The following is a 112,808-nucleotide window of genomic DNA, read 5'->3' as shown; positions in this document are numbered from 1 at the left end:
GGTAAGGGCTGAAAGGAGGCCAGAGATGTATGACATGAACCGAGACCGAGTGGAGAACGCCGTGGACCAGGACGAAATCAAGATCTCGGCAAGGAATGTGCAGGTCTATTACGGCGACAAACATGCCATCAAGGATGTGAATGTCGAAATTCTGGACAAGACGGTCACCGCCTTTATCGGTCCGTCCGGCTGCGGAAAATCGACCTTTTTGCGCTGCATCAACCGGATGAATGACACCATTCCGATTGCCCGCATCGAGGGAGAGATCAGGCTGGACGGCCAGGATATCTATGACCGCCGCATCGACCCGGTGCAGCTGCGCGCCCGCGTCGGCATGGTGTTCCAGAAGCCGAATCCCTTCCCGAAATCCATCTTTGACAATGTCGCCTATGGGCCGCGTATCCACGGTCTGGCGCGCAATCGTGACGAGTTGGATGATATCGTCGAACAGTCGCTGCGTGGCGCAGCCCTATGGAACGAAGTCAAGGATCGCCTGCAGGAACCGGGCACCGGCCTGTCGGGTGGTCAGCAACAGCGTCTGTGCATTGCGCGGGCTGTGGCGACCGCGCCCGAGGTGCTGTTGATGGATGAGCCCTGCTCGGCTCTGGACCCGATCGCGACCGGTCAGGTCGAGGAGCTGATCGAGCAGCTGCGCACGCAGTTTTCGGTGGTGATCGTCACGCATTCCATGCAGCAGGCAGCGCGGGTCAGTCAGAAAACCGCCTTCTTCCACCTTGGCAATCTGGTGGAATATGGCGACACCGACGACATCTTTACCAAACCGAAGGATTCGCGGACCGAGGCCTATATCTCGGGCCGGATCGGTTGACGATCAGGAGGCTGGCACAATGAACCGCGACAAACATATCTCTTCGGCATTCGACCGCGATCTGGAAACCATCCAGGCGCTGGTCGTCAAGATGGGTGGCATGGTCGAGGCCGCCATCAATGACGCAGCCACGGCATTGGAAAACCGTGACGAGGAACTGGCCGAACAGGTCCGGCGCCGCGACAAGGCCATCGACCTGATGGAAGCGCAGATCAACGAGGATGCCGCCCGTCTGATCGCGCTGCGGGCACCGACAGCCACCGATCTGCGCATGGTTCTGGCGGTGATCAAGATCGGCGCTTCGCTGGAGCGCTGCGGCGATTATGCCAAGAATATCGCCAAACGCACCGATGTCCTGTCGCATATGCCCGCAATCGAGGGCTCGGGGCTGGCGCTGCGCCGGATGAGTGCGGCGGTCAACAAGATGCTTCAGGACGCCTTGGACAGCTATATCCGCCGCGACGCGGAACTGGCCGAAGATGTCCGCATGCGCGATCTGGAGGTCGACCAGATGTATAACGCGCTGTTCCGCGAGTTCCTGACCCATATGATGGAAGACCCGCGCAACATTACCGCCTGCATGCATCTGCATTTCATCGCCAAGAACACCGAACGGATGGGCGATCACGCGACATCGATTGCCGAACAGGTCATATATCTTGTCACGGGAGAACTTCCGGATGATCCACGCCCAAAATCAAACAACGTTCCGACCGGTGACGGAGCGGCCCTGGCGGGAGACTAAGTCTATGGCGCGACAAAGCCCCTGTGTTCTGGTCGTCGAGGATGAGGGCGCACAGCGCGAGGTTCTGCAATACAACCTCGAAGCCGAAGGTTTCGAGGTTGTGGTTGCCGACAACGGCGAGGATGCGCTGTTGCTGGTTCAGGAGGAGCAGCCCGATCTGCTGGTTCTGGACTGGATGCTTCCCAAGGTCAGCGGCATCGAAGTCTGCCGTCAGGTCAAGGCAGATCCCGCGACCCGCGGCATTCCCATCATCATGCTGTCGGCACGTGGCGAGGAAACCGACCGCGTGCGCGGGCTGGAAACCGGGGCCGACGACTATGTCGTCAAACCCTATTCCGTGGTCGAGCTGATGGCACGGCTGCGCACGCAGCTGCGCCGCACCCGTCCCGCCAGCATGGGGGAACGGCTCAGCTTCGGCGATATCATTCTGGATGCCGCCGAACATCGCGTCTTTCGCGGTGGTCAGCCGCTGCATCTGGGGCCGACCGAATTCCGGCTGCTGTCCACATTGATGGAAAAGCCGGGGCGGGTCTGGTCGCGTGAACAACTGCTGGACCGGGTCTGGGGGCGTGACATCTATGTCGATACCCGCACCATCGATGTTCATGTCGGGCGTCTGCGCAAGGCGCTGATGCAGAATGGCGGTGACAATCCGGTTCGCACCGTGCGCGGCACCGGATATGCCTTGGGCTGAGACCGGCGTCAGCCGGGGAAGCTCTGCAGAAACTCCTGCACCTCGTCATATGTCGGGATGGCATCGCCCGCGCCCGCGCGCGTGACCTTCAGCGCAGCGGCAGCTGCGGCCAGTTCCAGCGCCGCTGCAATGGTTGCGCCCCCATCCCGTGCGGCGGCGAAATAGCCGGCAAAGGTATCTCCGGCCCCGGTCGTGTCCACGGGGCGTACGGCAAAGGCAGGCTGATGGGTGGTCTCGCCTGTGGTCAGGTCGCGATATTCCGCGCCCTCGGCGCCGCGCGTGATCAGCAACCCCTCCACGGGAATCTCGCCGGGCATGGCTGCGAATAATTGCTCGGCCTCTCCTGCATTCATGGCCAGGACCGAGACATAGGGCAGAACCTCGCGCAAGGCCTGCAGGTCGAAAGGCGCGGCAGAGTAGATGACCTTCGCTCCCTTGGCGCGCGCAGCCTGTGCGGCCTGGACCTGAAGGCTGGTTTCATTCTGCAGCAGCAGCGTGTCGGCAGCGGTGATTTCGTCCATGGCTGCCATCAGGGCGGCGGAATCGATCTGACGATTCGCGCCGGGATGGATCACGATCGAATTCTCGCCCGAGCTTTCCAGCAAGATGATGGCATGGCCCGTTGTCTGTCCCGGCTGCCTTTGGATCAGATGGGTCTGAACACCATAGTCGACAAGGCGTCGGGGCACCCAATCATCGCCATCCGACATGGCGCCAAGATGCAGTGTTGACGCGCCCGCGCGCGCTGCGGCGATCGACTGGTTGGCACCCTTTCCGCCAAGGCCAAGGGCATAGCCTTGTGCCGCGATGGTTTCGCCGGGCTGGGGCAGATGCGCCAGACGGTAGACGTGATCGATATTGATCGAACCCAGATTCCAGATTGCCATGGTTCATTCCCTTGTTGAAGTTATCTGACCGCCGCAGCCTGGGCTTGTCCAGACAAGAAAAAGCGCGCCCGATGGGGCGCGCTTTGTGTCGATGCAATGGCCGGAATATCAGGCGTGTTGCTTCTTGCCCTTGTGCGGTGCCCAGATCCGCTTGTTGGTCAGATAGAGCAGGGCGCTGAGAACGATCAGGAACAGAACCGAGACCAGGCCGACCATCTTGCGGTCCATCATCTTCGGCTCTGCCGTCCACATCAGGAAGGCCGCGACGTCGCGTGCCATCTGATCGACCGTGGCCGGAGTTCCGTCCTCATAGGTCACCAAGTCATCCGAAAGCGGGGGAGGCATGGCGATGTAGCCGGTCGAGAAGGCGGTGTTTTCATAGAAGACGCTGCCTGCCTGTTCCATTTCCTCGCCGGTATAGCTGGTCAGGATCGCATGGATGTATTCGGGTCCGCCGATGCCTTTGAACAGTTGGTTGATCCCGGTCCCATAGGGGCCGTGGAAGCCCGCGCGGGCCTTGGCCATCAGGGACAGGTCCGGGCCCATGCCGTCACCGGTGACCGTGGGGAAGTGATCGGTCGGCAGGCGCGGACGATCCTCGCCGGTTTCAGGGTCGGTGATGTCGAAATTGGCAGCATAGGCACGCACCTGATCTTCCGGCAGTGCCGGGCCACCTTCGTCATGCAGGGTCCGCAGCGGCACGAATTTCATGCCGTGGCAGGCCGAGCAGACCTCGGTATAGACCTGCAGGCCGCGCTGCAGCTGGAACTGGTCGAATTTGCCGAAGGGGCCCTCGAAGCTGTAGGAGATATCCTCGATATGGCCGCCGCCATGGCTGCTGCCGTGTTCTTCTTCTTCGGCGTGTTCCTCGGCATGCTCTTCAGCATGGGACTCGGCTTCCATGGCTTCCGTCGGAGCCGCTGCCGATTCCTCTTCAACCGCGGTTTCGGCGTCATCGCCTGCCGCAGCGTCCTGCTCGGCAGCGCTTTCTTCGATGGCCATCTCGTCAGCCGACGGGGCAGCTTCATCCTGCAGTTCTTCCTCGGCGGCGGGCTGATCCGCCGATTCCGTGGGCTGCAGTTCGGCCGCGTCCTGCTGCTCGGCGACGGTGCTCTCCGGTGCAGCGTCATCCGCCGTGCCGTCAGCCGCCGCGTCTGCGGGGGCTTCGACCGCTTCGGGAGCGGCGGCTTCAGCGGCGGGGGCGACCGGCGCCTGCTCCGCTGCCTGCTCGGTCGGCGCAGGTGTCGCGGTCTCCTGCGCCAGCGCAAAGCCGGTCGCAGAGAGGGTCAGGGCCGCAACAGCCGTGAGCGTCTTGGTTCTCAAGGTCATTGATGGCACTCCTTACTCGGCCATGCGCTTGGGCGCGTCGTAATGGGCGAGAAAATCTTCTTCGATCGTCGCGGGCATCGGCTCGGGCTTCTCGATCACGCCCAGCAGGGGCAGGATGACGAGGAAATAGGCGAACCAATAGGCCGCACCGGCCAGAGCGATATAGGGATAGATGCCCTCTGCCGGCATGGCTCCGACCCACATCAGGATCACGAAGTCGACGGCGACCAGCCAGAACCACCACTTGAACTGCGGGCGGAAACGGCCCGAGCGTACGCGGCTGGTATCCAGCCAGGGCACCAGCGCCATGACGATGATGGCACCGAACATTGCCAGAACCCCGAAGAACTTGGCGTCGATGATGCCAAAGGACAGGAAGTTGACCAATTGCACGACCCAGACATCCGAGGTGAAGGCACGAAGGATGGCGTAGAACGGCAGGAAGTACCATTCGGGCACGATATGCGCCGGAGTCGCCAGCGGGTTCGCCTCGACATAGTTGTCCGGGTGTCCCAGGTAGTTCGGCATGAAGCCGACCACGGCAAAGAACACGACCAGAATGACAGCCAGTGCAAACAGGTCCTTGATGACGAAATAGGGCCAGAAGGGCAGGGTATCTTTCTCGGCCTCTTCCCGGCTGGTGCGCCGCACTTCGACGCCGGTCGGGTTGTTGTTGCCGGTCGTGTGGAACGCCCAGATGTGGACGACGACAAGCGCCGCGATCACGAAGGGCAGCAGGTAATGCAGCGAGAAGAAGCGGTTCAGCGTGGCGTTATCCACCGCCGGTCCGCCAAGCAGCCAGGTCTGGATGGGTTCGCCAATGCCCGGAATCGCGCCGAACAGGCCGGTGATCACCGTCGCGCCCCAGAAGGACATCTGACCCCAGGGCAGCACATAGCCCATGAACGCCGTGGCCATCATGGCCAGATAGATCAGCATGCCGATGATCCATGTCACCTCGCGCGGGGCCTTGTAGCTACCATAGTAGAGGCCGCGGAAGATATGCAGGTAGACCGCAAGGAAGAACAGCGATGCGCCATTGGCATGCAGATAGCGCAGCATATAGCCGCCATTCACGTCACGCATGATATGTTCGACGCTGGCGAAGGCCAGATCGACATGGGGCGTGTAATGCATCACCAGAACGATGCCGGTGACGATCTGCAGCGCCAGGCAGAATGTCAGGACGATGCCCCAGATCCACATCCAGTTCAGGTTCTTGGGGGTGGGGATCATCAATGTGTCGTAAAGCAGACCGACCACCGGCAAACGGCGGTGCAGCCAGCGTTCGGGGCCCGATTTGGGCTCGTAATGGTCGTGCGGAATTCCGGCCATATGCAGTGCCCTCCTCAGCCCAGCTTGATGGTGGTGTCGTTGACGAATTCAGCGACAGGAATATGCAGGTTCTGCGGCGCGGGACCTTTGCGGATACGTCCGGCCGTGTCGTAATGCGATCCGTGGCAGGGGCAGAACCAGCCGTCGAAATCACCGGCACCGTCGCCCATCGGCACGCAACCCAGATGGGTGCAGACGCCGATCATGACCAGCCATTCGCCGGCTTCGTCCAGCGTGCGGTTCTCGTCGGTGGCGGGCTCGCCCGGCTTGTTGAGGTTTTCGGCATCCGGGTCGATCAGCTCGTTCAGCGGAACGGCGCGACCTTCCTCGATCTCGGTTTCGGTCCGGCGGCGAATGAACACCGGCTTGCCCAACCATTTCACGGTCAACTGGGTGCCGACATCGACGCCACTGACATCGACCTGGATCGAGGACAATGCCTGAACATCAGCCGAGGGATTCATCTGGTTCACAAGCGTCCAGGCGGCGGCTCCGGCGGCCACCGTGCCTGCGCCCGCCGTGGCATAATAGAGGAAATCCCTCCGGGTGCCTACGTGGTCATCTGCGTGGGACACGGATCATACTCCATTTCGGGCCGGAAGCCCGGCCGATACGACATTCTGGGCGGCAAGTGATTGCAGCCTTCGCGTCGCGGTTCTAGCGTTCAAATATGCGTCAGTCCAGCCGATAACCCTTTCCTCGGTGTGAGATATCGACGCATATGTTGAAAATATGTCGCTGGCCGGACCAGAGCGACCCGGATGATACGCCCGTGACGGACCGTTTGCGAACTGCTGCGGGATGGCCGCGCCTACAGCAATCCCTGTGCGCGGAAGCTGAGTTCCCGTGATTTTCCGATAATCAGATGATCGTGAATGGTAATTCCCATGCAGTCGGCGGCCTGTGCGATGCGCGCGGTCATGGTTATATCTGTCTCTGATGGAGTCGGGTCACCCGACGGGTGGTTGTGGACCAGAATCAGTGCCGAGGCGTTCAACTCCAAGGCCCGGCGAATGATTTCGCGCGGATAGACCGGCACGTGATCGACCGTGCCCTGGCCCTGTTCGTCATCGGCGATCAGAACATTCTTGCGGTCCAGGAAAAGAACCCGAAACTGTTCGGTCTCGCGATGGGCCATGGCGGTGTGGCAATAGTCCAGCAATTCCTGCCATCCTGACAGCACGGGACGGTTCATGACCCTGGCCCGGGCCAGACGCTGTGCGGCGGCCTCGACGATCTTCAGTTCGGTGATGACGGCGGGCCCGACACCACTGATGTCGGAAAGCCGCGCGGCGGGGGCAGAAAGAACACGATTGAAATCACCAAAGCTGTCGATCAGCCGCCGCGCCAGCGGCTTGACATCCTGACGCGGGATGGCGCGAAACAGCACCAGTTCGAGAAGCTCGTAATCGGGCATGGCAGCCGCGCCGCCATTCATGAAGCGTTCGCGCAGTCGGGCGCGATGATCGGCAAGATAGGACAGCTGCGACCCGGCACGGCCACGTGAATCGCGCCGCGGCATGGCGACGTCGTCTTCGGCCGGTGCGAACAGAGGAAGGGGCATTTCCCCGAAGGCATGATTCTTGTCCATGCCGAAAGATGGCGCGATATCCGTGAAGAACTGGTTAACGCGCCATCAGGGCTTCAGCGGGTCATGTCGTCCCAGAAGCTTTTGACCTTGTTGAAGAAGTTGTCGGATTGCGGGCTGTTGTCCGCCTTGACGGCTTCGAACTCGCGCAGCAATTCCTTTTGACGTCCGGTCAGGTTGACGGGGGTTTCGACGACCAGTTCGATCAGCATGTCGCCCATTTCACCCTGTGCCCCGGCGCCATGACGCAACGGCGGCATGCCTTTGCCACGCAGGCGCATCTGGCGGCCGGACTGGCTGCCGGCAGGCACCTTCACGCGCGTGCGGCCGCCGTCGATCGTCGGCACCTCGACCTCGCCACCAAGGGCGGCCGTGGCCATGCTGACCGGCACCTGGCAGGCAAGCGTCTTGCCCTCGCGCAGGAAGATCTCGTGCTCGGCGACTTCGATGAAGATATACAGATCGCCCGCAGGTCCGCCGCGCAATCCCGCCTCGCCTTCGCCGGCAAGACGAATGCGCGTGCCGGTTTCGACACCGGCGGGAATATTGACCGACAGTGTTCTTTCGCGCTCGATCCGGCCGGCACCATGGCAGGCCTTGCAGGGGTTCTTGACGATCTGGCCTTGTCCGCCGCAGGTCGGGCAGGTCCGCTCGACCGTGAAGAAGCCCTGTTGCGCGCGCACCTTGCCCATGCCGCCGCAGGTCGGGCAGGTGGCCGGCTGCGTTGCGCCTTCGGCCCCGGTGCCTTCGCATTCCTCGCAGGCGACCGAACCCGGCACGCTGATCGCTTTCTGCACGCCGCGATAGGCGTCCTCCAGGGAAACACGCAGGTTGTAGCGCAGATCCTGACCGCGTTGGGCACGCGATCGTCCGCCGCCACCGCCGCGCCGACCCATCATGTCGCCAAACAGATCCTCGAACACATCGGCAAAAGCCGAGCCAAAGTCACCCGGATGGCCACCGCCGCCGCCGCCACGCGCACCCATGCCGCCGTTTTCGAATGCGGCATGACCAAAGCGGTCATAGGCGGCTTTCTTCTGTTCGTCCTTCAGGCAGTCATAGGCTTCATTGGCTTCCTTGAAGCGCGCTTCGGCCTGTGAATCATCCTTGTTGCGGTCTGGGTGAAGCTCTTTCGCCTTGCGGCGATAGGCTTTCTTGATTTCTTCCGCAGAGGCCCCGCGCGAGACGCCCAGAACCTCGTAATAGCAACGCTTGGCCATCTTCGTTCCTGTTCACTTGCCCCAACGAAACAGCCGGCCCGCATAGAGACTGCGGACCGGCCCGAGAGGGGAGCGGCCCAGATCAGCCGCGGTTTTTGTCGTCGCCGAGATCTTCGAAATCGGCATCCACGATATCATCATCGACATCGCGGGGCGCGTCGGCACCGGTGTCGCCAGCGGCTTCTTCCGAACCCTGTTGCGACTTGTAGATCGCTTCGCCCAGCTTCATCGATGCATCCATCACGTTCTGGATGCCCGATTTGATCTTGCCGGCGTCTTCGGACTTCAGCGCTTCCTCAAGCGCGCCAATGGCCAGTTCGATCGCTTCGACGGTCGAGGCGTCGACCTTGTCACCGTGATCGTCCAGCGACTTGCGCGTGCTGTGGATCAGGCTTTCGGCCTGGTTCTTGGCTTCGACCAGTTCGCGGCGGTCCTTGTCGGCCTCGGCATTGGCTTCGGCGTCTTTCACCATCCGTTCGATATCCTCGTCGGACAAGCCGCCCGAAGCCTGAATGGTGATGTTCTGCTCTTTGCCGGTGCCCTTGTCCTTGGCGCTGACCGAGACGATGCCGTTGGCGTCGATGTCGAAGGTCACCTCGATCTGGGGCATGCCGCGCGGTGCGGGCGGAATGTCCTCGAGGTTGAACTGACCCAGCATCTTGTTGTCGGCGGCCATTTCACGCTCGCCCTGGAAGACCCGGATCGTCACGGCGTTCTGATTGTCTTCGGCGGTCGAGAAGATCTGGCTCTTCTTGGTCGGAATGGTGGTGTTGCGGTCGATCAGGCGCGTGAACACGCCACCCAGGGTTTCGATCCCCAGGGACAGCGGCGTCACGTCCAGCAGCACCACGTCCTTGACGTCACCCTGCAGCACGCCGGCCTGAATGGCGGCACCCAGCGCCACGACTTCGTCGGGGTTGACGCCCTTGTGGGGTTCCTTGCCGAAGAAGGAGGTCACTTCCGCGATGACCTTGGGCATGCGGGTCATGCCGCCAACCAGAACGACCTCGTCGATTTCGCCCTTGCTGACGCCAGCATCCTTTAGCGCTTCCTGCACGGGCTTCATGGTGCGCTTGATCAGGTCGCCAACCAGCGATTCCAGCTTGGCGCGGGTCAGCTTGATCACCATGTGAAGCGGCGTGCCCGAATCCTTGTCCATCGAGATGAACGGTTGGTTGATCTCGGTCTGGCTGGAGCTGGACAGTTCGATCTTGGCTTTCTCGGCGGCCTCTTTCAGGCGCTGCAGAGCCATCTTGTCCTTGGTCAGATCGACGCCGTGTTCCTTTTTGAACTCGTCGGCCAGATAGCTGACGATGCGCATGTCAAAATCTTCGCCGCCAAGGAAGGTATCCCCGTTGGTCGATTTCACTTCGAACAGGCCGTCGTCGATTTCCAGAATGGTGATATCGAAGGTGCCGCCACCAAGGTCATAGACCGCGATGGTTTTGGTTTCCTTCTTGTCCAGACCATAGGCCAGTGCGGCTGCGGTCGGCTCGTTGATGATGCGCAGGACTTCAAGACCCGCGATCTTGCCGGCATCCTTGGTGGCCTGACGCTGAGCGTCGTTGAAATAGGCCGGAACGGTGATGACGGCCTGCGTCACGTCCTCGCCCAGATAGGATTCGGCGGTTTCCTTCATTTTCTGAAGGATCATCGCGCTGACCTGTGCCGGAGAATATTTCTCGCCCTTGACTTCGACCCAGGCATCACCATTGCCGCCATCGACGATGGCGTAGGGAACCAGTTTCTTGTCTTTCTCGACGGCTTCGTCGGTGGTGCGACGGCCGATCAGGCGTTTGACGGCAAATACGGTATTGCTTGGATTGGTCACGGCCTGACGCTTCGCGGCCTGTCCGACCAGACGCTCGCCGTCGGTGAAGCCGACGATCGAGGGCGTCGTGCGTGCGCCTTCGCTGTTTTCGATAACCTTCGGCTGGCTGCCATCCATGATGGCCACGCAGCTGTTGGTTGTGCCGAGGTCGATCCCGATGACTTTGGACATAGATGTAACCTTTCTTGCGGCGATAAAATGGACCTTGGGTCCGTTATGGCCCCCGTAGCCCGATCCCGTTGAGATTGTATGTGTCCGGAAGCATCCGGACGCTTCGGGGGTGTATATAGGGATGGTTTTCCGGCCCGCAAGCGTTCTGAACCCGCAAATTTGCGCAATTCGGGGCTTCGTTCATGCAAAAAACCAGGCAGGCGGCGCGGCTATTGCCCCGCCGACCAGCTGAGGGATTCATGTTTGCGCGTCGAGAAATTGACCAGCAGCCCGATCAGCAGCGCCCCCAGAGAAAACCAGATGGCGTAGAGCGGATCGGTTTTGTGCGGCGAATAGTTGACGAACAAGAAGCCGCGCTCCTGATCGATGATGTGGAAAAGCGGGTTCCAGATGAACCAGGGCATCATGAAATTGGGCAGGACATTGGCGACGAACATCTTGCCCGAGGCGAACATGTTGATGCGCTGATAGGCCGTTGCCAGCAGCGTTGACGCCCGGGGCGCCCAGGGCCGCATGCCCAGAAAGACCAGCCCCACGCAGACGCCCGAAAACCAGGCCTCGAGATACATGGCGACCGCCCCGATCGGCTGAGAGATGGTAATCGGCCCGAACAGGACGTGATACAGCCACAGAATGGCCAGACAGCTGATCGTCTGGCGATAGAGAACCGCAATCGATGAAGCTGCGATCAGAACGGCAGGGTTCAGTGGCTCGTGCTTGATCAATCCGCCGGAAATCGAATGGCTGCCCGAGACCGCACTGACGGTTTTGACATGCGTCATGAACATGAAGATGCCGGACATGATATAGAGGATGAAATCGCCGCGAATCGGAGATTGCCGGACGCCCAGCACCATGAAGATGACAAGGAAGGCAGCCATGAAGATCATGGTCTGGGCAATCGTGATCAGCAGTCCCACCACAGCATTCCTGTGGTCGGTGCGAAGATTGTAGACGGTCTGGTGATAGATCAGGGTCAGCGTGGTGCCCGCGGCTTCGAGGATGTTGCGGGTATGTCTTTGTCTGAACACTTGGACGGTTCCGTTTGTTGTGACTGTGACACAAAGCCCTCGAATGGGCGCGGCGAAAAGTCTTTGGGCGTGGCAGTCCTTGCCCAAGCCACTTGGCACGACCATAAGGGAGGTTGGCCGGCCGGACAATCACGCGTCCGTCCCGAGGTGACTGGTAAGAAGGAATATTACATGCAGTTTGACCGACTGACCGCCGAAATGCGCCGGCTTGCGCTGCGGGCCGGTGAGCGGATCATGGAAATCTATGCCTCTGACGATTTCGATGTGCGGGCCAAGTCCGATGCGTCACCCGTCACCGAGGCTGATGAAGCCGCCGATGCCATCATTTCGGCCGGTCTTCGCGAGGCATTTCCCGATATTCCGCTTGTGACCGAAGAGCAGTCTGCGACCCATGAACAGGCAATCTCGACCTTCCTGATCGTCGATCCGCTGGACGGGACCAAGGAATTCATCAAGCGTCGTGGCGATTTCACCGTGAACATTGCCTATGTCGAGAACGGCGTGCCGGTGCGCGGCGTTGTCTATGCGCCGGCCAAGCAGCGCCTGTTCTACACCACGGCCGATGGCCGCTCGGTCGAGGAACGCGGGCCCTTCGGGGAAGAACCGGGCGAAATTGCACCGGTAGGCGTCAATCCGACGCCGGACAACCGTGGATTGATGGTTGTTGCGTCCAAATCGCACCGCGATGCTGCCACGGACGACTATATTTCCAAATACGGCGTACGCGACATGACCAGCGCGGGGTCGTCGCTGAAATTCTGCCTTGTGGCGACCGGTGAGGCGGATCTCTATCCGCGGCTGGGCCGGACCATGGAGTGGGATACGGCCGCAGGTGATGCCGTGCTGCGCGGTGCCGGTGGCGAAGTCGTGCGCTTTGACGATCACAGCACGCTGACCTATGGCAAACCCGGTTTCGAGAACCCGTTTTTCATCGCCTTCGCACCTGGCGTCCTGTTGGTGAAGAACTGATATGTCGGTCGTGATCATCATTCCCGCCCGCCATGCCTCCAGCCGATATCCCGGCAAGCCGCTTGTGGATCTGCGCGGCGCCGGTGGAGAGGCCCGCAGCCTGATTCGCCGCAGCTGGGACGCCGCGTCAGCCGTCAGCGGTGCTGATCGGGTTGTCATTGCAACCGATGACTCGCGCATTCAGGAACATGCCGAAGGTTTCGGCGCCGAGGTGGTGATGACCTCGGAGCAATGTCGCAACGGCACCGAACGCTGCGCCGAGGCCATCGCGAATCTGGGCATCTCGCCCGAAATCGTGGTGAATTTGCAGGGTGATGCCCCGCTGACACCCGCCTGGTTCGTCGAGGATCTGGTTGCCGGGTTGCGTGCCGATCCGCAGGCCGGCGTTGCGACGCCGGTGCTGCGGTGTTCGGGGAAAATGCGGGCCGATCTGATCGCGGATCGCATGGCCGGACGCGTGGGCGGAACTACAGCCGTGTTCGGGGCCGACAAGCAGGCGCTCTATTTTTCGAAGGAAGTCCTGCCCTATGCAGCCGGAACCTTCGGCGATGACGAGGACAGCCCGGTCTTTCACCATGTGGGCGTCTATGCCTATCGTCCCGATGCGCTTGCATCCTATGCGGAATGGGGCGAGGGGCCGCTGGAGCGGCTGGAAGGCCTGGAGCAACTGCGCTTCCTCGAGCGGGGACGGAGGTTGCTTTGCGTCGAGGTCGAGGCGCGCGGACGTCAATTCTGGGAATTGAACAATCCTGAAGATGTTCCCCGTCTCGAAGCCATGATGCAGGAAATGGGAATCGACTGAACAATCGACTGAGCAAATGCGCCGGAAAGGAGATCTTTCTGGCGCATTCCACACCCACTGGTTGATTTGGGTGGAACATCTTGGCGATTTCGTGCCTGATACAATAAATCTGTAGTGTACGGGCGGGACCAATCGCCGCGTAATTGGTTGATAATTGAGGGGGCGGGTAATCCGTCCTCGGGGTTTTGAAGTTGAGCAAAGGTGATGTGCTATGAGTCGCAAGGTAACAAAAGCTATCTTTCCCGTGGCCGGTCTGGGAACGCGTTTTCTGCCTGCGACAAAGAGTATTCCAAAGGAAATCATGACCTTGGTTGATCGTCCGTTGATCCAGTACGCGATTGACGAGGCGCGCGCAGCCGGGATCAAGGAGTTCATCTTCGTCACGTCGCGCGGCAAGGGTGCCTTGGAAGACTACTTCGATCACGCCCATGAGTTGGAACGCAGCCTGAAGAAATCCGGCAAGACGGAACTGCTGGATCTGCTGCGCGAAACCAATATGGAGTCGGGTGCGATCGCCTATATCCGTCAGCACAAGGCGCTGGGGCTGGGGCATGCAGTCTGGTGCGCTCGCCGTCTTCTGTCTGCGGATGAACCTTTTGCCGTGATCCTGACGGATGACGTCATCAAGGGCGAACCGCCCTGCCTGCAACAGATGATCGAGGCCTATGGCGAAACAGGTGGCAGCATGGTCGCCACCATGGAAGTGCCTGCGGAAAAGGCAAAGTCATATGGCGTTCTGGATGTCAGCGAGGATATGGGCGCCATCGTCAAGGTCCGCGGCATGGTCGAAAAGCCTGCCGAGGGAACCGCGCCTTCGAATCTTGCCGTGATCGGGCGCTATATCCTGGCGCCGACAGTGATGCAGAACCTCAACAAGCTGAAGGCCGGTTCCGGCGGAGAGATCCAGCTGACCGACGCCATCGCCGATGAAATCGAGGCTGGGCGCGGCGTCTATGGCCTGCGCTTCCGCGGACAGCGGTTCGATTGCGGGTCCAAGGCCGGGTTCCTGCAGGCGACCGTGGCATTCGGGCTGGAACGGGAAGAGCTTCAGGCAGAGTTCATGGAATATCTGAGCGATGTCGTGGGAATGGGACGGGCTGCCGAATAATGTCAAAGAAAGTTCTTGTGACCGGTGGTGCCGGTTATATCGGCTCGCATGCCTGCAAGGCGCTGGCGCGGGCGGGCTATACGCCGGTCACGCTGGACAATCTGTCAACCGGCTGGCGGGATGCGGTGAAATTCGGGCCGCTGGTCGAGGCGGACTTGCTGGACAGGGCATCGCTGGACCGTGCCTTTGCCGAACATGAACCCGTTGCGGTGATGCATTTCGCCGCGCTGAGTCAGGTCGGCGAAGCCATGTCCCAACCGGGGAAATACTGGCGCAACAATGTGTCGGGCTCGTTGAACCTGATCGAAGCGGCGGTGGATGCGGGTTGCATGAATTTTGTCTTCAGTTCGACATGCGCGACCTATGGTGATCGCGATGGAGAGGTTCTGGACGAGAATACTCCGCAGGCACCGCTGAATGCCTATGGTGCCAGCAAGCGCGCCATCGAGGATATGCTGGTCGATTTCAGCGCTGCTCATGGGCTGCGCCATGTCATCTTTCGCTATTTCAATGTCGCAGGTGCCGACCCCGATGCCGAAGTGGGTGAATTCCATCAACCCGAGACGCATCTGATTCCGCTGATTCTGGATGCGGTGGATGGCAAGCGTGCTGCGCTGACCATTCACGGCACGGACTATCCGACGCCGGATGGAACCTGTATCCGCGACTACGTGCATGTGTCGGATCTGGTCGATGCGCATGTGCGCGGGCTGGAATGGCTGCGCGCGGGCAAGGGTGACCGGGTGTTCTGCCTTGGAACGGGTGACGGGTTCTCGGTGCGCGAGGTGGTTGATGCCACGCGTCATGTCACGAACCGCGCGGTGCCGATGCAGGATGGCCCCCGTCGCGGTGGCGATGCCGTCAAGCTGGTCTGCGGCAGCAAGAGAGCGCGCGAGGAGCTGGGCTGGGAGCCTTCGCGTTCGACAATGCCACAGATGATCGGTGACGCCTGGCGGTGGCATCAGAACGGATCCTATTCGTCGTGACCGGCGCGGCCGCCCGGATTGGCGGCCGCTTCCGGCGAGGCTGGGCGGCATATCGTTTGCGCTGGAAGCGGCGAGAACTGCTTTGGCGTTGCATCCGCGCATTCAGACAGTTGACTCCGCTGACCGACCGCACGTCCGGGATCCGGTCGGGGGATATTCTGGTCTTTGCCACCATCCGCAATGAAATCGGACGGCTGCCAGAGTTCCTGTCCCATTATCGCGCATTGGGCGTGTCGCATTTCCTCGTGGTGGACAATGACAGTGATGACGGCTCGGCCCGGCTTCTGGCTGCGCAACCTGATGTGTCCCTGTGGCGGACAGGGGCGTCCTACCGGCAGGCACGCTTTGGCATGGACTGGCTGGGGGCGCTGTTGTTCCGCCATGGTCACGGGCACTGGTGTGTGACCGTCGATGCCGATGAATTGCTGGTCTATCCCGACTGTGACCAGCGCGACCTGCGCGAGATGACTTCATATCTGCAAGGGCAGAACATCCGCGGGATCGGCGGGTTGATGCTGGACCTTTATCCGCGCGGGCGGCTGGACCGGGCCGATGCCGATGAAGATGCACCGCTGGTTCAACGGTTGCCCTATTTCGATGCCGGACCCTATCGTTGCCGCGTTCAAAGCCCAAGGCGCAATCGCTGGGTCCAGGGGGGCGTGCGCGAGCGGTGTTTCTTTTCCGAACGGCCCGAGCGGGGGCCGACGTTGAACAAGCTGCCGCTGATCTTCTGGAACCGGCGATACGTCTATGTGAACTCGACCCATTCCATGCTGCCGCCAACCCTGAATGACCTTTATGACGGGCCGGAGGATGACCGGCTGTCCTGCGTGCTGCTGCACAGCAAGTTCCTGCCCGAGATCGTTTCGAAATCGCGGGAAGAACTGGTTCGTCGGCAACATTTCAATGATCCCGACGCCTATGCCGGCTATCATCAGGCCCTTGCCGAGGCTCCGGTTCTGTGGCGAGAACAGTCGCAACGCTATGATGGGCCAGAGCAATTGGTGCGGCTTGGTTTGATGAAAGCGGGAAATTGGTGTACCCGCGATCAGGCAGGCTGAACCGCAACACCGGGGTGGGGAACCTTGCAGGAAGAACTTTGAAACAGCATGTCAGAAGCAATGTATTTTAACGTGACACGCAGCGGTGGTGCTTGCCAGTGATCAGGGCCTTTCGGAAACCGGTTCTTTCCGATCGCTTTCGTCGTCGGGTCGAACGCCAGTGGCTGATCGGCCGGGCCGTCAACCGGCGTGGCGCGCTGAAATCGGTTTCCAACAGGACCGCCGATATCAAGCCTGGCGATATCCTGGCCTTTGTCACCCAGAGGAATGAACGGGTCCGTCTGCCCTATTTTCTGGACTATTACCGCGATCTGGGCGTGTCGCATTTCCTCTTTGTGGACAATGACAGCGATGACGGCAGCGCGGATTTTCTGCGCCAGCAGCGGGATGTGTCCTTCTGGACCACCAAGGCCAGCTACAAGCGGGCGCGTTTCGGCATGGATTGGATCAACTGGCTGCTGATGCGCTATGGTCGCAACCATTGGTGCCTGACGGTCGATCCGGATGAGTTTCTGGTCTATCCCCATTGCGACAGCAGGTCCCTGCCGGCACTGACGAACTGGCTGGATGCCTCGGGGCGCAGGTCGTTTCCGGCCATGCTGCTGGACATGTATCCCCGCGGCATGCTGGACGAGGAACCCTATCATGAAGGTCAGAATCCCTTCGAGATCGTGAACTGGTTCGATCCGGCCAATTACGCGATTTCCAAGAACCATTATTTCGGCAATCTGTGGATCCAGGGCGGGCCGCGCACGCGCGCCTTTTTCTCGCATGATCCGCTGAGCGGACCGGCCCTGAACAAGACGCCGCTGGTCAAATGGCATTGGCGCTATGCCTATGTCAGTTCGACCCATATGCTGCTGCCCCGGCAATTGAATCAGGTCTATGACGAGGATGGCGGAGAGATGGCCTCGGGCTGCCTGCTGCATGCCAAGTTCCTGTCCACCTTCGTCGAGAAATCGGCCGAGGAACTGAAGCGCCGTCAGCATTATGCCAACAGTCAGGAATACCGCGCCTATGATGCAGGGCTGCAAAGCGGCATCAGCCTGTGGTGCGAAGAGTCGCGACAATATCAGGACTGGCGGCAACTGGAAGATCTGGGCCTGATCTCGCGGGGGAATTGGGCATGACCGGGGCCGTCGAGCTTGGGGTGATCCTGTTGTGTCATGCCGATCTGGACATGGCGGCCCGCATGGCGCGGATCTGGGCTGAAGGCGGGGCAAAGGTTGCCGTGCATGTCGATGCGAAAGCCCCTGCCGATGCGGTTGCCACCATGCAGGCAGCGATGGCCGATCTGGACGGGGTCATTTTCACCCGGCGCCATCGGTGCGACTGGGGGCGCTTCAGCCTGGTTCAGGCCACTCAGGACGCGGCCGAATCCCTGCTGGAGCGATTTCCCGAAGTGACGCATGTCTATCTTGCCTCGGGGTCCTGCCTGCCGCTGCGGCCGGTGCGCGAACTGATCGGGTATCTGGGCCTTGCGCCCGATCGCGACCATATCGAAAGCGTCAGTGCCTATGAGGTCGGCTGGACAGTCGGCGGGCTGAATGAGGAACGTTTCACCCTGTGGTTTCCCTTTGACTGGCGCAAGCAACGTCGGCTTTTTGACCGCTGTGTCGAGTTTCAGCGCCGTCGCGGCATCCGGCGCAAGCTGCCCGAAGGAATCACGCCACATCTCGGGTCGCAATGGTGGTGCCTGACCGCGACGACCCTGCGCGCGATCCTGAAGGATCCGCGGCGACGCGAGTTCGATCGCTATTTCCGCCTGTCCTGGATTCCGGATGAAAGCTATTTCCAGACTCTGGCGCGGCGTCATTCGGCCCGGATCGAAAGCCGTTCCCTGACCATGGCGAAGTTCGACCACAAGGGGCGGCCCTACCAGCTGTATGACGACCATATTCCCATGCTGGAGGAATCGCGTTGTTTCGTGGCGCGCAAGGTATGGTCCGGCGCGACGAAGCTGCTGGGGTATTTCCCGACCCCGCTTTCTGGTGCGCCCGATCTTTCGCCCCCTCAGCCGGCCAGCATCGAACGCGCCATCAAGAAAACCGTCAACCGCCGGCAGCGCGGGCGACCGGGCCTGTACATGCAAAGCCGCTATCCCCGCAAGGATGCCGAGAACGGCAAGACCTCGGCGCCCTATGCCGTGTTTCAGGGATTCAGCGACATCTTTCCCGAATTCGAATCATGGCTGACAGGGCATTTGTCGGCGGATGTGCATGGGCATCTTCTGGGGCCTGAATCGGTTGAATTCGCGGGCCGGCCGAAGATCGGACCCGGAGCGATCCCCGACAGCGTTGCGATGCGCGACCGGGATGCGCAGGGCTTTCTGACCTCGTTGATCCGGATTACCCCGAAAATGCAGGTGTTTCAGTTCAGCCCCCGCGACAATCAGGTTCTGAACTGGTTCATTGCCACCGACCCCAATGCGCATCTGTTCGTGGTGACAGGCGCATGGGTGCTGCCCCTGCTGCAATCCGGCATGCCCTTTGACGATGTGCGCCGCATGGCCGCGCGGTTGCAGCGGGCCGAGCTGGAGCAGCTGGAGGTGCTGAAATCGGTCTGGGTCAGGGCGCGGCTGCAACTGCATGACCTGTCGGATTTCCTGGCTCGTCCGCAGGCCATCCTGAATGAGGCGGTCCAGCAGCTGGAGCCTCAGGTGCCGGATCTGAACGATCTGCCCCGGATGCGCGACATGAGCGGACTCGAGGAGTTGCTGCGCCGGTTGCGCAATTCGGGGCTGCCACCGCGCTTGACCGGGGATGACCTGCTCTTGTCCACCTTGCCAGATACTCAAAGGACTGCCGCAGAATGACACAGCAATTTCGCAGTTTCGTGATTTTCGCCGAGATGCGGACCGGGTCCAACCTTCTTGAGGCGACTTTGAACGGTGTGCGCAAGGTGACCTGCTTTGGCGAGGCCTTCAATCCCTTCATGATGGGCTGGCCGGACAAGGAGGAATTGCTGGGCGTCACCCGTGCCGAGCGCGAGGAAGATCCGCAGCGCCTGCTGGACAAGCTGTTTGACAAGCCTGGGCATCTGCCGGGTTTCCGCTATTTCCACGACCACGATCCCCGCGTTCTGGACGCAATCATCGACAATCACGCTTGCGCCAAGATCGTGCTGACCCGCAACCCGCTGGAAAGCTATATTTCGACCCGTCTGGCGCGCGAGACCAACCAGTGGAAGCTGAATGAGACCGAAACCGCCATCCCCGCGGTCACCAGCTATGACCCGGTCGAGTTCCGCCAGAACCTCAGCGAGATCGAATCCTTCCAGTTGTCGATCCTGAACCGTCTGCAGGCCAGCGGCCAGACGGCCTTCTGGCTGGGCTATGAGGATCTGCGTGACACAGGAGTGATGACCGGCCTGCTGCATTGGCTGGGACGGACGGATGTCGAACAGGTCCATCCCGCCAGGGATCAGGTGCCGCAGAATCCGCGCGAACTGGCCGAGAAGGTCGACAATTTCGACGAAATGCAGGCCGATTTGCACAAGCTTGACCCCTTTGCCCTGCGCAGGGTGCCCAATTTCGAACCCCGTCGCGGGCCCGCGGTGCCCAGCTTTGCCACCAGCGAGGCCGGAGCGGGCTTGCTGTTCATGCCGGTGCAGGGCGGGCCGACGGACATGCTGCGCAGCTGGCTGGAGGCTCTGGGAAATCCGTCCGGGAAATATACGCAGAACAGCCTGCGTCAGTGGAAACGCAAGCATCCGGGGCATCGCAGCTTCAGCGTGTTGCGCCATCCGCTGGCCCGCGCCTGGGACGCATTTCTGCATCTGATGACACATGCCAAGCCCGAGCTGCGCCAGTTAATGCGTGACGTCCATCGCGTGCCCCTGCCTGCAGATGAAGAACTGTCCGAACTGAGCGAGGACGCTGCCGCGGCGCTCTTTGCGGATTTCCTGGATTTCCTGCGACGCAACCTCAACGGCCAGACGACCCTGCCGACCCATCCCAATTGGGCCAGCCAGTCAGAGGTTGTCGCGGGATTTGCGCGTTTTGCCCAGCCCGACATGCTGATCCGCGAAACGCGGCTGGCGACGGATCTGGAGTTCCTGTGCCATCAGACCGGCATCGACGATCCGCGCAGTGATCTGCTGTCGCCAGAGCCGCTGCCGGAATTCCTGTCGGATCGGAAACTGGCCGTTGCGGCCCGCGCGGCCTATCTGCGCGACTACATCGCCTTTGGTTTCGATGTGGAACTGACGCCCGCCAGCTGATTGCAGATGGCGGGCAAAGTGTTCAGCCCTTCAGCAGGGCGGCCAGTTCGGCCTGTTTCCGCGCGACCAGCTCCGCGTCGCCGTCGGATTCCAGGTTCAGGCGGACGACAGGCTCGGTATTGGATTTGCGCAGATTGAAGCGCCAGTTGCCGAAATCCAGCGAAACGCCATCCAGATCGTCGCGGCTCTGGGCCTGATCGGCATAGGCGTCGATCAGCCGCGCGATCGCGGCATCGGGGTCTTCGATGTGATAGTTGGTTTCGCCCGAGGATGGATAGAGCCGCATCCTCTCGGAAAGCAATTCGGCCAGCGTCTTGCCCTTGCGCGACAGCAGTTCCACCATCAACAGCCAGGGCACCATGCCGCTGTCGCAGTAGTAGAAATCACGGAAGTAATGATGCGCTGACATTTCGCCGCCATAGATCGCGCCGACATCGCGCATCTTGCGCTTGATGAAGGCATGGCCGGTCTTGCTGACGACGGCTTCGCCGCCCGAGCTTTCGATCATCGCGCGGGTGTTCATGACCACGCGCGGATCGTGAACGATCTTCTCGCCCGGTGATTTCTCGAGGAAAGCTGCGCCCAGCAGGCCAACGATATATTCGCCCGGAATGAAGCGCCCGTTTTCATCGAAGAAGAAGCAGCGGTCGAAATCGCCATCCCATGCCACGCCCAGATCAGCCTTTTCAGCCTGCATCCGTTCCACCGTGGGTGGTTGATTCTCGGGCAGCAGCGGGTTGGGGATGCCGTTGGGGAAGCTGGAATCGACGTCGTGATGCATGCGCACGAAGGTCAGCGGCGCGCCCCGGCGCTGCAATTCCTCGGCGATGGCGTCAAAGGTCGGGCCGGCAGTGCCATTGCCCGCGTTCACCAGGATCTTCATTGGTTTCAGCAGATCGACATCGACGAAATCGACCATCGCCTTGGCGTAATCCGCCCGGGCATGGCTGAAGTCGCTGACACTGCCCTTGGCCGCGGGCGCAAAATCTCCCGATGTCGCAAGTTCGATGATTGGCGGCAGTTCGGTCGCCGGATCCAGTGGGGCAGAGCCTTGCCCGACGATCTTCATGCCGTTGTAATTGATCGGGTTATGCGATGCCGTGACCTCGATTCCGCCATCCGTGTTCTGGAAGCCGGTATGGAAATAGACCTCTTCCGTGCCGGCCAGCCCCAGATCCAGCACATCCGCGCCGGCATCGGTCAGGCCTTCGATCAGGGCCTTGGCAAGTTCCGGCGATGATTCGCGGCTGTCGCGGCCCACGACGACGCGCTTGGCCTTGCGGGCCTGAGCAAAGGCGCGACCGATCCGATAGGCGATGTCAGGGTCCAGATTCTTGCCCAGTTCTCCTCGGACATCATAGGCCTTGAAACAGGTCACCTCGCGACGGCCAAGGTTGTTATCATTCGTCATTGGGACAAAACCTCTCTACGCAACTGTTGCCAGAACGGCTAACAGTTTGCCGGCAGAATTCAAGCACGCACTGGTCCTTACGGCTGAGGTGACGCGACCGAATTCCCGCGCTATGGCGTTTTCAGACAAGGAGGGCCGCCATGGGCGCACAACAGCTGATCAACGATTATTTCAAGGCTTTCAACGCCGGACAGACCGACCGGATGCTGGAATTGCTGCATGATGATGTCGAACATCACGTGAATGAGGGCAAGATTCGCAAGGGCAAGGAACTGTTCGCCCAGTTCAATGCGCATATGACGCATTGTTATCACGAGCAACTGACCGATCTGGTGGTGTTTTCCAATGAGGCCGGCGATCGTGCCGCTGCCGAATTCGTGGTCAATGGCACCTATCTGAATACGGACGAGGGCCTGCCCGACGCCAATGGACAGACATATTGCCTGCCTGCGGGGTCGTTTTTCTCGATCCGTGATGGCAAGATTGCGCGGGTGACGACCTATTACAATCTTTCGGACTGGATGGCACAGGTTACGGGATGACGGTTTCCACCAAGGTTCTGACCGGCGCGGATCTGGCTGCGGCGCTGGACGATGTGGCGCGGCTGCGCATTTCGGTCTTTCGCGACTGGCCCTATCTCTATGACGGCGACGAAGACTACGAACGCGATTACCTCAAGGCATATCAATCGCCCGGAGCGGTCGTCGTGGCGGCATGTGATGGTGATCGGGTTGTCGGTGCGGCGACGGGGGCACCGATGTCGGATCATGCCTCGGATTTCGCCGAAGCCTTTGCCGGTCGCCCTGAACCCATGTCCAGCATCTTTTATTGCGCGGAATCGATCCTGCTGCCCGAATATCGCGGGCAGGGCATCGGTCACGCCTTTTTTGATGCGCGCGAGGCGCATGCGCGTGCCCTGGGCATGCGCTATTGCGCCTTTTGCAGCGTCATCCGCCCGCAGGACCACCCGGCCCGTCCGGCGGATTACCGTCCACTGGACGGCTTCTGGCGCAAGCGCGGCTATGCTCCGCTGGAGGGCGTTCAGGCCAGTTTTTCCTGGAAGGATGTCGGCCAGCGCGAGGAAACCGAGAAGCATCTGCAATTCTGGATTCGCGAGATATGAAGATTGCCGCCGCTGCCTATCCGTTTGACTGGTTTGATGGTTTTTCCGAATATGAAGCCAAGATCACCCGCTGGGTCGAAGCCGCCGAAGGGGCCGATCTGCTGGTCTTTCCCGAATATGGCGCGATGGAGCTGGCCTCGCTGGGGGGGCGTGATGTTGCGGGGGATCTGCAGCTGAGCCTGATCGAGGTCGCGCGCCATGCGGATCGGGTCAGGGATCTGCACAGGCGGCTGTCGCGCGACCATGATTGCGTCATCCTGGCGGCCTCTGGCCCGTATTTCGGCGCAGAGCGTCCGGTCAATCGCGCGGCGCTTTATGCATCGGGTGAATTGCTCGGAGTGCAGGACAAGCAGGTGATGACCCGCTTTGAGCGCGAGGACTGGGATGTCGTGGGCGGGCAGGGGCTGCGGGTCTTCGAGACATCTGCGGGCAGGATCGGGATTCTGATCTGCTATGACAGTGAATTCCCTCTGTTGGGCCGGGTTCTGGCCGAGGCCGAGGTGGAAATCCTGCTGGTGCCCAGCTGCACGGATACGGTGGCAGGGTTCAACCGGGTGCGTATCGGCGCAATGGCCCGCGCGCTGGAGGGGCAATGCATTGTCGTGCAGGCACCGACGGTCGGCGATTGCGCATGGAATCCGGCGATCGACGAAAACCGCGGCAGGGCCGCGATCTATGGTCCGCCCGACGGGTTCTGGCCCGAAGACGGCGTCATTGCACAGGGCGAGATGGATCGACCCGGTTGGGTCACGGCCGAGGTCGATCTGTCACGTGTGGCGCAAAGCCGGCGCGAAGGGGCTGTCCTGCCCTATGCGCATTGGCCCGAAACGCTGGATGCGCGGCGAATTTGATGCTGCGACATCATTCATAACAAAAATTTACACAAGCTTTATTCATTGGGGCTAAACTCTGGCGGAGCGACGCCATAGTTTGGCAGTGATGTTACATGTGACTGATCATATTGCGATCGAAGAGTGGGAACTATCCGAGCAGTTCACCCGTTCACAGGGCCCGGGGGGGCAGAATGTGAACAAGGTCGAGACCGCCGTCGAATTGCGGTTTGAAGCTGCGCGATCACCCAATCTGCCTGATCCGGTCAAGACGCGGCTGCGCAAACTGGCGGGGCGGCGATGGACGAGTGATGGCGCGGTGCTTCTCATGTGCCAGGAAACGCGCAGTCAGGCCCGCAATCGCGAAATCGCGCGTGAGCGGCTGGCCGAGCTGATCCGGCGGGCAACGGTCGCGCCGAAAAAACGCATATCGACGCGGCCGACATTGGGCAGCCAGAGACGAAGGCTGAAGGCCAAGGCGGTTCGCGGTCAGGTCAAGAGTCTGAGGGGAAGGGTGGATAACGACGAATGAACGCCATACGGTCATCACTTCGCATGTTGCTGGGCAAGCGTCCGCCCGCGATGCAGGTTGCAGCCATCTGTCTGGACCGGAGTTCGGGCAAGGTCTTGCTGATCAGCAGTCGTGGCACCGGTCGATGGGTCGTGCCGAAGGGCTGGCCGATGGCGGGACGCACCCTGCATGGGGCCGCAGCGCAGGAAGCATGGGAAGAAGCCGGGATCAGGGGAAAGATCCGGGCAACCGAACTGGGGCGTTATCGTTATGACAAGACACAGGACGTCGGTTTTGCCTTTCCGGTCGAGGTTCGGGTGTTCCTGCTGGAGGTCGAGCATGTCGCCGATGATTTTCCCGAGGTTTGTCAAAGACGCCGTGAATGGTTCTTTCCCGGGCAGGCGGCCGAACTTGTCGATGAAAGGGGGCTGCAGGACATCCTGCGCGCCCTGCAGGGCAAGACGGCCTGTTTCGACGCCGCTGCGCGCTGCAACAAGGACACCCATGATGGCGGCTGACGGGGGCGCATCGGTGCCCGGCGACCCGACATGAAGACCGGTTTGCGCAGTTTTCATACCCTGGACAAGGATTTGCGGCGGATCACACATGCCGAGTCCGCGCAAAGATATGCCTTTCGTCCCGTTTGGTGGCTGGGACTGGCGGTTCTGGCACTGGTCCTTGGGGTGTTCCTGTCGGTCGGCATGTCCGGCGAAAATGCCGCAATGGTCGGCTTGGGTGCCGGGTTGGTGGTCGCAGGCTGGCTGGGTCTGGCCATTGGCTCGAACGATGTGGCGAATTCGCTGGGTCCGGCGGTTGGTGCCGGGGCCATCGGGCTGCTTCCCGGTCTGATCCTGGTGGCCTGTGCCGAAATCGGCGGGGCCAGTCTTGCAGGCGGAGCGGTAACCGACCGACTGGCCAGCGGGTTGTTCGATTTCGCCGGCCTGACCGCCGGGCCCGAGGCCCCGATCGTCATGCTGTCGGCACTGATCGGTGCCGCGGTCTGGATTACCACCGCGACCGGGATCGGCTTGCCGGTCAGCACCTCGCATTCGATGGTGGGTGGAATTGCCGGGGCGGGCGTGGCGGCATTCGGCATGCATGCGGTCCATTGGCCGACCCTGGCGCTGATCGCCTCGACCTGGGTCGTGGCACCGCTTGTCGCCGGTGGAATCGCGGGGTTGGTCCTGATCTATCTGCGTCAGCGGGTGGTCGATGCCAAGGACAGAGAGGCCGCCGCACGGCTGCATATCCCCGTTGTCGGCGCGCTCATGTTCGGCCTGTTTTCAGCCTATGTCGCATTGCTGGTGCAAGAGCGTTTCGGCGGCAGGCTGGTGCTGCCCGCAGGGGCCGCCGCTACGGTCCTTGGCTATCTTGTCATGCGCCGGGTCCTGGCAACGCAGCTGATCGGATCGGGCAACAAGGCCAGCGTCAAACGCATTTTCCGCCCGGCCCTGCTGGTTGCTGTGACCATGATGGGCTTTGCCCATGGTGCCAATGATGTCGGCAATATCGCCGGCCCGCTGACGGTCATCCTGACCGGTCCAGCATGGGGCGCGACAGCTACCGTGCCGGTGCTGGTGCTGACCATGGCCGGAGTCGCGATTGCCCTGGGCACAGTGCTGTTCGGTCGGCGTCTGGTGGTCATGGTCGGCAGCGGGATCACCCGGCTGAACGCCGGCCGGGCCTTTTGCGTGTCGCTGGCGACGGCCCTTGTGGTGCTGGTATCGTCCTCTCTGGGGCTGCCGGTGTCTACCACGCATGTGGCCATCGGCGGCATATTCGGTGTCGGCTTTGCGCGCGAATGGATGGATCGCAACAAGAACAAGCGTCGCTCTCCGCTGCCTGTCGAAGAGACCCGGCGCAGGTTGCTGATCCGGCGCAGCCATGTCGCCACGATCACCACCGCCTGGGTGGTAACCGTGCCGCTGACGGCCCTGTTGGGTGCCGGGCTGTGCCTTGCCTTTCTGGCCTTTTCGGTCTGATTCAGACCACGACCGGCCGTTCTTGCTGATCCTCGACCGAAAAGACCCTGCGATAGCGGCGGATTTCCTCGGCCGGGCCACTGGCCTTCAGCGGATTGTCGGAAAGCTTGACGGTCGGATGTCCGTCGGCCGCAACCGCCTTGCAGACCAGGCTGAAGGGTGACAGCCCGTTATCGGGCACCAGGCCACGGAAATCATTGGTCAACAGAGTCCCCCAGCCAAAGCTGACCTTGACCCGGCCGTGAAATGCCTGATGCAGTTCGACGATCTTGTCGACGTCCAGCCCGTCCGAGAAGATCACCAGCTTGTCACGCGGATCCTCGCCGCGTTCCTTCCACCAGCGGATCGCGGTTTCGGCACCTTCGGCGGGGTCGCCACTGTCGATGCGAATGCCGGTCCAGCCGGCCAGCCAGTCGGGCGCACGCTGCAGAAAACCCTTGGTGCCATAGGTGTCGGGCAGGATGATGCGCAGGTTGCCCTCATGTTCCTCGTGCCAATCGGCAAGAACGTCATAGGGAGCACGGCGCAGGGTTTCGTCATCGGGGGCCAGCGCGGCATAGACCATGGGCAATTCATGGGCATTGGTGCCGATGGCCTCGATGTCGCGGCGCATGGCCACCAGGCAGTTCGAGGTGCCGGTAAATCCCGTGCCCAGCCCCTCGATCATGGCCTGCACGGCCCAGTCCTGCCACAGAAAGCTGTGTCTGCGCCGGGTGCCGAAATCGGCGATGCGCAGATCCGGCAGCTTGCGCAGGGTCTGGATCTTTTCCCACAGCCGGGTCATCGCGCGGGCATAAAGAACCTGCAATTCGAAGCGGCCCATATCCTTCAGGACGGCGCGCGAGCGCAACTCCATGATCACGGCCAGCGCCGGAACTTCCCAAAGCATGACCTCGGGCCATTTGCCTTCGAATGTCAGCTCATATTGGCCGTCGCGTTTTTCCAGATGATAGTCGGGCAGCCGCAGGCCCTCCAGGAACTCCATGAAATCATGGCGGAACATCTGTCGCTTGCCATAGAACATGTTACCGCGCAGCCAGGTGCTTTCGCCGCGCGACAGTGACAGGTTGCGGACATGGTCCAGCTGTTCGCGCAGCTCGCCTTCGTCGATCAGTTCCGCCAGCCGGATCTGCTTGCTGCGGTTGATCAGGCTGAAGGTCACATTCGTGTCCGGCCGGTTGCGAAAGACCGACTGGCACATCAGCAACTTGTAGAAATCGGTGTCGATCAGGGATCGCACGATCGGATCGATCTTCCATTTGTGGTTATACACTCGCGTGGCGATGTCGACCATGTCGCGACCTCCTGAAGACAGCTTTCTGCTGGTGCCCTGAAATCGTGACCGCCTGCAAGCCCGCGTCACGATCTGTGGCGGATTGGATCAGTCCAGCGTGACGCCGGCCTCTTTCATGCTGCGTCTTGCCGCGTCGCGGCTGCCGTCAAGATCAATGGCGCGGGTGGCCTCTTCGATGACCGATACGGAGAACCCAAGCTTCGCGGCGTCGATGGCGCTCCAGCTGACACAGAAATCATGGGCCAGCCCCACGAAGGTCAGTTCGGTCAGACCACGTTCCCGCAGATAGCCCGCCAGCCCCGTCGGTGTGCTGTGGTCATTTTCGAAGAATGCCGAATAGCTGTCGATATCTGGCCGGAACCCTTTTCGCAGCACCAGATCCGCCCGCGACAGGTCAAGGCCGGGGTGGAATTCCGCGCCTGCAGTTCCGATCACGCAATGACGCGGCCACAGGACCTGTTGGCCATAGGGCATGTCGATGGTCGAGAAAGCACTCGCGCCGGGGTGGTTGTCGGCAAAGCTGCTGTGGTTTTCAGGGTGCCAGTCCTGTGTCAGGATCACGGCATCCGCTTGCTGCATCAGGGCGTTGATCGGCGCAACGATCTGATCGCCCCCTGCGACGGCAAGGGCGCCTTCGGGACAGAAATCATTCTGCATGTCGATGACGATCAGGGCCTTTGCCATGTTCCGGTCTCCCTTTGGCTTTCTCCTCATGGGTACGAAGCGCACCGTCGCGCGTCAATGACCAGGGCGTGCAACGACGGGTTGCCCTTGCCATACGGGGGCTGGCTGGCATATGCCGCGCCCATGCTGACAGTTGCCGCACTTTATCATTTTACCCGCTTTCCCGACCCTCGGGCGCTGCAGGCGCCCTTGGCCAGTCTTGCCTGCGCGCAGGGCGTCCGGGGCACCCTGCTTCTGGCGAAGGAAGGGATCAATGGCACCATCGCGGGCACGCGCGAGGGGATCGATGCCGTCCTGGCCCATATCCGCGCCTTGCCCGGCTGCGCCGATCTGGAGTGGAAGGAAAGCAGTGCCGAAACCATGCCCTTCGGGCGGATGAAGGTTCGCATCAAGAAAGAGATCGTGACAATGGGGCAACCCGATGTCGATCCCAAGGCAGCGGTGGGCCACTATGTCGAACCGGCGGAATGGAACGCGCTGATCTCGGCCCCGGATGTGGCGGTGATCGACACACGAAATGATTATGAGGTCGGCATCGGCACATTCGAGGGCGCCGTCGATCCCGGAACGAAAACCTTTCGTGATTTCCCGGCATGGTGGGCCGAGAATGCCCATCGCTTCCACAACAAGAAGATCGCCATGTTCTGCACCGGTGGCATTCGTTGCGAGAAATCGACCAATTTCCTGCTGTCCCAGGGGGTCGAGGACGTGTTTCACCTGAAAGGCGGTATCCTCAAGTATCTTGAGGAAGTCCCCGAAGAGGACAGCCTTTGGCAGGGCGAATGTTTCGTGTTCGATCAACGGGTCAGCCTGAAGCACGGGTTGAAGCAGGGGCGCTATGGCCTGTGTCATGCCTGCCGACGTCCGCTGTCGGATGAGGACAGGCAGCGACCCGAATTCGAAGAGGGTGTTTGCTGTCATCGCTGCGTGGATGAATATGACGAGGCCGATCGCGAGAGATTCCGCGAAAGGCAGCGTCAGTTCGAACTGGCCGCGCAGCGCGACAAGGGTTGAAACACGCAGGGGACAGACAATGGCGAATGTGCTGGGCATCGATCATCCGCTGATTGCCGTCGAGGATATCGATGCGGCCCGGCGCAGCTATGAGGCGCTGGGGTTTTCGCTGCGCCCGACATCGCAACACCCCTGGGGAACCTCGACGGTATTGGCGGTCTTTGATCAACAGTTGCTGGAATTGGTCAGCATTGGCGATGCCAGCCTGCTTGACGATTTCAGCGCCGGTGATTTCCGCTTCGGGCGGCATGTGGCCCACCATCTGGAGCAGCGCCAGGGGGTGGCACTGACCGCGCTTTACAGCGATGACGCCGAGGGCGATGCCGCCGCCGTGCAGGAACGTGGCGGGGAGTGCGCGGGAACCATTCATTTCGGTCGCGACGTCCAGACCGCCGATGGGCGTGCCGATCGGACCTCGACCACGCTCAAGGTATTTCACCGGGCCGGGTTGGAGCGTCTGACGATGTTCGCCTGCCAGCAGCACCGCCGCGATCTGATCCAGAACCCGGCATGGATGCGCCATCCCAATGGCGTCAGCGGAATTGCCTCGGCCACGATCATGGCCGGTGATGATGAGATGCACCCCGTGCGGAAATGGCTGGAAACCCTGCATGGTCATGAGGCCGAGCCGACGCCCTGGGGCTTTCGCGTGCCGACAGGCAGGGGAAGCTGGCGACTTGTCAGCCGAGGCCGGGCGGGTGATCTGTTCGGGGCGATGCCCGAGGGGCTGGCGGCGGATGGCGCACCCTCGGTCGTGTCGCTGGATTTCCGTTGTGAGGCATTGGGCCGGATCAACGCGTTGCTGACAGCGGGCGGCTTTGCCCATCATGTCGCGGGGACGGGCCTTGTGCTGACGCAGATCGACCGTCTGGGCGGCCTGTTGCTGACATTTCAGGAAGGATAACCATGTTCGACAGCGATCATATCTCTCAGGCGGTGGCATGGCGTCACGATCTGCACCGCCATCCCGAGCTGGGATTTCAGGAAACCCGGACCTCGGCGATGATCGCCGAACTGCTGACCGGCTGGGGCTGGCAGGTGCATCGCGGGCTGGCGCAGACCGGTGTCGTGGCGACGCTGGGGGCAGGAGGCCCGGTGGTTGGGCTGCGCGCCGATATTGACGCCCTGCCCATCGAAGAGGCGACCGGGCTGGACTATGCCTCGGTCCATCCGGGCAAGATGCATGCCTGCGGTCATGACGGGCACACGGCGATGCTGTTGCTGGCGGCGCGCCAGATTGCGGCCGAGGGCGTGCAGAACGGCACCGTCAGGCTGATCTTTCAGCCCGCCGAGGAAAATGACGGCGGCGCGCGGGTGATGATCGAAGACGGGCTGTTCCGCGAATTTCCCTGCGATTCGGTCTTTGGCATCCACAACTGGCCGGGGCTGGCGCCGGGGCGTCTGGTGGCGCGCGATGACAAGATGATGGCGGCCTTTGCCATTTTCGAGATCACCGTCGAGGGCAAGGGCGGCCATGCGGCCATGCCCGAGCAAAGCGATGGAGTCGTTGCTGCCGCCGCGCGCATCGCGGCCGCGGCGCAGGAATTGCCGGCACGTCGGCTGTCACCGCTTGATCCCGGCGTCATTTCGGTCACGCAGATCCATACCGGCTCGGCCTGGAATGTCTGCCCTGATCAGGCCGCGATCCGGGGCACCGCGCGCTGGTTCAGCCCCGAGGCAGGCGATATTCTGGAAACGCGGCTTGGTGAATTGGTTCAGGGGGTTGCGGCCTCGCAGGGGTGTCGCGCGACGATGGATTATCAGCGCCGCTATCCCGCCACGACCAACAGCCCGGCGCAGGCCGCGCTGGCGCGCCGGATTGGCGAGGAAATGGGGCTGGAGTTGCCGCAGGCCGAGCCCAGCATGGCTTCGGAAGATTTTGCTTTCATGCTGAATGAATGTCCCGGCGCCTATATCTGGCTGGGCGCGGCGCGCGAGGGGGCCAATCCGGGCCTGCATTCGGCGCTGTTCGATTTCAATGATGACGTTCTGCCGGTGGGGGCGGAATACTGGGTGCGGCTTGTGCGTCAGGCCCTGGCCTGATGGAGGGGCTGGATGGACGTTTCCTGCGTGAGTTTCTGGTTGTCGCGCAGGAAGGGTCGATCCGGCGCGCTGCCGAGCGGCTGAATATCGCCCCCTCGGCCGTCAGTCGCAAACTGGCCGAGGCCGAACGCCGTCTGGGCGTCATGCTGATCCTGCGCAGTTCGCAGGGCGTGGTGCTGACCGAGGCGGGGAGACTGGTGCGGGAACATGCGCTGCACTTGCAGGATGAACAGACCTTTCTGCTGGACCAGCTGGGGCGCTTTCGCGAGCAGGGCGGACAGGTCGTCCGCATCGCGCTTGGCGAAGGCTTTGCCGCCGATCTGATGCAGAACGGGCTGGCCCCTCTGGGGCGTGCCTATCCGGCGATGCAGTTTCGTGCTGATCTGGCCGGGACCGAGGAGATTCAGCGCCGCGTGATCGAGGGCGAGGCCGATATCGGCATTGCCTATGATCCGCTGACGACCTCGGCCACCCGCTCGCTGGCGACGATGCGGCAACCCCTTTGCGCGGTGGTGCCGGTGGGGTCCGATCTGCTTGGGTCCGCACCGCTGTCGCTGATGAAGGTGCTGGCCGGGCCGGTGGCGATGCTGGACGACCGGCACGCCATTCGCAGCCTTGTGGCCCGCGCGGCCAGCGATCGCGGGTTGGCGTTGCGCCCGCAGGTGGAAACCTCATCCATCGCGGCCCTGCTGCGCTATGTCGGGGCAGGTATGGGGGCGACTTTCCTGCCGCGCTTCTCGGCCTCGATACAGGCCGCGCGGGGCGAGGTGGTCATCGCCGATCTGAACGAAGAAATGCTGCAGCATGTCAGCGCCCATCTGTTCGTGCGCGCGCGGCGCAGGCTGTCCGGCTCGGTAGAAACCACGGCAGGTTTTCTGGCCGCCAATATGGCGGCATTCCAAGCCTAGGCGTTGCCATATGTGCAACGCGATGTAGCATTTTAACCAACTATTCAAGAACACTTCCGTCTAGGAAACTTGGCCAAAGTGAAAATGGACGAGGGTCTCATGGCGTTGAATGTCGGAGTGATAGGGTTGGGCGCGATGGGGGCGGGGATGGCCCGGACCCTGTCGGGCAAGGGATTCGCCGTATCGGCCTATGATCTGGCGGAAACGGCGCGCGCGCAGATCGCCGAACATGGCATTGCTGCCAGAGACAGTGCTGCCGATGTGATCGCTGTGGCGGATATCATTGTCCTGTCCCTGCCGCTGGCGCGTCACGTGCAGGAAACGATTGATGCGGCTTTTGACGCCAATGCCTTTGACACCGGCAGAAAGATCTTCATCGACACATCGACCTCCGAGGCTTCGGTCAGCCGTCAGCTGGCCGCGCGGCTGCAGCAGGCCGGGCATGGCTTTCTGGATGCACCGGTCAGCGGTGGCCCGCAGGGTGCGGCCAGTGGCAGCCTGTCAACGATGATCGGCGGGGAGGAAGAATTCGTTTCGACCGCCCGACCCGTGCTGGATGCCATTGCGGCCAAGATCATTCACGTCGGGCCAAGCGGCGCGGGCAATATCGCCAAGCTGGTCAACAACATGCTGGTGGCCTGCCACATGCTGACCACGACCGAGGCGATGCGCCTGTCCGAGGCCGCGGGCCTGCCCGCCGAGGACGCGCTGCGCGTCATCAACAGCGCCACCGGGCGCAGCGCCATCAGCGAGGTGCATTTCCCGACCTGGGTTCTGGACAACAGCCTGAACAGCGGCTTCTCGGCGGGATTGATGCGCAAGGACATGAAACTGGCGCTGGAACTGGCGCAAGAGGCCGGATGCACGCTGCCGGTGGCGGAACTGGCCGCAAGGCTCTGGGCACCGGAACAATCGGGACTGAAAGACAGCGATGACTTCATGCAGATCGCGGATCTGCGCGGAAAGGTGGAACACGATGGCGAATGACATGAAACATGCCCCCAACAGCGCCGCTGAAATCGCGCGCCTGCTGACCGAACTTCTCGGCCACCCCGAGGTTGCCAGTCATGTTGCCGGTGACGCGATGGCCGGCGATGGCGAATTGCTGGAACTGACCGATCCGGCGACCGGGCGGGTCATGGCCGAATTTCGTGATGCCGGTGCCGAGGTGGTCAATGCCGCCGCTGATGCCGCGCAAGAGGCGCAGCGCATCTGGGCGGCCAAGACCGCATCCGAGCGCGGCCGCATCATGTTCGAGATCGCACGTCAGATTCGCGCCCATGCCGAACCTCTGTCGCGGCTGGAATCGGTCTCGGCGGGACGTCCCATTCGCGATACCGGTGGTGAACCGGCACGCATGGCCGAGATGTTCGAATATTACGCCGGCTGGTGCGACAAGATCACCGGTGACGTGATTCCGGTGCCCAGCAGCCATCTGAACTATACCCGCCATGAACCTATCGGCGTGGTGGCGCAGATCACGCCCTGGAATGCGCCGTTGTTCACCTGCTGCTGGCAGGTCGCGCCGGCCATCGCAGCGGGCAACGCGGTGATGCTGAAGCCTTCGGAACTGACGCCCCTGTCATCGCTGGTCGTGGCTGCGCTGTGCGAACGCGCGGGCGCGCCAAAGGGGCTGGTCAATGTGATCGCCGGTCGCGGCGCATCGGCAGGGCAGAAGATGATCGACCATCCGGCTACGGGGCTGGTGGTCTTTGTCGGTTCGGCGCAGGGCGGGGCCGCTGTTGCTGCCGCGGCCGCAAGACGGATGATCCCCAGTATTCTGGAACTGGGCGGAAAATCGGCGAATATCGTCTTTGAGGATGCCGATCTGGACCGCGCGATTGTCGGGGCTCAGGCAGCCATCTTTGCCGCTTGCGGGCAAAGCTGCGTGGCGGGCTCGCGGTTGCTGGTGCAGCGCAGCATCCATGACCAGCTTCTGGAAAAACTGGCCGAGGCCAGCGCGCGGATCCCCGTCGGGCTGCCGCTGGACACCGCGACGCAGATCGGCCCGGTCAACAATGCGCGCCAATGGGACAAGATCAACGATATGGTGCATCAGGCCCAGGCCGCAGGCGCGCGCATCGTCACCGGGGGAGCATGCCCCGAGCATCTGCGCGACAGTGGCGGCTATTTCTATGCGCCCACGATCCTTGGCGGCGTGTCGCAGGATATGGTGATCGCACAAGAGGAAGTCTTCGGGCCGGTGCTGTCGGTCATTCCATTCGAGGATGAGGAAGAGGCCGTCGCGCTGGCCAATGCAACGCCCTTCGGTCTGGCCGGAGCGGTCTGGACGCGCGATGTCGGGCGCGCGCATCGGATGGCCGACAGGGTCAGGGCCGGAACCTTCTGGATCAACAGCTACAAGACCATCAATGTCATGTCCCCCTTCGGCGGTTTCGGACAGTCGGGCTATGGTCGTTCTTCGGGGCGCGAGGCCCTGGCGGCCTATACCACGACCAAATCGGTCTGGGTGGAAACCGCGGCCGAACCGGTCATTGCCTTCGGATACGCACCGGGTTGAGCTTTTCGCTTGCGACGTGGATAAGGCCCGTCCGTTTCGCAAGCGTCCTGCCACCAGATAACGGGCCGGTCACAACAGAGAGGTCTACGATGAACAGTGCGAAGGATATCCTTCTTGACTGGCGCCTGCATGCAAGCGTCCTGATCATCACCATCATTTCCGAGCTGATCGGAGTCATCAAGGTGCCGATCGGCATCGGCTCGATTCTGCTGCTGCCGCTGCTTTACGCCTTTGTGCTGGGGCTGCTGATCAACCCCAATGTGGTGCGCAGGGCGGGGGCCTGGATGGGCCAGCGCGAGGTGCGCGCTGCCTCGCCCCTGATCGTCATCGCGATCATGCCCTTCATCGCGAAATTCGGCACCATCATCGGCCCGTCCATGGAGCGGATCATCGATGCCGGTCCGGCGCTGATCCTGCAGGAGCTGGGAAACCTGGGTACGATCGTGCTGGCTTTCCCGATCGCCGTTCTGGTTCTGGGCATGGGGCGCGAGGCCATCGGGGCCAGTTTCTCGGTCGCGCGTGAGCCCAATATCGCCATCATTGCCGACAAATACGGCCTGAAATCGCCCGAAGGTGCCGGCGTCATGGGGGTTTATGTCATCGGCACGCTGTTTGGCACATTCATCTTTGCCATTCTGGCATCGCTGCTGGCGACCAGCGGCCTGTTCAGCATCGAAGCGCTGGCGATGGCCTGCGGCATCGGCTCGGGTTCCATGATGGCGGCCTGTTCGGGCGCATTGGCGCATGCCGTGCCGGATATGGAAGAGACCATCCTGGCGCTGGCCGGTGCCAGCAACGTGCTGACCTATGCCACCGGACTTTACCTGTGCATCTTTGTCGCGCTGCCCGTGACCGAGAAGCTTTATGCCTTGCTGGGGCGCAAGACGCCTGCAACCTCTGAGCTGGGAGAATGAAGATGAGCGATTCCGATATCCCCGTCGATCACGAATCCGAATTCAAACCCGATCTGGCGCAGAATGCGGCGATGCTTGCCGTGGTCTGCGTGATCGGCCTGATCGGCAATACCGTCGCCACCGACAACACCCTGATGCAGGGGCTGGTCGGAATGCTGGTGCTGTTCGTCATTTCGATGATCGGTCTTCTGCTGACGTTGACCGTGCCCTTCAAGCTGCCCTCGGTGGCCTGGATTTCGCTGGTGGGGATCGTTGCGACATTGCCATGGACGCCGGGCAGCGCCTGGGTTCTGGACAAGGTCTCGCATGTGAACTTCCTGACACTGGCCACCCCCTGTCTGGCCTATGCCGGGATCGCCATCGCGCGGCGCGAAATCGACATCGCGCGCACATCGGGCTGGAAGATCTTCATCGTCGCCGTGCTGGTGATGACGGGCACCTATGTCGGATCGGCCTTCGTCGCGGATCTGTTCATGTAACCACCTGCCGGGCTGCGCCAGATCCTTTTTCCCTGGTGCGGCCCGGATCGGCGGATTGGCAGGCGAAACTGCCGATCATCGCCCCGCTTTGGCGCGGCCATCAGTTTCTTATGTGCCAGATCACCTTGGTCATTGTGCCAAAGAGGCTTTCCAGGCCATCCTGACCTCCACGAAGTACGAAAAGTACCGGGCAGCCACGGGCTGCGACCAATCTGGAGGTAACAACGCATGTCCCACCCGAAAGAGCCCGAGCCGGGCAAGGCGCTGTCCGATTTCGCCACAGGCGCGCTGCCGGGAATCGGTGACTACTATAGCGCGACCCAGTTGCGCGCGGACCGCTGGAGCGTTCTGAGCGATGTGGCCGAGGAACTGGCCGTGCATGGTGTCGACGGGCGCAAGAGCAAGAAGCTGCTGAAACAGGCCGAAGACCTGATCATCGCGCTGACGCCGATCGAAACCTATTGGGCCTTTCCCGGCGCGGCGGCTTTTTCCTATATGCATCGGTTGCTGGAACAACGGAAAATCGCGGATTTTTCCCATGCCGTCCGGCGCGCGGCGCGGGCGTTGATTTCCGGCGCATATCGGCGTCGCACCATCCATCTGACGGCCGAAGAAAGCGAGAACGAGGATTTCGAGGATGAAGCCTCGCTGTCGCCGGACGCCCGTGCGCTGGGGCGGCCCTATTTCGAGGTGCTGATTGTCGATGACCTGAACGAACATCAGGAACGCTGGCTGCGCTCTCGTCTGCAGAATGCGCGCCGTCCCGAAGACGCCTATATCTATGAGCCCGTGATCGTGCCCAGTCTTGAGGACGCGCTGATCGGCATCCTGTTCAACCACAATGTTCAGGCCGTGGTGGTGCGGCCGGGGCTGGCGTTGAAATCACGCAACAATGTGAAGCTGCTGAACAAATACCTGCGTCGAGGCGGCGCGGATGAGGACGTCGATGCGCTTGACCCCGAGGAATATGGCGCCGAGACCTGTCGGCTGGTCCATAGCATTCGACCCGAACTGGACACCTATCTGGTGACCGACCGCTCGGTCGAGCGGGTCGCGGCACAGGATCTGGGCGGTTGCCGGCGGGTCTTCTACAATCAGGAAGATTTCTTCGAACTGCACCTGAATATCCTGCGCGGCGTGAACAACCGCTTCAAGACCCCCTTCTTCACGGCGCTGAAGGAATATTCGCAACAGCCGACCGGCGTATTTCACGCCATGCCCATCAGCCGCGGCAAATCGATTGCCCGCAGCCATTGGATTCAGGATATGGGCGCGTTCTATGGCCCCAATATCTTCCTGGCCGAAACCTCGGCGACCTCGGGCGGACTGGACAGCCTGCTGGAACCGCGCGGGCCGATCAAGAAGGCGCAGGAAGCCGCCTCGCGGGCCTTCGGGTCAAAACAGACCTTCTTCGCGACCAATGGCACTTCGACCTGCAACAAGATCGTCGTTCAGGCGCTGATCCGTCCCGGAGACATCGTTCTGGTGGACCGCGACTGCCACAAGTCGCATCACTATGGCATGGTGCTGGCCGGGGCCAATGTGGTCTATATGGACAGCTACCCGCTGCATGAGCATTCCATGTATGGGGCCGTGCCGATCCGTGAAATCAAGCACAAGCTGCTGGAATTGCGTGCCTCAGGCAAGCTGGACCGCGTGCGCATGGTGCTGCTGACCAACTGCACCTTCGACGGGCTGATCTATAACGTCGAACGGGTCATGGAGGAATGTCTGGCGATCAAGAAGGATCTGGTCTTCCTCTGGGACGAGGCCTGGTTCGCCTATGCCCGATTCAACCCGGCCTTCCGCCAGCGCACCGCCATGCATTCCGCCTGCGGGTTGCGCCGCAAGCTGCGCGATCCGGAACGCAAGGATCAATGGATTGCCCAGAGCGAAGCCCTGAAGGACGCCGATGACGAGGCATGGCTGGACACCCGGCTGATCGCGCCGCCGGATGCGCGGGTGCGGGTCTATGCCACCCAATCGACCCACAAGACGCTGACCTCGCTGCGGCAGGGCTCGATGATCCATGTCTATGATCAGGATTTCAAGGGAGAGACAGAGCAGGCCTTTCACGAGGCCTATATGACCCATACCTCGACCTCGCCGAACTATCAGATCATCGCCTCTCTGGATGTGGGGCGGCGGCAGGTCGAGCTGGAGGGCTATGAATTCGTCCAGCGCCAGATCGAAAGCGCGATGTCCTTGCGCCGTGCCGTCACCACCCATCCGCTGCTGAGCAAATACTTCAAGATATTGACGCTGAGCGACATGATTCCCTCGCAATATCGCGAAAGCGGGGTCGAGGCCTATTACGATGCCAAGCGTGGCTGGACCGACACCTGGGACTATTGGGCCACGGATGAATTCGTTCTGGACCCGACCAAGGTCACCGTCACGGTCGGCGGCACGGGCTGGGATGGCGATACCTTCAAGACCCAGATCCTGATGGACAAGCACGGTATCCAGATCAACAAGACCTCGCGCAATACCGTGCTGTTCATGACCAATATCGGCACGACCAGATCATCCATCGCCTATCTGATCGAAGTGCTGATCAGCATCGCCAAGGATCTGGATGATCTGCTGGACGATGCTTCCAAGATGGAGCGCCGGTCATTTGATGCACGCGTAAAAAGCCTTGTCGAACATGTGCCGCCCTTGCCCGATTTCAGCCGCTTCCACACCGCCTTTCGCAATGGCAATACCTCGGAAGGCGATATCCGCAGCGCCTTCTTCCTGGCCTATAACGAGGACAACTGCGACTATCTGGACCTTGATCAGGCCCTGCAGGAAAAGCTGGAGACGGGGGAAGAACTGGTTTCGGCCTCGTTCATCATTCCCTATCCGCCGGGCTTTCCGATCCTTGTGCCCGGTCAGGTCATCAGCCGCGAAATCCTGACCTTCATGCGGGCGCTGGATGTCAGCGAGATCCACGGCTATCGGCCCGATCTGGGGTTGCGGATCTTTACCGCCGATGCCCTGAATGCGGTCGCGGCACAGTTGAAATAGCCGACAGGGCAGGGCGGTCTGTCAGAAGGTCGGCGGCGTACAGGCGCTGACCACGATGCAGCGCTTCTTGCCGATGTTGCGGAACCGGTGCGGGCGGCGGCTGTCAAAGATATAGGCGTCGCCCGGGCCCAGAACCTCGACCTCTTCCCCGACGGTGATCTCTATTTCGCCTTCCAGAACGAAACCGGCTTCCTCGGATTCATGACTGTAGAGCGTCGGTCCGGTATCGGCGCCGGGGTCATAGGTTTCATGCAGCAGCATCAGATTGTTCTGATCCGCACGCCCGACCCGCAGCAGGGACAGCTTGGCACCGGTCGCCTCGGGGCCATGAACGGCGGCCGAGCGGATCGAGGGCAATTCGCCGTCGCGCCAGAAGGTCTTGGGTTCCTCGGCATCTTCCTGAAAGAAGTCGACCATGCTGGTCGTCAGCCCGCCCAGGATCTTTTTCAGATTCGCGACCGAGGGGCTGATCTTGTTCTGTTCGATCATCGAGATGAGACCATTGGTCACGCCCGCGCGTGCGGCCAGCTGGCGTTGCGACAGTTTCTTGAGTTGCCGCAGATTGCGCAGTCGCGTTCCAATGTCGAAATCGTCGTCGTCGGCCATGCTTGTCCACTTCATCTGTCGTTGTCTTGCCCCGAGGTGAAAACGGGCCGGGCCGGTTTCACCTATTCAAGGCATCTTGTCACTAAGATCACTTTGGTTAATATATTGATCACAGTTTAAGGACAGATGCCATGACCAATGCAGAACTTTCGGCACGCCGTGCCAGCGCCATCTCTCGTGGAGTCGGGGTTTCTACGCCTCTTTTCGCGACCCGTGCCAAGAATGCCGAACTGTGGGACAGCGAAGGCAATCGTTTCATCGACTTTGCCGCAGGGATCGCGGTGGTCAACACTGGCCACGGTCATCCGCGTCTGGTCGAAGCAGTCAAGAACCAGATCGATCACTTCAGCCATACCTGCCATCAGGTTGCGCCCTATGAAAACTATGTCGAACTGGCCGAGCGTCTGAACGCCGCCGCTCCGGGTGATTTCGCCAAGAAATCACTGTTCGCAACCACCGGTGCAGAAGCCGTCGAGAATGCCGTCAAGATTGCCCGCGCCCATACCGGTCGCCAGGCCGTCATTGCCTTTTCGGGCGGTTTCCATGGGCGAACCTTCATGGGCATGGCGCTGACCGGCAAGGTTCAGCCCTACAAGGCCGGTTTCGGGGCGCTGCCCGCAGATGTCTGGCATGTGCCCTTTCCAACCGAGGCCCATGGCATCACGGTGGCGGATTCGCTGGCGGCCATTGGCAATCTGTTCAAGGCGGATGTCGATCCGACCCGCGTTGCCGCGATCATTTTCGAACCGGTGCAGGGCGAGGGCGGCTTCTACCCCGCTCCGGCCGAACTGGTCCGCGGCCTGCGCGAGATTTGCGACGAGCATGGAATCCTGCTGATCGCGGACGAGGTGCAGACCGGATTCGCGCGCACCGGCAAGCTGTTTGCCATGGAACACTATGATGTGGCGCCCGATCTGATGACCATGGCCAAGAGCCTTGCAGGTGGCTATCCGCTGTCGGCCGTTGTCGGCCGGGCCGAGGTGATGGACGCCCCGCAACCGGGTGGTCTGGGCGGAACCTATGGCGGCAGCCCGCTGGGAATCGCGGCGGCACTGGCGGTTCTGGATGTCATCGAGGATGAGGGCCTGTGCGAACGTGCCGAAACCCTGGGCAATCAGCTGAAGGCGCGCCTGAAGGGTCTGCAGAACGAAGTGCCTGAAATGGCTGATGTTCGTGGCCCCGGCTTCATGGTCGCCGCCGAATTCATCGATTCCGACGGCACCCCGCTGCCCGAAATGACTGCAGCGGTGCGCGACGAGGCCCTGAAACGCGGGCTGATCCTGCTGACCTGCGGCGTTTACGGCAATGTCATCCGCTTCCTGTCGCCGATCACCATCGAGGACGAGGTATTCGCTGAATCGCTGGATATCCTGACCGAATCGCTGCGTGCCGCCCGAAAAGCCGTGACCGAAAGCCGCGCTGCCTGAGCCGGATTCCCGCCTTCAGGGCCGCAGTCCGCAATGGGACGGGCCATATGAAATATTTCGGGCGGGGGACGAGACATCTCTTTTGCCCGAAATTCAGGCATATACGGCTGCGGGCCGGATGAATGCTCCGTTCCGCATTGTAAACGGGGCGGGGCACTACACATAGATAACGACATCTGGTCGTTCGCGGCAGGAACGCTGCGCGCGCTAACAGGAGATTTGGAACAGAATGACCCCCTTTGCGATTGCAGGCATACAGATGCATGTTTCGGCGCTGCAGTCGAATGTCGAAGCCATGTTGCAGCGCGTCGATATTCTGATGGCGCGCTTTCCCTGGACGCAGATGGCGCTGTTCAGCGAATTGTCTCCATTCGGCCCGTTGAACAAATTCGCGCAGCCGTTTCCCAATGCCGCTCTGGAACAGTTCCAGCAAAAGGCCCGTCAGCACCGTCTTTGGCTGATCCCGGGGTCGATGTTCGAACAGACCGAGGACGGGCGTATTCTGAACACTTCGGTCGTGATCAATCCCGATGGCGAGATCGTCACCAAATATTCCAAGATGTTCCCCTTCCGGCCTTACGAAGAGGGTATTGCTGCCGGAACCGAATTCTGCGTCTTCGACGTGCCGAATGTCGGGCGCTTTGGCCTGTCGATCTGCTATGATATCTGGTTCCCTGAAACGACCCGACAGTTGACCAGCCAGGGCGTCGAAGTGTTGTTGCATCCGGTCCTGACCGGCACCACCGACCGTGACGCAGAACTGGCCATCGCGCGGGCAACGGCGGCGCAGTTCCAGTGCTATGTCTTCGATGTGAACGGGCTGAGTGCCGGTGGCGTCGGACGGTCGCTGGTTGTCGATCCTTCGGCAACGGTGCTGCACCAATCGGGCGGACAGGAAGACATCTTCCCCATAGAGGTCGATCTGGATCAGGTCCGTCGACAGCGCGAGACCGGCATGAAGGGACTGGGTCAGGTTCTGAAAAGCTTCCGCGACCGCAGCGTGGATTTCTCGGTCTATGACCGCAGCAGCGGCACCGACAGCTATCTGCAAAAGCTGGGACCGCTGCAGACGCCGGGTCAGGGGTCGCCCGCCGGGCTGCATGGCGCGGATCCGCGCAGCATGCTGGCCACGCCTCCGACACATGTTCCCATGACACCGGTTGCCGCCCAGGCCCAACCCGAGATCGTTCCGGCGGTGCCGCCCAAGGTCGCACATCGCGTCGAATGATCCTTGACACGGCCCTGTCGCGCAGGTTTGCGCGGCAGGTCGCAGCCATCGCGAAGCAAAGCCCTTCCGGTTGTGGCGTATCAGGCTTGTGAGAACTGTCCCACTGTGCCAGCGTTTCGGTAACGACAAGCAAAATGCTGGACCTGCAACAGGGGGGAGCCGCCCATGCCGAAAAAGACGCTGAAGAACATTTCCGAGATCCGTCGCTATTTTCACACCAATAGCGATCCGATCTATTTCGTCTCGGCCACGAATTTCAATCTTCTGGGCATCGATGAATGGGTCAAGAACTTCAAGTATATCTGCTACATGGATTGCTTTGACGGGCGTCACCCGAATGTCTTCGTGCCGTCCGAAGTCCCGCATGAGGAATTCCAGTCGATCGAGGACATCAACAACTATCTGTTGCAACACAAGGAAGTCATCGACCTGATCAAGCGTCGGGGCGGCAAGCCGAAATTCGTCTTTCTGATGTTCGATGAAAAGACCGAGATGCTGGTCAAGGAACTGGGCGGCGAAATCTGGTTCCCCAAGGCCAAGCTGCGCGAACGCTGTGACAACAAGATCGAAACCGTCCGCATCGGCAACAAGGCCGGCGTGCCCTCGGTGCCCAATACGCTGTCGGTGATCAAGGATTATGCCGATCTGAAAAAGATCTGCGACAAGGCCGGTCTGGGCCATGACCTGGTGCTGCAATCGGCCTTTGGTGACAGCGGCCATACGACCTTCTTCATCAAGTCCGAGGCCGATTTCCGCAAGCACCAGCATGAAATCGTCGGCCAGGGCGAGATCAAGATCATGAAGCGGATCAATTGCCGCGGATCAGCCATCGAAGCCTGTGTCACCCAGCAGGGGACCATCGTGGGCCCGCTGATGACCGAACTGGTCGGCTTCAAGGAATTGACGCCCTATCGCGGCGGGTGGTGCGGGAACGAGATCTTCTCGACCTCGTTTGCGCCTGCCGTGCGTCAGAAGGCGCGCGATCTGACCTTCAAGTTCGGTGAACAACTGCGCAAGGAGGGCTATCGCGGCTATTTCGAACTGGATTTCCTGATCGACAAGAAGACCGGCGACCTGTGGCTGGGAGAGCTGAACCCAAGGATCACCGGTGCCAGTTCGATGACCAATCATGCGGCTTTCGCCCATGCCGATGCGCCGCTTTTCCTGTTCCATCTGCTGGCGTTCTCGAAAAAGCCCTTTGAACTGGATGTCGCCGAACTGAACGCAAGATGGGCTGACCCCGACATGATCGACAGCTGGTCGCAGATGGTCATCAAGCATACCGACGACAATGTCGATATCATCACCGAGGCCCCGCAAAGCGGCATCTACAAGATGCTTGATGACGGGCGCGTGGTGTTTGACCGCTTCGATTACCACCGCCGCGCGGTCGAGGCCGAGAATGAGGCCTTCTTCCTGCGGATCTCGGCACCGGGTGATTATCGCTATGAAGGCGCCGATCTGGGCATTCTGGTGACGCGGGGCCGGTCCATGACCGCCGGGTTCAAGCTGACCGAACGGTCCCAGAAATGGATCCACGGCATCAAGAACGCATTTTCCGCCCAGCCGCTTCCGGCGGCGCAGGCCATGGAGCCGCCTGCCTTCAAGATCATGTAAGCCAGGACATGTCCCTGAACTTTCAGGCGATCAGCGAAGACGAGCCCGGCCCGATCTGGGCCGGGTTGTTCAACCTGTACTGGCCGTCCTATCGCAAATGGTGGGCTTCGGAAGGTTTGTCCGGCCGTCCCACCTATCGCGAGTGCCGTCTTGCGCTGGCACAACATATGCCGGAAATCCTGCCACTTTACGAAGAGCTTTGCGAACTGGTTGGCGGTGGGGACAGCCAGGCCAGATTTCTCAGTTTCTATTGCCCGCCGCGCTATCTGTCGGGCTGCAGCCAGGCAATCTGGCAGGGCGACAGGCCGCTGCTGGTGCGCAATTACGACTATAGCCCGGATGCCTTTGACGCCATCCTGATGCGCACAGCCTGGCAGGGACGGCGTGTCATCGGGATGAGCGATGGCATGTTCGGGCTGATCGACGGCATGAATGACGCCGGGCTGGCTCTGTCCCTGACCTTCGGAGGGCGGCGCGAGGTCGGCGATGGTTTCGGCATTCCGCTGATCCTGCGCTATATCCTGCAGACCTGCGAAACGCTGGACGAGGCCGCCGAAGTGCTGCGCCGCGTGCCCTGCCACATGAGCTATAACGTCACCGTTCTTGACGCAGAGAGGCGCTATTTCACCGCCTATCTGACGCCGGACCGCCCGACGATCATCTCGCAGACTCCGGTCGCCACCAATCATCAGGAGCGGGTGGAATGGCCCGGTCATGCCAGGTTTACCGCCACGGTGGAACGTCAGCGGTTCCTGCTGAACCGGCTGACCCTGCACCCGGAAACCCAGGATCGCTTCATCAGCATGTTCCTGCGCCCACCGCTGTATTCCACTGCGTTTTCTTCGGGGTTCGGCACCTTGTATACGGCGGCTTATATGCCCGCCGATCAGATGATGCAGGTCTGGTGGCCCCATCACGTCTGGACCCATAGTTTCGATCATTTCGTGACCGGCTCGCAGCGCGTGCTGATCCCGCATTCTCCGCCCTTGGGCTGACGGTCCGGTTCAGACCCGCCGCAGCAGATAGATATCCATGATCCAGCCATGGGCGGCTCGCGCCTGCGCGCGTGTCTCGATGATCCGGCTGCCGATCTCGGCCAGCGGACCTTTCAGCAGGATCTGTTCGGGCATGCCGACAAAGCCGCCCCACCAGATATACAGATCCTTTGGCGGCAGGGTCTGAAAGGAACAGGACCCATCCAGCATCACGACGACCGAATCGCTCTCCGCCGGCCAGCCGTGGTCGCGCAGATTGCGGCCCGTGGTGACATGGACCGGCGCACCGATGGTGTTCAGCGGAATAGCATGTGCCGCGCAAAGCGCCTGAATGGCGGTAATTCCGGGGATGACCTGCGTCTGCAGTGGCAGATGCGCGGTCAGCCGCTCGGCGATGCGCAGGGTGCTGTCATAGAGTGACGGATCACCCCAGATCAGAAAGGCCAGTTTCCCGCCCTCGGGCAGATATTGTCGTATCTGTCCCAGCCAGGCCTGCGCGATGGCATCATGCCAGTCATCGACGCCCTGACGGTAATCGGCGTGACTGGCGTCGCGGACCGGCAGCGGAAATTCGATCACCTGACAATCGGGGGCGCAATGATCAGCGCAGATCCTGCGGCGCAGCCCGGCCAGATCGTCCTTTTGGGCGCCCTTGAGAGGTATCAGGATCAGATCGGCCGAACGCATCGCATCGATCGCCTGCAGGGTCAGATGCCGGGGGTTTCCGGTGCCAATGCCGATCAGGCTCAGTTCGATCATCGCGACCTCATGCCTTGGTATGCGCGGGCCGGTTTCAGCCCGCGCGCCTCCTGTTGCTCAGGCGAACAGACGGGGCGTGACAAGGGCGCTGCCCTGAAGGCTGCGCATGGATTTCGCCACAGCCAGCACCGCCAGATCGACCAGTGGTTCGATCAGGATCACGGTCATATAGGCCACGCCAAAGGTCGCGACCCCTTCGATACCGGCAACGCCCTGACCGAGGATCGCCCAGAAGGCCACCCAGGCCACGACGCCACCCTGATAGGCCGTCGACAGGGCCAGCGCCTGTCCATAGCGCAGATCGACATAGGCGGTGCCCGGTGCGATGATCCGGTTGGCCAGAGCCGACAGGCCGAACAGCGGCACCAGCAGCGTGGTCATGTTCATGCCGTATTGCGGCAGATCGAAGGGTGCGAACAGCAGGCCCTGTGTCAGCAGACCAAGCGCAAGGCCGATGGCCGCGGGCGCCGCGCCGAACAGCAGGAACAATGTCGAGCCGAGGATGAAATGGACTTCGGAAACGCCGACCGGGTAATGGGGCAGAACCTCGAAGAACACGAAGACAAGCGCCGTGGTCAGCACGCTGCGCAGGGCCAGCGAGGTCCAGCCCTTCTCCTGTGCGGTCTGGAAGGCCAGCCTCAGGCCATAGGCTCCGGCAGCCGCGGCCGTGGCATAGCTGAGCGCAAGCTTTGCGCCGGTGACAATTCCGGGTTCGATATGCATGTCAGTCTCCTTTGCCGTCCCACCCGACGGCTGTTGGTTATGGGCTGACGGCCGGTCTCCTGGCTCGCGGGTCAAGGCGTCGCTTCGGCCTTCCCGGCCCGATGGGCCAGTGGCTTTGTTGAAGCACGCTCTCCGCATACAGTCGCGGGGGCGGCTGGGGCTTCGGGTGCCGCGATTTGGTCCACCCTTCCCCATTCCCGATGAAGCCCGACGCTTGGCGTCTGTACGGGCACCGATCAGAGTTTCAGCTAAATTGCATTGCGCGCGCGCGGTCAAGCATTCTGGCTGCGCGAAATCAGGTGAAAGAAGGTGCCCGTGACATGCCCGCCACCGGGCATCACGCGATGCGATCCGGTTTCCGCGACCAGATTTCCGTTGGCGTCACTGACGCGCGCCAGCGGCTCATCCGGTTGCGACAGGATCGAGGCATAGTGAAATTCATGACCGCGCAGGGTTGCCCCGGCTTGCAGCCCGGGCATTGGCGCATCCAGCCGCGCCATGCGATAGCCCAGATGCATCCGGCGCTTGTGATAGCTGGTTTCCAGCCCCAGCAGGCCGGTCATGGCATGGCGCTTGCCTTCGGCATCCGTCAGCCCCGCGCCCAGCACCATATAGCCGCCGCATTCACCATGCACCGGGCGGCTGCGGGCGAATCGGGCAAGCCCCTCGCAGAAATTGCCTGCCCCGGCGATGCGACCGGCATGCAGTTCGGGATAACCGCCGGGCAGCCAGCAGCAATCGGCACTGTCATCGGGGGCCTGATCCGCCAGTGGCGAAAATGGCAGGATGGTCGCGCCCTGCCGGCGCCATTCGTCGATCAGATGCGGATAGACGAAGCTGAATGCCTCATCCCGTGCCAGAGCGATCCGCTGACCGGGTGGCGGCACGGGGTGATGCGAGGCGACTTGCATCAGGGGGCGTGCCGCGGCGGCAGCCAGAATCGCGTCCAGATCGCAATGCTGCCCGACAAATTCGCCCGCCTGATCCAGCAGCGCCCGCAGATGCGGGGTCTCTTCGGCCTGCACCAGACCCAGATGGCGTTCGGGCAGTTCGATATTGCCGCGCCGGGGCAGTGATCCCAGCACCGCGATCCCGGCGCGCGCCATGCCTTCGCGGATCAGCGCCTCGTGCCGGGGCGAGGCCACGCGGTTCAGCACCACGCCGGCAAAGGGCAGATCGGGGGCAAGCGTGGCAAATCCATGTGCGATGGCTGCCGCCGATTGCGCCTGCCCAGAGACATCCAGAACCAGCAGCACGGGCCAGCCGGTCATCATGGCGATCTCGGCGCTGGCACCGATGCCATGTTCCCCAGGCGACGCCACCCCGTCGAACAGCCCCATCGACCCCTCGGCCAGCACCAGATCGGCAGGTTCGCGTCCTTGCAGATGCGCAACGATCTGCGCCTGTCCCATCGCCCAGCTGTCCAGATTGAACGAGGGCTGCCCGGCGGCCGCCAGATGAAAGGCGGGGTCGATGTAATCCGGCCCGGACTTGAAGGGCTGCACGCGAATTTCGCGCGCCCGCAGGGCCGCCAGCAGGCCCAGCATCAACATGGTCTTGCCGGTGCCCGAGGAGGGTGCGGAAATCATCAGGCCCGGTGTCAGGGGCATATTGCTCATTCGGGGAACCTCGGTTCTGGGCCAATGGGGCGATAGCGGCGGTCGTAATCGGCGGCGTAAAGACGGCTGTCGTCGAAATCCTGTCCCGCCAGAGCCGGACCGACCAGAATCAGCGCGGTCCGGTCGATTCCCTCGGCCTGCGTGGCGATGTCGGCAAGGCGCGCGCGAATGATCTTCTGGTCCGGCCAACTGGCGCGCCAGACCACGGCGGCGGGGCAATCCGCGCCATAGAAGGGGATCAGTTCCTCGGCCACATCCGGCAAGGCATGGATCGACAGATGGATGGCCAATGTCGCGCCGGTGCGGGCGAAATTCTGCAATGTCTCGCCATCGGGCATTTGCGAGGCCCGCCCCGAAGTGCGCGTCAGCACCACGGATTGCGCCAGCCCCGGCAGGGTCAACTCGCTCTGCAAGACTGCTGCGGCCGCCGCAAAGGATGGCACGCCGGGTGTCACGTCAAAGGGGATGTCCAGCGCTCTCAGGCGGCGCAGCTGTTCGCCCATTGCCGACCAGACAGACAGATCGCCCGAATGCAGTCGCGCCACGTCCTGACCCGCTGTATGGGCGCGCGACATTTCCGCGATGATCTCGTCCAGAGTCAACGGCGCGGTGTTGATGATGCGGGCACCGGCGGGGCAGTGATCCAGCAAGGCCGGGGGGACGAGGCTGCCGGCATAGAGGCAGACCGGGCAGGCTGCGATCAAGTCGCGACCGCGCAGGGTTATCAGATCCGGCGCTCCGGGGCCGGCACCGATGAAATGTATGGTCATGGGCTTTCGGGACTCTCTGCAATTGCGGCAGTGGCGGTTCCGCAGGCGCTGGTGACGCGCGCCGCGATGATCACGGCATCCTTTCCGCAGGCGGCGATGGCAGCAGCCTCGGCCACCGAACCGGTGCCATGCAGCGCCTGGATGCGCGGCGATTGGGTGGGCGTTTCGATGCCCGCCACCTCGACAAGGATCAGCGGCAGGCTGAGGGCGCGCAACTCGGCGGCGCGGGCGGGAATGGTGGCGACGCCCTCGACCGGTCCGGCGATCATCAGGACGCGCAGCAGCGCATCGCGCAAGGCTTCGACCGAGGCGCCGGGGCGGCATCCGATTCCAGCGATCTTCATCGTGTCACGCTCCATTGAGTGACGGCGCGGGCGGTTTGCCAGCCCCGCATCCGGCCGAGGGGCGCCACAGCGGACAGCTGGATCCGCGTCAGATCCCCACCCAGATCGGCGTGATGTGCGATCAGCAGGGCCTCGGTTTCCAGCGTGACGGCATTGCAGACCAGCCGCGCGCCAGCAGGCATCAGACCCCACAGCATGTCCAATAGCGCGGCACTGGCCCCGCCGCCGACGAAAACTGCATCGGGTTCGGGCAGGCCCTCCAGCGCGGCGGGGGCGGCACCCTGAAGACAGTTGATTGCATCGCAGAGACCGAAAGAGGCGATGTTCTGACGGATATTGTCGGTGCGGTCTTCGCGGGGTTCGATGCAAATGGCGCGTCCGCCCGCCAGTGCCCATTCGACGCTGATCGCGCCCGAGCCTCCGCCAATATCCCAAAGCAGTTCGCCGGGGCGCGGGGCCAGGGCGGCAAGGCTGATCGCGCGTATCGGAGCACGGGTGATCTGGCCGTCCTGCGTGAAATATTCATCCGGACGTCCGGGGGCATTTGGCAGGCCTTCTCCGCGTGGCAGATGATCCCCGCGCAGGGCCACGGCGACCGGTGCTTGGATATCCGTCAGGTCGAATCGATCGGCGCGGGTCCAGCGGATGCGCTCGGACGGGCCGCCCAGACGTTCCAGCACGGCCAGTTCCATCCTGCCCATGCCCTGCGTTACAAGCCAATCGGCCAGACGTGCAGGGGTCGCCCCGTCGCGCAGGGTGGCAAGGATGCGGCATTTGCGGGCCAGAAACGGGCGCAGACGTGCGAATTCTGCCGCATGCAACCCCATGCAGCGGGTTGTCTCAAGCCGCCAGCCCAGCCGCGCGGCGGCCAGCGAAAAGCAGCCCGCCGCAGGAAAGACCTGCCATTCCTCGGGGGCCAGATGCGCGGTCAGTGTTCCGCCGACGCCAAACCAGAAGGGGTCGCCCGAGGCCAGCACCACGACTGGATCGGGCTTGCAGGCCAGAACCTGTGAAATATCGAAGGGAACCGGCCATGGGCGGCCCCTGTCCCCAATCTTTGCCAGCGCCAGATGTCGGGCGCCGCCAAAGACAAGCCGCGCCTGCGCCAGTGCCTGGCGGCTTGCATCTGTCAGCCCCTCTGGCCCATCTTCGCCCATGCCGATAATCGTCAGCCAGGGCCTAGTCATGACACGCATCCTTTTGTTGGGCGGCACCAGTGAAGCCAGTCGTCTTGCGGGATTGCTGGCCGGTGCCGGTATGAACGCGATCTTTTCCTATGCCGGGCGCACCGATGCGCCGCGCGCCCAGCCCCTGCCGATGCGGGTGGGCGGTTTTGGCGGCGTGGCGGGGCTGAGCGATTATCTGCGGCAGCAAGAGATCAGCCATGTGATCGACGCCACCCATCCCTTTGCCGCACGGATCAGCCGCAATGCCATGCTGGCCTGTGAACGGGCAGGGGTGGATCTGCTGGTCCTGCAGCGCAGGGCGTGGCGCGCGGGTGACGGCGACAACTGGACCATGGTCGCGGATTATGACTCGGCCGCGGCGGCGCTGCCCGATGGCGGGGCGCGGGTCTTTCTGGCCATCGGCAAGCAGAACCTGCAGCCTTTTGCGAGCCGGGCGAACCGATATCTGTTGCGGCTGGTGGATGCGCCGCAAGGCCCGCTGCCCCTGCCCAACGCAGAGGCGGTGATCGCGCGCGGCCCCTTTACGCCCGAGGATGACTTCGACTTGCTGACGCGTCATCGTGTCACGCATCTGGTCGCCAAGAACTCTGGTGGCAGCGGGGCCGAGGCCAAGCTGATCGCGGCGCGACGACTGGGCCTGCCGGTGGTGATGATCGACCGGCCCGCGCTGCCCTCGCGCAGGATCGTGCATCGCCCCGAAGATGCCCTTGACTGGCTGCATCACTCCACCTCGGCATGACGGGGGGTGTAGATCCATGGGCCGATGCGCCGGGTTGCGGAATTGCCTACCAGAACCACGGTGCGCATATCGGCCATTTCCGGGGTGGCCTGATCCAGTGTCACGCTGCGCAGGGATTCATCCGGGGTTGAAATGGCGCGGGCAAAGATGATCAGCCGGTTCGGCTCGCATTCTTCGCGCAGGATTTCCAGAACGCGCGCGAATTGATGCGGGCGCGAGGCTGAACGCGGATTGTAGAACGCCATGGCGAAATCGCCTCGCGCGGCATGGCGCAGCCGCTTCTCGATCAGCGAAAAGGGTTTGAGATTGTCCGACAGGTTGATGGCGCAGAAATCATGGCCCAACGGTGCGCCCGCCCGTGCTGCGGCCGCCAGCATGGCGGTGATCCCCGGCAGGATGCGAATGTCCGGAACCGGGCCGGTCCAGCCTTCCAGCTCTTCGAACAGGGCCGATGCCATGGCGAAGACACCCGGATCGCCCGAGGATACGATCACCACCCGTGCGCCCGTGGCGGCCAGTTCCAGCGCGTGGCGCGCGCGGTCCAGTTCGACGCGGTTGTCCGATCCATGCAGGTTCAAGCCGGGCCGGGCCGCAATCCGCGCGACATAGGGGCCATAACCGATGATGTCGGTGGCCTGTTGCAGCGCGGCCTGTGCTTCGGGGGTGATCAGCCCTTCGGCACCCGGCCCCAGACCCGCAACGGTAATCCGGCCGCTCATTGCGCTGCCCCCGATATCCGAGCCCCTGATATCTGCAACTCGGGGCGGCGGCCCTGCCCATGCACCATGACGATGGCGAAATAGGGGCAATCGCGGTCCTCGACCTCTTGCAGGCGGATGACACGCTCTCCGGGCATGGTGCCGCGCTCGATCAGCCAGGCGTCCTGCAATCGGCCAGCGCGGGCCAGCGCACTGCGGATCTTGGGCAGGTTGCGGCCGGTTTTCATGATCACCAGCGCATCGGCCCCCTGCATGTGGCGCGTCAGATCACTCTCGGGCAGCGTGCCCATCAGCACCGACATGACGTCATCGCCCCAGGTGACGGGGGTTCCGGTGACATTCCAGCATCCGGTCATGCCGGGAATGCCGGGGATCACCTCGATCTCGACCCGACCACGCAGGCGGACATAAAGATGCATGAAGGATCCGTAGAAGAAAGGGTCGCCTTCGCAAAGCACGACGATATCGCGATCCTTCGCCAGTTCCTCCAGCCGCGCGGCCCAGTCGTCATAGAACGTGGCCAGCAGGTCGTTGTATTCGAGGCTGTCAAAGGGAATTTCCGTGGTGACCGGGTATTCCATCGGATATTCGGCGGCATCTGCCGGCAGCAGGTCCTGCACGATCTGGCGGGCCTGTCCGCGCCGTCCGGCCTTGCGGAAATAGGCCACATGCGCGGCGGTGCGCAGCGCCCTGTCGGCGCGAACAGAAATCAGATCGGGATCGCCGGGGCCAAGGCCCGCACAGATGATCTTGCCCAATGTCTTACTCCCTCCGTCCGGCCAGCGCATTGACGGCTGCGACAGTCATGGCCGATCCGCCCAGACGCCCTTCGACGATCATGGAGGGGACCGGCAGGTCGGTGATCAGCGCCTGTTTGGATTCCGCCGCGCCGATGAAGCCGACAGGGCAACCGATGATCGCCGCCGGGCGCGGGCAGGCGGGATCTTCCAGCATGTTCAACAGGTGAAACAGCGCGGTGGGCGCATTGCCGATGGCCACCAGCGCGCCGTCCAGATGGGGACGCCACAGTTCCAGCGCCGCGGCCGAGCGGGTGTTGTCCATGCTGCGTGCCAGTTCGGGAACGTCGGGGTGCTGCAAGGTGCAGATCACCTCGTTTTCGGCGGGAAGGCGGGCACGGGTGATGCCTTCGCTGACCATGCGTGCATCGCAGAGGATCGGCGCACCATCCAGCAGCGCCTTGCGTGCGGCAATCGCCATGCCGGGGGAAAAGCGGATATGGCGTTCCAGCCCGATCATGCCCGCCGCATGGATCATGCGGACGGCGACGATTTCCTCGGCCGCAGTGAAACGGTCAAGATCGGCCTCGGCCCTGATGGTGGCAAAGGAACGGCGATAGATTTCCGCACCGTCTTTTTCGTAATCATATGGCATTAGAGCGCCTTTGAGATTGTGGCGGGACTCAGACCGCGCTGCTCGGGAAGGTCCGAGGCCGTGCCGCCCCGGACAAGATCGAAGAAACCCGACGGTGTGGCCGTCAGGGTGATATCCGCCTTGCGCGGCCAGCCGCAGCCCTTGGAGCAGCCCGAGACATGCAGAACCGCACCCTTCGGCAGATGGGGCGCCAGATCGCGGGCTAGGGGGCGGGTCGCTGCATGTCCTTGCGGACAGGCCGGGCCACCCGAGCAGGCATAGACCCGCAGGCGCGGATCATCAGGGCTTTGGATCAGATGGGACATGCCCGGCAGCGGATCGAAGGCAGGCACCAGCAACATCCGCCACGGGGTCATCCGCAGTGATCCGTACCGGGCCAGTGCTGCCAGCGTCCTGCCATCGCATTGCCCGAATTCCAGCGCGACCAGGCGCCCCTGCGGGACCGGACCGACGGATAAGGGAGCGGCAGAGGGCACGGGACGCAGATCTGCGCCCCGAGGGCGTGCACCGGTGGCGATCAGCGCCTTCATCCGCCCCCGCCCGTCTGGTGCCCCGTGCTGGTCCAGAAACCACCGCGCCAGTTGCAGGGCCTGTTCCATGTCCAGAAGGGCGTTTCCCGTTTCACAGCCGTCCGCGCGCAGGATCAGATCGCCGGTTTCGCCGCGCTCGATCCGGATATCTGCCGGAGTGTCCGACAGAACCCGCTGGGCGCCGCAGTCCACGGCAAAGCCGAATTTCGCGGGCAGTTCCAGATCGCATTCGGTCAACAACTGTTCCAGCCTCGCGGCAAGCTCTTCCGCCCGGGCATCCGCGAAGGGCGACAGGATCACATTGCGCCGCGTTTCTGCGCCGATGTCCCTGTCGATCAGACCGGCATCGCGCAACTCTGCGATCAGGGTCGGGTAACTGTCGCGCGCGATACCACGGATCTGCAGATTGGCGCGGCTTGTCAGATCGATCAGCCCGTTGCCATGACGCATGGCCGCGCTGGCGATGGCATTGGCTTGCGCTGAGGTAATGCGCCCGCCGCGTGGCTTGATCCGGGCAATCCAGCCGTCGCCGCTTTCCATGGGCCGCAGGGCACCGGGACACCATCCCTTGATCCTGCTCATGGTGTTACCTCCAGCGTGGCGGCAATCGAGTTGCTGCGCGTCACCCAAAGTCCGGCCTGCGCAAGGCGGGCGAACAGATCCCGCATCGCCTGCAAGGCCTCGGGGTTTTTCTGTTCCATGAAGGCGACGATCTCGGGGCGGCCCAGGGTTGCCTGATGATAGAGGTCGAACAGATGCGGCGGCACGGCCTGCGCCAGATGGGCAAAGGCGGCCAGATGGTCCAGCGTCGCGGCGATTTCCGCGGCGCCGCGAAAGCCGTGGCGGGTCATGGCATCGGCCCATTGCGGCTGGCTGGCCCGTGCGCGGACAGTGCGTGCGATTTCCTCGGTCAGACTGCGTGCGCGGGGGCGATCGGGGCGGGTGCTGTCCAGATGATAGAGCGCGGGTTTCTCGGCCCCGATGCGTGCCATTGCAGCGGCGAATCCGGCTTCATGCGCGGCATAATCCGCCGCCAGCAACAGATCACTTTCCGGCAGATCCTGCGCGTGAACGAAACTGTCTGCCTGCGCCAGGCGCGCCTCCAATGCGGGCCTGCGTGGGGTTGCGGTTCCATCCTGCCCGATCGCCCAGCTCGAGGCGTTCAGCCAGGCCTCACCGGCCGCGCGCCGGGCCTCGGGTGTGAAGTGATCGGCGGCAACGCCCATTCCCAGCCCGTACTGCCCCGGTTCCGGCCCGAAAACCCGTGGCGTGGCAATGAGATAGGGATTGTCGGCGGGGTCTTCTTCCCGCTGTGCCAGCGCGGTGGCCCCGGTCTCGAACAGCTGTGCCAGAACCGGGAAGACATCGCGGAACAGGCCTGACACGCGCAGCGTCACGTCAATGCGTGGCCGGTTCAGCAGGGCCAGCGGAATGATCTCGACAGCTGTCACCCGGGCCGAAGCCGGATCCCAGACCGGCGTCAGCCCCGCCAGATGCAGCGCCATGGCAAATTCCTCGCCTGCGGTGCGCATGGTGGCGCTGCCCCAAAGATCCACGACCAGCCCCCTGGGCCAGTCGCCGTGATCCTGCAGATGGCGGCGCAGCAATTCCTCGGCAAGCTTGACGCCCTGAGCATGTGCCGCGCGAGTGGGAACGCCGCGCGGATCGACGCTGAACAGATTGCGCCCGGTGGGCAGAACATCCTGCCGTCCCCGTGACGGAGAACCGGACGGGCCGGGGGCCACAAAGGCGCCGCGCAGCGCCGCCAGCAGCCCGTCTACCTCCTCCTGTCCGCAAGGGCCGGTGCCAAAGACATGCAGACCTTCGCCATACTGGCTTTCCTTGATGTCGCAGACAAAGCGGTCGATACGGGTGATCACCTCGGCCAGTCCGGCCTCTTCGGGAATGCCCAGATCCTGGGCAAGCCCGGCGGCCATGGCTTCGTCGCGGATGCCTTGGGTCAGGCGCTCGCGCCGGGACGGGTCAAGCCCGTCTGCGGTGGAATATTCATCAAGCAGCCGTTCCAGATGCAGCAGACCCTCGGGCAGGGTGGCGCTGACCATGGGCGGCGGCATATGGCCAAGCGTCACCGCTCCGATCCGGCGTTTTGCCTGTGCGGCTTCGCCCGGATCATTGACGATAAAGGGATAGATGACCGGCAGATCGGCGGTCAGCGCCTCGGGCCAGCAATCCTGCGACAGGGCGACCGCCTTGCCCGGCAGCCATTCCAGCGTGCCATGCGCGCCCATATGCACCAGCGCGTCCATGCGCTGCGCACGCAGCCACAGATAAAAGGCGACATAGGCATGGCGCGGCACGCGGCTCAGATCGTGATAATCCCCGTCGCGCTGGTGGGGATGGCTGCGTTCGGGCTGCAATGCCAGCAACAGCTTGCCGCGCCAGAGCGCCGCGAAGTGAAAACAGCCATCGCTGAACGACGGATCGGATTCAGGTTCGCCCCAGGCATCTTGCAATGCCGCGCGAAGGGATTCAGGCAACTGCAGCAGCGCGTCCAGATAGTTCTGCAACGGCCAGCTTGATATCTGATGATGCAAGGCCGTCGCGTCCGGTTCGGCAGGCGCATCATAGCCATGTTCTGCCAGTATCCGTGCGACGTGATCGGCCGAGGCCAGCGCGTCCAGCCCGACCGCATGGGCCATCTGCCAGTCGCGCCCCGGATAGGTGGACAGCACGAGGGCGAGCTTTTGCGCACCGCGCGGTTTGAGTGCCAGATTGCGCCACGCCAGCACCTTGCGCACCGTTGCGGCGATGCGATCGGGCTGGGCCTTGTGGACAAAGCGGCTGTATTGCAGAGCGGGATCGCGGGTTTCGGCGGCCTTGAAGCTGACCACGCCCAGAAATATCCGCCCGTCGATTTCCGGCAGAACGACATGCATGGCCAGATCGGCTGGCGAAAGCCCGCGTTCGGCCTCGGCCCATTCGCGCCGCCTGTTGGTGGAGAGGGCGACCTGAAACACGGGGCAGTCGAAACCGTCGAAGGGCGTCGTGCCGTTCTCGCTTCGCATGGAAAAGCCGGTGGCATTCACGATGGCGACGGGGCGCGTTCCCATGGCCTCAGACAGCCATTTTGCGAAACCCGTCGCCTTCAGGGAGGGCGCAAAGACGCCGCAACTGGTGAAACCGGCCTGCCGCAACTCTCGTATCAGCGCATCGACCGGCGCGGTATCCGCAGCGGTCAGATAGCTGCGATAAAATGTAACCAGAACCGGGTTGCCCTTGGGAGGGTGGGGGATGACGCCTGCATCGGGATCATAGAACCCCCAGTCGGGGATCGCGGTCATGCCATCGACAGGGCCGGCCGGCAGTCCCGCCGCGGCCGACAGCTCGGCCAGCGCGGCCTGGGCCGCCACTGCGCCGCCGGTATCGCAAAGGCGTTGCAGGCGGCGCAGAACCGGTTGCGGCAGGGTGGATGCCGCATCCAGACGCGGGTCGTCGCGCCCGTCCGCGGGCAGAACCGCCAGCGCAATGTCGTGGCGCATCGCGTGGTCACGCAACGAGGCCAGACCATAGGGCCAATAGGCCTCTCCGCCGATCAGACGAACCAGGATGGCCCTGACCCCGACAAGGGTGCGCTCCAGATAGGTATCGACCGAAACCGGATGGCGCAGCGCAACCAGGTTGCACAGGCGCAACGAGGGCAGGCTGCCTGCGGCCCGATGCCAGCCGGCCGCGAAAGCGCCAAGGTCGCTGTCGGAATAGGACAGCACCACAAGATCGGCCGGCGTCTGCCCCGGATCAAAGGGAGTGTCCGCCTCTTCCAGCCCATGGCTTTCGCGAAAGACGACATGCATCAGACTGGCACGGCCCCCTGCAGCACCTGACGGATGGCATCCGGGTCGATGTGGTCATGTTCGGCGATCACCACCAGGCGGGACTGTCGCGGCAGATCGCCCCAGGGGCGGTCGAACTGATGGCGCACGCGAGTGCCAACGGCCTGGACCAACAGCCGCATCGGTTTTCCGGCAATCGCCACATGCCCCTTGACGCGCAGGATGTTCTGTTCGCGCGCCAGTCGTTCGACAGCGGCGGTGACGCTGGCCGGATCGTCGAATTCGGGCAGGTCGATCACCACCGTGTCGAAATCATCATGCTCGTGATCATCGGCACCGTCATGATGGCTGGGGCGGGCCTCGAGATCGTCTTCGGCGGCTGCCGACAGGCCAAGGATCAGCGCGGGATCTATCTGACCGTCAGTGACCTGCAGCACGGGCAGCGGACGCGGGGCCGAGGCCGCGATGACCTCGCGTGCCGCCGCCAGCCCGGCAGACCCGGCCAGATCGGCCTTGGTCAGCAGGATCACATCGGCGCAGGAGATCTGGTCCTGAAAGACCTCGGACAGCGGGCTGTCGTGGTCCAGACTGTCATCGGCTTCGCGCTGAGCCTGCACGGCGGCCTCATCCGAGGCAAATCGTCCTGCGGCGACGGCCTCGGCATCGGCCAGCGCGATCACGCCATCGACTGTAATGCGCGAGCGGATGGCGGGCCAGTCAAAGGCTTTGAGCAGGGGCTTGGGCAGAGCCAGCCCCGAAGTCTCGATCAGGATGTGATCAGGTTTCTGCGGCATCGCCATCAGTCGTTCCAGCGTGGGAATGAAATCATCGGCCACCGTGCAGCAGATGCAGCCATTGGACAGTTCGAGGATGTTCTCGGCCGGGCAGTTGTCATCGGCGCAGCCCTTCAGGATTTCTCCATCCACCCCGACCGTGCCGAATTCATTGACCAGAACCGCCAGCCGCTTGCCCTGCGGGTTCTGCATCAGATGCCGGATGAGGGTCGTCTTGCCCGAACCCAGAAAGCCGGTGATCACGGTGACGGGGGTTTTGGTCAGATCGGTCATGGCTCACTCCTGCGGGGGGATGCGTGCAAGGCTCTGCTTGCGGAAAATCACGGGCCGTTCGCGCCAGGGAACAAGGCCGTCTTCGGTGGCGGCATATGCGGCGGCACCATTCAGGATTTCGGGATAGTCTTCCGGGGTCAGCCGTCCGTAGACATAGCTCCACTTGCCCGGCGCGCTGAGCGCGACCGAACATCCCTGGGAACAGGCGGACAGACATTCGACCGCGCGCAGTTCGACCCCTTCGGGCAGCGGGGATGAGGACAGCAGGTCATGCAGGCTGGCACCGGGACGCGGTTCGACCGGCTCTGCCGACTGGCCGCGGCAGGTGGTGCAGACATGTAGTATCGCGCGCATCGCGGACCCTTTCCTTGTGGGGATCGGGGATCCGGGCCAGAAGGACAAAGGGGACATCGCGCCAGACTTTGCCTGCCGGTTGCGAAACACCCCGTTCGCCCGTCAAAACTCGGCGCTGGCAGGTCTCCCGGCTTGCGGATTCAGGGTTTCCCCAACGGTTGCCCCTCCTTCCCGGCCTTGGCCAGTGGACATGGGCGACCTTTCCGGTCACGGTCGCGGGGGCGGCTGCTTTCAGGTGTCACACCTGTCGCATTCCCTCTTCGCCTGTCATAGGACAGGAACCAGCGCGCGTTCACCTGAGGCAGGACGGCGTGTTTTGTCAAGCAAAAGGGGCGATCGAATGAACGAAACCCATGACCTTCCAGCAGAGGATCAGGCCCGCCACGCGCAGAAAATGGCGCGGAAAAAGGCGGCCCGTGACAGGATGATGGCGCAGAAGACCGGCGAGAAGGGTCTGATCATCGTGCATACGGGACCGGGCAAGGGGAAATCCAGCTCGGGCTTCGGGATGATCATGCGCTGTATCGCCCATGAGATGCCCTGCGCCGTCGTGCAATTCATCAAGGGCGCATGGGACACGGGCGAAAGGCGCATGCTGACCACGCATTTCGCGGATCTGTGCCAGTTTCATGCCATGGGCGAAGGGTTCACCTGGGAAACACAGGACAAGTCGCGCGATATCGCCGCCGCACAGGCAGGCTGGAACAAGGCCAGGGATCTGATCCGGGATCCCGAGATCCGGATGGTGCTGCTGGATGAGGTCAATATCGCGCTGCGCTATGGCTATCTTGACGCGCAGGAGGTCGTGGATTTCCTCGAATCCGAGAAGCCGCCGATGACACATGTGGTGTTGACCGGGCGTGGTGCCCCCGAAGTATTGATCGATTCTGCCGATCTGGTGACCGAAATGACCATGATCAAGCATCCTTTCAAGGCGGGAATCAAAGCTCAGGCCGGCGTCGAGTATTGAACTTGCGGTTCGGCGGGGCTGGCGGCAGGCTGGTCTGACGCGGCTGTGAACCAAACCGCGCCACGCGCGTTTGTGCTATACACCCGCAGGTCAAATCAAAGGAGATGCCCCGCAGATGATTCCGCCCGAGCTTCCGGTCGACGCCGCCCTGTTCCTGGATTTCGATGGCTGTCTGGTCGAGATCGCGCCACGGCCAGATGCGATCACCGTTCCGCCGGACCTGCCCGGGCTGCTTCACCGGCTGTATCATCGCCAGAATGGAGCGCTGGCGCTGATCTCGGGCCGTGATGTCGCGGATCTGCGTCGCTATCTGCCTGATTTTCCCGGTGCCGTTTCGGGCAGCCATGGCGCAGAGCTGTCTGTGGCGGGGCAACCTGTCGAGGCGGCCCATGATCTGACGCTGGATGTCGCGGCGCTGCATCGCGATGCCGCCCGTCTGTGCGCCGCGGAACCGGCAATCCTGATCGAGCGCAAACCCCTTGGTGTCGGGTTGCATTACCGCGCCGATCCGTCTCTGGCTGACAAGGTCGCAGCCATGGCTGCAGAACTGATGGCGCGCTATCCCGGATTGGTGCTGCAACCCGCCAAGATGGCATTTGAATTGCGTCCGGATGGTGTCGGCAAGGACAAGGCATTGACGCGGCTGCTGTCCATGCCCAATTTCCGGGGGCGAAAACCCGTTTATGCAGGAGATGATCTGACAGATGAGGTGGCCATGCTGGAAGCGCAGCGCCAGGGCGGCTTTGCGATCAAGATAGGCGAAGGGGAAAGCTGCGCCAGCTATCGCCTGCCGAACCCCGCGGCGCTGGCCGATTGGTTGACCCATGCCGTTCTGGGTGTGGGGACCACGATATGAGCCGCCTTGTCGTGATTTCAAATCGATTGCCGCTGGGGGACAACCCTTCGGGAGGGCTGGTGGTGGCGCTGCAGGATTCCCTGCGCAATTCGGGCGGGCTGTGGATCGGCTTTTCGGGCGAAACCCCTTCGGAACCGGCTGACAGTCTGGAATACCATCCCGGTGCCGAATACCAACGTGCCTCTTTCGATCTGACCCCGGCCGATCACGAGGCCTATTACCTGGGCTATTCGAATTCGGTGCTGTGGCCCCTGTGTCATGGTCGCGCCGACCTCACGGATATCGACCCGGATTATGGCGAGGGCTATCGGCGCGTGAATGCCCGCATTGCTGCCTTGGTGGCCCCCCATATCAGACCAGATGACCGGATCTGGGTGCATGACTATCAGCTGTTCCCGCTGGCTGCGGAACTGCGTGCCCGCGGGATCGGCAATCCCATCGGGCATTTCCTTCATATTCCTTTTCCCGGTCCGGAAAATTGCGCTGTCATGCCTGATCCGCATGAGCTGTTCGAATGGCTGTCGCAATATGACTTGCTGGGCTTTCAGACGCATCGCGATCTGGCGAATTTTACCGAGAGCGCGCGGCAGCTGGCTGAACTGATCCCTCTGGAGGGCAACCGCATCCGGTTGTGCGGCCGTGAATTGCGCCGCGATGTATTTCCCATCGGCATCGACACGGCTTCTTTCATCGAAGAGGCCCGCACCGCGCAGGATGTCGACCGGATGCGATCATTGACCGGGGCGCAGATGATGATCGGTGTGGACAGGCTGGATTATTCCAAGGGGATCCCTCAGCGTTTCCGGGCCTTTCAGCTATTGCTGGAAAACCACGTCGAGTTTCACGAGAAGATCTCGTTCCTCCAGATCGCGCCGCCGACCCGGGAAGAGGTCGAGGCCTATCAGGATATCCGTGAGGAAACCGAGCATCTGGCCGGGCGGATCAATGGTCAGTTCGCGACCGTGAACTGGACCCCGATCCGCTTCATCCACCGGCCTTTGCCGCGCAATGTGCTGGCCGGGCTGTATCGTCAGGCGCGGATCGGCCTTGTGACTCCGCTGGCGGATGGCATGAACCTTGTCGCCAAGGAATATGTTGCCGCGCAGGATGTATCCGACCCCGGCGTGCTGATCCTGTCGCGCTTTGCCGGCGCCGCCGAAACCATGCAGGATGCGCTGGTGGTCAACCCCCATGATCCCCATGAAATGGCCGAGGCCATGGCGCAGGCCATGCATATGACGGCAAACGAACGGCGTCAGCGCCATTCGGTGCTGCTGCGCGACGTGGTCGAACATGACGTTTCCTGGTGGTCAGCCCGCTATCTGGACGCGCTGGCGGGGGCGTCGTGATCAGCCGGCGTTGCCCGCCATGGCGGTCACGACCAGCCCGGCAATGATCAGGCCCAGCCCGGCCACCCGGGTCAGCCCGATCACCTCTTGCTGAAACAGCGCGCCGATCATGGTCAGCGTCACCATCGCCAGCGCCGTGACAGCGGTATAGGTCAGGCTGAGCGAATAGATCCGGATTGCCGAAACAAAGGCGGTCAGCAGGGCGACGGCGCTGAAGACCGCCAACCACATCCAGCCCGATTTCAGGATGGACAGGATCAGCGGCAGCAGTCCGCTGGTGTCCAGCCCCTGACCGCCCTTTTTCAGAAACAGGTTCAGCGCCACATTCGACCCGGCGGCCACGATGATCAATATCCAGTGGTTCATGATGCTCTGCCTGCCTGTAAGTTGGTTTCACGACCGCTTCGCCAGTCGGCCAGCGCGACAAGGGCCACGGCTGCCAGCATGGCGATAAAGGCCGAACTGGGCATGTGATAGCGATCCTCGGCCACCACCACCGCATGCAGCGAGGTGAAATAGCCCCACAGCGCCACCGGCGGGGTGAATAGCGCCGTGATCCAGCCGCCGCGCGCGACCAGAACCGCGATCCCGGCAAAACCGCCAAGGAAGACCAGATACCAATAGCCGGTCGCAATCAGCTTGAGCAGTGTCATCCCGGTCTTGCCGATGCGCGGTTCCAGCGCATCACCGTTCCAGACCACGCCGATCGTTTCGCGATTGTTCAGCTTGACCAGTTTGACCGCCATCAGCTTCAATGCGGCCAGCGGTTGTTCGGCGATGAACTGCTTGGCCTTGTCCTTCAGATATTCGGCGCGTTCGATTTCGGACATGGATGCGACCTCGGCAGGCAGGGGCATGTAACCGCCATGGCTATCGGGGTTGTTGCCCATCCACAGGTTGGGGCCGAAATTGGTCGAGACCATGACCGGCGCGCCCAGAACCCTGTCATTGCGCATGGTCCATGGCAGGGCGACCAGCGAGATCAGCAGGATCGCAATTGCGGCCTCCAACGCGGTGGTAACAAGGCGGCGCGGGCCGTGGGCCAGGTCGACCAGCGCAAGCGCCACCGGCACCAGCAGGATCACAGGTCTGACATAGCCCGCAATTCCCCAGATCACCCCCGCCAGAAGCAGGTTGGCCATCGCATTACCGGCAGGGCGTTGCCAGAAATACAGCCCCGCCAGCATCAGCGCGATGAAGAACAGCTCGCTGGACAGGATGGTCGTGAAGACGATCAGATTCGGCCAGAACGCAACGATGGCCATGGCCACGATGCCGACGGCCGCTCCGAAATAGCGCGTCGCCAGATGATAGGTGAGGATGATGGACAGCAGCCCCGCCACAAGGTTCAGCAACACGACGCCCCAGAACCCGTCCGTGAACAGATAGGTGAAGGCAATCGCCGCCGATGTGCCGACCGCCCAATAGGCCGTCGGCTCGGTTGCGGTCCATCCATAGATGCCGTGATCGACCAGATTGCGGGCGAATTGATGATAGGCCCAGCTGTCCGACATCGGCTGGACCGGAACCAGCCCGGCCCAGATGATGCGCAGGGCCATGCCCGCGCAGAGGATCAGCCAGAAGGCGCGATGGAGGGTCATGCGGCTTCTCCCCAGGCGGCAAGGGCAAAGATCGCCAGCATCAGCATGCCGCTCAGCAGGCTGACGCGGTCCCGGAAGGTGAAGACGATCGGATCATCAGTCATGAATCCCCGGCGGGTCATCAGCTGCATCCGGCCCAGCCAGAAGAACAGCACCGGGCAGATGAACAGCAGAACGTCGGGACGACCGAAGTGGACCTGCACATCCGGATCTTGCGAATACAGCGCAAAGACCAGAACCGCAGCCTGGGCTGCGCCAATGGACATGGCCTGCAGAATCGGCAGATCCGAGACGATCAGGTTGCGCCCGGCGGGTTTGTCTACGCCACGCCTGGCCATGTCCTCCAGCTCGGCCTGACGCTTGATCGTCGCCAGAGAGAAGAAGAGGAACATCGAAAAGACCAGCAGCCATGGCGAGAGGATGATTTCCGTTGCTGCGGCGCCTGCGACGATGCGCAGCGTGTAAAGGCCGGCCAGCCCCAGCACATCGGCAATCATCTTGCGTTTGAGCCAGAAGGAATAGGCAGAGGTCGCCAGCAGATAGATCAGCAGGGTGCCGACATAGGCAGCGGGCAACAGCGTCACCGCCATCAGCAGCGATATCAGCAACAATCCGGCGGCGACGACCAGCCCCTGCCGCGCATCGGCGGCACCCGAGGCAAAGGGGCGAAGCCTCTTGCGCGGATGGGCCCGGTCCGAGGGCAGATCGACCAGATCGTTGACGATATAGATCGCCGAGGCGGCCAGCGAAAAACACAGCATCGCCAGCAGTGCGGCGGGCAGTTGCGAGAATTCCTGGGCGGTCAGGACCGGCAGCAGGATCAGCAGGTTCTTGGCCCATTGATGGGGGCGGCAGGCGCGGATCAATGCCTTGATCGGCCAGCCCCTGTCGGCGCCAAGGGCTTGCAGGGTCGTGCCCTGATCAGCGGCGGCACGCTGAACCCTGGCATTCGTGCGCACGCCATAGGCCCGTCGCGCCTTCGCCCAGACGGGCAGATCGGTGCTGCTGTCGCCGATATAGTCAAAGCCACCTTCGCCGAAATTCTCGGCCAGAAAACGTGCCTTGGCCTCGCCACGCAGGTTGCCTTCGGCCACGGGACTGCCGGTTCCCAGCGCCAGATCGAACAGATCCAGATGCCGGGCCACGGCCTCGACCTGGCGATGATCGGCGGCAGAGATCAGGGCGACGGGTCGGCCCTGCGCGCGGGCCTCCTCGATCAGCTCCAGCACATCCTGATCATAGGGCAGCAAGGCCGGATCGACGACATGTGCATCGGCAACATGGCGTTTGAATTCTGCCTTTCCCTTGCGCAGCCACAAGGGCAGACGCAGGACCTGCGCAGGATCCTGCCCCAACAGACCCAACAGCCCTTCATGCAGGGTGTCCGTTCGACAAAGCGTGCCGTCCAGATCGACGATCAGGGGCACCGCATCGGGTGCGAACTCCTGACCGGCACCGGAATCCAGCAGATCGGGCTGTTCATTCATCATCCGCGCCTCTTCTGGATCGGGAACTTGGCAACAGGGCGGAAAACAATGCGGACATCAGACAATTCCTTGGGTCCGCAACGGGGCGGACGGTAACTCGTGACACAACCAAAACGCGCAACAATGCACAGGGGAAACCTACCGTCATGGCCGGTTCGTCGCAATCTTTAATACACGCAATGGTTTACCACCTGCCCTGTCATTATAGGCAGGTTGCAGGGCGCGAAGGGGTGGTTTGCGGCAAACCTGCTAGAAACCCGAATGCGTTTTCAGGAATTCCTCCTCCTCGGCGGTGTTGCTGCGGCCCAGCACTGCGTTTCGATGGGGAAATCGACCGAATCGCGCGATGATGTTGCGATGTTCCCTTGCGAAATGCAGCGAATTGGCGTCTCCCAGCGCCTCGTACAGCGCGACGGAATGTTCCTGATCGTCCAGATCCTCGCTGTGCATGAAGGGCAGATAGAAGAATTGCCGCGCCGTTGGATCCGTCTGCTGATCAAAGCCCCGCTCAAGCGCCCGCCGCGCGACCGCCAGCGCCAGATCATTGCTTTCAAAGCTGCGGGAGGAGTTGCGGAACATGTTGCGCGGGAACTGGTCCAGAACGATGCTCAGGGCCAAGGCACCGGCAGCATCCTTGGGCCAATCGGCCAGCTCTCCGGAATGGGCGGCCTCATAGGTCGCGCCGAACAACTGGATGATCTGGCGGTCGATTTCATCCGATACCTGAAACCAATAGGGCTGCACGGCGGGCGAGAACCAGAAATCGCTGACGTCCTGCGGGGTCTTGATGGTCATCTTCCTCTCCATGTCGAACAATTGCGGACCGGGATGTCAGATCGAACCGGCAAAGCCTGCGATGAAATCACTCAGCCGGGCGCGTGTCTTTTCGTCGGTCAGATTGCCGTCGTCATCGAACAGATCTGCGGCTCTGGAGACCATAAGGCGACCGTCCCACCATGGGCGCATGTTCAGCGCCCGCAGAACCGGCAGCCAATGCGTCTGCGCCAGGGTGGTGCCGAAATTGCCAGGCGAGGCCCCCATGACGGCAACCGGCTTGCCCTTGAACAGGGGCAGGCCATCGCCGCGCGACATCCAGTCCAGGGCATTCTTGAACACGCCGGGAATGCCGTTGTTGTATTCCGGCGTGACCAGCAGCAGGCCGTCGGCATCGGCCAGCGCCTGCGTCAGTCGCGACACGGCCGCAGGAATGCCCTCGGCCGCTTCCAGATCGCCGTCATAAAGCGGCACCCCGGCGATCGAGCCGATCTCGATCTGCACGCCCTGGGGTGCCACCTCTTGCGCGGCGCGCAACAGCCCGGAATTGAAAGAGGCGCGCCGCAGGCTGCCGCTCAGGCCGAACAGGGTAATCATGCGGTTGTTCCTTGTGGTGTTCCTGATGTGGTGGTCCGGGTGATGACGTCCCGGCAGAACGCTCGATCGCGCGGCTTGAACCCGAACCTGCGGCGGGTGCGCGATCGGCGGCAGGGACAAGTCTTTCCCGATTGTGTCGCAGGAGGTGGTCACAATCAATCCCGCCCGGTTCAATCAGCCGCGTCCAATCCGGCCTGTCGATCATCCGTTGTCCGCTTTCTGGTTGAACCGACTTGGCAGCAGGGGCTGCAACTGCGCCCGGATTGCGGTAGAGCATGACCTGTCGGTGAAGGAAAACAATATGCTGGTCGATCCCAATGCCCCGTTCTTCCGCCATCTCTGGGTGCGGATTCTTTGTGTGGTGCTCCCCTTGGCCTGGGCGGTGTTCGAACTGATTATGGGCAGCCCTTTCTGGATGATCCTGTTCGGGGCATCGGGCCTGTATCTGGGATACCAGCTATTCTTTTGCCGCGACGCGGACTGAGGTCCCCTCGATCCAGGCAAAACCATTCGCGGGCAGGGTCAGGCTCTGCCCGTCAAGCGTTGCATGGGACGGACCGAGCAGCCTTTCGGCATGCTTCAGCTCAAGGCTGGTGGCGCGCGGAGAGAGGTTGAACAGGCAGGTCAGACCCCCGTCCTGATGCTGGCGCTGAAATCCCAGCACGGGCTCGGGCAGATCCAGAAAGCGCGTCTGCCCCCAACGCAATGCGGGCTGGCTGCGGCGAAAGGCCAGAACCGCGCGATAGGCGGCCAGAACGCTGTCATTGTCCTGCTGCTGACGCGACACCGCGCGGGCGGCCTGTTCGGATTTGACAGGCAGCCAGGGTGTTCCGGTCGTGAAGCCGGCATTGGGCTGGTCGTCTTCCCAGACCATCGGGGTGCGGCAACCATCACGGCCCTTGACCTCGGGCCAGAAGCGCAGGGCAGGCGGGTCGGTCAGCTCTTCATAGGTCAGCGTGGTTTCGGTCTGGCCCAGTTCCTCGCCCTGATACAGGCAGATGGTGCCGGGGAACGAGGCAAGCATGGCAATGGCTTGCCGCGCCAGCAGGTCGCTGTCGGCACCGTGTTCGGCCCAACGCGAGACATGGCGGATGACGTCATGGTTGGAAAAGCTCCAGCAGGCATGGCCGTCCGGCGCACCTTTCTGAACACCTTCGATCGTGTGGCGGAAATGGCGTGCGGTGAACTCGGGGCTGAGCATCTCGAAGCTATAGCACATGTGCAGCCGGTCCCTGCCAAGGGTATATTCGGCCATGATGTCGATGGCGGTCTGCCCCCCATCACCGACCTCGCCCACCATCATGCGGGCCTCATATTCATCGGTCAGCGCGCGCAGACGTTTGAGGAAGGCGATATTGTCGGGACGGTTCTTGGAATAGATATGGCGCTGAAACCCATAGGTTTCCGGGCCGTCATGGTCGGGGTTGGGGGGATTGTCGCGCAGCTTTTCGTCGTGAAAGTAATAGTTGACGGTATCCAGACGAAATCCGTCCACGCCACGATCCAGCCAGAAGCGCATCGTCTCAAGCAGGGCATCCTGAACCGGCCTGTGATGGAAATTCAGGTCGGGCTGCCCGATCAGGAAATTATGCAGGTAATACTGTCTGCGCCGCGGTTCCCATTCCCAGGCCGGACCGCCAAAGACCGAAGGCCAGTTGTTGGGCGGCGTGCCGTCGGGATTGGGGTCGGCCCAGACATACCAGTCGGCCTTGGGATTGCTGCGATCCTGACGCGACTGGGCGAACCAGGGATGTTTGTCGCTGGTGTGGCTGATCACCTGATCGATGATGACCTTCAGCCCCAGTTCATGCGCCCGTGCCACCAGCGCGTCAAAATCGGCCAGAGTTCCGAACAGAGGGTCGATATCGGTATAGTCCGACACGTCATAGCCCATGTCCTTCATCGGAGAGGTGAATATGGGCGACAGCCAGATCGCATCCACACCCAGCGCGGCCACGTGATCCAGCCGACGGGCAATGCCGCGCAGATCACCGATACCGTCACCGTTATCGTCCTGAAAGCTGCGGGGATAGATCTGATAGATCACCGCGTCGCGCCACCATTCCGCCATTGGCCACCTCTGTCGCTGAAGGGATATGTTTGCACTCAATCACAATTCCGGCGGGGCACCAAAGCAACATTTGGCGTCACGCTGTGGATTGCCCGAATCTTCACGACAGATATGGTGGGGTCATGGACCCAATCTCGCGACCACATCCGCATGACGATGACGCCTTGATCCTGCTGCAGGCCGGGCGACATGGTGATCCGTTTTCGATCCTTGGCCCGCATCGCCATGATGAAGAGATCTGGCTGACCGCCCTTGTGCCCGGTGTTGCGCAATTGCGCGCCCTTGGCAGTGCGGGCGTGGTGGAACTGACCCGGGTCCACGGCGATCTGTTCACGGGACGGATCGGTGCGGGGCCTTACCGGCTGCAGGCCCGCACCGGTGGTGGTGTCGAATATGAGTTCGAAGATCCCTATCGTTTCGGGCCGGTTCTGGGCGATATGGATCTGCATCTGATCAATGAGGGCACCCATCGCCAGCTGTGGCACGCGCTTGGCGCTCATGTGATGACTCATGAGGGCGTGGATGGCGTGCATTTCGCAGTCTGGGCCCCCAATGCGCAACGGGTATCGGTGATCGGGCAGTTCAATGCCTGGGATGGTCGCTGCCATCCGATGCGCCGCCGTGGCGGCAGCGGCGTATGGGAGATTTTTCTGCCGGGATTGCATGAGGGTCAGCTTTACAAATATGAAATTCTGGGCGCGGATGGCGCGGTCATGCCCAAGGCCGATCCCCTGGGTTTTGGCAGCCAGCATCCGCCTGAAAAGGCCAGCGTCATCCGCGACATCTCGGGCTATGGCTGGGATGATCATGGCTGGATGGCCAGCCGCGCCGGCCAGCAGGACCGGTCGGCGCCGATCAGCATCTATGAAGTCCATCCGGGCAGCTGGCGGCGGCGCCATGACGAACATGGGCGGCCGCTGTCCTACAGGGAAATGGCGGTCGAACTGGTCGATTATGTCAAGGAGATGGGCTTTACCCATCTGGAGTTGATGCCGATCAGCGAATTTCCCTTTGACGGCTCATGGGGCTATCAGCCGGTGGGGCTGTTCGCACCGACGATCCGCTTCGGGCCGCCGCATGAATTTCGCGATCTGGTCGATGCCGCCCATCAGGCAGGTCTGGGGGTGTTGCTGGATTGGGTGCCGGGGCACTTCCCGACGGATGCCCATGGGCTGGTGCGGTTCGACGGCACTGCGCTTTATGAATATGAAGACCCGCGCGAGGGGTTCCATCAGGACTGGAACACGCTGATCTACAATTATGGCCGCACCGAGGTGCAGAATTTCCTGATCGCCAATGCCCTGTATTGGCTGGAAGAATATCATCTGGACGGCCTGCGCGTCGATGCCGTGGCCTCGATGCTGTATCGCGACTATTCACGCCAGCAGGGCGAATGGGTGCCAAATCGCGATGGCGGGCGCGAGAATTACGAAGCCATCGCCTTTCTGCAGAACATGAATATTGCCACCTATGGCGAGGTGCAGGGCATCATGACGGTGGCCGAGGAAAGCACCTCTTACCCCAGGGTTTCGGCCCCCGTCGATGCGGGCGGATTGGGCTTTGGCTTCAAGTGGAACATGGGCTGGATGAATGACACCCTGCGCTATATCCAGTGCGATCCCGTCCATCGCCAGTATCACCACGACCTGATCGCCTTTGGACTGTCCTATGCCTTTGCCGAGAATTTCATCCTGCCGATCAGCCATGACGAGGTGGTGCATGGCAAGGGCAGCATGTTGCGCAAGATGCCGGGCGATGAATGGCAGCAATTCGCGAACCTGCGCGCCTATTATGCCTTCATGTGGGGGCATCCGGGCAAGAAGCTGCTGTTCATGGGCTGCGAGTTCGGCCAGCCCGAGGAATGGAACCACAATGGCGAGTTGAACTGGCTGGCGGCGCAACAGCCGATGCACAGGGGGGTGCAGACCCTGGTGCGCGATCTGAACCGGCTGTATCGCGATACACCGGCGCTGCATGTGAAGGATTGCGATCCCGAGGGGTTCCAGTGGATCGCGACCGATCCCGTGCAGTCGACATTTGCCTGGATCCGCCGGGGCGGGGAAGGCGATGCGCCTGTCATCGTCCTGTGCAATTTCACGCCGGTGCCGCGAGAGGCGTTCCGGGTCGGTGCGCCGGTGGCCGGCGCATGGCATGAGGCAATCAACACCGATGCCGCGATCTATGGCGGCAGCGGCATGGGCAACCTGGGCCAGGTGCAGGCGGACGGCCCGCCCTGTGACGGCCAACCCGTATCCATGTCGGTGACGTTGCCGCCGCTGTCGGTGGTGATCCTGACCGCAGTTTCGCAAGTTTCAGGGGGATGATTTCAACATGGCAGAAACCAAAAGACTGACCCGTCGGGCGATGGCCTTTGTTCTAGCCGGCGGCCGTGGCAGCCGCCTGAAGGAACTGACGGACAGGCGCGTCAAGCCGGCGGTCTATTTCGGCGGCAAGACAAGGATCATCGATTTCGCGCTGTCCAATGCAATGAACTCTGGTATCCGCAAGATCGCCGTGGCCACGCAATACAAGGCCCACAGCCTGATCCGGCATTGTCAGCGTGGCTGGAGCTTTTTTCGCGCCGAACGCAACGAGTTCCTGGACATTCTGCCCGCCTCTCAGCGTGTTTCGGACGAACATTGGTATCGCGGCACGGCCGATGCGGTGACGCAGAACATCGACATCGTCGACAGCTATGACGTGGATTACGTCATCATCCTGGCCGGGGATCACATCTACAAGATGGATTACGAGATCATGCTGCGCGAGCATGTCGAAAGCGGCGCCGATGTCACCGTCGGCTGTCTGACCGTGCCGCGCGCCGAGGCCTCGGCCTTTGGCGTCATGGCGGTCGAGGCCTCGGGGCGGATCACGTCCTTTCTGGAAAAACCAGCCGATCCGCCCGGCATGCCGGACGATCCCGACAAGTCACTGGCCTCGATGGGCATCTATGTCTTCAACTGGGCCTTCCTGCGCGACCTGCTCTTGAAGGATAGCGAAAGCACCGAGTCGACCCATGATTTCGGCACCGACCTGATCCCCGAGATCGTTCGCCACGGCAAGGCCATGGCGCATCGCTTTGACACATCCTGCGTGCGGGCGCCCGATGAACCGGCCTATTGGAAGGATGTCGGCACGCTGGATGCCTTCTGGAAGGCCAATATCGACCTGACCGATTTCACGCCCGATCTGAACCTGTGGGACCGTGACTGGCCGATCTGGACCTATTCGGAAAGCGTGCCCCCGGCCAAGTTCATCCACAATGAAAAGCGCCGCCGCGGGATCGCCGTATCCTCGATGGTGTCTGGCGGCTGCATCATTTCGGGAACCGAGATCCGGAACTCGCTGTTGTTCACGCATGTACATACCAATTCCTATGCCTCGCTGGATCACGTGGTGGCCTTGCCCTATGTGACGGTGCAGCGCTCGGCCCGGCTGACCAATGTCATCATCGACCGGGGTGTGGTCATTCCCGAGGGGCTGGTCGTGGGCGAGGACCCGCGCGAGGATGCCAAATGGTTTCGTGTCAGCGAGGGGGGCGTGACCCTGATCACGCAACCGATGTTGGACAAGAGGGCGGCCAAGCTGTGATACAGGTTCTATCCATTGCTTCGGAATGTGCGCCCCTGGTCAAGACCGGCGGGCTTGCGGATGTGGCCGGTGCCCTGCCGGCCGCGCTGAGCGGGCAGGGCGTGCAGATGCGGACCCTGTTGCCCGGCTATCCGGGTGTCATGTCCAGCCTGAGCGGAGCATCGCATCTGGAAAGTTTCGACGATCTCTTTGGCGGTCCCGCACAACTGCTTGCGGGACAGGCGGAGGGCCTGGACCTCTTGGTCATTGATGCGCCGCATCTGTATCAGCGCGAGGGCAATCCCTACCTGGGACCGGACGGGCTGGACTGGCCCGACAACCCCGAACGTTTTGCCGCCCTGTCATGGGTAGGCGCGATGATCGGTGCCCGGGGTGCAGGCGGCTGGCAGCCCCAGATCCTTCATGGCCATGACTGGCAGGCCGGACTGGTCACCGAATACCTGCGCCAGATGCAGGGTGCCGACGTGCATACCGTGCTGACCATCCACAATATTTCCTTCACCGGCACCGTCGATCCGGGCCGGATGCATGCGCTGCGGCTGGATCCGGCGCGGTTTCACAGTGAAGGCTTCGAATTCTGGGGCGCGATCTCGGCCCTGAAGGCCGGGCTGATGGGGGCTGATCGGCTGACGACGGTTTCCCCGCGCTATGCCGAGGAACTGATGACGCCTGAATTCGGCATGGGGCTGGACGGTGTGATCCGCCATCGTCGCGACGCGCTTGTCGGCATTCTCAACGGGATCGATCAGTCGATCTGGACCCCCGCCACCGATCCGATGATCACCCCCTATGACAACCCAAAGGGCAAGGCGGCGAACAAGGCCGCCCTGCGGGCCGAAATGGGCCTGCCGGAGAGCGAGGGGCCGCTGTGCGTGATCGTCTCGCGCATGACCCATCAGAAGGGGCTGGATCTGGTTCTGCAGGCCCTTCCGGCGCTGCTGGAAGGCGGTGGGCAACTGGCCCTTCTGGGCTCTGGGGATGCCGAACTGCAGAACGCCTTTGTGAATGCCGCCTTTGGCCCGAATGTTGCAGTGCGCATCGGCTATGACGAGGCCTTTTCGCATCTGATGATCGCGGGAGGGGATGCCATTCTTGTGCCGTCACGCTTCGAACCATGCGGGCTGACACAGCTTTACGGGCTGCGCTATGGCACGATTCCCCTGGTCGCGCTGACTGGCGGGCTGGCGGATACGGTGATCAATGCCTCGCCCGCGGCGCTGGCGCGTGGCGTGGCCACGGGGCTGCAGTTTTCGCCGATCAACAGCGACACCTTGCGCCACGCCATGGCAAGGCTGTGCACGCTTTACAAGGATCGCAAGACCTGGCTGCGCATGCAAAGGAACGCCATGTCGCAACCTGTCGGCTGGGATCAGTCTGCCAAGGCCTATGCTGCGCTCTATGCCGAGCTTGTTGCCGGTTGATGAAGCAGCCATCCCAGATTTCAGCCGGCCGCCCGACTTCCTTGGGGGCCAGCTATGACGGCGCGGGGGTGAATTTCGCCATCTTCTCGCAACATGCCGAACGGGTGACGCTGTGCCTGTTCGATGCCAGGGGTGCCGAAACGCGGATCGACCTGCCCGAGCGCGAAGGCCATGTCTGGCACGGCTATATCCCCGAATTGCGGCCGGGCCAGAAATACGGCTATCGGGTGCATGGTCCCTATCGCCCGCAAGAGGGGCATCGCTTCAACGCCAACAAGCTGCTGATGGACCCCTATGCCAAAAGCCTGACCGGCGGGCCGTGCAGTCACGACGCGCTGTTCGGCTATTGCGCCGACGACCCGAAGGCCGATCTGAGCTTCGATCCCCGTGACAGCGCCCCCTATATGCCGCGTTCGGTCGTTGTCGATCCCAGCTTCGCCTGGGGTGAGGACCGCCCGCCGGGCCATGCGATGAGCGATACGGTGATTTACGAAGCCCATGTTCGCGGCATGACGGCAGGGCGAGAGGATATCGCCGATCGTGGCACCTATCTGGCCATGGCCAGCGATCCGGTGCTGGAGCATCTGACCAGGCTGGGTATCACCACGATCGAACTGATGCCGGTCCACGCCTTTGCCGATGACCGCTTTCTGACCGACAGGAATCTGACCAACTACTGGGGCTATATGTCCTATGGGTTCTTTGCGCCCGAGCCGCGCTATATGCGTGGCGGTGACATCTCGGAATTCCAGCAGATGGTGGCCCGCTTTCACAAGGCCGGAATCGAGGTCATTCTGGATGTCGTCTACAACCACACCGCCGAAGGCAACGAGTTGGGCCCGACCCTGTCCCTGCGCGGGCTGGACAATGCTGCCTATTACCGTCTGGCCGAAGATCCGCGTTATTATGTCAATGATGCCGGAACGGGGAATGTGCTGGATCTGGACAACCCCTTTGCGCAGCGGCTGGTCATGGATTCGCTGCGCTATTGGGTGCAGGTCATGCATGTCGACGGTTTCCGCTTCGATCTGTGTTCGGTGCTGGGGCGCAGTGGCGGTGTCTTTGATCGCGACGGGCCGTTCTTTCGCGCCATCCGGCAGGATCCGGTGCTGAACCGTGTCAAGCTGATCGCCGAGCCATGGGATCTGGGCGAGGGCGGCTATCAACTGGGGGCCTATCCGGCACCCTTTGCCGAATGGAACGACCGCTTCCGTGACCAGATCCGGGGCTTCTGGCGCGGCGATCCGGGTCTGCTGGGCAAGCTGGCCAAGCGGGTTGCCGGATCGGCGGCGCGCTTTGACCATGACGGGCGACATGCGACATCCTCGGTGAATTTCATTGCTGCCCATGACGGTTTCACGCTGACGGATACGGTCAGCTATAGTGACAAGCACAACCAGGCGAATGGCGAGGACAATCGCGACGGCCACAATCACAATGTCTCGGACAATTGCGGTGTCGAGGGACCAAGCAGGGATCCCGATATTCTGGAACGCCGTGCAAGACGAAGGCGCAATCTGATGGCAACGCTGCTGCTGTCGCAGGGCACGCCGATGATCCTTGGGGGCGACGAGATCGGCAATTCGCAGCAGGGCAACAACAATGCCTATTGTCAGGACAACCCGATTGGCTGGATCGACTGGCAGGATCCCGATCTGCCCTTCCTGGACTTTTGCCGCCATGTGATCGCCTTTCGCAAGGCGCATCCGATCCTGCGCCAGAAACGCTTTCTGCACAGCAAGCCGCGCGCACAGGATGGTCTGGCCGATCTGTTCTGGCGTCGCGCGGACGGGCAGTTGATGACAGCCGGGGACTGGGCCGATCCCGAGCTGCGCCTGCTGGCGGCAGAGATGCGGATGGCCTCGGGAACGCCGGTCTATGCGGCGCTGCCGGGGGCGGTCTTCGTCGTCTTCAATGCCGGTCCGGCCACCGAGGTCAGGCTGCCGCAAACGCGGCAGGGCGGGCGCTGGCGCCGGCAACTGGACAGTGCCACGCTCACCCAACCCGACCGTGTGGCGAAATCGCACGAGAGCATCTCGGGCGACAGCGTGGTGGCCTTTACCCTGTGCGGATTGAACGGGCAGAAAGGCTGAAACCACGTGATCTGCCCATTCACGGGCCCCTGACAGACAACAATTCCTTGCAATAGGCTGCAAAGCTGCCAACAGGGGCGGGCATGGCATTTGCGCGGGGGCTGGAAACTGTGGTTCAGTTGTCCCCAACAGGCCAGCGCGCCATTTGATCACAGTCCGTGAGGCCCAATTGATGCAGCTTCCTTCCGCCCAGACGCTTCAAGACCGGATTCTCTATCATCTGACCCATACGCAGGGCCGTGCGCCCGAACATGCCACGACGTTCGACTGGCGGCTGGCGGTCAGCTATACCATTCGCGACCTGATCGTCACGCCATGGATGGCCGCTCATCGCGCCGCCCATGCACAGGGGGCCAAGCGGGTCTATTACCTGTCGATGGAGTTTCTGATCGGCCGTATCCTCGGCGATGCGATCATCAATCTGAAACTGGACAGCGCCATGGATGAGGCCCTGCAATTTCTGGGGCTGGACAAGCAGGAGATCCTGAACGACGAACCCGACGCGGCCCTTGGCAATGGCGGTCTGGGGCGTCTGGCGGCCTGTTTCATGGAATCCCTGGCCTCGCTGAACGTGCCGGCCTTCGGATATGGCATCCGCTACGAACATGGCCTGTTCCGCCAGCGTTTCGAGGCCGGACAGCAGGTCGAAACCCCCGAGGACTGGCTGAACCAGCCCCATCCCTGGGAATTCGTGCGTATCGATTACAGCTATACCATCGGCTTCAAGGGCCATGTCGAAGAGATTGACGGGCGCGAGGTCTGGCATCCCGGCGAAAGCGTGATCGCGCGCGCCTATGACACGCCGGTGGTCGGCTGGGGCGGCGAATGGGCCAATACCCTGCGGCTGTGGGGGGCGCATCCGACGACCTTGTTCGACCTGCATCGCTTCAATGCCGGGGATCACGCCGCGGCTGCGGAACCCGAGGCCCTGGCGCGGACCCTGTCGCGGGTGCTTTACCCCGATGACGGCACGGAATCGGGCAAGGAACTGCGCCTCAAGCAGGAATTCTTCCTGACCTCGGCTGCCCTGCAGGACATTCTGCGCCGCTTCCTTGGCGAATATGACGATCTTGACCTGCTGCCCTCGAAGGTCGCCATCCAGCTCAATGACACCCATCCCGCCATCGCCGGACCGGAACTGATCCGGCTGTTGATGGACGAACACGGGCTGGATTTCGCACATGCGCGCGACCTTGCGCGGGGAACATTGAACTACACCAATCACACCCTGCTGCCCGAGGCGCTGGAGCGCTGGTCGACATGGCTGATGGGGCGGGTTCTGCCGCGTCACATGCAGATCATCCAGATGATCGACGATGATCACCGCAAGACCACCGGCAGACCGGAGCGGGTGGCGATTGTCCAGCACGATCAGGTGCATATGGGAGAGCTTGCCTTTGTCATGGCGGGCAAGGTGAATGGCGTGTCGGCCCTGCATACCGAGCTGGTCAAGAGCACCGTCTTTGCCGATCTGCACAAGCTGCATCCCGACCGGATCCTGAACGAAACAAATGGCGTGACGCCCCGGCGCTGGCTGCGCATGGCCAATCCTGCTCTGGCCGGGTTGCTGGATGAGAGCATCGGCACCGAATGGACAGCAAATCTGGACGCATTGCGCCAGCTGGAACCCTTTGCCGAAGACGCCGCCTTTCTGGATCGGCTGCGCGGCGCAAAACGTGCCAACAAGGTCTGGCTGTCGGACGGGCTGCTGCACGATCTGGGCGTCAGCGCCGACCCGGATGCGATCTTTGACGTTCAGGTCAAGCGTATCCATGAATACAAGCGCCAGTTGCTGAACATTCTGGAGGCGATTGCCCTGTGGCGTCGAATCCATGACGACCCCAATGGCGACTGGACGCCGCGCGTCAAGATCTTCGGGGGCAAGGCCGCGCCCGGCTATTGGTTGGCCAAGACGGTCATCCATCTGATCAATGATGTTGCCGCGACGATCAACAAGGATCCGGTGACCTCGAAATTCCTGCAGATCGCCTATCCGCCAAACTACAATGTCTCGATGGCCGAGGATCTGATCCCGGCCTCGGATCTGTCCGAACAGATTTCGACCGCGGGAAAAGAGGCCTCGGGCACCGGCAACATGAAATTCACCATGAACGGGGCGCTGACCATTGGTACGCTGGATGGGGCCAATGTCGAAATTCGCGAGCAGGTCGGGGCCGAGAATTTCTTTCTGTTCGGGCTGACGGCGGATGAGGTGGGCGGCGTTCTGGCGACACCGGGCCACGCCCGCGCGGCCATCGAGGCCAATGAGGACCTTAAGGCGGCGCTGCACATGATTGCCGAGGGGCGTTTTTCGGGTGGGCGTGCCGATCCCTATTTTTCGCTGCTGGATCGTACATGGAATGATGATCCCTTCTTGGTGGCAACGGATTTCGGCGATTATTTTGCCACCCAGCGCCGGGTGGACAGCGCCTTTCGCGACACCCGCCACTGGGACCGGATGGCGGCACTGAATATCGCGCGTTCGGGCTATTTTTCTTCGGACCGGACCATTCGTGGCTATATGCGCGACATCTGGGATGTCACACCGGTCACGCCCTAGGGCGTGACCGATCCGTCATGCGTGCACGGGCACCAGATGATGATCCCATGCGCGCTGCCGGGCCTTGGCAAGCGGGCGCAGTTCGTTGTCGGCCTGCATCAGACCACCCAGACCATCGGACAGGAAAAATCCATGAGGGGCGGGGGCGATGCCGCAGACATCCTCGCGCAGGATGGTTTGCAGATGGGTGCCGTGGTCGTCAAAGACCTGCACACGTCCGCCGCGTGGCGAGCTGATGGCGACCCGCCTGCGGTCGGCATCAAATGCGACCGAGCCGACATAACCCTGCATGGCGATGGCCTCGTAGATCGGCATGCCATCCAGCCGGACGGGCTCGCCGCGCCTGTGCAGGCCCAGCAGAGGAACGCCGTCGGCGGGATCGCCCTGCCATTGCATGCCGAAAGCCACCAGACCGTCCTGACCAAAGGCGATATGCCTGATCGAGTTCAGGCGCAGGTCAGCGTCCAGTTCGATCTGGTCCAGCAATTCGCCATCGGGGCTGATGTAAGACAGGTTCGGACGCATCTGCGCCACATCCAGCTTTTCGCCGGGCCGTGCCGGATCGCTGCGATAGCCGCCATTGGCAGCGACCAGAACATCGCCCTCCATGCGCTTGATCTCATGCGGGCCAATGCCATGGGTTGCGATTTCGCCGACGCGACGCCAGTTTTCGCGCCGCGACCACAGCCCGATCCGGCCCTGTCCCGTCGCATAATCGTTTTCCGAGGTGCAGAGGATCTCGCCATCGGCAATGAAGGTGCCATGGCCGTAGAAATGTCGTCCCTCTGGCGCGTCAAGCCGCGCAATGACCGCGCCCGTGACACAGTTCAGAACCACGGCAAAGGTGCCGGGGCTGCGCGCAAAGGCGACGGCCTCGGGCGCTGTGGGATGGGCGGCGGCGGCATGACCGCGTGAGGGCAGCGGAATGCGGAAGCGATCCGACCCATCGGCACCGATTCCGAACAACGCATAGCCGCCATCAGCCTCGCGCGCGGCACCCAGAATGGCGGGCGCTCCGGCATCGGCCCATGACAGGCGCGGCAGCATCGCCCCCGCCGCCAGCGCGGCCAGAAAATTGCGCCGCCCCAGCATCTCAGTCCCCGTCCTTTGAATTGAATCCGGCCGTCAGGCCAAGTTCGCCGCCGATTTCGGCCTGGACGGCGGTTCTGATCGCGCGGATCTGCTGTTGCAGGATTTCCACCTTCAGCCGGTGCTGGGGATCCTCGACACCGCTCAGGCGGGGATCGTCAAGTTTTTCAGTGGTTTCCAGGGCCGTGGCGAAAGCGGCATCTGTCACCGGAATCGGATGATCCGACACGGTCGTGGCCAGATCGCGTAGTGCCGCCAGCGACAGCTGGATATTGCGCAGCGGTCGGTCCGAGCGCCAGGCCTCGGCCAGTTTCGGGCGTGGCTTGTCGAAACTGCCCATCGGGCGACCCAGCCGCTGGTCGGCGTCAAATTCCAGCGACGAAAGCAGTGCCGTATAAAGAACCTGCGTGGGTTCCTTGTCAGACAGATAACGGCTGTTGTCCGGCTCTCCGGCAGACAGCATCAGCTGGGCATGGTTTTGCCAGTCCTGCGCGATGGCATCGCCAAGCGCGGCCAGGTCGACGGCCAGCGCGCGGGTATAGCGGCAGGCATAATCCTCGCCCGCAAGCGCGCGCAGATCGGCATCGTAAAGCATTTGCTCCAGCGCCATCAGCCCGCGCCCTGCGATGGAGACTTCGGTGAATTCCGTCGCATCATCGACGACCGAATCGGAATCCGAGACAAGGCCGCGCACCGTCCGCGCCACCAGGCCGCGCGGATCGGGCCAGAATTCGATGGTCAGCGCACGGCCATCCTCTTCCAGGGGACCAAAGCCCAGATGCGACAGGCCCATCCATGCATCAAAGCTGGATTGATAGGCCGGGCGCAGGGCCTCGGGCGTGCAATCCGCGGCGGCCGTCTCGGCCAGCGCATGGGCGGAAGAGGCAAACTGCTCCGTTGCCGGTAGGATATGGTTGTCAACCGCAGTGGCGACATCGGCCATGGCGGGCAGGGGGAGAAAGGCAAGCAGATATATCAGGCGCATTACAGGCTATCCAGAAACCGAAGCAGTGCTGCCCTGTCTTCGGGCGGCATCGCGATAACGGCATCACGGGAAGCCTGGGCCTCGCCGCCATGCCACAAGATGGCCTCGAGGACCGAGCGCGCGCGCCCGTCATGCAGCAGCATGCTGTGCCCGTTGACCTGTTCCGTCAGACCGATACCCCAAAGCGGCGCGGTGCGCCATTCCTGACCGTTTGCCAGACCTTCGGGGCGATGATCCGCCAGCCCCTCGCCCATGTCATGCAACAGCAGGTCGGTATAGGGCCAGATCAGCTGAAAGCTTTGTTCAGGGCGGTTTTCCATGCGGGCGGTGACATGTTTCGGGCGGTGGCAATCGGCGCAGCCGGTGTCGTAAAACACCTGCTTGCCCTGCAGAACCTGCGGATCATCGACATCGCGGCGCGCGGGAACGCCGAGGTTGCGGCTGTAGAATGTCACCAGCTCCAGCCCTTCGGCGTCGATTTCATCGCCCCGGACGTCATCGGCACCATGGGGTGCTGCAAGGCAATCCTGCTGGACCTGGGTGCAGTCACCGGCCGGTGAGCGGTGCAGCGGGTTCGAGATGCCGATATCGCCGGAGAAGGCAGAGGCGGATTGTTCCTCGATGGTCGGCATTCCGGCCTTCCAGCCGAAGCGCCCCAGCATCGGTTGCTGATAGCGCGCCGACCATGTGATCTGTGCGCGCCCCGAAATGCCGTCGCCATCGGCATCATCCGGATCGGCCCCGGCAAGAATGTCCTGTGCCGGAATTGCTTCCAGCAAGCCCAGCCCGATCATCGGCGGGGCCACGCGCGGGCTGATCATCAGATCCTCGCGCAGTTCGCCATAGCCCGGGTTGGCAATGCGATACTCGGGCACGCGCAGGCTGGCTGTTTCGCCTCCCGACAGAGGCACTTCGACCTCGTGATAGGTGATTTCCATATGCCCTTCGGCAGGATGTCCGGCCACGGCCAGATCCTGCAACTGTCCGCCATAGACGGGGTCGGGCCTGGTCGGGGTATAGGGATTGCCGGTCCCGGCCAGATAGTGCTCGATCTCGCTGCTGTCGTCATTTTCGGACGCGGGAACAGACAGGCGCAGGAACATCGACCCTCCCGGCGCATCGGGATCGTCGGGCGGATGACCGCGCCCGTCCTTCAGGTGGCAATTCTGACAGCCGCGCGAATTGTACAACGGCCCCAGCCCGTCGGATGCCAGCGTCGACGAGGGCGAAGACACCCACAGCTTGCGAAACAAGCCGTTGCCCACCTTGAACTTCAACTCGCCTTCGAAAGAGATATTCCCCGAAGGCAGCGAAAAGGCGTCGGCATCATCACGTGCCCGCACTGTCGCCGCCCCGCCGGGGTTCGTTTCGAAACGTTCAGGCTTGGAAAAATCGTCTGTCGGCGCGGTGACCGCGGAAATCCGTGCGCTTTCCCCGGCCGTGCGTGGCGTGGCCTCCAGATGCAAATCCGGCAACACCGGCCCTAGAGCAAGGACCGGTGCGGCGCAGAGCGACAGAAGCGGCAGAAGCCGCCAGATCTTCTTACTGGAAGACGGCATCAGGGGAATCGAGGCTGTCCGAGCCTTCAAATCCGATTTCCTGCAGCCCCAGCGCGGTCACGGCGCGCTCGATGTCCTGCGTTTGTGCAACCAGCGCATCAACGGCCGCCATGATCAGCGCCTCGCCGGCATCATTGCCGCGTGCCAGCATCTGGTCGTAAGAGGTGCCGGCTTCTGCAGCGGTCTTGATGCGGCCCAGCTTGGCGACGCTGTCATTCAGCCCGGCCTTCAACGCCTGATCGACATCGGAATCGGTGGCCGCGACCAGTGAAGAGAGGCTTTCGCCCGAGACAATGCTGCCATCCACTCGGGTGTATTCGCCCAGATAGACATTCCGGATGCCCAGTCCATCGTAGTAATGGCTGTTGTGGGTGTTGTCCGAGAAGCAGTCCTGTTCCTCTTCGGGATCGTTCAGCATGACGCCCAGCTTCATCCGCTCGCCCGCCAGTTCGCCATATGACAGGCTGCCCATGCCGGTCAGCATGGCAATGACGCCCGCATCCGGGTCCGAGGTCAGCGCAGCCATCGCCTCGCCGCCGTCACCCCATTGTTCGGTCATCCATTCCAGGTCGCTGATCAGCAGTTCGGTCGCCGCCTGCAGATAGGCGCCCCGGCGGTCGCAGTTGCCGCCGGTGCATGCCTCGCCCGTGGCGAAGTCTGTCCAGGGGCGTTGCCCGGCGCCGTGGTCGGTGCCGTTCAGGTCCTGACCCCACAAAAGGAATTCGATGGCGTGATAGCCGGTGGCGACATTGGCCTCGATTGCATCGGCTTCATGCAGGGTGTCCGACAGCAGCGCCGGAGTGATCTCGCTGGCGTCCACGGTCTTGCCCGACAGGGTGAATTCCGGATGGCTGACGACATTCAGCGCCGCATATTCATTGGCATCAGATGCACCGCCATAGGAGGGATCGACGTAATCGATCAGACCTTCGTCCAGCGGCCAGGCGTTCACCTTGCCTTCCCAGTCGTCCACGATGGCATTGCCAAAGCGGAACACCTCGGTCTGCAGATAGGGAACGCGGGCGGCGACCCAGGCCTGACGGGCGGCATTCAGCGTTTGCGCCGAGGGCTCTGCCAGCAGGGCGTCTACAGCGGCTTGCAGTTCGCGCGCCTTCAGCAGGCTGTCTTCATAGGCCGCATGTCCGATGGCGACATAATTGGCGACTACTTCCGTTTTTCCGGCAAAGGCCGGGGCCGCGACGGCGCAGGCCAGCGCAGAGATGGCGAGGGTCGTTTTCATGATGTCCTCTCGATTCGGCTTGTCAGCCGCCTGATCGAGGCGACCTTGATTGCAAAAGACCTGACAAAACCTTTTGGCGATGTCAATCCTGAGAAAATCTATGGGGAATGTCTGGTCGGTCGTCTCACCGCTTGAAATCTGAACATGCGATTCCTGACGTGACGCTCGGGACAAGGGCAAGGGGATGCGCACCGAACCGGACGTCATCGACGAGGATGACATCCAACTTGCCGCGTTCATGCCGGGGGAGACAGTCCCCATGGCGTCTTCCGCCACGATAGCCGGATCAGAAACGGAAATCGGGCGCGAAAAAATCGCGCCCGAAGTTACTTGCTTGTCCAGGACTCAGCCGTTGGACATGCCGGCAATCATGGCCGCCAAGGCGACCAGATGGATCAGCATGATCGCCCGGTCTTTCCAAAGAACCCCGACCACGAACCATCCCAGCACGCCGACAACGAAGAAATACAGGTTCCACGGAGTCAGGCCGAAGGCCGTGGCGCCATAGCCGACGATCTGGATCAGTGATGCCGCCCATTTGACGACAAACACCAGCATCTCGGAACGGGCCGATGGGGCAAGCTCAGACTGCACGGGTCAGTCCGCCGTCGACACGCAGGTTCTGACCGGTCATATAGCCGCCGCCTTCCGAAGCCAGGAAGGAAATCAGCGAAGACACCTCGGCCGCGTGACCATAGCGGCCCATCGGGATGCGGGCGCGGCGATCCTCGGTTTCGGGCAGGCTGTCGATGAAGCCGGGCAGCACATTGTTCATGCGGATATTGTCAGCCGCATATTTGTCAGCAAACAGTTTCGAGAATGCGGCCAGACCGGCGCGGAACACGCCCGAGGTGGGGAACAGCGGGTCGGGTTCGAATGCGGCGAAGGTCGAGATGTTGATGATCGCGCCGCCGCCCTGCGCCTGCATCAGCGGCGTGACCAGACGGGTCGGTCTGATCACATTCATCAGATACACTTCCATGCCCTGATGCCAGTCCTCGTCCGGGATTTCCAGAACCGGACCCTTGGGGCCGTGACCAGCCGAGTTCACCAGCACGTCGACGCGGCCCCAGCGTTCCACGGCGCCGTTGACCAGCGCTTCCAGATCGGCCTGCGACAGGTTCGAACCGGTGACGCCAAAACCGCCCAGTTCCTTGCCAAGGGCCTCACCCTTGCCCGAGGAGGACAGGATGCCCACATGAAAACCGTCTGCGGCCAGCCTGCGGGCTGCATCTGCACCCATGCCACTGCCGCCGGCCGTCACCAATGCTACTTTTTCTACAGTCATTTTGCGCTTCCCTGAATTCATCCGTTTCGGTTAAGGTGAATATATGCTGCGGTATGGCGCAGTGCGAGAGAGAAGCCCTACAATCTGAGTGTAGAAAAACTATTGTCAAAACAGCCTGAACTCCCCCCGCTCAATGCGCTGAAGGCATTTGAAATGTCGGGGCGGCATCTGAATTTCCGGGCTGCCGCCGAAGAAATGGGCGTCACCCAGGGCGCGGTGGCCCAGCAGGTCAGGGGCCTGGAAGAGCGTCTGGGTCTGCGCCTGTTCCAGCGGCAACCCAAGGGGCTGGCCTTTACCGCAGCGGGGCGCGCCTATCATCAGCAGGTCACCCGCGCCTTCGATATCCTGCTGCAGGCCACCGATGACCTGCGCCCGCGCACGGCGGTGGTCACGATCAGCGTCACGCCGACCCTGGCCTCGAAATGGCTGATCCCGGCGCTGCCAGAGTTCACCCGACAGCATCCCGAGATCGAATTGCGTATTCTGGCGACCGAGGCGCTGTCCAGCTTTCGCGCAGATGGTATCGACCTGGCGATACGGCAGGGCACCCCGCCCTTTGGTGCCAGTCTGGACGCCAGGCTGCTGTTTTCCCAGGATGTCATTGCGGTGGCGTCGCCAGCCCTGGTTGCCGGGCATGAGTTGCCTCTGGATGCCGGTCAGTTTGCCTCTTTCACGCTGCTGCATGATGCTCATGACCTGTGGTCGGAATATGCGCGGCACGTGCTGGGTCATGTCGGGGGGCTGGCCGCCCCTGCAATGCGGCTGAACCAGACATCGTTGACGATTGATGCGGCGCTGGCGGGGCAGGGCATCGCCCTTGCCGCGCGCTTTCTGGTGGCTGACGATATTGCCGCGGGCCGCCTGGTGCAGGTGCATGACGGGGCCTTGAATGGCCAGCGCGATTTTTACCTGCTGTCGCGGCTGTCACCGGCACGGGGCAAGGCGGTCGAGGTTGTCATGTCCTGGATACTGTCGCGCGGTTAGTCGCGCGGGTCAGTCAAATCGCCGCACCGCAATGCCTGCGCCCGTCAGGTGGTTGCGCACGGCCCCGGCCATGGCCACGGCATCGGCGCTGTCGCCATGCACGCAGATCGTGTCGATCCGGCAGGGGATCTGCTTGCCACTGGCGGTAATGATCGCCCCGGCGCGGATCATCGCCTCCATGCGCTGTCCGGCCTCGGTGGCGTCATGCAGCACTGCGCCCGGCCTGCTGCGGTCGAGCAAGGTGGCATCGTCATTATAGGCGCGATCGGCAAAGATTTCGCCCGCCCATCTGGCACCCAGATCCTCGGCCACGGCCTGCATGGGGGTGGCCGACAGCACGACAAGGATCAACTCGGGGTCAACGCGCAGGGCCGCCGAATAGCAGGCGCGCGCAATATCGGGGTTCTCGCTGGCCATATTCGCCAGGGCGCCATGCAGCTTCAGGTGCCGGACATTCGTGCCCATGCTGCGCGCGATGCCCCGGGCCGCGCCAAGCTGATAGGCGACCATATTGCCCAGTTCTTCAGCCGACAGATGCAGCCTGCGGCGACCAAATCCCTGCAGATCGGCAAAGCCCGGATGGGCACCGATGCCGACGCCGTTTTCTGATGCAAGGCGCATGGTGCGGGCCATCACATCTGGGTCTCCGGCGTGAAAGCCGCAGGCGATATTGGCCGAGGTGACAATATCCAGCAAGCTGGCGTCATCGCCCATATTCCACGGGCCGAAACCTTCACCCATGTCGGAATTCAGATCTACGCGCATGTGTTCTCTTCCAGTTCCGTTCCGGCGGTCACGCCGCCGATCAGTTGATAGGACAGCAGGTCGGTGATCGTCGCCGGGTCGCGGATCAGGTTGCGGCAGCGCGCCCGTGTCTCGGCGATCTGGCTGGTGTCGCTGCGAAAGCTGGCATCGGCCTGTTCGGTGGTCAGCATCTGGAAGCGCAGTCGCGTGCCGGGTGCAGCCTGCGCGATGATCGGCAGATCGGCGGGCACGACGCTGCCGATACGGGGATAGCCGCCAACGGTCTGGCATTCGGCCATCAGCACATAGGGAATGCCATCGCCGGTCATCTGGACATCGCCCGGCCCGATCACATCCGAAGCCAGCCCGGCAGCGAAACGGCTGGTAAAACGAGCGTCCGCGTCCAACTGCACCCCTTGCCGGTTGCCGCGCGCCCCCCGGGTGAACTCCGCGCCCAGGAAACGTTCCAGCGTCTCGGTGTCGAACAGGTCGGTCTGCGGCCCCGGTGCGATGCGCAGCAGGCCGCCATTGAAGCGGGGCTGGGCGTCAACGATGCGGGGCGGGGCGTCGGGCGTGTCATCCACGCCGCAGGGCAGGCCTTGGCCCGATTGCAACAAGGCACCGATCCCGCAGGTCAGATGGGCGGCGCGGCTGTTCAGCCAGGGGGCGCAGGTGATGCCACCTGCTGGCGTCAGATAGCCATAGACCCCCGCCTGGGCGCCACCAATGCGCAGCTTCTGGCCCGGCTGCAGCAGATGCGTCGCATGCCAGCGCAACGGCGAGTCATCCAGTGTTGCCATCATCGGCGCGCCGGTCAGCGCGACCCGTGTGGGCTGGGAAACCGTGAACACGCCGCCTGCCGCAGCCATCTCGATGGCCGCGAGAGGGCTGTCATGCCCCAGCAGGGCGGAGGCCTCGAACAGGGCACGCCGGTCCATGGCGCCTCCGCGCGACAGGCCCTGGGCCAGATATCCGGGGCGGCCCAGATCCTGAACGGTCAGCAGGCCGTCGGCGCGTTCGATCGTCAGATGTGTCACGCCAGAACCTCCAGCTTGGCGCCGCCCAGACCGTCCTCGTGACGGGCCAAAGCGGCAATTTCCGAATCCGAGACCGGTGCATAGCGGATGGCGTCACCAGGGCGCAGCGGCATCGGCTCGGCGCGCTCGGGCAGAAAGGTGCGAAAGGCGCTGCGGGCGATCTGGCGCCAGCCGGTGGCCGAGGGTGCACCAAACATCACGATCTGGCGCACGGCCACCACCACGGCCCCCGCGGGAACCGAGGGCGTCAGATCGGACAGGCGCGGCAGATCCCATGGTTCGGGCAGCAGGCCGATATAGGGCTGCCCCGGTGCAAAGCCGATGGCCAGAACGCGCAGCTCGCTGTCACAGACCTGCGCAATGGCGGCCGCGGGGGTGATGGACAGCTTCCGGGCGACCTGCTCAAGATGCGGACCGTTTTCCCCGCCAAAGGCGGCGGGGATGGTCCAGCGCCGTGTCGGCGGTGGCGGCGCCATATGCCGGCTTGCGATGGCATCGGCCCGTGTCAGCACCGCCTGCGCCAGCGTGGCGCGTTGCGTGATGGCGGGGTCAAAGCGCAGCAGGACCGAGACCAGTGCCGGGGCGATTTCAACAACGCCCTCCGGCGGATCGCGTTCAAGCTGCGCCGCCAGCACCTGCGCGGCAGCCATGGCGGCGGGGCAGGGCGTCAGCGCAAAGCGCAAAAGCAATGCGTCAGGCCCGGCGGGATGAATTTCCGGGGTCAGGCTGTCATCATCGCCCATGCTGAAGCTCCTGCAGTTGTGTTGATCCCGACCGTTGACCTAAGCGATCTCAGGCAGTTGAACCATGCTGTATTCGTGGCTGATGCTGCGGTCGCGGGCCGGATCGGTCATGGTCATGCGGAACCGCGTGGCGGGGCGCACACCGCCAATGGCACCGAAAGTGCCGCACATCATTGCCACGGCACCATCGCGGGACAGCGCATCCAGACTGCCGCCGTCGATCAACTCGCCCAGGGGGCGGATCGAGGCCAGCGTTCCCTGCTGATAGACAACCCATTCGCCATCCTCTTCGATCCAGCTTTCCAGCCGGATATCCTCAAGACGATCCGCGACGTCCTCCCAGGGCCAAAGTCGGGCGGCGCAGGGCTTGGCGCAGACCTGCTTCGACATGGCGACGGAATGTGCCTCCAGCGCGCGGTCGGTGTGGTCCGAACCAAGCCCCAGCCAGCGTTGCCCGCCCGATTGCAGGATCATCGGCTCGACCTCGCCCGACGAGGCATTGCCGACGACCTGGATCGAGTCACCGGTGGTCAGCAATCCCGCCGAAACGCGATAAAACAGTGGCGTCGTCGAGGGCGGTTTGACCCCCAGTTCGGCCAGCTCGTCGATATGGTGCTGGATCGCGGCGGCGTCACGACCGGTCCAGCCCGCGATGATCAGATGGGCCGGATCGAGATCCAGCGGTGTGTCGTTCACGATGAAACGCATCGTCATTCCTTTCAGGTTATCGGGGCCGGTCACAGGATTGACGGCAGCCACAGCGCCAGGCCGGGCAGGGCGATCAGCGCGGCGATCATGCAGATCATCACCAGCACATAGGGGATGGCCCCCATGATCACGTCATTCATGGAACCGGATTTGCGCACGCCATGCACGACGAACAGGTTGAGACCGACCGGAGGGGTGATCAGCGCCATTTCGATCAGCACGATCATCAGCACGCCGAACCAGACCTTGTCATATCCCAGCCCGGCGATGATCGGCACCACGATAGGGATCGTGGCGACCATCAGCGACAGGGTTTCGATGAAGAAGCCCAGCACCAGATAAAGCGCGATGACCAGCAGCAGCGTGCCAAAAGGCGACAGGCCCGACCCCCCGATCATCTCGGTCAGCTGCCGCCCCAGCCCTGCCGAGGTCATGGCGAAGTTCAGGAACGAGGCCCCGGCGACCACCAGCATGATCATTGCGGAAATGCGGATCGTGCCATGCAGCGCCTGAGAGATTGCGGCCAGGTTCAGCCCGCTGCCGAGCGTCGTGGCAATCAGTGCCGCCATCACCACACCAATGGCGGCGGATTCGGTCGGCGTTGCCCAGCCGGCATAGATCGAACCGATCACCACCGCGAAAAGAACGATGATAGGCACCAGTTGCAGCAGGCTGCCAAGACGTTCCTGCCAGTCGAAGCTGCGCGAGGGGCCGCCCAGATGGGGGCGAAGGGTGCAGATCAGCGCGGTGATGGCAATGAAGCCCAATGCCATCAGCAGGCCCGGCAGCAAGCCGGCCGAAAACAGTTGCGGAATCGAGGTTTCGGTCAGAAAGCCATAGACGATCAGATTGATCGAAGGCGGGATCAGGATGCCAAGCGTGCCGCCCGCGGCAATCGCGCCGGAAAACAGCCGCGGGTCATAGTTCAGCCGCTCGGCTTGCGGCATGGCGACGGTTGCAACGGTAGCAGCGGTGGCCACCGAAGACCCCGAAGTGGCCGAGAACATGGTGGCGGTTGCGATATTGGCATGAACCAGCCCGCCGGGCAGCCAGGACAGCCATTTGTCCAGCGCGGCATAGGTGCGTTCGGCCACGCCCCCTCGCACAAGTATTTCGCCCAACAGCACGAACAATGGAATCGCGATCAGCGTCGAACTGTTCGAGGATGACCAGACGACCTGGCCCAGACCGCGCAGCAGCGGAAAGGCGGAATAGAATTCCCCGACTCCGATGCCCAGCAGGAACAGCACGATGCCGACAGGAATGGACAGGGCCATCAGCCCCAGCAGCGAGATTGCGACGGTCCAGATCATTCTTCGAGCTCCGATCCGATTCCCAGCGTGGCGTCGAAGGCGTCGCTGCGTTGGGCCCGCAGATGGGCAATGCCGATCAGGGTCAGCGCGGTGGCGCAAAGCGCGAACCAGACCCAGCCGGAAAACCAGATGCCCTGCGGGATCCAAAGCGGCGTTTCCAGCGGTGTATTGGCGCGCGAACCTCGTTCCAGCGTCTTTTGCAGCACCGGCCAGCAATGCCAGGCGATCAGGATGATCGTCGCATTGGTGACGATCATCGCAAACAGATCCATGGCGATGCGGCCGGGCTGGGCCAGCTTGTGGCGGATCACATCGATGCGGACATGGGCGCGCTCGACCATGGCGCAGGCCATGCCCCAGCTTGCGACCGCCGCCATGACGTAACCGGAGATTTCGTCCGACCCGCCAAGCGATCCGGCACCCGACTTGCGCAGGATCACATCGGTCAGGATGAAGAGGACGGTCAGCACCAGCCCCACCCCCAGAAGCAGGGCGACGGCTCGATTGGCACGAATGACCGCGCCTTGCAGGTTATCGATCATGGCGATGGCCTTTCCTGTCGCCCTATTGTCCGATGGTCAGGCCGACAACCTGTCCGACGCTGTCATTCCAGCGTGCGGCCCAGTCGTCGCCGGCGCGCTCGGCCCATTCGGGCAGAACCTGCTCGGTCAGGATCTTGCGGGCGGTTTCGGTGTCAGCCTCGCTGGCCTCGACCAGCACCATCGAGGCCGAGTCACCCGAGGGGCATTCACCATTGCCGGTCAGGCAGGCGATGTCATCGGTCAACCCACCTTCGGCGGCGTCCCATGCCGGGCCTTCCAGGCCTTCGGCGACGGCGGTTTTCAGCGTCTGCTGCTGTTGGGCGCTCAGCCCGTCAAAGCGGTCGGCATTCATCGCGATGACCACCGAATCCCAACCACCCAGCGGCAGCGTCATCAGGTGGTCCGAAACCTCCCACCAACCCGCGGAATAGCCCGACCCGGCCCCGGTCACGGCACAGTCGATCACGCCGCGCTCCAGCGAGCCGGGCACTTCGGAAAAGGCGATATTGATGCCTTGGGCCCCCAGCGCCTCAAGGAATTTCGTCGTCATGCGGCCCGAGCCACGGACTTTCTTGCCTTCCAGATCGGCCAGCGAGGTGATCTCGCCCTTGCAGAACACGACCTGCGGCGGATAGGGGGCGATGCCCAGAACCTCGGACCCAAAGCGGTCGCGCATGATGTCTTCGACCATCGGACGCGCGGCTTCCACCATGGCCTTGGCGGCGGCCGGTGTGGTAGCGACCAGCGGCACATCCAGACCTTCCAGTTCAGGCGCGTCGCCGACAGTGTAGTCGGCCACGGTCGATCCGACATCAAAGACACCATCACCCAGCATGCGATAGACATCGGACCCCGCAATGCCCATCTGGTCAAAGCTGGTCAGCTGCGCGGTAAATTCGCCACCGGTCATTTCCGGCAGTTTCTCGGTCCAGAAGGGCGTTTCGAAATCCTGATACAGCGGCAGGCTGCTCCAGCTGCCGACGACGGCCAGTTCTTCGGCCATGACGGGCGAGGCAATCAGCGCGGTTCCGGCAAGCAGGCTCAGAGCGGTGCGTTTCATGATGTTTCTCCTGTTGGGTCGTTTCAAGTCTTGTTGTTGTTGACGCCGGTCAGCATGGCTTCGGCACGCCCTGACGGGATATCCGTGACCAGCATGTGACCGGGCGCATGGGTGATGGCCAGTTCCGGCCTGGCCGCGTCGATCGCCGCCTGAGGGGTGACGCCGCAGGCCCAGAAGACGGGGATCTCTCCTTCGCGAAACTCGGGTGCATCGCCGTAATCCGGGGCCATGATATCACCGATTCCGATCTGTGCGGGATCGCCCAGATGGACCGGAGCGCCATGGGCCAGGGGAAACCGCTCGCAGATCCTGACCGCCTCGATGGCATCGGCGGCAAGCATGGGGCGCATGCTGACCACCAGCGGCCCGCCGAAACGCCCGGCGGGGCGGGTTGGCAGCTTGGTGCGATACATCGGAACATTGCGATCGTTCTGCTGATGGCGCACCGGAATACCGGCCCGTGTCAGCGCGTCTTCAAAGCTGAAGGAACAGCCGATGGCGAAGGACACCATGTCGTCGCGCCAATAGGCGGCGATATCGGTGGGCTCATCGACCAGCGCGCCATCGCGCCAGAGGCGGTAACGGGGCAGGTCGTGGCGCAGATCGATGTCGCGGCCGAGTGTCGGCAACGAGGGGTCGCCGGGCTCACCTACGGCCAGCAGCGGGCAGGGACGCGGATTGGCCTGGCAGAAGCGCAGGAAATCCGCTGCATCCGTTCCGCCCAGAATGACCAGATTGGCCTGCAGCGCATCGCCGCCCAGACCCGAGGTCGGCCCTTCGAATTCGCCAGCACGAATGGCGGCGCGCAAGACCTGCGGGTCAGAAAATGGGTTCGAACTGTCTGGCATTGATAGATCCTCCGGCTTGGCGTCAAGGATTCAACAAAGTGACCTATTCAATCAATAGTTCAGTTTTTCCCAGTATTGATCTGTTTTTGGCATCACTCATTTGCGGCCTGCAGGGCGGCACGGGTGACTTCGCGACCTATTTTCTCGTTGCGTTCGGGCATGTAGCAGATCGCGAATTCCAGGTCGGGCAGCATGGCCCGTGGCTGGACATTGATTTCCTTCAGCCCGGCATGGGGCCAGGCGGCGACGATGTCGCTCGGGATGGTTCCGATACCAAAGCCCTGCGAGACCAGATGCAGCACCGTTGCCAGAGAGGCCGAGCCATGAATGGCGGCGGCCTGTTTGCGCGCCGGTGACAGAAGGTCCACGACCCGCCGGTGCGGAAGGGTGGCCTTGGGAAAGGACACGATGGGCAGTGCGGCCAGATCGTCGATATCCGCGGGATCGGGCAGGTCGAAATGTTCGGGCGAGACGAACCAGCCCAGGCTGACTGCCGGCAGGGGGGTCAGATTCACGCCGCGTGGGGCCTGATCGCGCATCATGATGGCGACATCCAGCCCGTCCTTTTGCAGCAGATGCGCCATCTGGTCCGATGTGTCGATCGATATTTCAAAGCGCAGCAAGGGGTGGCGGTTGCGCAGATCGGTCAGCAGGCGGGGCAGGACCGTATGTGTCATGGTTTCCGCAACGCCCAGCCGGACAACTCCGGCCATGACATCCTGGGTCAGCTCTTCCAGAATGCGGTCACGCTGCGCGACAAGGATTTCGGTTTCATCGCACAGCCGTCGCCCGGCTGCCGTCAGCCGCACGCCCCGGCCGTCGCGTTCGAACAATACGACTTTCAGCCGGTCTTCCAGATGCCGGACGCGGCGCGAAATCGCGGATTGCGCCAGTCCGGTCGCGTCTGATGCCGCGCGAAAGCCGCCATGGCGTGCGATCGCATGGATGATTTCAATGTCACGAAAGCCGAACATGGTTCGAAATCTGTGGGCATGAGGGGATATCGGTCAAGACAAAGCCTTTCCCGCCAGTGCGGTCATTGCATGGTGCAGCATGATATCGGGGCTGTTGCAGATATCTATCCAGATTGCGCCTTCGTTGATGGGATCGGGGGGCTCCAGCGTATCCAGCTGACTGTCGACAAGGGTGGCGGGCATGAAGTGTCCGGCCCGCGCCGCCATGCGCGCCTCGATCAGCGGGCGTGGCCCGTGCAGAAAGATGATCCGCATCGGCCCGGCCATGCGGGCCAGCCGCTGGCGATAGCTGTGGCGCAGGGCCGAGCAGGACAGCACGGCAGGCGCGGGGGCCTCGCGCATGGCCTCTCCCAGCCGGTCCAGCCAGCCAAGGCGCATGTCGTCCGTCAATGGCTGTCCGGCGGCCATATGGGCGATGTTTTCCGGCGAGTGATAGTCATCGCCTTCGATAAAGCTGCCCTGCAGACGTGCGGCAATCGCCGCCGCCAGCGTTGATTTTCCGGTGCCACAGATTCCCATGACCAGAACGGGTTGTCTGTCCATTGACCCGACTCAGCCGCCGATCCCGCGCGAACCCGTGCGGCTGCCAAAGCCCCCGCGCGAGGTCGCGGTGGCGCGGCTCATCGGAGCCTTGCCGACGGTGCTGGCGGGGCGGGTGAATTGTTGCGCGCCCATCGTGCCACGCCCGCTGTTCGAGGAAAAGCTGCTGGTGCGGGCGGCATTTGTAAAGCCGCCACTGGCATTGCGATACATCGGTTGTGCCGCCGCCATCCCGCCGCCGGCGCGACCCAGCATGTTGCCGATCAGATATCCGGCCAGCAGCGGCATGAAGATGCTGCCCGATCCGCCATTGGAGACCTGCTCCGCTTCGGAACCGCAATTGCCCTGCCCATGCTGTTCCTCGCAGACCTCGAGGCTTTCATAGCGGGGCGCGGCCTCGACGTGCAGGGCCTCGGCCTCGGCAAAGGCCGCCTCGCATTCCTCGGCGGTGAACAACCCGCCGTTGGCCGCCTCGGCCTGACAACTGGCCAGATCAGGAAAGGCCTGTGCATCGACCTGTTCTTCGCGACAGCCTGCCACGGCGAAAGATGCAGCGCCAAGGATGGTCAATGCGACGGTTCTGGAACGTTTTCTCATGTTTCCTCCCTCGGCCAGATCAGCCGGCGATGAAATGGGGTTTGAAGCGGGAAAGGTCCTGGGTGATGCGCGACCGGTCTTCGCGCACCCCCATGCCAACGCAGTTCTGCCCGACGATCCAGGCTCCGATCACCGGGCGGAAGCCGTCAAATTCGGGCAGGGGATGATAGGCCTGCACGATGCGCGGATGATGGTCGTAATCCGTATTCGGCGAGGTTTCACTGACCTCGCCGTTCTCGACAATGCTGATCGAGGCCCCTTCACGCGAAAAGATCGGCTTGACGACATGACCCCGACGCATGGCATCGGCGGCACGGTCAAAGCTGTCGGCGATGGCGCGGTCGGCGCGGCCCGAGGCCACCAGCGCATCGGCGACATCATCGGCGAAATAGGCGGGCAGCAGATTGGGGTGGCCCTCGAACATCTGCCACAGCACCGGCAACAGCCCCTTGTTCGACAGGACCGCCTTCCATGCCGGTTCCAGGAACATGCAGCCCGAGCCGACGATGTGACTGGCATAGTCGTCCTGCAGCAGATCCTCCCATGGGTACAGCTTGAACAGCGTTTCCATCACACGATCCTCGCCGTCGAGGAACTGGCCCTCGGCGCTGATCCCGATCTTGTCCAGATCGCAGTAATGCGCGCCCATGCCCGCCTCGCGCGCGGCCCAGCCCATGGCCTCGACGGTGGCGTAATCCTCGGGATTGCCTGCAGCAGCGGTGAAATGCAGATCGGTGCCCTTGGGGAACAATTCCCTGAAACGCTCGACCAGAGCCTCGTGAATGCCGTTGAACTGGTCGCTGCCCTCGGCCAGGACGCCATTGGCCAACTGGTCTTCCAGCCATTGCCACTGGAAGGCGGCGGCTTCATAGAGTGATGTCGGTGTGTCGGCGTTATATTCCAGCAGCTTCGCGGGACCCTTGCCGTCATAGGCCAGATCGAAGCGGCCATAGATTTCCGGTTCCGCGCGATTCCAGCTGTCGGCGATCAGATCGTGATGGGCCTCGGGGATGCCCAGTCGCGTCATCAGTCTTTCGCTGGCGATGATCGCCGCCACGGCCTCGCGGCACATGGCATGCAGTTCGGTCGAAGGATCCTCGATATCATCTTCGATCTGGCGCAGATCGAAACGATAGGCCGAGCTTTCCTCCCAATAGGGTTCACCATGCATGTCGGCAAAGGTGAAGCCGGCGTCTCTTGCGGTTTGGCGCCAGTCGGGGCGCTCGGGAAGCGAAATCTTTTGCATGACTCCGGTTTATCCTGCGCCCGGTCCGTGAACCAGAGCTATTCGGGCGCAGCCGCCGCGCGATGGCATGACGGCGCGCCGGGGGCCAGGCCGGTCTCAGACGGTTTCGGTGACCTTGCGCAGATGCGGCGGCGTATCCGGATCAAATCCGCGCCGACGGGCCAGGGCCTCGACAAAGGCGTAGAAGCTGGCCGACATCACCAGCGGCGCCACCAGCGGATGCAGGTCGGGGACCGAGGGCAGCCGCGTGGCCCCTGTTGCATCGGCACCGGTCAGGAAGACATCGGCCCCCTGTGCGGCCAGCCGCTCGGCGGTGGCCTTCACCTGCGGCAGGGCCATGTCGTCCAGGCCCAGTGCCAGCACCGGGAAATGCGCCTGCACGATGGCCGAGGGACCATGAAGCACCTCGGCGGCGCTATAGGCTTCGGCATGGATGCCCGAGGTTTCCTTGAACTTCAGCGCAGCCTCGCTGGCGATGGCAAAGCCCGGTCCGCGCCCCAGCACATAGGCCTGCGAGGCCCGCGCAAGACGCGCCGACAGGGGCGACCAGTCCAGCGCGACCGCCTGTGAAAATGCATCCGGCAGATCCGTGACCGCGCGGCGCAGCGCATCGTCTTCGGACCATTCCGCCAGCAATGCCAGACCGGCCATGACCGACGTGACAAAGGTCTTCGTGGCGGCGACGCTTTGTTCCGCTCCGGCCTGCAGCGCAAGGCAATGTTCGGATGCCTGTGCCAGCGGGCTGTCGGCGTGATTGGTGATGGCCAGCGACAAGGCGCCACCGGCACCTGCGGTTCTCATCATGTCGACCAGATCGGGGCTGCGACCGGATTGTGAAATGCCGATGCAGACACCGTCCTTCAGCCTGAGCGGGCGTTTGTAGATCGAGGCAACCGATGGGCCCACCGAGGCGACGGGCACGCCCATCTGCAATTCAATGGCATATTTCAGGTAGGTGGCGGCATGATCCGATGAGCCGCGTGCCACCGTGGCGATCACGCGGGGATCGCTGTTGCGCAGCGCCCTGGCCGCGGATCGGACGGCATCGCCGGATCCCGACAGGAAACGCGCGGCTGCGACGGGGATTTCCAGAACTTCGCGCGCCATATGGCTTTGGGTCATTGGCTTTCCTTCGGCTCTCTTGGTCGAGACATGGCTTCCGGCCCGCTGGGTAATATCAATCTGCGCAGATGGGACGGGGCCGTGATCGGTTCCTTGCGGGCGCGGCATGGCCAGCTTTGGCGCAGGATAACAAAGCCATATCAAATGAAAAGACCAGTCAGGGTATCTGCCCCGACTGGTCATTCGGACACCCGCCGCCAGAGATTGATCGGCTTCAGCGGATGCTGATCGGCTGGATGAACGAGTAGCTGGCTTTGGTCAGCGCCTTGGGGGCCGCCGGACAGCGGGCCCGTTTGGCGCCACGGGTGATCTCGCGGTCCACCCGCGCATTGCCCGACGAGCCAGAGATCTGAGCGGCCTGAACCCGGCCGTTGCGGCCCATGCGTATGCTCAGCGTGGCACGCAGGCCCGAACCGCCCGAGGTCCGCGCGATGCTGCGCAGCAGGCAAGAGGATATCTGCGCCTGCCATTGGGCCTGCAGGCTGGCGCGTTGCTTGGCGCTCATGCCACCGCCGCCACCGCCGGAACGCGTGGCCTTGGCCTGTCCGCCCTGACCCGCGCGTGAGGCAGCGGCGGATTGTTGCTGCTTTTGGGCGGTCGTGCGCTTTTGCGGCTGTGCCCTGGGCTTGGCCGGTTGTTTCCTGGCGACCTGACGTTTGGGTTCGGGTTTGGCCGGTCGCCTTTCAGGGCGCGCCGAGGCGCTGAGCGTCAGCGCTGGCTCTGCCTTGATCTCGGGCGGTTCGAAGCTGCGCAGTTCGGGCAGGTTTTCCCTGGCAATTTCCACGCGCGGCGCTTCCGGTGGCGGCGGCAGGTTGGGGCGGGCCACGGCCTCGGGCTGTGGCAGGGGATCGGGCTGCGTCATGGCCGGGGGTTCGGGCTGGGGCATCGGCTGTGGCGTGACATCCGCCGTCTCGTCGACCGGCGGTTGGATCTGTTCGGGCTGGACCGGTTCGGGATCAAGCGCGGGCGGGGCATCCCACTGGGCCACAAGCTCCTGCATGTCGGTGGAACCTGCGGCCAATGCTGCGGGCGGTGCGTCCTGCGGTGCGCCGCGCTTGACCTGCTCGGGCAGGATCAGGGCCGCTGCCGAGACATGCAGGGCTGCGGCGATCACGAAGAATGCTGCTGTCTCGATGACACGTCTTGAGGGCATCTCAGCCTCCGTTCACGACCAGTTGCGCGCCGATATCGCTTGTCTGGCGCAATTGCCGCAGAACTGCGGCCAGATGATGGGCGGGCATGGCGCTGTCGGCACGAATTTCCAGATCCTCGCCATCGTCGCGCGCTGCAATCAACGGCCAGACGTCTTCTCCGCGGGCCTCGTCGTAGGCCAACTCGCCCTCGGCCGAGATATACAGCACGCCACGATCCTGCGCGGCCAGTTCGGACTTGCTTTCGGGGGGCGTGATCTCGAAGGGCTCGCGCGGGGTGATCTGTGCCGTCAGCAGAAAGAAGATCAGCAGCAGGAACACCACATTGATCATCGGAATGATCGATTCGGCCTTGGGCTTGCGGGGCGGCATGTCGATTTGCATCGGCTTACTCGATCAGGATCAGATTGGATAAACCGCCAGCGGACAGCCGGTCCATGACATCGACCATCTGCTGCAGATCGGCATCATCGCGGGCGCGCAGGACCACGGCACCGCCGTCCTCGGGCATCAGCGCCTTCAGCGCAGCGACCAGTTCATCGGGATCGGTCGGCACGCCGTTCAGCGAGATCGAGTCCGGCGCCACATCGACCAGACGGGGCGGGCCCTGCCATTCGCTTGCCGCGCCTTCGGCACCTCCGGCAATGGGCAGAACGGCATCCATTCCGAAACGCGAGGACAGCATGAAGAAGATCAGCAGCAGGAAGACGACGTCGATCATCGGCGTCAGCGACATCCGGCGCGGATGTCGGCGAGGTCCCAGATCAAAGCCGTCCTCGGTCATTCCGCAGCCTCAAGGTGACGCGCGGCGGGCTGATCGGCGACGGGTGCCTTGACGAAGATGCGGGTGGCCAGATCCTCCATGTCGGCCTGCAGCTTGTCGACCACGGATTCCAGCCAGCTGAGCGCGACACCGGCAGGGATGGCGACCGTCATGCCTGCGGCGGTGGTCAGCAGGGCTTCCCAGATGCCGCCAGCCAGTGCCGAAGGATCGGCACGGCTGCCCGCTTCCTGCAGCACCTGAAAGGCCGAGATCATGCCCAGCACCGTGCCCAGCAGGCCAAGCAGGGGCGCAATCGTTGCAATCAGCTCCAGCGCGCGCAGCCCTTCGCGGGCCCGAAACAGCGTCTGGCGCGCGATGCGCGATGTTTCTTCGCGCGCGGTCTTCTCGTCGATCGAGGGGTCCAGCGTGGTGCCGATCGCGGCCTGCGCCACGCGTGCCCGCGCCGACGGCCGGCCCTTGACCTCGGCCAGCGCCTGTCGTTGCTGGCCCTGGGTCCAGAGCTCCAGCGCGCGTTGCGAATGGCGACCGCCCCAGACACCCAGCTGCCATAGCGAACAGATCTTCCACAGCACCACTGCAAGCGTCACGACCGACAGCGCGGCAATCAGCCACATCGTCCAGCCGCCGTCGCGGATCATCGCAAAAAGGGGAATGGCTTCGATCATGGTGGCAAAAGAGGTCATCTCGTGTCTCCGTCCGGAGTGGATTCCGTGCTGTTCGGGGCGGACCAATAGGCGGCCAGATGGGTCATGCCTTTGGGAATTCCAAGTTCGTCCAGAATAGTCGATTTCAGTGGCCCAAGGCGCGATTTTTCGGTGGCGATCCAGATCGCCTGCGCGTTGGTGCCGGTTCTGCGCAGTTTCTCGGCAAGTTCGGCCTCGCCGCGCGGGGTGACATGCAGCGTGATGCCGGGATGTTCGGGAAGCGGATAATCGGCACTGTCCCCGAACAGATAGCAATCGCCGCCGGCATTGGCGGGGGCGGCCTCGATTGCGCGGGCCAGTGCGGGATAGGCGGTTTCATCGCCGCCGATCAGCAGGCGTGCGCCGGTCGGGACACCACCGCCGCCCGGCCCGTTCAGACCGATGATGTCGCCGCTTTCTGCCTGACGGGCGAATTCGCAGATGCGGCCGCCGTCATGGACAAAGATATCGGTATCCATCCAACCGGCCGCGGCGTCGATATGGCGCACCGTATAGGCGGGGCGATGCAGCGCGGCCGCGCCTTTGGGCCAGACCGTGCGCCCTTCGGCGTCCATCACCGGCCAGGACGGGGTGGTGACGCCCTGGGGCTGCAGCACCAGCCGGAAATGGATCAGGGTTTCGGCAAAGCGGAACAGATCGTCCGATTCGATGCGCATCCGCAGAAAGTCCCGGCCAAGCGGCTTCACCGAGGCGACCCGCCCCAGACTGAAGCTGGGCGGTGTCGCCGGCGCGCTGGCCGGACGGTTGAGAGAGGGATCATGCCGCATCATCGGAACCTTGTCTTGTCCGGGCGCATCGAAACGCCTGGGGCAGCGCGGGATGGCCAATATCAATCGCCTAAAGTTTCCGACTAAATATGTCAAGAATGTGGATCCGGTGAATTTCCCGTCTCCGCTTGAGGCAGGGAAGGGAACCGGGCATGTTGTTTCCATGGCAGTTTTTCCCGCGATCATTCTGGCAGGAGGGCGCTCGTCACGGATGGGCGGTGGCGACAAGGGGCTCTTGCCGCTGCGGGGGCGTCCGATGATCGCCCATGTCATCGACCGTTTGACACCGCAATGCGCGGCTCTGGCACTCAGCGCCAATGGCGATGCGCAGCGCTTTGCGGAATTCGGCCTGCCCGTTCTGCCCGACAGCCTGCCCGACCGTCCCGGTCCGCTGGCAGGGATTCTGGTGGGGCTGGATTGGGCGGCCGCGCAGGGCCATGCAGCGATTGTCAGCGCGGCCGCGGATACGCCCTTCCTGCCGCGCGACCTGGTGGCGCGGCTTGCCGCAGCCACCCCTTCGGGGGGAATCGCGCTGGCGACCTCGACCGATGGATCGGGGCAGATCCACGAGCATCCGACTTTCGGGATGTGGCCGACCGCCCTGCGCGACGAGTTGCGCGCAAGGCTGCTGCGCGGAGAGCGCCGGGTTCGCGATCTGGCCCGCGCCCATCAAGCCAGACATGTGTCCTGGCATGGTGACGGGGTCGATCCTTTCTTCAATATCAATACGCCACAGGATCTGATGCTGGCCCAGAGGCTGATGGCAGAGCGGGATATGTCCTGAACCACGTGACGTGCTTACAAGATATTTCCGCCACGGCAAAAGATGTGCTTTCATACCTTTGAACCCGTTGTCCGGGCATCGGGCAGATAGAGGCAGATGTCTTGTGCCGCCCGCATGCAGACTCTGGCAAGGGAGGCAGGAGGGATATCGCAAGGGGAAGGGGGCACCAGATGCTGAACCGAAGGCTGGCCAAGGAATTTCTGACCACGGTTGCCGGGATCCGGCGCGGAAAACTGACGCTGACCACTCCTGACGGACAGCTTCGCCATTTCGGGGGGCAGGAAAACGGACCGGAAGCGGATTTCATTCTGCATGACTGGCGTACCATTCCGGCGCTGGCGGCCAAGGGCGATATCGGGCTGGCCGAAGCCTATCGTGACGGCTGGTGCGATACATCCGACCTTGAAGCATTGCTGCGGCTGGCGCTGATGAATGAAGACGTGCTGGATCGGTATATCTATGGCCGTCGTCTGCAGGCGCTGGCGATGCGGGCGCTTTATCTGTTCAACCGTAACACCCGCGCGGGCGCGCGACGCAATATCGCCGCGCACTATGATCTCGGGAACGACTTTTACGCGCTCTGGCTGGATCGCAGCATGACCTATTCTTCGGCACTGTTTGGTGAAGGCGACGATCTGACGGCGGCCCAGCAGCGCAAATATGACCGGATCATCGACAACCTGACCCGGCCTTCCGGGCGGCTGCTGGAAATCGGCTGCGGCTGGGGTGGATTTGCCGAACGCGCGCTGGCGCGGGGCGATTTCGCCGCCAAGGGGCTGACCCTGTCGGTGGAACAGGCAGAGTTTGCCCGCAGGCGGCTGGGGAATGATGTCGATATCGCGCTGCAGGACTACCGGGATGAGGGCCGACGCTATGATCATGTCGTCTCCATCGAGATGTTCGAGGCCGTCGGCGAGCGTTACTGGCCCGCCTATTTCGGCAAGCTGGCACAGGTGCTGACAGATCGTGGCAGGGCCGTCATTCAGACCATTACCGTGGCCGACCGCTATTTCGACCGCTATCGCAAGGGCGGTGACATGATCCGCAGCTTTATCTTTCCCGGTGGCATGTTGCCCTCACCCGCGCGATTTCAGGCCGAGGCCGAGCGCGCCGGTCTGGCCGTGCAGGACAGCTTTGGCTTTGGTCGCGATTATGCCCGGACGCTGCGGGAATGGCTGGGTCGTTTCGATGCGAATCTGCCGCGTATCCGCGATCTGGGCTTTGACGATGCCTTCATCCGGATCTGGCGCTTTTACCTTGCGGCCTGTGCGGCCTCTTTCGCGGTGGGGCGCACCGATGTGATTCAATATCGGCTGGCACGGGTCTGACCGCATCCTGCGGCATTTTCCGTGATGTCGCGGAACGCATGGCCGCAGCGGACGTTGGCAAGGCGGAATGACCGGTGTTGCGCCATGTCAGAACCCAAAGGAGTCACAATGTCCCGACATCTTTCGCTGCTGGTGGTGATTGCCGTGCTGGCTTTCGTGGCATCGCCCTTTCTGTTTGGTCAGTTTGGTGGCTATCCGCCGGAGTTGTTCCCGGTGCCGCAGGATGACCCGCCGGTACAGCCCGCCGGCTGGGCCTTTTCAATCTGGGGTGTGATCTATGCCTGGCTTGTGGCGAGCGCGGCCTTTGGCCTTGTCGCGCGACGCAGCACCCCGGATTGGACCGCGATGCGTCTGCCGCTGCTGGCTTCGCTGGTGATGGGATTTTTCTGGATTCCCTTGGCGGGCCATGCCCCGGTCTGGGCGACATTGCTGATTCTGCTCATGACGGCTTGTGCCATTCTGGCCATGATCCGGGCGGGCACGGGGGACGAGTGGTGGCAGGTCTTGCCGCTCGGGCTCTATGCCGGCTGGCTGACGGCGGCCAGCGGCGTTTCTATCGGCATCGTGCTGGGCGGATATGCAATCATGTCGCCGGTCTGGGCCGCCATCCTGTGTCTGATCCTGGTCTGTGCGGTTACATTGGCCGTTCAGGTTCAGCGCCCCATGGTCTGGACCTATGCGTTGGCGGTGATATGGGCGCTGTTTGGCGTGATTGTCGCCAATCTGTCGCCGGTCAGCCCCGCCACGGTTATCGTTGCGGGGCTGGGCATGATGGCCATCGGGCTGATTGCATGGCGCGCCCGCCGGACTGTGACGGACCCGGATCATCCATGAGCCATGCCATCATCTCTTCTTGAAGCCCTCATAGGCGGTCATCGCCCGCGCCCGGCCATGGGCCAGCGACATCTCGGGAAGAGGTTTGTGACGCAGGTCGATCCTCCATGAGAGCGGGGCCGCCTTTGCAAAGGCGCGGGCATTGGGGCTGTCGGGGTCCAGCCATAGATCGCTATAGCCTGCGCCCCGGTCGAATTTCCCTGCTTGCGTCTCGGGGTTGAATATCCGGAAATAGGGCGAGGCATCCGGCCCGCATCCCGCGACCCATTGCCAGTTCATGGCATTTGACGCCGGGTCCCAATCGGTCAGTGTCCGTTCGAACCATTGCCGACCAAGGCGCCAATCCGTCAGCAGATGTTTGGTCAGATAGCTGGCCGCGATCATGCGGACGCGGTTGTGCATGCGTCCGGTCACGAACAACTCGCGCATGCCCGCATCGATGATCGGGATACCGGTCTGACCCTTTCGCCATGCCTGCGCATCGGTATTGTCCGGCTTCCACGGAAAATCATTCCATTCTGATCGCCAGCAGCGCGTTGCCATGTCGGGGGCGGCGTGAAACAGGTCGCGCGCAAACTCGCGCCAGGCAATCTCGCGCAGGAAATCATCCGTGCCCGCCTGGCCCTGCATGCGGGCATCCATGGCCATGCGCCAGATACGGCGGGCGCTGATTTCCCCGACAGCCAGCGCATCAGAGATCTGCGATGTCGCCTGGGGCTGGCCGGGCAGGTCGCGGCGGGTGACATAGCCGGGCACAGCCTCTTCCAGGAAGCGGTTCACCCTGTCATGCGCTGCGTCTTCCCCTGCAGTTACATGCTCGGCCAGAACCGTCCAGCCGCGCGCCATCGCGCTGCGCGCCTCGGGCCAGTCGATGGAATCACTGGCCGGCCAGTTCTCGGGCGAGGAGAGGGTCGGCACGGGCAGCGGCTGGGCGATGTCCTGGCTCCTCAAGGCTCGCCAGAAAGGCGTGAACACCTTGTAGGTGCCGCCCTGACCGGTACGGACCGAGCCACGTGGCACCAGATCAGCCGAGGGATGCAAATGCAGTTCCGCGCCTGCGGCCCGGACCGTTTCCTGCAATCCGTGGTCATTGGCAAAGGGAAAGCCTTGGGTGGTATGCAGTTGTGTCGCGCCGGTCTCGGACAGAATCCGGGTGATCACCTTCTGCGGATCGCCCCGGCGCAGGATCAACTGGCTGTGATGGCGATTCAGGGCGGCCTGCAAATGCGGCAGCGACATGGCCTGACGCTGCGCGCTGGCCGGGTGATCACGGGCCTCATCGGGGTCCAGAATGACAAGGGGGATGACCTTGCCCGCCGCGCAGGCCGCATTCAGCGCCGGATGATCGTCCAGTCGCAAGACCCGTCTGAACCAGCAGATGACCGTCATGGAATTCTCCTTGCTATGCCCCTGATACACGCGCGAAACCGCCAAAAGTTGCATGCGGCGCCGCAGTTCCATGGCCGGGCCGTCGCCGCGCGGCATTGTCAGTGCGCCAACGGGTGGTATAGCAAAGGGCAGGTATCGCCCATATAGGCCGCTCTCGTGACGCAATCTTCTCTGTCCTCCGGTTTTGTTTCCCTTGTCTCGGCTGGTCCGGGAGACCCCGAATTGCTGACATTGAAGGCCGTGCGCAGGCTGGCACAGGCGGATGTCGTGCTGTTCGACGATCTCGCATCGGGGCCGGTTCTGGATCACGCTGGGGCCCAGGCCGAACTGATATCGGTCGGCAAGCGTGCGGGGCGCCCCTCGGCCCGACAGGAACATGTGAATGAATTGCTGGTCAGCCATGCGCAGGCCGGTCGTCGGGTCGTTCGCCTGAAGTCTGGCGATGCGGGAATTTTCGGTCGGCTGGAAGAGGAACTTGTGGCGCTGACACAGGCGGGTATCCCCTTCGAGATCGTGCCGGGCGTGACATCGGCAAGTGCTGCGGCGGCCGCGGCAGGCATTCCGCTGACCCGTCGGCTGACCTCGCGTCGGGTGCAATTCGTCACCGGTGCCGATGTGACGGGACATCTGCCCGAAGACATCAACTGGGCGGCTCTGGCAGATCCTGCCGTCACGACTGTCGTCTTCATGGGCCAGCGCAGTTTCCCGCGATTGGCCGAAGAGCTGCGGGCGCATGGACTGCCGTCAGAGACCCCGGCGCTGTTTGCCGAGGCGGTGGGGCATCCCCATCAGCGACTGGTCCGCACGACCATCGGTGAACTGGCGCAGATGATGGCGGATGCCAAGGTGGTCCAGCCGGGTATCATCCTTTACGGCCCCCTGGCTTTCCAGATCGGCGCAGAGCCGCAGACGGTCTGACGTCAGATCGTAAGAATTCCATTAAACTTCAAAGTATTTCCTTCCCGATAGCGGGGGCGATTGTTAATCCGCGCGGACTAGGGTCATGGCGAACCTTAGAACGCGTCCGAGGAACAGATGCTGACCTATCGCCATGTGGTCACCCATGGGGCCGCCCTGGCAGCTTGGCCCAAGACAATGACCGATCTGGTCATCGGGAAGGTCGGGCAAGGGGGCTATCTGCTGTTTTCGACGACGCAGCATGATGGCGGCATCATCAGCTATTCATTTCGCGACCCCGACATCCCGCTTGAGGTCGTGGACCGCCAGGCCTTTCCCAAGAGTTTCGCCTATCAGGGTGACCCCGAGATATCGCTCCTGAAGATCGGGGGTGACAGTTTCCTGTATCCCGGGATGATTGCGGGTTCTCAGGGGCTGGCACCGAAAATCGGCATGGATGGTGGGCTGACTTCCTTTGCGCGCGTCTTTCCGGCAGCGACGATCGGCACCAAGCTGACCGCGCTGGGACAGTTTTCGACCGCCGCCGGAGAGTTCATCTATACCGGGCGCGGCTCGGATTTGGGGCTGACCGTCTATCGGCTGTCGGCAGGCGGGGCGATCACAAAGCTGTCCTCGGTTGATCTGCCCCAGTCCGGCGCGCTTGCGGGGGCCTCGCTGGACCGGGTTCTGGATGTCGAGGTCGCCGGTCAGCGCCTGCTGGTGGCCGTTTCGGCGGGTGGAAACTTCATCGCGACGCATCAAGTCGGCGAGGACGGCGTATTGGGGCCGGGGGCAATGCATGTCGCGGCGCAGGGCACCGGCTATTTCATCCCCACCGAGGCCGAGGTTCTGCAATTCGGAGGGCGGGATTTCCTTGTGGTGGCAGGATCATCTTCCTCGTCTCTGACGGTGTTCAAACTGCGCCAGAATGGCGATTTGCAGGTCACGGATCATGTCATCGATGAGCGGACCACGCGGTTTCAATCTGCCACTGCCCTTGCGACGGCGGTGGTGGAGGGGCGCGGCTATGTTTTCGCCGGAGGCGCGGATGACGGCATCTCGGCTTTTGCGCTCTTGCCCGATGGCCGTCTGCTGCATCTGGCCAGCATCGCCGATGATACCGCGATGAGCCTGTCCGATGTCAGCGATATCGAGGCGCAGGTGATCGGGGACAAGATCGCCCTGTTCGTCTCCAGCGCGACAGAGGCGGGGGTGACACAGCTGTCCCTTGATCCCGGCGAGATCGGCGTCACCGCATTCGCAGGCTCGGGCATCTCGCGTGGTGGGGCGGGGGACGATCTGCTGGTGGCGCGGGTCGGAACCTCGCGGCTCGAGGGCGGCGATGGAGATGACATTCTGGTTGCCGGTGATGAGGGGCTTACCCTCATTGGCGGGGCGGGGGCCGATACCTTCGTGCTGTCGCGCGTTGACGGGCGGATCGTGATCAAGGACTTCCAGCCGGATCAGGACCGGCTGGACATGTCCATGCTGGGCATGATCCGCAGCACGTGGCAGCTGACGTTTCAGCCCAGAAATTACGGCATGCGCATCAGCTATGGCGATAGCCATGTGGATATCTACAGCAGCGATGGCGGGCCCCTGTCCGCCGGCGCGTTTACGAACGCCATGTTTCCGCTGTCCCATTATCTGCTGCCCGAACTGGACCCGAAAGCCGTGTCAGCGGATGACGCCCCGACGACGGTCGGTCGCTGGCTGTTTGGCGGGGCCGGTGGCGATCAACTGCTTGGCGGCCAGGGCCCGGACAATATGCAGGGTCAGGCCGGGAATGACACGCTGTCGGCTTCGGGCGGGGATGACACCCTGCACGGGGATGAAGGGCATGACCTGTTGCGCGGGGGAGATGGGCAGGACGGGCTGTATGGCGGCGCAGGCAATGATACGTTCTTCGGAGATTCAGGACAGGACAGCCTGTGGGGTGAGACCGGCACCGACCTGCTGTATGGTGGTGCGGACAATGATCATCTCCATGGTGGCACGGGCCATGATCGCCTTTACGGCGGCAGTGGCAGCGACAAGCTGTATGGCGAAGGCGGCAATGACGTCCTGTCGGGCGACGGGGGCGATGATCTTCTGGCTGGTGGCAATGGCCGCGATACGCTGATCGGTGGCAGCGGACAGGACAGGCTATATGGTCAGGGAGGAGATGATGCCCTCTACGGCGGGGACGGAGATGATCTGCTGGACGGTGGCTCGGGCAATGACACGCTTATGGGAGAGAATGGCGACGACACCCTGAGCGCCAACTCCGGCCGGAACCTGCTCTACGGGGGGCGAGGCTCGGACCAGCTTTTGGGCGGAAGCGGCGATGACACGCTGCTGGGCGGCTTTGGGCACGACACGCTTGAAGCCATTTTCGGCGACAACGAGCTGTGGGGCAGGAACGGGAATGACCGTTTGATCGCCGGATCGGGCGCGGATTCATTGTATGGCGAAGGAGGGAACGATGTCCTGAAGGCGGGTGCTGGTGCAGACTGTCTGTCGGGGGGACAGGGCAGTGACACGCTCTACGGGCAGGATGGCAGGGATCTCCTCAAGGGAGGAAAGGGCCATGACTACCTTGGTGGCGGGGATGGAAACGACAGGATTTACGGTGGCTTTGGCAATGACACCCTTGTCGGCAAGAGTGGTCATGACTGGCTGGAGGATCCCGGCGGGAAGAACCGCTTCGAGGGCGGCGGCGGCAAGGATACCCTGATCGGAGGATCGGGAGAGGATCGGATGTCTGGCGGTCGCGGCGACGATCGCCTTGACGGGAAAAAGCGCGCCGACATTCTGGATGGCGGCTCTGGCGATGACCTGCTGCTGGGGCGCAAGGGCGCAGATACCCTGAAGGGAGGAGCCGGAGATGACACGCTGATCGGCGGAGAGGGCGCGGACTGGCTTTATGGGGGGCGTGGCAAGGATGTGTTCAGATATACCGATTGGGAGGACAGCGATCGGGGCGGCGATGCCGATGTGATCGTGAACTTCGTGCCGGGGCAGGACCTGGTGGACCTGAGGCAACTGGACCTGACCTATATCGGAGGGCGTGAATTTTCGGACGACCACCAGCTGCGCTGGACCTATGTCGGGGATGAGACAAGGATCCAGATCGATGCAGACGGTGACGGGCGGACCGACATGGCCCTGCGCATGACCGGACATCTAGACCTGTCTGCAGATGACTTTCTTTTCTAGTCCGGCACCGAGAGACGGGTGGCGGCCCATCGCGCCGCATCTGCGACGGCTTCGTCGGGATCATCCGTCAGGCCCTGAGCCACGGGTCGCAATTGTGGCTGGCCGGAATTGCCGATGGCATAGAGCACATTGCGAACCATGCGGTCGCGCCCGATACGCTTGATCGGGCTTCCGGAAAAACGTGCCCGAAACGCCGCATCATCCAGCGCGGCCAGTTCGGTCAGCGGGGGGGCGTCGATGATGCCGCGATAACGCATTTCCTGCCCCTGTCGGGCAAATTTGTTCCAAGGGCAGACCGCCAGACAGTCATCACAGCCATAGATACGGTTGCCCATCATGGCGCGCAGATCCGGATCGACCGGCCCGCGATGCTCGATCGTCAGATAAGAGATGCAGCGCCGGGCATCCAGCTGGAAGGGCGCGGGAAAGGCCGAGGTCGGGCAGATGTCGAGACAGGCCCGGCAGGATCCGCAGCGTTCCGTTTCTGGCGGATCGGGCGGCAGGGCACAGGTGGTAAAGATCGCACCCAGAAAGAACCAGCTGCCCAATTCGCGCGACAGCAGGTTCGTATGCTTGCCCTGCCAGCCAAGTCCTGCCGCCTGTGCCAGCGGTTTTTCCATGACCGGTGCCGTATCGACAAAGACCTTGATCTGTTCGTCAGGGTGATGTTCCAGCAGCCAGCGTCCCAGCCGCTTCAGCCGCTTCTTGACGATGTCATGGTAATCTCGCCCCTGGGCATAGACGCTGACCGCGCCAAGCCCGGGATGTTTCAGCACCTCCAGAGGGTCGTGATCGGGTGTATACAGTTCGGCCAGCATGATGACCGATCTTGCTTCGGGCCACAGGGCCGCGGGATCGCCCCGCCAATGGGTCCGTTCGGCCATCCAGCCCATCTGTCCGTGACGGTTGGCACGCAGGAACTCTTGCAGGCGTTCGGCGATCCGGGGCACGGAGTCGGGCCGCGTCACCCGCATCTGCGCAAAGCCCATCTCGCGGGCCTGGACGTCAAGAGCCTGCTTGAACTCATGCAAACCCTTGTCATCCCGCCCCCCGTCCGCAGGTGCGGCGGGTTCGGGGGATCTATCCGAAATCGAGTTCGGCATAATGCGGGGCCGGATGAATTCCGGGCACCTGATCGGCCAGAACCGAACGGAAGGCCGGGCGCGACTTGATGGTTGCATACCAGTCGCGCAGCATTTCCGAGCGATCCCAATCGACATCCGAAATGTAATCGAGACAGGAAAAATGCGCGGCTGCGGTGAAATCGGCCAGGGACAGGGTGTTGCCTGCCAGCCAGCGACGGCTTTCCAGCAAGGTGGTCAGGTAATCGATATGTTCCTTGATGGCGCGCAGCCCGTTCTTGACCTCGCGGCTGTCGGGATAGCCGGTGCGCATGATCTTCTTCCAGACCCGCTCGTTCATGATCGGCTGGGTGACTTCGCTGTTGAACTTGTCATCGAACCAGGCACACAGCCGCCGGACCTCGTGGCGTTCCAGCGGTGACTGGGGCATCAGCGGCGGGTTGGGCACCGCCTCGTCCAGATATTCGATGATGGCCTGGCTTTCGGCCAGCATGTTGCCGCGATAGCGCAGAACCGGCAGTTTTCCGGCCGGGTTGCGGCGTTTCAGATCGGGCGGGCTTTCCCAGTAGCGTTCCTCGACCAGTTCGACCTCGATCTTTTTCTCGGCCAGAACCAGCCGCACCTTCCGACAGAAGGGTGACAGCATGGAATGGTAAAGTCGCGTGGTCTGATTATTGTTGTTCATCGCCTGCTCGAGACCTCTTCGTTTCGCAACGTCGCCTTGATAAGCGCGCCCCCCGTCCGTTTCAACTGCGGGCTGCGTGTTACAGGCAACTGGCGCGGCCATCCCGGGCGATTGTGGCGGCCCCATCGGCGATTGCGCGTGAGCGGCGTGATGCATGCAGCGGATCGCGCGATTTCGGAGCTGGCAGGACTGCGGCCAGCCGGGCGGCCTGCACTGGCGTCAATCTGGCGGGGGTGACGCCATAGAATTCCCGTGCAGCGGCCTGAATGCCAAAGATGCCGGGGCCGAACTCCGCCACATTGAGATAGATTTCCAGGATGCGCGACTTGGACCACATGGCCTCGATCATCGGGGTATAGATGGTTTCCAGCAGTTTGCGCGGCCAGCTGCGCCCCTGCCACAGAAAGACATTCTTGGCGGTCTGCTGGGTGATCGTCGAAGCGCCGCGGCTGGAGCCCGAGGCCACGACCTTTCGGATCTCTGCCATGTCAAAGCCCCAGTGCAGGCAGAAATTCGCGTCCTCGGCCGCCACCACGGACCGGCGCATGACGGGGGCGATATCCTCGATATCCACCCAGGATCGCGGCTTGATCTGATATTGCCGCGACTGTGCGACGATGGTCCAGGTCGTGGGCGGGTTGATCAGACCGTAAAGCGCCACCAGCGCAGCCATCAGGGCCAGCACACGCAGGGCGAACCAGCGCGTCCAGATCAGCAGGCGTCGCAGCGGACGCCAGCGAATCGTCTTGGCTTTTCCGCCCGGTGCCGGGGGCAGGTCGGTTGCCGGAGGGCGGAACAGGGCGCGCAGGAACATGGCCCGGATTTGTCACGTCCCGTCATGCGACGTCAAGCCGGAGCGATCAGGACGAAGCCGTCGCGGTGTTGTCTGTTGTTCCACCCGACAGGGCGTTGCGCAGCTTTTCCTCATCCTCATGGGAAAGCGAGGTCTGCAGAACCCGCCCGCGTTTGTGCAGCTGTTCCAGCCGTTCCAGCACCTTGTCGGCGGTGATCTTGCGCAGCAGCACGAATACCGCCGAGCCGCCGGGCTGCAGGGCATGGGCGGCCTCGCGCATGAAATCGTCATTGATGCCGATGTCGGTGAATTTTCCCGCCAGCGCGCCCGAGGCCGCGCCGACCGCCGCGCCCAGCAGCGGATTCAGGAAGACCATTCCGATCAGGGCACCCCAGAAGCCGCCACCAACCGCGCCGGTCGCGGTCAGATTGACCGCCTGATGCAGCTTGATGTCATCCTCGCTGGCGCGGGTCACGACGACCGCATCCTCGATTTCGATCAGATATTCCTTCTGCATCTTCACCAGTTCGGCCCGCATATCAAAGCCGGAGGCTTCATCGTCAAAAGCGACAACAATCAGTTCAGACATGGCGGTTTTCCCTTCGAGTGGCTGCGTGCGGCGGCGACAGGCTGTCATCACCGGGGTGATCGCGCCAGAACATGCGCCATCGCGCCGAGCGATTCGCCGCAAGATAGGATTGCAGCCAGACGGTCGGATTGAAATCGGCCTGATGGTCGCATGCGTAAATCTGCCGATCCAGCCTGCTGGTATCCGTTGACGTGCCGCTGCGGTCTTCATGCAGGGCGATCGCCTTGCGCAGGTCCGGCAGATCACCGCGACGCGCGGCGGCTTTCATTGCCCTGACATGGGGCGAGGGCAGCAGGCGGCGCAGACGCAAGCGAAGCTGCCGCCTGCGCGCCGGCCTGCGCCGCAACAGCAGCACCAGCAAGGTGACCAGAAAGGACAGCAGTGGCACCCCCGCAAGCAGCCAGACCGAGGCCGGGGCCTGCGTCGCCCCGAAA

At 62.7% G+C, this 112,808-nt stretch carries 108 protein-coding genes and 2 riboswitches (2 of these 110 only partly in view); of the genes, 47 read left to right on the top strand and 61 right to left on the bottom strand.

What is annotated here, in order from left to right; all coding sequences use genetic code 11:
* The 4 genes in view from pstA to phoB are tightly spaced (at most 29 nt apart) and all read left to right on the top strand, a layout consistent with a single transcriptional unit that may run on beyond the window.
* Nucleotides 1–5 carry the 3' portion of a phosphate ABC transporter permease PstA gene (gene pstA / locus JHW44_RS13365; RefSeq protein WP_089342434.1) on the top strand. 1,288 nt of this gene lie to the left of the window's left edge, so 5 of the gene's 1,293 nt are visible here — the last part of the coding sequence; its start codon lies off the left edge, out of view; the stop codon is at nt 3–5.
* Nucleotides 6–34: 29 nt separating this feature from the next.
* Entirely contained in the window at nt 35–829 is a 795-nt protein-coding gene (gene pstB, locus JHW44_RS13360) for a phosphate ABC transporter ATP-binding protein PstB (RefSeq protein WP_089342836.1), read from the top strand.
* 19 nt (nt 830–848) lie between these two features.
* Nucleotides 849–1,574: a phosphate signaling complex protein PhoU gene (phoU, locus tag JHW44_RS13355; RefSeq protein ID WP_089342435.1), complete on the top strand. Its 726-nt coding sequence runs from the start codon at nt 849–851 to the stop codon at nt 1,572–1,574.
* A 4-nt stretch (nt 1,575–1,578) separates the two neighbouring features.
* Entirely contained in the window at nt 1,579–2,268 is a 690-nt protein-coding gene (phoB, locus tag JHW44_RS13350) for a phosphate regulon transcriptional regulator PhoB (RefSeq protein WP_089342436.1), read from the top strand.
* An 8-nt stretch (nt 2,269–2,276) separates the two neighbouring features.
* Here phoB and JHW44_RS13345 read toward each other — a convergent pair whose 3' ends face one another.
* From JHW44_RS13345 to JHW44_RS13310, 8 genes are all read right to left on the bottom strand, one after another.
* A complete protein-coding gene (locus JHW44_RS13345; RefSeq protein ID WP_089342437.1) occupies nt 2,277–3,155 on the bottom strand; it encodes a ribokinase in 879 nt (292 codons plus the stop codon).
* Nucleotides 3,156–3,263: 108 nt separating this feature from the next.
* On the bottom strand, nt 3,264–4,484 hold the full coding sequence (locus JHW44_RS13340; protein WP_089342438.1) for a cytochrome c1: 1,221 nt from the start codon (nt 4,482–4,484) through the stop codon (nt 3,264–3,266).
* 12 nt (nt 4,485–4,496) lie between these two features.
* Entirely contained in the window at nt 4,497–5,819 is a 1,323-nt protein-coding gene (petB, locus tag JHW44_RS13335; protein ID WP_089342439.1) for a cytochrome b, read from the bottom strand.
* Nucleotides 5,820–5,833: 14 nt separating this feature from the next.
* Nucleotides 5,834–6,394, bottom strand: coding sequence for a ubiquinol-cytochrome c reductase iron-sulfur subunit (petA, locus tag JHW44_RS13330; protein ID WP_089342440.1), 561 nt, complete (start codon nt 6,392–6,394; stop codon nt 5,834–5,836).
* A 236-nt stretch (nt 6,395–6,630) separates the two neighbouring features.
* Nucleotides 6,631–7,410, bottom strand: a complete 780-nt coding sequence (gene radC, locus JHW44_RS13325) for a RadC family protein (RefSeq protein WP_089342441.1) — start codon at nt 7,408–7,410, stop codon at nt 6,631–6,633.
* Nucleotides 7,411–7,463: 53 nt separating this feature from the next.
* The gene (gene dnaJ / locus JHW44_RS13320; protein ID WP_089342442.1) at nt 7,464–8,627 is read right to left on the bottom strand and encodes a molecular chaperone DnaJ; all 1,164 of its coding nucleotides are present in this window, start codon (nt 8,625–8,627) and stop codon (nt 7,464–7,466) included.
* A gap of 82 nt (nt 8,628–8,709) precedes the next feature.
* Nucleotides 8,710–10,629, bottom strand: coding sequence for a molecular chaperone DnaK (gene dnaK / locus JHW44_RS13315; protein ID WP_089342443.1), 1,920 nt, complete (start codon nt 10,627–10,629; stop codon nt 8,710–8,712).
* A 209-nt stretch (nt 10,630–10,838) separates the two neighbouring features.
* Nucleotides 10,839–11,660 (bottom strand): ABC transporter permease, encoded by an 822-nt coding sequence (locus JHW44_RS13310; protein WP_089342444.1) that lies wholly within the window; start codon nt 11,658–11,660, stop codon nt 10,839–10,841.
* Between the two features lie 171 nt (nt 11,661–11,831).
* Between JHW44_RS13310 and cysQ the strand changes: the two genes are divergently transcribed.
* The 8 genes from cysQ (at nt 11,832) to JHW44_RS13270 (ending at nt 20,807) form a co-directional block, all read left to right on the top strand.
* Nucleotides 11,832–12,629 carry a 3'(2'),5'-bisphosphate nucleotidase CysQ gene (gene cysQ, locus JHW44_RS13305; protein ID WP_089342445.1) on the top strand — a complete coding sequence of 266 codons (798 nt, stop codon included), beginning with the start codon at nt 11,832–11,834 and terminating at the stop codon, nt 12,627–12,629.
* 1 nt (nt 12,630) lies between these two features.
* Nucleotides 12,631–13,431, top strand: coding sequence for a 3-deoxy-manno-octulosonate cytidylyltransferase (gene kdsB / locus JHW44_RS13300; protein ID WP_089342446.1), 801 nt, complete (start codon nt 12,631–12,633; stop codon nt 13,429–13,431).
* Between the two features lie 211 nt (nt 13,432–13,642).
* Nucleotides 13,643–14,539 (top strand): UTP--glucose-1-phosphate uridylyltransferase, encoded by an 897-nt coding sequence (locus JHW44_RS13295; protein WP_089342447.1) that lies wholly within the window; start codon nt 13,643–13,645, stop codon nt 14,537–14,539.
* Entirely contained in the window at nt 14,539–15,525 is a 987-nt protein-coding gene (gene galE, locus JHW44_RS13290; protein WP_089342448.1) for a UDP-glucose 4-epimerase GalE, read from the top strand. The genes JHW44_RS13295 and galE overlap by 1 nt, the downstream gene beginning before the upstream one ends.
* A gap of 110 nt (nt 15,526–15,635) precedes the next feature.
* A complete protein-coding gene (locus JHW44_RS13285) occupies nt 15,636–16,586 on the top strand; it encodes a glycosyltransferase family 2 protein (protein ID WP_336385706.1) in 951 nt (316 codons plus the stop codon).
* Nucleotides 16,587–16,684: 98 nt separating this feature from the next.
* Nucleotides 16,685–17,716: a glycosyltransferase family 2 protein gene (locus JHW44_RS13280; RefSeq protein WP_245846712.1), complete on the top strand. Its 1,032-nt coding sequence runs from the start codon at nt 16,685–16,687 to the stop codon at nt 17,714–17,716.
* Nucleotides 17,713–19,401, top strand: coding sequence for a DUF5927 domain-containing protein (locus tag JHW44_RS13275; RefSeq protein WP_089342449.1), 1,689 nt, complete (start codon nt 17,713–17,715; stop codon nt 19,399–19,401). Before JHW44_RS13280 ends, JHW44_RS13275 begins: the two co-directional genes overlap by 4 nt.
* A complete protein-coding gene (locus JHW44_RS13270) occupies nt 19,398–20,807 on the top strand; it encodes a sulfotransferase family 2 domain-containing protein (protein ID WP_089342450.1) in 1,410 nt (469 codons plus the stop codon). The genes JHW44_RS13275 and JHW44_RS13270 overlap by 4 nt, the downstream gene beginning before the upstream one ends.
* A 22-nt stretch (nt 20,808–20,829) precedes the next feature.
* Here the strand turns inward: JHW44_RS13270 and JHW44_RS13265 are convergent, their stop codons facing one another.
* Complete coding sequence (locus JHW44_RS13265; RefSeq protein WP_089342451.1) at nt 20,830–22,218, bottom strand: phosphohexomutase domain-containing protein; 1,389 nt, start codon at nt 22,216–22,218, stop codon at nt 20,830–20,832.
* 140 nt (nt 22,219–22,358) lie between these two features.
* On the opposite strand from JHW44_RS13265, the gene JHW44_RS13260 reads away from it, so the two are divergent.
* The 6 genes from JHW44_RS13260 to JHW44_RS13235 all read left to right on the top strand — a co-directional run bounded on the left by JHW44_RS13260 (nt 22,359) and on the right by JHW44_RS13235 (nt 26,664).
* Nucleotides 22,359–22,760: a ketosteroid isomerase-related protein gene (locus JHW44_RS13260; RefSeq protein ID WP_089342452.1), complete on the top strand. Its 402-nt coding sequence runs from the start codon at nt 22,359–22,361 to the stop codon at nt 22,758–22,760.
* Nucleotides 22,757–23,341: a GNAT family N-acetyltransferase gene (locus JHW44_RS13255; protein ID WP_089342453.1), complete on the top strand. Its 585-nt coding sequence runs from the start codon at nt 22,757–22,759 to the stop codon at nt 23,339–23,341. Before JHW44_RS13260 ends, JHW44_RS13255 begins: the two co-directional genes overlap by 4 nt.
* Nucleotides 23,338–24,192: a carbon-nitrogen hydrolase family protein gene (locus JHW44_RS13250; RefSeq protein ID WP_089342454.1), complete on the top strand. Its 855-nt coding sequence runs from the start codon at nt 23,338–23,340 to the stop codon at nt 24,190–24,192. Before JHW44_RS13255 ends, JHW44_RS13250 begins: the two co-directional genes overlap by 4 nt.
* Nucleotides 24,193–24,280: 88 nt before the next feature.
* Nucleotides 24,281–24,703, top strand: coding sequence for an alternative ribosome rescue aminoacyl-tRNA hydrolase ArfB (arfB, locus tag JHW44_RS13245; RefSeq protein ID WP_089342455.1), 423 nt, complete (start codon nt 24,281–24,283; stop codon nt 24,701–24,703).
* The gene (locus JHW44_RS13240) at nt 24,700–25,200 is read left to right on the top strand and encodes an NUDIX hydrolase (RefSeq protein ID WP_089342456.1); all 501 of its coding nucleotides are present in this window, start codon (nt 24,700–24,702) and stop codon (nt 25,198–25,200) included. Before arfB ends, JHW44_RS13240 begins: the two co-directional genes overlap by 4 nt.
* A 30-nt stretch (nt 25,201–25,230) precedes the next feature.
* Nucleotides 25,231–26,664: an inorganic phosphate transporter gene (locus JHW44_RS13235; RefSeq protein ID WP_089342457.1), complete on the top strand. Its 1,434-nt coding sequence runs from the start codon at nt 25,231–25,233 to the stop codon at nt 26,662–26,664.
* Nucleotide 26,665: 1 nt separating this feature from the next.
* Here the strand turns inward: JHW44_RS13235 and pncB are convergent, their stop codons facing one another.
* Nucleotides 26,666–27,958: a nicotinate phosphoribosyltransferase gene (gene pncB / locus JHW44_RS13230; RefSeq protein ID WP_089342458.1), complete on the bottom strand. Its 1,293-nt coding sequence runs from the start codon at nt 27,956–27,958 to the stop codon at nt 26,666–26,668.
* An 87-nt stretch (nt 27,959–28,045) separates the two neighbouring features.
* Nucleotides 28,046–28,642, bottom strand: a complete 597-nt coding sequence (gene pncA / locus JHW44_RS13225; RefSeq protein WP_089342459.1) for a bifunctional nicotinamidase/pyrazinamidase — start codon at nt 28,640–28,642, stop codon at nt 28,046–28,048.
* 123 nt (nt 28,643–28,765) lie between these two features.
* Here pncA and trhO point away from each other — a divergent pair, with 123 nt between their 5' ends.
* The 9 genes from trhO to JHW44_RS13180 all read left to right on the top strand — a co-directional run bounded on the left by trhO (nt 28,766) and on the right by JHW44_RS13180 (nt 39,533).
* Nucleotides 28,766–29,656, top strand: coding sequence for an oxygen-dependent tRNA uridine(34) hydroxylase TrhO (gene trhO, locus JHW44_RS13220; RefSeq protein ID WP_089342839.1), 891 nt, complete (start codon nt 28,766–28,768; stop codon nt 29,654–29,656).
* A gap of 19 nt (nt 29,657–29,675) precedes the next feature.
* Complete coding sequence (locus tag JHW44_RS13215) at nt 29,676–30,560, top strand: VOC family protein (RefSeq protein WP_089342460.1); 885 nt, start codon at nt 29,676–29,678, stop codon at nt 30,558–30,560.
* Between the two features lie 2 nt (nt 30,561–30,562).
* Complete coding sequence (locus JHW44_RS13210) at nt 30,563–31,699, top strand: M20 aminoacylase family protein (RefSeq protein WP_089342461.1); 1,137 nt, start codon at nt 30,563–30,565, stop codon at nt 31,697–31,699.
* Nucleotides 31,699–32,607, top strand: coding sequence for a LysR family transcriptional regulator (locus JHW44_RS13205; RefSeq protein ID WP_089342462.1), 909 nt, complete (start codon nt 31,699–31,701; stop codon nt 32,605–32,607). The genes JHW44_RS13210 and JHW44_RS13205 overlap by 1 nt, the downstream gene beginning before the upstream one ends.
* Before the next feature lie 84 nt (nt 32,608–32,691).
* Nucleotides 32,692–33,594 carry an NAD(P)-dependent oxidoreductase gene (locus JHW44_RS13200; protein WP_245846750.1) on the top strand — a complete coding sequence of 301 codons (903 nt, stop codon included), beginning with the start codon at nt 32,692–32,694 and terminating at the stop codon, nt 33,592–33,594.
* Complete coding sequence (locus JHW44_RS13195; RefSeq protein ID WP_218822525.1) at nt 33,584–35,128, top strand: aldehyde dehydrogenase family protein; 1,545 nt, start codon at nt 33,584–33,586, stop codon at nt 35,126–35,128. The genes JHW44_RS13200 and JHW44_RS13195 overlap by 11 nt, the downstream gene beginning before the upstream one ends.
* Nucleotides 35,129–35,217: 89 nt before the next feature.
* Nucleotides 35,218–36,042 (top strand): DUF3100 domain-containing protein, encoded by an 825-nt coding sequence (locus JHW44_RS13190; RefSeq protein ID WP_089342464.1) that lies wholly within the window; start codon nt 35,218–35,220, stop codon nt 36,040–36,042.
* A gap of 2 nt (nt 36,043–36,044) precedes the next feature.
* A complete protein-coding gene (locus JHW44_RS13185) occupies nt 36,045–36,521 on the top strand; it encodes a hypothetical protein (protein ID WP_089342465.1) in 477 nt (158 codons plus the stop codon).
* Between the two features lie 228 nt (nt 36,522–36,749).
* Nucleotides 36,750–39,533, top strand: a complete 2,784-nt coding sequence (locus JHW44_RS13180; RefSeq protein ID WP_089342466.1) for an aminotransferase class I/II-fold pyridoxal phosphate-dependent enzyme — start codon at nt 36,750–36,752, stop codon at nt 39,531–39,533.
* Nucleotides 39,534–39,554: 21 nt separating this feature from the next.
* Here JHW44_RS13180 and JHW44_RS13175 read toward each other — a convergent pair whose 3' ends face one another.
* Entirely contained in the window at nt 39,555–40,139 is a 585-nt protein-coding gene (locus JHW44_RS13175; protein WP_089342841.1) for a cupin domain-containing protein, read from the bottom strand.
* 131 nt (nt 40,140–40,270) lie between these two features.
* Here JHW44_RS13175 and JHW44_RS13170 point away from each other — a divergent pair, with 131 nt between their 5' ends.
* From JHW44_RS13170 to JHW44_RS13155, 4 genes are all read left to right on the top strand, one after another.
* The gene (locus tag JHW44_RS13170; RefSeq protein ID WP_089342467.1) at nt 40,271–41,566 is read left to right on the top strand and encodes a 4-aminobutyrate--2-oxoglutarate transaminase; all 1,296 of its coding nucleotides are present in this window, start codon (nt 40,271–40,273) and stop codon (nt 41,564–41,566) included.
* Nucleotides 41,567–41,795: 229 nt separating this feature from the next.
* Nucleotides 41,796–42,794 (top strand): carbon-nitrogen hydrolase family protein, encoded by a 999-nt coding sequence (locus JHW44_RS13165; protein ID WP_089342468.1) that lies wholly within the window; start codon nt 41,796–41,798, stop codon nt 42,792–42,794.
* Between the two features lie 165 nt (nt 42,795–42,959).
* The gene (locus JHW44_RS13160; protein WP_089342469.1) at nt 42,960–44,411 is read left to right on the top strand and encodes a biotin carboxylase; all 1,452 of its coding nucleotides are present in this window, start codon (nt 42,960–42,962) and stop codon (nt 44,409–44,411) included.
* Between the two features lie 8 nt (nt 44,412–44,419).
* Nucleotides 44,420–45,406, top strand: coding sequence for a C45 family autoproteolytic acyltransferase/hydrolase (locus JHW44_RS13155; protein WP_179217594.1), 987 nt, complete (start codon nt 44,420–44,422; stop codon nt 45,404–45,406).
* 9 nt (nt 45,407–45,415) lie between these two features.
* Here the strand turns inward: JHW44_RS13155 and cobF are convergent, their stop codons facing one another.
* The 6 genes from cobF to cbiE all read right to left on the bottom strand — a co-directional run bounded on the left by cobF (nt 45,416) and on the right by cbiE (nt 50,808).
* The gene (gene cobF, locus JHW44_RS13150; RefSeq protein WP_089342470.1) at nt 45,416–46,165 is read right to left on the bottom strand and encodes a precorrin-6A synthase (deacetylating); all 750 of its coding nucleotides are present in this window, start codon (nt 46,163–46,165) and stop codon (nt 45,416–45,418) included.
* A 57-nt stretch (nt 46,166–46,222) separates the two neighbouring features.
* Nucleotides 46,223–46,888, bottom strand: coding sequence for an energy-coupling factor ABC transporter permease (locus tag JHW44_RS13145; protein WP_089342471.1), 666 nt, complete (start codon nt 46,886–46,888; stop codon nt 46,223–46,225).
* A gap of 32 nt (nt 46,889–46,920) precedes the next feature.
* Nucleotides 46,921–47,141, bottom strand: a riboswitch (cobalamin riboswitch).
* A gap of 19 nt (nt 47,142–47,160) precedes the next feature.
* Nucleotides 47,161–48,507 (bottom strand): cobyrinic acid a,c-diamide synthase CobB, encoded by a 1,347-nt coding sequence (locus JHW44_RS13140; RefSeq protein ID WP_089342472.1) that lies wholly within the window; start codon nt 48,505–48,507, stop codon nt 47,161–47,163.
* A complete protein-coding gene (gene cobM / locus JHW44_RS13135; protein WP_089342473.1) occupies nt 48,504–49,277 on the bottom strand; it encodes a precorrin-4 C(11)-methyltransferase in 774 nt (257 codons plus the stop codon). The genes JHW44_RS13140 and cobM overlap by 4 nt, the downstream gene beginning before the upstream one ends.
* On the bottom strand, nt 49,274–49,621 hold the full coding sequence (locus tag JHW44_RS13130; protein ID WP_089342474.1) for a cobalamin biosynthesis protein: 348 nt from the start codon (nt 49,619–49,621) through the stop codon (nt 49,274–49,276). Before JHW44_RS13130 ends, cobM begins: the two co-directional genes overlap by 4 nt.
* Nucleotides 49,618–50,808, bottom strand: a complete 1,191-nt coding sequence (gene cbiE, locus JHW44_RS13125; RefSeq protein WP_089342475.1) for a precorrin-6y C5,15-methyltransferase (decarboxylating) subunit CbiE — start codon at nt 50,806–50,808, stop codon at nt 49,618–49,620. The genes JHW44_RS13130 and cbiE overlap by 4 nt, the downstream gene beginning before the upstream one ends.
* Between cbiE and JHW44_RS13120 the strand changes: the two genes are divergently transcribed.
* Entirely contained in the window at nt 50,807–51,547 is a 741-nt protein-coding gene (locus tag JHW44_RS13120; protein WP_089342476.1) for a cobalt-precorrin-6A reductase, read from the top strand. The genes cbiE and JHW44_RS13120 overlap by 2 nt on opposite strands.
* Here the strand turns inward: JHW44_RS13120 and cobJ are convergent.
* The 7 genes from cobJ to JHW44_RS13085 are packed head-to-tail and all read right to left on the bottom strand — an operon-like array spanning nt 51,529 to nt 59,400.
* Entirely contained in the window at nt 51,529–52,266 is a 738-nt protein-coding gene (gene cobJ / locus JHW44_RS13115) for a precorrin-3B C(17)-methyltransferase (RefSeq protein WP_089342477.1), read from the bottom strand. The genes JHW44_RS13120 and cobJ overlap by 19 nt on opposite strands.
* Nucleotides 52,263–53,024 carry a precorrin-2 C(20)-methyltransferase gene (locus JHW44_RS13110; RefSeq protein ID WP_179217595.1) on the bottom strand — a complete coding sequence of 254 codons (762 nt, stop codon included), beginning with the start codon at nt 53,022–53,024 and terminating at the stop codon, nt 52,263–52,265. The genes cobJ and JHW44_RS13110 overlap by 4 nt, the downstream gene beginning before the upstream one ends.
* Nucleotides 53,025–53,028: 4 nt before the next feature.
* Complete coding sequence (locus JHW44_RS13105) at nt 53,029–53,658, bottom strand: precorrin-8X methylmutase (protein WP_089342479.1); 630 nt, start codon at nt 53,656–53,658, stop codon at nt 53,029–53,031.
* On the bottom strand, nt 53,658–54,770 hold the full coding sequence (gene cobG / locus JHW44_RS13100; RefSeq protein WP_089342480.1) for a precorrin-3B synthase: 1,113 nt from the start codon (nt 54,768–54,770) through the stop codon (nt 53,658–53,660). The genes JHW44_RS13105 and cobG overlap by 1 nt, the downstream gene beginning before the upstream one ends.
* The gene (cobN, locus tag JHW44_RS13095) at nt 54,767–58,000 is read right to left on the bottom strand and encodes a cobaltochelatase subunit CobN (RefSeq protein ID WP_089342481.1); all 3,234 of its coding nucleotides are present in this window, start codon (nt 57,998–58,000) and stop codon (nt 54,767–54,769) included. The genes cobG and cobN overlap by 4 nt, the downstream gene beginning before the upstream one ends.
* Nucleotides 58,000–59,046, bottom strand: coding sequence for a cobalamin biosynthesis protein CobW (cobW, locus tag JHW44_RS13090; protein ID WP_089342482.1), 1,047 nt, complete (start codon nt 59,044–59,046; stop codon nt 58,000–58,002). Before cobW ends, cobN begins: the two co-directional genes overlap by 1 nt.
* A gap of 3 nt (nt 59,047–59,049) precedes the next feature.
* Entirely contained in the window at nt 59,050–59,400 is a 351-nt protein-coding gene (locus JHW44_RS13085; protein ID WP_089342483.1) for a DUF1636 family protein, read from the bottom strand.
* Between the two features lie 100 nt (nt 59,401–59,500).
* Nucleotides 59,501–59,701, bottom strand: a riboswitch (cobalamin riboswitch).
* A 39-nt stretch (nt 59,702–59,740) separates the two neighbouring features.
* On the opposite strand from JHW44_RS13085, the gene cobO reads away from it, so the two are divergent.
* From cobO to JHW44_RS13070, 3 genes are all read left to right on the top strand, one after another.
* The gene (cobO, locus tag JHW44_RS13080) at nt 59,741–60,370 is read left to right on the top strand and encodes a cob(I)yrinic acid a,c-diamide adenosyltransferase (RefSeq protein WP_089342484.1); all 630 of its coding nucleotides are present in this window, start codon (nt 59,741–59,743) and stop codon (nt 60,368–60,370) included.
* 115 nt (nt 60,371–60,485) lie between these two features.
* Entirely contained in the window at nt 60,486–61,226 is a 741-nt protein-coding gene (otsB, locus tag JHW44_RS13075) for a trehalose-phosphatase (RefSeq protein ID WP_089342485.1), read from the top strand.
* Nucleotides 61,223–62,575, top strand: a complete 1,353-nt coding sequence (locus JHW44_RS13070; protein WP_089342486.1) for an alpha,alpha-trehalose-phosphate synthase (UDP-forming) — start codon at nt 61,223–61,225, stop codon at nt 62,573–62,575. The genes otsB and JHW44_RS13070 overlap by 4 nt, the downstream gene beginning before the upstream one ends.
* On the opposite strand, the gene JHW44_RS13065 is transcribed toward JHW44_RS13070, so the two are convergent.
* From JHW44_RS13065 to JHW44_RS13045, 5 genes are all read right to left on the bottom strand, one after another.
* Nucleotides 62,576–62,941, bottom strand: a complete 366-nt coding sequence (locus JHW44_RS13065) for a hypothetical protein (protein ID WP_089342487.1) — start codon at nt 62,939–62,941, stop codon at nt 62,576–62,578.
* Entirely contained in the window at nt 62,938–64,176 is a 1,239-nt protein-coding gene (locus JHW44_RS13060; RefSeq protein WP_089342488.1) for an ArnT family glycosyltransferase, read from the bottom strand. Before JHW44_RS13060 ends, JHW44_RS13065 begins: the two co-directional genes overlap by 4 nt.
* On the bottom strand, nt 64,173–65,666 hold the full coding sequence (locus JHW44_RS13055; protein ID WP_245846713.1) for a UbiA family prenyltransferase: 1,494 nt from the start codon (nt 65,664–65,666) through the stop codon (nt 64,173–64,175). The genes JHW44_RS13060 and JHW44_RS13055 overlap by 4 nt, the downstream gene beginning before the upstream one ends.
* A gap of 246 nt (nt 65,667–65,912) precedes the next feature.
* Nucleotides 65,913–66,458 carry a DUF924 family protein gene (locus tag JHW44_RS13050; RefSeq protein ID WP_089342489.1) on the bottom strand — a complete coding sequence of 182 codons (546 nt, stop codon included), beginning with the start codon at nt 66,456–66,458 and terminating at the stop codon, nt 65,913–65,915.
* Between the two features lie 36 nt (nt 66,459–66,494).
* Nucleotides 66,495–67,034, bottom strand: a complete 540-nt coding sequence (locus JHW44_RS13045; protein WP_089342490.1) for an NADPH-dependent FMN reductase — start codon at nt 67,032–67,034, stop codon at nt 66,495–66,497.
* Nucleotides 67,035–67,335: 301 nt separating this feature from the next.
* Here JHW44_RS13045 and JHW44_RS13040 point away from each other — a divergent pair, with 301 nt between their 5' ends.
* Nucleotides 67,336–67,518 (top strand): hypothetical protein, encoded by a 183-nt coding sequence (locus JHW44_RS13040; RefSeq protein ID WP_089342844.1) that lies wholly within the window; start codon nt 67,336–67,338, stop codon nt 67,516–67,518.
* Here the strand turns inward: JHW44_RS13040 and JHW44_RS13035 are convergent.
* Entirely contained in the window at nt 67,492–69,105 is a 1,614-nt protein-coding gene (locus JHW44_RS13035; protein WP_089342491.1) for an alpha-glucosidase, read from the bottom strand. The two genes, JHW44_RS13040 and JHW44_RS13035, sit on opposite strands and share 27 nt — an antisense overlap.
* 122 nt (nt 69,106–69,227) lie before the next feature.
* Here JHW44_RS13035 and glgB point away from each other — a divergent pair, with 122 nt between their 5' ends.
* The 5 genes from glgB to JHW44_RS13010 all read left to right on the top strand — a co-directional run bounded on the left by glgB (nt 69,228) and on the right by JHW44_RS13010 (nt 78,770).
* Nucleotides 69,228–71,429, top strand: a complete 2,202-nt coding sequence (gene glgB / locus JHW44_RS13030) for a 1,4-alpha-glucan branching protein GlgB (RefSeq protein ID WP_089342492.1) — start codon at nt 69,228–69,230, stop codon at nt 71,427–71,429.
* A 7-nt stretch (nt 71,430–71,436) separates the two neighbouring features.
* Nucleotides 71,437–72,696, top strand: coding sequence for a glucose-1-phosphate adenylyltransferase (glgC, locus tag JHW44_RS13025; RefSeq protein ID WP_089342493.1), 1,260 nt, complete (start codon nt 71,437–71,439; stop codon nt 72,694–72,696).
* On the top strand, nt 72,693–74,117 hold the full coding sequence (gene glgA, locus JHW44_RS13020) for a glycogen synthase GlgA (RefSeq protein ID WP_089342494.1): 1,425 nt from the start codon (nt 72,693–72,695) through the stop codon (nt 74,115–74,117). Before glgC ends, glgA begins: the two co-directional genes overlap by 4 nt.
* The gene (gene glgX, locus JHW44_RS13015) at nt 74,117–76,210 is read left to right on the top strand and encodes a glycogen debranching protein GlgX (protein ID WP_089342845.1); all 2,094 of its coding nucleotides are present in this window, start codon (nt 74,117–74,119) and stop codon (nt 76,208–76,210) included. The genes glgA and glgX overlap by 1 nt, the downstream gene beginning before the upstream one ends.
* Before the next feature lie 172 nt (nt 76,211–76,382).
* A complete protein-coding gene (locus tag JHW44_RS13010; RefSeq protein WP_089342846.1) occupies nt 76,383–78,770 on the top strand; it encodes a glycogen/starch/alpha-glucan phosphorylase in 2,388 nt (795 codons plus the stop codon).
* Nucleotides 78,771–78,785: 15 nt separating this feature from the next.
* Here JHW44_RS13010 and JHW44_RS13005 read toward each other — a convergent pair whose 3' ends face one another.
* The 6 genes from JHW44_RS13005 to JHW44_RS12980 all read right to left on the bottom strand — a co-directional run bounded on the left by JHW44_RS13005 (nt 78,786) and on the right by JHW44_RS12980 (nt 84,931).
* Entirely contained in the window at nt 78,786–79,862 is a 1,077-nt protein-coding gene (locus JHW44_RS13005; RefSeq protein ID WP_089342495.1) for a DUF1513 domain-containing protein, read from the bottom strand.
* Nucleotide 79,863: 1 nt separating this feature from the next.
* Nucleotides 79,864–80,844: an imelysin family protein gene (locus tag JHW44_RS13000; RefSeq protein WP_089342496.1), complete on the bottom strand. Its 981-nt coding sequence runs from the start codon at nt 80,842–80,844 to the stop codon at nt 79,864–79,866.
* A complete protein-coding gene (locus JHW44_RS12995; RefSeq protein ID WP_089342497.1) occupies nt 80,844–82,403 on the bottom strand; it encodes a di-heme oxidoreductase family protein in 1,560 nt (519 codons plus the stop codon). Before JHW44_RS12995 ends, JHW44_RS13000 begins: the two co-directional genes overlap by 1 nt.
* Nucleotides 82,387–83,643, bottom strand: coding sequence for an imelysin family protein (locus JHW44_RS12990; RefSeq protein WP_089342847.1), 1,257 nt, complete (start codon nt 83,641–83,643; stop codon nt 82,387–82,389). The genes JHW44_RS12995 and JHW44_RS12990 overlap by 17 nt, the downstream gene beginning before the upstream one ends.
* Nucleotides 83,644–83,988: 345 nt before the next feature.
* On the bottom strand, nt 83,989–84,201 hold the full coding sequence (locus JHW44_RS12985) for a DUF6552 family protein (protein ID WP_089342848.1): 213 nt from the start codon (nt 84,199–84,201) through the stop codon (nt 83,989–83,991).
* Between the two features lie 25 nt (nt 84,202–84,226).
* A complete protein-coding gene (locus tag JHW44_RS12980; protein WP_089342498.1) occupies nt 84,227–84,931 on the bottom strand; it encodes an SDR family oxidoreductase in 705 nt (234 codons plus the stop codon).
* Nucleotides 84,932–85,033: 102 nt separating this feature from the next.
* On the opposite strand from JHW44_RS12980, the gene JHW44_RS12975 reads away from it, so the two are divergent.
* A complete protein-coding gene (locus JHW44_RS12975; protein ID WP_089342499.1) occupies nt 85,034–85,915 on the top strand; it encodes a LysR substrate-binding domain-containing protein in 882 nt (293 codons plus the stop codon).
* A 9-nt stretch (nt 85,916–85,924) separates the two neighbouring features.
* On the opposite strand, the gene JHW44_RS12970 is transcribed toward JHW44_RS12975, so the two are convergent.
* From JHW44_RS12970 to JHW44_RS12885, 18 genes are all read right to left on the bottom strand, one after another.
* Entirely contained in the window at nt 85,925–86,680 is a 756-nt protein-coding gene (locus JHW44_RS12970) for a LamB/YcsF family protein (RefSeq protein WP_089342500.1), read from the bottom strand.
* Complete coding sequence (locus JHW44_RS12965) at nt 86,671–87,696, bottom strand: 5-oxoprolinase subunit C family protein (RefSeq protein ID WP_089342501.1); 1,026 nt, start codon at nt 87,694–87,696, stop codon at nt 86,671–86,673. Before JHW44_RS12965 ends, JHW44_RS12970 begins: the two co-directional genes overlap by 10 nt.
* Nucleotides 87,693–88,439, bottom strand: coding sequence for a 5-oxoprolinase subunit B family protein (locus JHW44_RS12960; RefSeq protein WP_089342502.1), 747 nt, complete (start codon nt 88,437–88,439; stop codon nt 87,693–87,695). Before JHW44_RS12960 ends, JHW44_RS12965 begins: the two co-directional genes overlap by 4 nt.
* Before the next feature lie 39 nt (nt 88,440–88,478).
* Nucleotides 88,479–89,147 carry a DUF2848 domain-containing protein gene (locus JHW44_RS12955; protein ID WP_245846715.1) on the bottom strand — a complete coding sequence of 223 codons (669 nt, stop codon included), beginning with the start codon at nt 89,145–89,147 and terminating at the stop codon, nt 88,479–88,481.
* A 29-nt stretch (nt 89,148–89,176) separates the two neighbouring features.
* A complete protein-coding gene (locus JHW44_RS12950; RefSeq protein WP_089342504.1) occupies nt 89,177–90,460 on the bottom strand; it encodes a TRAP transporter large permease in 1,284 nt (427 codons plus the stop codon).
* Nucleotides 90,457–91,002 (bottom strand): TRAP transporter small permease subunit, encoded by a 546-nt coding sequence (locus JHW44_RS12945; protein ID WP_179217596.1) that lies wholly within the window; start codon nt 91,000–91,002, stop codon nt 90,457–90,459. The genes JHW44_RS12950 and JHW44_RS12945 overlap by 4 nt, the downstream gene beginning before the upstream one ends.
* A 22-nt stretch (nt 91,003–91,024) precedes the next feature.
* Complete coding sequence (locus JHW44_RS12940) at nt 91,025–92,062, bottom strand: TRAP transporter substrate-binding protein (RefSeq protein WP_089342506.1); 1,038 nt, start codon at nt 92,060–92,062, stop codon at nt 91,025–91,027.
* A 23-nt stretch (nt 92,063–92,085) separates the two neighbouring features.
* Nucleotides 92,086–92,910, bottom strand: coding sequence for a putative hydro-lyase (locus JHW44_RS12935; RefSeq protein WP_089342507.1), 825 nt, complete (start codon nt 92,908–92,910; stop codon nt 92,086–92,088).
* 92 nt (nt 92,911–93,002) lie between these two features.
* Nucleotides 93,003–93,884 (bottom strand): LysR family transcriptional regulator, encoded by an 882-nt coding sequence (locus JHW44_RS12930; RefSeq protein ID WP_089342508.1) that lies wholly within the window; start codon nt 93,882–93,884, stop codon nt 93,003–93,005.
* Nucleotides 93,885–93,917: 33 nt separating this feature from the next.
* On the bottom strand, nt 93,918–94,427 hold the full coding sequence (locus tag JHW44_RS12925) for a gluconokinase (protein WP_089342509.1): 510 nt from the start codon (nt 94,425–94,427) through the stop codon (nt 93,918–93,920).
* Between the two features lie 9 nt (nt 94,428–94,436).
* On the bottom strand, nt 94,437–95,021 hold the full coding sequence (locus JHW44_RS12920; protein WP_089342510.1) for a DUF1190 domain-containing protein: 585 nt from the start codon (nt 95,019–95,021) through the stop codon (nt 94,437–94,439).
* Between the two features lie 19 nt (nt 95,022–95,040).
* Nucleotides 95,041–96,267 (bottom strand): glutathionylspermidine synthase family protein, encoded by a 1,227-nt coding sequence (locus JHW44_RS12915; protein ID WP_089342511.1) that lies wholly within the window; start codon nt 96,265–96,267, stop codon nt 95,041–95,043.
* Between the two features lie 96 nt (nt 96,268–96,363).
* Nucleotides 96,364–97,389, bottom strand: coding sequence for an SIS domain-containing protein (locus tag JHW44_RS12910; protein WP_089342512.1), 1,026 nt, complete (start codon nt 97,387–97,389; stop codon nt 96,364–96,366).
* 214 nt (nt 97,390–97,603) lie between these two features.
* Nucleotides 97,604–98,542 (bottom strand): energy transducer TonB, encoded by a 939-nt coding sequence (locus JHW44_RS12905; RefSeq protein ID WP_089342513.1) that lies wholly within the window; start codon nt 98,540–98,542, stop codon nt 97,604–97,606.
* Nucleotide 98,543: 1 nt separating this feature from the next.
* The gene (locus JHW44_RS12900; RefSeq protein WP_179217597.1) at nt 98,544–98,912 is read right to left on the bottom strand and encodes a biopolymer transporter ExbD; all 369 of its coding nucleotides are present in this window, start codon (nt 98,910–98,912) and stop codon (nt 98,544–98,546) included.
* 16 nt (nt 98,913–98,928) lie between these two features.
* Entirely contained in the window at nt 98,929–99,324 is a 396-nt protein-coding gene (locus JHW44_RS12895) for an ExbD/TolR family protein (protein WP_089342515.1), read from the bottom strand.
* Entirely contained in the window at nt 99,321–100,007 is a 687-nt protein-coding gene (locus JHW44_RS12890; RefSeq protein WP_089342516.1) for a MotA/TolQ/ExbB proton channel family protein, read from the bottom strand. Before JHW44_RS12890 ends, JHW44_RS12895 begins: the two co-directional genes overlap by 4 nt.
* Nucleotides 100,004–100,798: a siderophore-interacting protein gene (locus JHW44_RS12885; protein WP_179217598.1), complete on the bottom strand. Its 795-nt coding sequence runs from the start codon at nt 100,796–100,798 to the stop codon at nt 100,004–100,006. Before JHW44_RS12885 ends, JHW44_RS12890 begins: the two co-directional genes overlap by 4 nt.
* A gap of 160 nt (nt 100,799–100,958) precedes the next feature.
* On the opposite strand from JHW44_RS12885, the gene mobA reads away from it, so the two are divergent.
* The 3 genes from mobA to JHW44_RS12870 all read left to right on the top strand — a co-directional run bounded on the left by mobA (nt 100,959) and on the right by JHW44_RS12870 (nt 103,741).
* Nucleotides 100,959–101,579, top strand: coding sequence for a molybdenum cofactor guanylyltransferase MobA (mobA, locus tag JHW44_RS12880; RefSeq protein ID WP_089342518.1), 621 nt, complete (start codon nt 100,959–100,961; stop codon nt 101,577–101,579).
* Nucleotides 101,580–101,749: 170 nt separating this feature from the next.
* The gene (locus tag JHW44_RS12875; protein ID WP_089342519.1) at nt 101,750–102,907 is read left to right on the top strand and encodes an SAM-dependent methyltransferase; all 1,158 of its coding nucleotides are present in this window, start codon (nt 101,750–101,752) and stop codon (nt 102,905–102,907) included.
* 108 nt (nt 102,908–103,015) lie between these two features.
* Nucleotides 103,016–103,741, top strand: coding sequence for a TspO/MBR family protein (locus tag JHW44_RS12870; protein ID WP_245846716.1), 726 nt, complete (start codon nt 103,016–103,018; stop codon nt 103,739–103,741).
* 9 nt (nt 103,742–103,750) lie between these two features.
* Here JHW44_RS12870 and JHW44_RS12865 read toward each other — a convergent pair whose 3' ends face one another.
* Nucleotides 103,751–105,130: a cryptochrome/photolyase family protein gene (locus JHW44_RS12865; RefSeq protein WP_179217599.1), complete on the bottom strand. Its 1,380-nt coding sequence runs from the start codon at nt 105,128–105,130 to the stop codon at nt 103,751–103,753.
* Nucleotides 105,131–105,286: 156 nt separating this feature from the next.
* Here JHW44_RS12865 and cobA point away from each other — a divergent pair, with 156 nt between their 5' ends.
* Entirely contained in the window at nt 105,287–106,048 is a 762-nt protein-coding gene (gene cobA / locus JHW44_RS12860) for a uroporphyrinogen-III C-methyltransferase (protein WP_245846717.1), read from the top strand.
* A 117-nt stretch (nt 106,049–106,165) separates the two neighbouring features.
* A complete protein-coding gene (locus JHW44_RS12855) occupies nt 106,166–109,225 on the top strand; it encodes a calcium-binding protein (RefSeq protein WP_245846718.1) in 3,060 nt (1,019 codons plus the stop codon).
* Here JHW44_RS12855 and queG read toward each other — a convergent pair.
* From queG to JHW44_RS12830, 5 genes are all read right to left on the bottom strand, one after another.
* Nucleotides 109,222–110,214, bottom strand: a complete 993-nt coding sequence (queG, locus tag JHW44_RS12850) for a tRNA epoxyqueuosine(34) reductase QueG (RefSeq protein WP_245846752.1) — start codon at nt 110,212–110,214, stop codon at nt 109,222–109,224. The genes JHW44_RS12855 and queG overlap by 4 nt on opposite strands.
* Before the next feature lie 91 nt (nt 110,215–110,305).
* Nucleotides 110,306–110,992 (bottom strand): FtsZ-binding protein FzlA, encoded by a 687-nt coding sequence (gene fzlA / locus JHW44_RS12845; protein WP_089342523.1) that lies wholly within the window; start codon nt 110,990–110,992, stop codon nt 110,306–110,308.
* A 79-nt stretch (nt 110,993–111,071) separates the two neighbouring features.
* Nucleotides 111,072–111,806 (bottom strand): monofunctional biosynthetic peptidoglycan transglycosylase, encoded by a 735-nt coding sequence (mtgA, locus tag JHW44_RS12840; RefSeq protein ID WP_089342524.1) that lies wholly within the window; start codon nt 111,804–111,806, stop codon nt 111,072–111,074.
* Nucleotides 111,807–111,852: 46 nt separating this feature from the next.
* Nucleotides 111,853–112,374, bottom strand: coding sequence for a DUF1269 domain-containing protein (locus JHW44_RS12835; protein ID WP_089342525.1), 522 nt, complete (start codon nt 112,372–112,374; stop codon nt 111,853–111,855).
* Nucleotides 112,367–112,808 carry the 3' portion of a BatD family protein gene (locus JHW44_RS12830; RefSeq protein ID WP_089342526.1) on the bottom strand. 794 nt of this gene lie beyond the right edge of the window, so the window shows 442 of its 1,236 coding nt (coding positions 795–1,236); its start codon lies beyond the right edge, outside the window; its stop codon occupies nt 112,367–112,369. The genes JHW44_RS12835 and JHW44_RS12830 overlap by 8 nt, the downstream gene beginning before the upstream one ends.

It is taken from the genome of Paracoccus seriniphilus (assembly GCF_028553745.1).
Classification (GTDB): domain Bacteria; phylum Pseudomonadota; class Alphaproteobacteria; order Rhodobacterales; family Rhodobacteraceae; genus Paracoccus; species Paracoccus seriniphilus.
This window is presented reverse-complemented; position numbering and strand designations above follow the sequence as displayed.

Excerpts from the sequence above, each read along its gene's own strand:
- pstB (WP_089342836.1), top strand. The coding sequence starts at position 35 with ATGAACCGAGACCGAGTGGAGAACGCCGTGGACCAGGACGAAATCAAG.
- phoU (WP_089342435.1), top strand. The coding sequence starts at position 849 with ATGAACCGCGACAAACATATCTCTTCGGCATTCGACCGCGATCTGGAA.
- phoB (WP_089342436.1), top strand. The coding sequence starts at position 1,579 with ATGGCGCGACAAAGCCCCTGTGTTCTGGTCGTCGAGGATGAGGGCGCA.
- JHW44_RS13345 (WP_089342437.1), bottom strand. The coding sequence starts at position 3,155 with ATGGCAATCTGGAATCTGGGTTCGATCAATATCGATCACGTCTACCGT.
- JHW44_RS13340 (WP_089342438.1), bottom strand. The coding sequence starts at position 4,484 with ATGACCTTGAGAACCAAGACGCTCACGGCTGTTGCGGCCCTGACCCTC.
- petB (WP_089342439.1), bottom strand. The coding sequence starts at position 5,819 with ATGGCCGGAATTCCGCACGACCATTACGAGCCCAAATCGGGCCCCGAA.
- radC (WP_089342441.1), bottom strand. The coding sequence starts at position 7,410 with ATGGACAAGAATCATGCCTTCGGGGAAATGCCCCTTCCTCTGTTCGCA.
- dnaJ (WP_089342442.1), bottom strand. The coding sequence starts at position 8,627 with ATGGCCAAGCGTTGCTATTACGAGGTTCTGGGCGTCTCGCGCGGGGCC.
- dnaK (WP_089342443.1), bottom strand. The coding sequence starts at position 10,629 with ATGTCCAAAGTCATCGGGATCGACCTCGGCACAACCAACAGCTGCGTG.
- cysQ (WP_089342445.1), top strand. The coding sequence starts at position 11,832 with ATGCAGTTTGACCGACTGACCGCCGAAATGCGCCGGCTTGCGCTGCGG.
- kdsB (WP_089342446.1), top strand. The coding sequence starts at position 12,631 with ATGTCGGTCGTGATCATCATTCCCGCCCGCCATGCCTCCAGCCGATAT.
- JHW44_RS13295 (WP_089342447.1), top strand. The coding sequence starts at position 13,643 with ATGAGTCGCAAGGTAACAAAAGCTATCTTTCCCGTGGCCGGTCTGGGA.
- galE (WP_089342448.1), top strand. The coding sequence starts at position 14,539 with ATGTCAAAGAAAGTTCTTGTGACCGGTGGTGCCGGTTATATCGGCTCG.
- JHW44_RS13275 (WP_089342449.1), top strand. The coding sequence starts at position 17,713 with ATGACCGGGGCCGTCGAGCTTGGGGTGATCCTGTTGTGTCATGCCGAT.
- JHW44_RS13270 (WP_089342450.1), top strand. The coding sequence starts at position 19,398 with ATGACACAGCAATTTCGCAGTTTCGTGATTTTCGCCGAGATGCGGACC.
- JHW44_RS13265 (WP_089342451.1), bottom strand. The coding sequence starts at position 22,218 with ATGACGAATGATAACAACCTTGGCCGTCGCGAGGTGACCTGTTTCAAG.
- JHW44_RS13260 (WP_089342452.1), top strand. The coding sequence starts at position 22,359 with ATGGGCGCACAACAGCTGATCAACGATTATTTCAAGGCTTTCAACGCC.
- JHW44_RS13255 (WP_089342453.1), top strand. The coding sequence starts at position 22,757 with ATGACGGTTTCCACCAAGGTTCTGACCGGCGCGGATCTGGCTGCGGCG.
- JHW44_RS13250 (WP_089342454.1), top strand. The coding sequence starts at position 23,338 with ATGAAGATTGCCGCCGCTGCCTATCCGTTTGACTGGTTTGATGGTTTT.
- arfB (WP_089342455.1), top strand. The coding sequence starts at position 24,281 with ATGTTACATGTGACTGATCATATTGCGATCGAAGAGTGGGAACTATCC.
- JHW44_RS13240 (WP_089342456.1), top strand. The coding sequence starts at position 24,700 with ATGAACGCCATACGGTCATCACTTCGCATGTTGCTGGGCAAGCGTCCG.
- JHW44_RS13235 (WP_089342457.1), top strand. The coding sequence starts at position 25,231 with ATGAAGACCGGTTTGCGCAGTTTTCATACCCTGGACAAGGATTTGCGG.
- pncB (WP_089342458.1), bottom strand. The coding sequence starts at position 27,958 with ATGGTCGACATCGCCACGCGAGTGTATAACCACAAATGGAAGATCGAT.
- pncA (WP_089342459.1), bottom strand. The coding sequence starts at position 28,642 with ATGGCAAAGGCCCTGATCGTCATCGACATGCAGAATGATTTCTGTCCC.
- trhO (WP_089342839.1), top strand. The coding sequence starts at position 28,766 with ATGCTGACAGTTGCCGCACTTTATCATTTTACCCGCTTTCCCGACCCT.
- JHW44_RS13215 (WP_089342460.1), top strand. The coding sequence starts at position 29,676 with ATGGCGAATGTGCTGGGCATCGATCATCCGCTGATTGCCGTCGAGGAT.
- JHW44_RS13210 (WP_089342461.1), top strand. The coding sequence starts at position 30,563 with ATGTTCGACAGCGATCATATCTCTCAGGCGGTGGCATGGCGTCACGAT.
- JHW44_RS13205 (WP_089342462.1), top strand. The coding sequence starts at position 31,699 with ATGGAGGGGCTGGATGGACGTTTCCTGCGTGAGTTTCTGGTTGTCGCG.
- JHW44_RS13200 (WP_245846750.1), top strand. The coding sequence starts at position 32,692 with ATGGACGAGGGTCTCATGGCGTTGAATGTCGGAGTGATAGGGTTGGGC.
- JHW44_RS13195 (WP_218822525.1), top strand. The coding sequence starts at position 33,584 with ATGGCGAATGACATGAAACATGCCCCCAACAGCGCCGCTGAAATCGCG.
- JHW44_RS13190 (WP_089342464.1), top strand. The coding sequence starts at position 35,218 with ATGAACAGTGCGAAGGATATCCTTCTTGACTGGCGCCTGCATGCAAGC.
- JHW44_RS13185 (WP_089342465.1), top strand. The coding sequence starts at position 36,045 with ATGAGCGATTCCGATATCCCCGTCGATCACGAATCCGAATTCAAACCC.
- JHW44_RS13180 (WP_089342466.1), top strand. The coding sequence starts at position 36,750 with ATGTCCCACCCGAAAGAGCCCGAGCCGGGCAAGGCGCTGTCCGATTTC.
- JHW44_RS13175 (WP_089342841.1), bottom strand. The coding sequence starts at position 40,139 with ATGGCCGACGACGACGATTTCGACATTGGAACGCGACTGCGCAATCTG.
- JHW44_RS13170 (WP_089342467.1), top strand. The coding sequence starts at position 40,271 with ATGACCAATGCAGAACTTTCGGCACGCCGTGCCAGCGCCATCTCTCGT.
- JHW44_RS13165 (WP_089342468.1), top strand. The coding sequence starts at position 41,796 with ATGACCCCCTTTGCGATTGCAGGCATACAGATGCATGTTTCGGCGCTG.
- JHW44_RS13160 (WP_089342469.1), top strand. The coding sequence starts at position 42,960 with ATGCCGAAAAAGACGCTGAAGAACATTTCCGAGATCCGTCGCTATTTT.
- JHW44_RS13155 (WP_179217594.1), top strand. The coding sequence starts at position 44,420 with ATGTCCCTGAACTTTCAGGCGATCAGCGAAGACGAGCCCGGCCCGATC.
- cobF (WP_089342470.1), bottom strand. The coding sequence starts at position 46,165 with ATGATCGAACTGAGCCTGATCGGCATTGGCACCGGAAACCCCCGGCAT.
- JHW44_RS13145 (WP_089342471.1), bottom strand. The coding sequence starts at position 46,888 with ATGCATATCGAACCCGGAATTGTCACCGGCGCAAAGCTTGCGCTCAGC.
- JHW44_RS13140 (WP_089342472.1), bottom strand. The coding sequence starts at position 48,507 with ATGAGCAATATGCCCCTGACACCGGGCCTGATGATTTCCGCACCCTCC.
- cobM (WP_089342473.1), bottom strand. The coding sequence starts at position 49,277 with ATGACCATACATTTCATCGGTGCCGGCCCCGGAGCGCCGGATCTGATA.
- JHW44_RS13130 (WP_089342474.1), bottom strand. The coding sequence starts at position 49,621 with ATGAAGATCGCTGGAATCGGATGCCGCCCCGGCGCCTCGGTCGAAGCC.
- JHW44_RS13120 (WP_089342476.1), top strand. The coding sequence starts at position 50,807 with ATGACACGCATCCTTTTGTTGGGCGGCACCAGTGAAGCCAGTCGTCTT.
- cbiE (WP_089342475.1), bottom strand. The coding sequence starts at position 50,808 with ATGACTAGGCCCTGGCTGACGATTATCGGCATGGGCGAAGATGGGCCA.
- cobJ (WP_089342477.1), bottom strand. The coding sequence starts at position 52,266 with ATGAGCGGCCGGATTACCGTTGCGGGTCTGGGGCCGGGTGCCGAAGGG.
- JHW44_RS13105 (WP_089342479.1), bottom strand. The coding sequence starts at position 53,658 with ATGCCATATGATTACGAAAAAGACGGTGCGGAAATCTATCGCCGTTCC.
- cobG (WP_089342480.1), bottom strand. The coding sequence starts at position 54,770 with ATGAGCAGGATCAAGGGATGGTGTCCCGGTGCCCTGCGGCCCATGGAA.
- cobN (WP_089342481.1), bottom strand. The coding sequence starts at position 58,000 with ATGCATGTCGTCTTTCGCGAAAGCCATGGGCTGGAAGAGGCGGACACT.
- cobW (WP_089342482.1), bottom strand. The coding sequence starts at position 59,046 with ATGACCGATCTGACCAAAACCCCCGTCACCGTGATCACCGGCTTTCTG.
- JHW44_RS13085 (WP_089342483.1), bottom strand. The coding sequence starts at position 59,400 with ATGCGCGCGATACTACATGTCTGCACCACCTGCCGCGGCCAGTCGGCA.
- cobO (WP_089342484.1), top strand. The coding sequence starts at position 59,741 with ATGAACGAAACCCATGACCTTCCAGCAGAGGATCAGGCCCGCCACGCG.
- otsB (WP_089342485.1), top strand. The coding sequence starts at position 60,486 with ATGATTCCGCCCGAGCTTCCGGTCGACGCCGCCCTGTTCCTGGATTTC.
- JHW44_RS13070 (WP_089342486.1), top strand. The coding sequence starts at position 61,223 with ATGAGCCGCCTTGTCGTGATTTCAAATCGATTGCCGCTGGGGGACAAC.
- JHW44_RS13065 (WP_089342487.1), bottom strand. The coding sequence starts at position 62,941 with ATGAACCACTGGATATTGATCATCGTGGCCGCCGGGTCGAATGTGGCG.
- JHW44_RS13060 (WP_089342488.1), bottom strand. The coding sequence starts at position 64,176 with ATGACCCTCCATCGCGCCTTCTGGCTGATCCTCTGCGCGGGCATGGCC.
- JHW44_RS13055 (WP_245846713.1), bottom strand. The coding sequence starts at position 65,666 with ATGATGAATGAACAGCCCGATCTGCTGGATTCCGGTGCCGGTCAGGAG.
- JHW44_RS13050 (WP_089342489.1), bottom strand. The coding sequence starts at position 66,458 with ATGACCATCAAGACCCCGCAGGACGTCAGCGATTTCTGGTTCTCGCCC.
- JHW44_RS13045 (WP_089342490.1), bottom strand. The coding sequence starts at position 67,034 with ATGATTACCCTGTTCGGCCTGAGCGGCAGCCTGCGGCGCGCCTCTTTC.
- JHW44_RS13040 (WP_089342844.1), top strand. The coding sequence starts at position 67,336 with ATGCTGGTCGATCCCAATGCCCCGTTCTTCCGCCATCTCTGGGTGCGG.
- JHW44_RS13035 (WP_089342491.1), bottom strand. The coding sequence starts at position 69,105 with ATGGCGGAATGGTGGCGCGACGCGGTGATCTATCAGATCTATCCCCGC.
- glgB (WP_089342492.1), top strand. The coding sequence starts at position 69,228 with ATGGACCCAATCTCGCGACCACATCCGCATGACGATGACGCCTTGATC.
- glgC (WP_089342493.1), top strand. The coding sequence starts at position 71,437 with ATGGCAGAAACCAAAAGACTGACCCGTCGGGCGATGGCCTTTGTTCTA.
- glgX (WP_089342845.1), top strand. The coding sequence starts at position 74,117 with ATGAAGCAGCCATCCCAGATTTCAGCCGGCCGCCCGACTTCCTTGGGG.
- JHW44_RS13010 (WP_089342846.1), top strand. The coding sequence starts at position 76,383 with ATGCAGCTTCCTTCCGCCCAGACGCTTCAAGACCGGATTCTCTATCAT.
- JHW44_RS13005 (WP_089342495.1), bottom strand. The coding sequence starts at position 79,862 with ATGCTGGGGCGGCGCAATTTTCTGGCCGCGCTGGCGGCGGGGGCGATG.
- JHW44_RS13000 (WP_089342496.1), bottom strand. The coding sequence starts at position 80,844 with ATGCGCCTGATATATCTGCTTGCCTTTCTCCCCCTGCCCGCCATGGCC.
- JHW44_RS12995 (WP_089342497.1), bottom strand. The coding sequence starts at position 82,403 with ATGCCGTCTTCCAGTAAGAAGATCTGGCGGCTTCTGCCGCTTCTGTCG.
- JHW44_RS12990 (WP_089342847.1), bottom strand. The coding sequence starts at position 83,643 with ATGAAAACGACCCTCGCCATCTCTGCGCTGGCCTGCGCCGTCGCGGCC.
- JHW44_RS12985 (WP_089342848.1), bottom strand. The coding sequence starts at position 84,201 with ATGCTGGTGTTTGTCGTCAAATGGGCGGCATCACTGATCCAGATCGTC.
- JHW44_RS12980 (WP_089342498.1), bottom strand. The coding sequence starts at position 84,931 with ATGACTGTAGAAAAAGTAGCATTGGTGACGGCCGGCGGCAGTGGCATG.
- JHW44_RS12970 (WP_089342500.1), bottom strand. The coding sequence starts at position 86,680 with ATGCGCGTAGATCTGAATTCCGACATGGGTGAAGGTTTCGGCCCGTGG.
- JHW44_RS12960 (WP_089342502.1), bottom strand. The coding sequence starts at position 88,439 with ATGGGCGATGATGACAGCCTGACCCCGGAAATTCATCCCGCCGGGCCT.
- JHW44_RS12955 (WP_245846715.1), bottom strand. The coding sequence starts at position 89,147 with ATGCGTTTCATCGTGAACGACACACCGCTGGATCTCGATCCGGCCCAT.
- JHW44_RS12950 (WP_089342504.1), bottom strand. The coding sequence starts at position 90,460 with ATGATCTGGACCGTCGCAATCTCGCTGCTGGGGCTGATGGCCCTGTCC.
- JHW44_RS12945 (WP_179217596.1), bottom strand. The coding sequence starts at position 91,002 with ATGATCGATAACCTGCAAGGCGCGGTCATTCGTGCCAATCGAGCCGTC.
- JHW44_RS12940 (WP_089342506.1), bottom strand. The coding sequence starts at position 92,062 with ATGAAACGCACCGCTCTGAGCCTGCTTGCCGGAACCGCGCTGATTGCC.
- JHW44_RS12935 (WP_089342507.1), bottom strand. The coding sequence starts at position 92,910 with ATGCCAGACAGTTCGAACCCATTTTCTGACCCGCAGGTCTTGCGCGCC.
- JHW44_RS12930 (WP_089342508.1), bottom strand. The coding sequence starts at position 93,884 with ATGTTCGGCTTTCGTGACATTGAAATCATCCATGCGATCGCACGCCAT.
- JHW44_RS12925 (WP_089342509.1), bottom strand. The coding sequence starts at position 94,427 with ATGGACAGACAACCCGTTCTGGTCATGGGAATCTGTGGCACCGGAAAA.
- JHW44_RS12920 (WP_089342510.1), bottom strand. The coding sequence starts at position 95,021 with ATGAGAAAACGTTCCAGAACCGTCGCATTGACCATCCTTGGCGCTGCA.
- JHW44_RS12915 (WP_089342511.1), bottom strand. The coding sequence starts at position 96,267 with ATGCAAAAGATTTCGCTTCCCGAGCGCCCCGACTGGCGCCAAACCGCA.
- JHW44_RS12910 (WP_089342512.1), bottom strand. The coding sequence starts at position 97,389 with ATGACCCAAAGCCATATGGCGCGCGAAGTTCTGGAAATCCCCGTCGCA.
- JHW44_RS12905 (WP_089342513.1), bottom strand. The coding sequence starts at position 98,542 with ATGCCCTCAAGACGTGTCATCGAGACAGCAGCATTCTTCGTGATCGCC.
- JHW44_RS12900 (WP_179217597.1), bottom strand. The coding sequence starts at position 98,912 with ATGCCGCCCCGCAAGCCCAAGGCCGAATCGATCATTCCGATGATCAAT.
- JHW44_RS12895 (WP_089342515.1), bottom strand. The coding sequence starts at position 99,324 with ATGACCGAGGACGGCTTTGATCTGGGACCTCGCCGACATCCGCGCCGG.
- JHW44_RS12890 (WP_089342516.1), bottom strand. The coding sequence starts at position 100,007 with ATGACCTCTTTTGCCACCATGATCGAAGCCATTCCCCTTTTTGCGATG.
- JHW44_RS12885 (WP_179217598.1), bottom strand. The coding sequence starts at position 100,798 with ATGATGCGGCATGATCCCTCTCTCAACCGTCCGGCCAGCGCGCCGGCG.
- mobA (WP_089342518.1), top strand. The coding sequence starts at position 100,959 with ATGGCAGTTTTTCCCGCGATCATTCTGGCAGGAGGGCGCTCGTCACGG.
- JHW44_RS12875 (WP_089342519.1), top strand. The coding sequence starts at position 101,750 with ATGCTGAACCGAAGGCTGGCCAAGGAATTTCTGACCACGGTTGCCGGG.
- JHW44_RS12870 (WP_245846716.1), top strand. The coding sequence starts at position 103,016 with ATGTCCCGACATCTTTCGCTGCTGGTGGTGATTGCCGTGCTGGCTTTC.
- JHW44_RS12865 (WP_179217599.1), bottom strand. The coding sequence starts at position 105,130 with ATGACGGTCATCTGCTGGTTCAGACGGGTCTTGCGACTGGACGATCAT.
- JHW44_RS12855 (WP_245846718.1), top strand. The coding sequence starts at position 106,166 with ATGCTGACCTATCGCCATGTGGTCACCCATGGGGCCGCCCTGGCAGCT.
- queG (WP_245846752.1), bottom strand. The coding sequence starts at position 110,214 with ATGGGCTTTGCGCAGATGCGGGTGACGCGGCCCGACTCCGTGCCCCGG.
- fzlA (WP_089342523.1), bottom strand. The coding sequence starts at position 110,992 with ATGAACAACAATAATCAGACCACGCGACTTTACCATTCCATGCTGTCA.
- mtgA (WP_089342524.1), bottom strand. The coding sequence starts at position 111,806 with ATGTTCCTGCGCGCCCTGTTCCGCCCTCCGGCAACCGACCTGCCCCCG.
- JHW44_RS12835 (WP_089342525.1), bottom strand. The coding sequence starts at position 112,374 with ATGTCTGAACTGATTGTTGTCGCTTTTGACGATGAAGCCTCCGGCTTT.